The organism is Agrobacterium rubi TR3 = NBRC 13261, from assembly GCF_000739935.1.
In the GTDB taxonomy this organism is placed as follows: domain Bacteria; phylum Pseudomonadota; class Alphaproteobacteria; order Rhizobiales; family Rhizobiaceae; genus Agrobacterium; species Agrobacterium rubi.
Window position 1 is genome coordinate 57,672 of sequence record NZ_BBJU01000023.1, and the last position, 114,579, is coordinate 172,250.

Below are 114,579 nucleotides of genomic sequence, written 5' to 3' on the forward strand. Positions count from 1 at the left end.
GACGCATGAAAGTTCATGAAAGGCATTCGATGACTGAAAAGATCATTCGCGTTTCGACAGATGTCGGAGGGACGTTTACCGACCTGGTCTATTTCGAGACCGATCCCGTGACCAAAATCCAAACTGTTCGAACGGAAAAATCCGATACGACCCCACCTGATTTCGAGCGAGGTGTCTTGAATGTTCTCGAGAAGGCGCAGGTCGACATAAGGTCCGTCAACTTTTTTGCGCATGGGACAACGGTCGTCATCAATGCATTGACGGAGCGCAAAGGTGCCAAGGTGGGATTGATTACCACACAAGGCTTTCGCGATGCGCTTGAGATCGGTCGTGGCAATCGCCCGGACTTTTTCAATCTCATGTACCGCAAGCCAACACCGTTCGTACCGCGACATCTGCGGCTCGAAGTGCCGGGGCGAATGAGCTATCGTGGTCAGGAGACAGCCCCGCTCGATCTCACCGGCCTTGACGACATCATCGCTACTTTCAGGACAGAAGGTGTGGATGCTGTCGCGATCTGCCTGCTTCACGCATATGCAAACCCGCAGCATGAGACAGCCGTTTTGGAGGCGCTTCGCGCTCGGTGGCCTGAGATTTCAGCTGTCGCCTCCCATCAGATTACCCGTGAATGGCGCGAATACGAACGCACGAACACCACGGTCCTATCTGCCTACGTTCAGCCAAAGGCAGAGCGTTATCTGGACAAACTGGAAAGCGGCCTGAAAGAAAGTGGTTTTCAGGGCAATCTCTTCATCATGCAGTCGAACTGCGGCGTCGATTCTGTCGGAGCGGTGAAGGCAGTGCCGATCACCATGGTCGAAAGTGGTCCCGCCTCCGGTTTCTGGGGGGCTGCAGAACTTGGACGCATCATTGGTGAGCCGAATGTCCTCGCTCTTGATATTGGCGGCACCACCGCCAAATGTTCGCTGATCGAAAACGGACAGGTCAAGATCAAGACCGATTACTGGATTGAAAGAAGCCGGAAGTCGGCCGGCTATCCCATCATGGTTCCCGTCGTCGATCTCGTTGAAATCGGCAATGGTGGCGGGTCGATTTCCTGGGTCGATGATTTTGGCAAACTGCATGTCGGACCACAGTCGGCAGGCGCATCGCCGGGTCCAGCAGCCTACGGCCGGGGCGGCACTCACGCCACGACGACCGACGCCAATCTTGTCCTCGGGCGTATCAATAAAGATTATTTCTGCGGCGGGTCCATGGTTGCTGACATCCCTGCGCTGGACAATGCAATGGCTGCGTTGGCAGACAAATTGGGAACGGCAGCGGTAGAAGCTGCGCGTGGCATCGTGCGGATCGCCAATTCGAACATGGTCAATGCTTTGAAGCTCGTGTCGGTCAATCGCGGCTTTGATCCCCGAGATTTTACGCTGGTGGCTTTCGGCGGTGGTGGGGCCATGCACGCAGTCGCGCTCGGACAGGAACTCAACGTCAGAAAAGTCGTGATCCCGCGTGGTGCAGCGGTGTTTTCTGCCTGGGGCATGATGATGAGCGATCTGCGTCGCGACTATTTCGTCACGCATCTCATAGACGAAACGGAACACCAGTCCCTGAGCGACCTGCTGTCGAAGACGATGGAACTGGCGAGATCGGAATTTCTACGAGAAGGCGTCAGCGCCGATACGATCACAATGCTCCCGTTGGTGCGCTGCCGCTACCAGAACCAGGAGTTTGCCGTCGAGGTTCCTGTTCCCGCTGGCACGATCGGGCCTGACGAAATGGCTCGCATGACTGCGGATTTTCATGATGTCTACGAGCGAGAGTACACCTACCGGCTGGACGCAGGCGTAGAGATTATCGGCCTGCATCTTATTGCATCAAGCGAGGTTGGAAAGCTTGAACTCGTCAAGTTGCCCAAAAGCGGTGCGGATGTTTCCTCGGCGATAAAGGGCCGTCGATCGGTAGACTACGCAACCGAGGGCGCCCATGACGCCACGATTTACGACGCAACGAAGCTGGAGCCTGGGATGCGCTTCCACGGTCCCGCTATCATCGAGGACCCTGGTATGACTATCGTCGTGCATCCGGGCAATGCGGTTTTCGTGGATGACTTCGGCAATACCCATATCGATATTCGGAACGAACAATGACCCAGATGAAACCAAGCGAATTCGACCCCGTCACCTTCAACATTATCCAGAATGCGATAGAAGCCGTCGCGGATGAAATGTTCGTGGCGCAACGCAAGACATCGATGAGCGCCATCATTTATGAAGTGCTGGATCTTTCCTCGGGCGTCCTCGACAAGCACGGCCAGGTGGCAGCCTCCGGTGCAGGTATTCCTGCCTTTATCGGCGTCCTCGACAAGGCCATCGCGGGTATTTTAAAAAAGTTCAAGTTGGAGGAAATCAAGCCCGGTGATGTCTTCGCTTCAAATGACCCTTATTATGGCGGTGTCACGCATCTGAACGATATGGTGCTTGCCCTGCCAGTCTTTCACGCCGGGCAGTTGGTGGCATGGGTAGCCAATATTGCCCACTGGAACGATGTTGGTGGCAATGTGCCGGGCTCCATGTCATCGGAAGCCACCGAAATCTTTCAGGAAGGCATTCGTATTCCGGCGGTCAAACTGTTTGACGAAGGCCGCGCCAATCAGGCCGTCTTCGACATACTATACGTGAACACACGGTTGCCTGATTTCCTGCGCGGTGATCTGTGGGCGGGGATTGCAGGCCTTCGGATCGGCGAACGACGCATTCTTGAGCTGGTGGCCAAATACGGTCAGGACACATTCGAGGCAGCGGTGGCGGATTTCATGGATTTCGGCGAGCGCCGCGCACGCACAGCCCTCAAGGCCATAAGCAAAGGCATATACAGCTTCAAGGAAGAGCAAGATACTGGCGCAATCCACAAGGTCATACTGACGATAACCGACGATGAATTCATCGTTGATCTCCGGGACAACCCGCTACAAAAAGGATCGTCGAACTCAAGCCGGGAAGGCACCGAGATTGCGATCCAGCTTGCTTTCAAGTCGTTTACCGACCCAGAGGCGCCCGGCAATGGTGGCTTTTTCCGTCCCCTCAAAGTGCTGACAACGCCCGGCACCGTCTTTCATGTCGAGGAACCCGGCGCGCTCGGCTACTACTCCGAGGTTGAAATTCGACTTTTCGACATGGTCTTAAGAGCGCTGGCAGAGCACTTCCCGGGTAGCGTTCCAGCCGGAAATTTTGCCTCGATCTGCGGCACCGTTGTCGGAGGACCACATCCGCTCACCGGTCGCCACTACACGATCGTGGAACCTCAGGTCGGTGGCTGGGGCGCGTGGGAAGGCACGGACGGTCCCAGTGGACAATTTTCCGGTTTCCACGGAGAGACTTTCAATTGCCCCGCTGAAGTCGCGGAAGCGCGATACGGTTTGAGTGTCGATCAGGCAAGACTCAATGCAGAGCCGGGCGGCGAGGGTCAATGGCGCGGTGGAAAGGGCATCGACGTGCACTACCGCGTTCTAGCCGATAATAATTTCCTCTCAGTCGGCTACACGCGGTCACGAATTCCGCCGTGGGGTGTGGCTGGCGGTCATGACGGATCAACGAACTATGTCGAGGTTTTGCGCAAGGATGGGTCGAAAGAGCGTTACGCTTTTGCCACCAATGTTTCCGTCAACAAAAACGATGTCATCCGGGTCGTTACCGCAAACGGTGGCGGATACGGCGACCCCAAAAAACGCGATAGGCAGGCAATCGCCGATGATATCAAAGGGGGATATTTGACCAGTGAGCGAGCTGAGCAAGTCTACGGCTTTTAAGGATATGGCTGGACAGTGCGTCGCACTTATGAAGGTTTTGCAACAAAACTGAAAAACGGCTGACAAAAACTGTAGCTACACTGACATCATCAAGGACTAAAGACTGCGGCAACCACAGCCGGTCGTGCTTTGAGGCATTCTCCGGAAAATTACGTTACCGGAGTTTCGTCTTGAAAATCGTCCAGATCACCGACACCCATCTCAGCCCTAACAAACAGCATTTCAACGACAACTGGGAACCGCTCGTCCGCTGGATCGAGAGGGAAAAACCCGATCTGGTGGTGCACACGGGTGATCTCAGCATCGATGGCGCAGATTATGAGGAAGACCTCGCCTTTTCCATGGACATGATGCGACAACTGTCGATGCCGGTGCTGATCGTTCCAGGAAATCACGATGTCGGGCATTTTCATGGTTCCGCCCAGCCGGTCAATGCCGAACGCCTAGAGCGCTGGCACCGCCTCGTCGGCCCGGATTACTGGGTGGAAGACACGGACACCTGGCGGATCATCGGTCTCAACAGCCTGTTGATCGGACTGGGTGGTCCGGAAGAGGAAGCGCAGGAACGCTGGTTGGAAGAAATGCTTGAGGGCCGCGATGGTCGCCGGGTCGCGATCTTCACCCACAAACCTCTTTTCGTCGATGATGCCAACGAGCCGGAAGCCGGGTACTGGAGCGCACCGTTCGAGCCGCGCATGCGCCTTCTTGAGATGATCGCCAGACATGACGTGGCCCTGTTCGGGTCGGGTCATCTGCACTGGAGCTGGATAGGCCGCCATGAAAACACCAGCCTGGTCTGGGCGCCGCCCTCCTCTTTCATTCTGGGCGAGATGGAACGCGAAATGCCGGGTGCCCGTATCATCGGTGCTGCCATTCACCATCTTGGTGAGACGGTTGAGAGCCAGTTGGTGTCCGTCGAAGGGCTGAAGCCCTATTATCTCGATGATGTCTTGGCCGAAGTCTATCCCTCCGCCGTGAAGAAGGAAGCCGCGGAATGAGCGTACTTTCTCTCTCCAATATTACGAAGTCGTTCGGCGCCAACCATATTCTCAAAGGTGTCAGCCTCGAGGCTGAGCCCGGCGAGTTCATTGCGCTCGTCGGCCCTTCCGGCTGTGGCAAGAGCACGCTTTTGCGCATCGTCGCAGGACTGGAACATGCCGATAGCGGCGAGATCAGTCTTGCCGGAAAGACCCTGTCGAACCTGACGGCTGCGGATCGCAACATAGCCATGGTGTTTCAGTCCTACGCGCTCTATCCGCATCTGACGGCTGGCCAGAATGTCGCCGTGCCGCTTGCCATGCGTCGCCTCACCGCAACGCAGCGTCTGCCGATCATCGGCAATCTCATGCCCGGTCAGAAAGCCATCCGCCAAGGCATTCTCACAGAAGTCAAGGCGATGGCTGCGTCTCTAAAGATCGGGCATCTGCTGGATCGCAAGCCCGGCCAAATGTCGGGCGGCCAACGACAGCGTGTGGCGCTTGCCCGTGCCATGGTCCGCCAGCCGGCATTGTTTCTGATGGATGAGCCACTCTCCAACCTCGATGCCAACCTGCGTGTGCATGCACGCGGAGAAATCGTAGAGTTGCACCGCAAGTCCGGTGTTCCCGCCCTCTACGTAACGCACGACCAGTCCGAAGCCCTGTCTATGGCAAGCCGCGTGGCGGTGATGATCGGCGGCAGGCTTTTGCAGCTTGCCACCCCGCAGGTGATCTACGAGGACCCGTCGCATATCGAGGTTGCACGGTTCATCGGCCAGCCACGCATCAATCTTCTGCCCACCAAGGCAACGGCAAATGGCATGGTGCAGTTTGGTGGCATCACCATCGCCGCATCCAGCCTGTCGCATGGCGATGATGTGACCGTCGGTATTCGCCCGGAATTTGTGACACTGGCATCGCAGTCCAGAGACACGATGGCAGCGACCGTTGAACGCCTCGAATTCCTCGGCTCGGAAGTCATTCTCTTTGCGCGGCTCAACGGCATGGGCGAGACGGTGGTCGTGAAGCTCACGCCATCTGACGCAGCCGATCTTGGCACCGGCAAGCCGGTCCATCTGGCAATCCAGCCGGAAAAGGCCATGCTGTTCGGCGCGGATGGCGAGCGCATCATGACGCAAGTCTCCATCGTCGGCGCGCCGGAGTTACTTCATGGCTGAGCTCACCGCATCCATCTTCACCGCCTCTGCACCCACGCAGCAACAGATTGCTGCCCGGCGCGAAAGTCGCACGGCATGGCTGCTGGCCGCCCCGGCCATCACATTGATGATGCTGTTCATCATCATCCCTACGCTGGCCGTGATCGTGCTGGGCTTTACAGATTTCGAACTCGGTTATTCCGGTTTCCGCTTTGTCGGCTTCGAGAACTACGCCGAACTCTTCAGCGACCGCACTTTCCGCAAGTCGCTGTGGAACACGGTTGTCTACACCGCCATCGTCACGCCCTTCTCCATCTTCATAGGCCTTGGCATTGCCATGCTGATTGAGGCCGAACCGCGGGCGAAGGCGTTTTTCCGCACCGTCTACTTCCTGCCCGTCGCCTCCCTTTTGGTGGCCATGGCAACGGTCTGGCAATATATGCTGCACCCGAGCATCGGCCCGGTGAACATGATGCTGGCCTTCTTCGGAATCGCGGGTCCCAATTGGCTCGGTTCCTCCAGCACGGTTTTGCCAAGCCTTGCCATCATCGGCATCTGGCAATCGGTCGGGTTCAACATGGTGCTGTTTCTGGCTGGCCTCACCGCCATCCCGCGCGATCTCTATGCGGCAGCAGAAATGGACGGCGTGCGCTCCGGTTTTGAACGTTTTCTTCTCGTCACATGGCCGATGCTGGGGCCGACCACCCTGTTCGTCGTCACGATCAGCATCATCAACTCGGTCAAGGTGTTCGAAACCGTCAAGGCCCTGACCGAGGGTGGACCGAACAAGGCATCCGAAGTGCTGCTGTTCACCATCTATCAGGAAGGGTTCGTCTATCTGCGCGTCGGTTATGCCTCCGCCATGACGGTAATCTTCCTCGCCATTCTGGTGGTCTTGATGTTCCTCCAGTACCGCGTTCTTGACCGCAAGGTGCATTACTCATGACGCAGTCCGCCATTCTCCCTTCCTCCATGACACTGGGCCGCGTGATTCGCCTGTCCATTCTAACAATTGGCGCACTTGTCTTTCTGTCGCCCTACATCTTCATGATTTCGACGGCAGGCAAAGCGCAGAGCGAAATCTTTTCCTCGTCCCTGTCCCTCATTCCGCAGACGTGGAGCTATATGGCCAACTTCACCAAGGCCATGACACGGGTGTCCATGCCGAGCTTGTTGTTGAACGGCGCCATCGTTTGTGCACTGATCCTGTTCATTCAGGTCGTCGTCGCGGTTCCCTGCGCCTATGCCATGGCTAAGCTGAAATTCAAGGCGGCCCGCGTCTTGATGATCATGGTCATGCTGGGACTTCTGGTACCGATCCACGCTACGGCATTGCCGCTCTACGTCGCCTTTGATCGCATGTCGGTGCTCAACAGTTATATGGCGCTGGTCGCTCCATTCTCGATCTCGGTCTTTGCGATCTTCCTTTTCCTGCAGTTCTTTCGCGCCATGCCCGATGATCTCATCCATGCAGCCCGTCTGGATGGCATGAGTGAGGCGGGCATCGTCGCCCGTGTCATCCTGCCCAATGCTTGGCCCGCGGTTACGGCCTTTGCGATTTTCTCGGTCGTGGCCCATTGGAACGATCTTTTCTGGCCACTGATCGTCGTGACCAACCAAACCTATGCGACACCGCCGCTCGGCCTTCTCTACTTCAGAGCTGCGGAAGCCGGAGACGACTACGGCGCGCTGATGGCGGCAACTCTCATCATCACCCTTCCTCTCGTCATCGCCTTTCTGGCTGCCCAGAAACGCTTCGTCGAAGGCATCACCATGACCGGTCTCAAAGGCTGAGCCGGACAGCATAAACACAACCTATATTCACCAATGGAGAACGTGCCATGAACCTCATCAGACACGCATTGACGGCGCTTGCCGTATCAGCTGCCTTCGCCGCCATTCCTGCCCAGGCAGAAACGGTGCTCACCGTGCATTACCCCATGCCTGGCTTCTTCAAGGATGTGATGGACAACATCTCCAAGAAGTTCATGGAAGAGAACCCGGAGATCAAAATCCAGTTCGCCAATCCTTCCGCGACTTACGAAGAAGGCATCCAGACCATCATGCGCCAGGCCGGAACGGCCGAAATGCCGGACCTGACCTTCATCGGTCTCAACCGCCTGCGCATGGTCAGTGAGCGTGACATTCCCGTCGATCTCGGACCACTCGTCAAAGCCGATGGCAACATGGCCGAACAGGGCTTTTCGGACAACATTCTGGAGCTCGCCCAGGTGGACGGCAAGCAGGTTGGCCTCGCCTTCGCAACCTCCAATCCGATCATGTATTACAATGCCGATCTGGTTCGCAAAGCCGGTGGCAACCCCGATGTTCCGCCAAAGACATGGGACGAAGTGATCGCGCTCGGCGGCAAGATCAAGGCGCTCGGCGATGGCAATGAAGGCATCGACTTCCGCTGGCAGGGTGACGACTGGATGTTCTCCGCACTGCTGTTCGGCGCTGGCGGCACCATGCTGAATGCGGACGAAACGAAGGTTACCTTCAACGGCGAAGCAGGCCAGAAGGCAGTTGCTGTTCTGGACAAGATGGTGAAGGAAGGCGGCTTGCCCGTCTTGACCAAGCAGGCTGGTGAGCAGGCCTTTGCCGCTGGCAAAATCGGATTTGCGTTCCAGACAACCGGTGCACTGCGCAACACCATCAAGAATGTCGGCGACAAGTTTGATCTGCGCACTGCGCAAATTCCGCTGATCGACCCTGAAAATGGCAAGCTGCCAACCGGCGGAAACGCCGTCGTTATCCTCACGAAGGATGCCGAAAAACAGAAGGCCGCTTGGACATTCGCCAAGTTTGCTGCCGGTCCGTACGGCGCATCCGTTGTCGTTCCCGGCACCGGCTACGTTCCAAACAATGAGCTGGCCGCGAAGTCCCCGGAATATCTCGGCAACTTCTACAAGGAAAATCAGCTGTTCCAGGCCGGACTTTCGCAGATGTCACGCATGGTGCCTTGGTACGCTTTCCCAGGAACCAACGGCGTGAAGGTGACCCAGACCATCGTTGAAAACCTGTCGCGCATCGTTGAACAGAACGCCAAGCCCGACGAAGCTTTGAACGACGCTGCCGATGAAGTGAAAAAGCTTCTGCCGCGCAGATCTTGAAAGCACCAAACAGAAACGCAGGGAGGCGGCTTTGGCCGCCTCTTTTTATATTTCCTGAAATCAGTCATAGCATGTCAATTTGCGGCCAGAGATGGGAAGATTAAGCGACCGTTGCTCCCGCAAACAACTGATGTCCCACGCGCAGATGCCTTGGTGCTGCGGCATTCTCGGCAATGTCCAGCAACAGCGCAGCCGCTGCCGTTCCCATATCTGCGTCCGGCATTCTGATGGTGGTCAGAGGCCGGTCGAGCAACCGTCCGATCGAAATGCCATCGAAACCGCAAACCGAGATATGATCCGGCACCGAAAGTCCGTGTCGTCTCAACGCACCGATGACGCCCAGCGCCAGAAGATCGTTGGAAGCGATAATGGCACTCGGCCTGATATTCTCCACCACATCCAGCAGATCGAGGTTTTCGTATCCGTCGAGAAAGTCGATCTGCAACGCTTCGAGCGGTCTCAGACCCTTATCGGCCAGCGCCTGGCAATGCCCCTCGTAGCGCAGTCGAGCGCGATCCGATGAGATAAAATGGCCGGAGACGAATAGGATATGGTGGTGCCCCTTCCCCAACAAGAATTGGGTCAACTCGTAACTGGCCTGAAAATTATCGACAGTCACCGCCGCCTGAAACCGCGGCATTGGCAGATTGTTGAGAAGAACGGTGGGAGGCAATGCCGCTGACAGGACGTCGCTGCAACGCGGATCGCAGAGCGTCAGGATCAAGCCAGTCGGATGCTCCTCAAGCAGCGAGGCTACAGCCGAAGCCTCGCTGGACGGCTCATAATTGGACTGCGCAATCAGCACATTTTGCCCTGCGGCCTGCAATCGACGCTGTATTCCCGCAAGCGATGCGGCAAACACCGGATTGGATATGCTCGGCACAAGGACACCCACGACCGGCCTTGACCGACGACCATCTCCAGCTCTGTTTTTGACGTGCCTGTAACCCATTTCCGCCGCGGCACGACGCACCTTACGCACCATTTCGGCACTCACCGGTCCGGTTCTGTTCAGCACACGGCTCGCAGTGCTGACCGAGCATCCCGCACGAAAAGCGACCTGCTCAAGCGTGATCATCGAGCTTATCTTCGGTAGTCAAAATGATGCCCTGTCGTTGCAACAACTGCAGGAGACGTTGCCACAATATTCAATCTTTTGCTAAAGAAAACAGGTAAGCGGGTTCTGAATATTTAAGAGTCGATGCCGGCAACGAGGCTCACTGGGCGGTGAAGCCACCATCAATCGGCAAGCTGACACCGGTGATCATCGCCGCACCGTCGCCAAGCAGAAAGACGATGGGCGAAGCGATATCTTCTTCGCTGGCCCATCGGCGCAAGGGCATCTGCGCGAGGAAGGGCTCACCTATTTCCGGGCGTCCCCAATAGAATGCCGACATCTCCGTCATGACGACGGTGGGGTTCACGCTGTTGACGCGGATATTGTATTTGCCGAGCTCCAGTGCCGAAACGCGCGTGATGCTGTCTAATGCAGCCTTTGATGCTGCGTAGGAAATATGGCCGCTCAATGCGACGAGAGCTGCTTGGCTGGAGACGTTAACGATTGAGCCTCCCTTACCAGACTTTACCATCGTCTGCGAAGCATATTTGGTGACCAACAGGGCGCCGCGGGTGTTCACAGATATGACCTTGTCGAACACCGAGATGTCGGTGTCCATTGGCGTCGCAATCTCTCCACCGAAGCCACCGCAATTCACGACACCCCACAGATCAAGCCCATCAAGCGCATCACGAATGCTGGCTTCATCGCTCAAATCAAAAGCGAGAACCGCGCATCCGGTCTCGGAACCGAGCTTCGACAGCTTCTCCTGATCGCGACCGCCCGCAATGACGATGGCGCCCGCCTCTATAAGTTTGCGAACCGTTGCGGCGCCAATGCCGCCGCTGGCACCGGTGACGAGGACTGTTTTACCTTCCAGATTGTGCATGACAATTCCCTTTGTCGTTGTTCAACGCCCGATGGAAACCCGGACGTCACCCCCCAATCATCAGCTTCACCACCTCATCGTGGTTCGTGTCGGCAATGTTTCGCACACCCGCAACGATACCGCGCCTGAGAACAACGATTCGGTCGGATACGGCAAAAATGTCCTGGAGGTTATGGGAGATGAAAATGACGCCCTTGCCCTGTGCTTTTACGGATTTGATCAGTGAGATGACTTTTCTCTGCTCCGGTACACCGAGCGCGGCTGTTGGTTCGTCCATAATCAAAATCTTTGCGTTCCAGAAGACTGCACGCCCGATGGCCACGGCTTGGCGCTGTCCTCCGGAAAAATTGCTGACGGGTGCCTCCAGGCGTTTCACATGGAAGTCCAGAAGCGCCATCGTGTCTTCGGCAGCCTTGGCCATCTTCTTGCGATCAAGAACGGGAACGAAGCCGAAGGCACGCCTCATGGGCTCGCGGCCAAGATAGATATTGGCACCGATCGACAGATTGTCTGCGAGTGCCAGATCCTGATAGATCGTTTCTATCCCCTTTTCGCGCGCGTCTTCCGGTGACGAGAACAGAGCTGGTTTTCCCTCGATCAAAATCTCTCCCGAAGACGGTGGATAGACGCCGGAAACAGTTTTGATCATCGTCGTTTTGCCGGCACCATTGTCACCGACAAGGGCCACGACCTCGCCCGGGTGAACGATCAACGAGCAGTTTTCCAACGCCTTGACCGCCCCGAAGTGCCGGGAAAGATTGCGAACTTCCAAAAGGGGGACTGAGCTATTCATCCTGCTTTGCTCCGCTGAACCGACGCTGGGCCTGGTCGATGAGAACCGAGATGATGATGACGACACCGACGGCGATAAATTGCCAGAAGGGTTCGACATTCATGAAGACGAGACCGTACTGGATGACTGCGATGACCAAAGCACCGGCGATGGTGCCGATGATCGTGCCGGAACCGCCGAAAAGACTGGCACCTCCGATGACGACCGCAGCGACACTATCGAGAAGAAGTGGTTCGCCAGCCTGTGCCGCACCTGCCGTAAATCGCGCAGCATAAAGGGCGCCTCCGAGGCCCGCACAAATTGCCGACAGGATATAGAGGCGAAGCAAGTGCCATTTGAGATCAATACCTGCACGTCGCGCCGCCTGTGCATTCGCACCGATGGCATAATTGTGCTGCCCGAAGCGAGTCTGGCTCAAAATGTAATGCATGATAAGCACGACGATCGCCGTGACCATGATGAGATAGGGAATGCCGAACAACTGGCCGTTGCCGAGAGCGGCGAGATAGCTGTTCTTCACCGGAACGGTCGTTCCGCCAGCAAGGAGGAAAGCCGCACCTCTGGCCACCCCGAACATGCCGAGTGTGCCGATAAAGGGCGGGACTTTCAGCTGGGAAATCAGCAATCCGTTGATCATGCCGGGAATGATAGCCGCCAAGACGGCGATGCAGATACCGAGGACCATGGCGAGTGGAAGAGGAACATAACCACCAAGCACATTGATAGCGTGAGCGGCAACGACCGCCGCAAGCCCCATGATGAACCCGGCCGACAGATCGATCCCGCCCGAAATAATCACGAAAGTCTGGCCCATCGCCAGCAGTAACGGTGCCACAGCAAACACGGCGACAGAGCGCCAGTTGAAGGACGACCCGATGAACGTGCCGCCGAAATCGGTGCGTGCCCAAATCTCGAAGACGACGAGAAGGACGGCCAGAAACAGCCATGCACGAAGCTGAGCGATCTTCTGGACAACGCTTTTACGAACGTCGGCATGATCGGCCTGCGGCTTGCTGTGCGTGTGAGTAGCGTGGTCTACCATTCATTGCTCCGAGTAACGGGCAGTTGTTGGTGAAACTGCGATAACGATCCGACACCCGGTCATTTGCGACCGGGCGCTAACGAGGCTCGGGAGGCGCTCAGTCCGCATAGATGAACTGTGAAATCTTCGGATCGGTGACGTTCTTTTTGTCAATGACCGTGAAGCCGGTACCGATCTTCGTCGGGATGGAATGTCCCGTCAGATGGGCATAGGCGGCCATGACGCCGAAGTAACCGATTTCGGCTGGGTGCTGGGCGATGGCCAAATCGACAATACCGGAGTTCAGGTTGTCGATGATCGACGTTGGCGCATCGAAGGCGACAACCTTGATGGTGCCGCTCTGGCCCGCCTGTTGCACGCCGTTTGCGGCACCAATGGCCGAGAACAGGTTTGCTCCGAAGACACCTGCCAAATCCGAATTGCGGGCGTAGACCGCCTGCAATTGCGATGCGGCCCGGTTGGCATCGTTTTCGTTGAACTGTGTTTCGAGCACCGTGATGTTCGGATGCTTCGCCATTTCGGCCTTGAAGCCCTGTTCACGCTGGTCGGTGGTCGAAATGCCCGGCTTGTTGTTGGAGATGTAGACTTTGCCCTTGTCTCCGATCGCCGCCGCAAGCGACCGCGCAGCCATCATACCACCTGCGACGTTATCGGAAGCGATATAGGACAGTGGGAAATCTGCGTCTCCTGCGCCAGTCTGATAGTCACCCGTTCCGATATAGGTATCGACGGTAATCACCGGAATGCCCGCGTCAGCGGCGCGCTTCAGCGGCTGGATAAGCTGGTTGGTGTCCGTTGGCGCGATCAGCAAGGCGCTGGGGCTTTTTGCGATGACCGCGTCTAGCACGGGGACCTGGGTGACAGGGTTGAAATCGGGTGCACCCTGGAAGACCAGTGTTGCACCGACCGCCTTGGCCGCCGCTTCAGCACCCTTGCGCATGGTGATGTAGAAGGCGTCCGTCGTGAGCCCAGGGACAAGGGCAATCGTGAACTTCTTATCCTGCGCGCTGGCGCTTTTGGTGGTCATAATTGCTGGTGCAGCAAGAGTGGCGACTGCGGCCGCCTTGAAAAATGAGCGACGTTCCAAGATACCCTCCCAGGTTGAAATATCGTGAGAAGCTCCTCCATCTCACAATCATCGAGCAGGGCGATATTCACGCTAACGCAAACAAAACGTCAAGTAATTTTTTCCTGAAAGTTATTTCACGACCTTTAGCGACACTAGATTCATTGCGCTATCTATCTGTATTGTCGTTACAAATGTCGAGAATGGCGAGTGCCGTAGCCGTGTCTGTCACGAGCGCGTTGATCATGCCGGACCGAACGGCCCCAACAATGCCAGCGGCTTTTTCGACGGTAGCTGCAACGCCGATACATAAACCAGCCTTTCGCAATTGATCGACGGAGGCTGCCAGCATCCGCTCCTCTCCGTCCCAATGAAGCAACTCTCCGTTAGGACCGACATAGTGCCGGATAACGTCGCCGACAGCTCCACCGATGGCCTGTTCGCTGATCGTTGCAGCACTCGCCTCAGGCGGATTGATGGCATGGGGCAGCCCGATGCCGACGATTGCGCAGTCGAGCTCATCCCAAAGCCCAACTGTTTCCTTCACGACCTGATCGCTGAGAAACGCGTCCCTGAGTTCCACGGACGAAACATAGGGCGCGTGAAGAAAGTGCGCGGTACCGCTGAATTGTTCCGCAGCTTGGCGGACGAACTCGTTGATCTGAAAATGCGGTGCGGATTGTTGCATGCCGCCGTTCAGCGCCACCGCACGCGCGTCGGGAAGACGTGGCAGGCCCGCCTGAATGACCTCGCGCACTGCCCGGCCCCACCCGATCCCGATCGTGGCGCCTCTTCCAAGATCTTCGTCTTTCAACAAATTCCCGAGCGGCGTTGCGAGCGCACCCAAAACACCGGTCGACGGGGTATCGATGACAGCGGCGCGCTTGAGACCGAGAGCTTCGATCAGGCGATCTCGGACCTCGTCCGGGACAGCTAAGTCCATCACTTCGATTTTGACGATTCCAAGGGCACGGGCACGCGTCAGCAAACGCGACACGGTCGCGGTTGAAACACCCAATTTCCGGGCGATTTCCACCTGCGGCATATCGCTCTGGTAGTGAAGCTTGGCAACCATATGAAGGGTTGCACGGGACGCAGTGTCCTGTGAAGTTTGCGGAAGCAGCTTGCAATTCCTTTCTGCAACGTGTTACACGTTACTCAAAGTTACACTGAACAGGTTTACAATTCAATCCACGGATCGAGCCCGCAAATGAGCAGGTGCCGAAATGCAGACCTGTGGCCTCTTGTGACCTGAAGCTCGCCATAAAGCCAGAAAAACTAAGGAAATGGAGGAAGAGTATGAAAGCGATGACGACCGCGGAGCGCCGTGCTTACCATCAGATTTGTGACGCCAGCGGCTCGATGATGGTGATTGCCTGTGACCAGAGAGGCGGCATGCGATCCGTGCTCGCCGCCACGCCCGAGGAACAAGCGAAGATCAGCAACGCTGTCCTCGGCGACACGAAAGGAGACATCACCCGCTATCTCGCCTCCAAGGCAGGCTGCGTGCTGGTCGATCCGATTTGCGCCGTTCCAGGGTTGATCGACAACGACATCTTGCCACGCGATACAGCACTTCTGATCGGCATTGACGCATCGGGCTGGGACACGTCGCCTGAAGGCTACCGCATTTCGAAGATGGTCGATGGCATCGATGCCCGCAAAGTCAGGGAACTCGGCGCCACCGGCGGCAAGATCATGGTGTATCTGCGTATGGATACGCCCGCGGCAAATGTTCAGAATCTTGAGACGCTCAAAGCCAGTATCGAAGATTTCGCGCGCGAAGATGCTCTTCTCGTCGTCGAGTTCCTGACCTACCAATTGGAAGGCGAGAGCAAGGAAGACTATCAGTCCAAGATTCCATCCCTGATCGTTGAGGGGTCGCGCGCCTGCCTAGACCTCGGCGCCAAGGTTTTGAAGATCCCGTATCCAGGCTCTGAACAGGCATGCGCCGACGTCACCGCAATTGCAGGCGACGTACCATGGGCCGTGCTTTCGGCGGGTGTCGACCACCAGACGTTTCTTCCCCAGGTCGAGGCTGCAATGAAGAATGGCGCTTCTGGTGTCATTGCCGGACGGTCGCTTTGGAAAGACTGTATTTCGCTTGATCGCGCTGTTTCGAAGGAAAAACTTTCAACGATTGCTGTCTCCCGCCTCAAGGATATTCAGACTATCATTCGACGTTATCGCGGCTCACAGGCCGCAGCCTGAGGGTTGCAAAGATGTCACCTGAAGATTTTGCGATCGGCATCGACGTCGGCGGCACGAACATGCGGGCGGCACAGATTTCCCCAACCGGGGAAATCCTCAGGAAACAGTCTATCGCCGGCAGTCGCGATCCGGCGGTCGCTCTTGCCCTTATCGATGACCTCGTGAGAGAGATGGGCGTCGACAATGCCAAGGCAATCGGTATCGGCATTCCTGGACGTGTTGACGGGCGAACCGGTGAAGTCTTTTCCGGTGGCTTCCTCGATCTGTCAGGCATCGATTTAAAAGGCAGGTTTGAGAAGACGTTCGCGCGTCCCACTGTGGTCGCCAATGACTGCAGCATGGCTCTCATCGGTGAATCACGGCGCGGCGCGGCAAAAGGCCTTCGCAACGCGGTGATGATGACGATTGGAACCGGCATCGGTGGCGCCATTATCGAAAGCGGCGCGATCGTCAATGGCAAAGGAAGTGCGGGCCAGCTCGGCCATCTCGTCGTGAACATTGATGGGCGTCCCTGTCTCTGCGGGCAGCGCGGTTGCATTGAAACAGAATCCTCCGGCACTTCACTTAGGCGGCATCTCGATGAGGCCGGGTACGGGCCGGATATTCGTTTCGAGCACGTTGCGATACAAGCTGAAGCTGGCGACACCACAGCTTTAGGTGTGATGCGGGCCTGGTGCGGCCCCCTCCGCGCTGCAATCAACACGCTTTCCGCAGCGTTCGATCCGGATGTTGTCATTCTTGGCGGGGGAATGGGTCAGGCAGCGATGCACGCCTTGAGCTTTCTGCCTCCCCTCAAGACCTGGTACGGCGTCGAGGTACGCCTTGCGCAACTGGGCGACGATGCGGGCGTCATCGGCTCTGGCCTCGCTGCACTCGATCTGGTGCCGCGTGCCAACCGTGAGGCCGGAAGACGTCTCGTCATGGTCAACGGCGTTCCTGCGTCTGGAAAAAGCGCCATCGCGCATGCGCTGTGCGAAACGACAGGCTGGCCAGTTCTGACGCTCGATACCGTGAAAAACCCGTTTCTTGAACTAATTGAAGATGTCGATCGAACGTTCAACCGAATTCTGGGTCGCGCCAGTTACAAGTCGATTTTTTCGATCATCAAAGAATCAGCGCCAGGCTCGACATTCGTCGTTGATGCATGGTTCGGCTTCCAACCCATTGAGGTCCTACGCTCTCACATCGCCATGGCGGGCATCACTGAAATCGCGGAAATCTGGTGCCACGCTCCACCTGATGTTATCGGCGAGCGCTATGGCCAACGAAGCGTTGGACGGCTGCCCGGACATCCGGGGCTGGCCTATGTGCCAGAACTCATCGAACTTGCGCGCAATGCGCAGCCATGTCGTATTGGACCCGTTCTGGAAGTTAAAACGACCGAGCCCGTAGATGTCGCAGAGATTGGAGCTTGGACCATAAACAGTTTCAACCAACAACTGGGCGCGTGAGACACAATTTCAATTTACAGTATATTCAAGCCCACGGGCCTCTTCTGCAACAGACCAAGATATTCAAGGAGAATTTATCGACGAGGGAACAAAGCAGTCTGGAGATTGTTGTATATCCGCTACCAGAAATTGCTTATATCCGGTGTCAAATGGGTTCAAACTCTTCCACCTGCCTGCCAACAATGCTGTCATCCGATGATCTCGAAGAGATCAATCGGTTCCATGTTGCGTGGTGCGAAGAAAATAATGTAGAGAAAACCGATCCCAGGGCCATCGAAGTGGCGTCGGCGTTGATTAGTTGGTACTCTACAAGTCCCGCTTACCGACAACGCGCAAAACTGGACCACCCTCCTGAATTGCCGAACTCTCAACATATTGAGACACTTCTCGAGCGCCTCAGAGAAACGCGCTGAACGTTTTCCAACTTACGTATCATCTTGGCGCGTTTTTACTTGACGGCGCTATCCGCCAGGCGACGTGCAAATGGATTTTATATTGAGTTCAGTGAAGTGCGAATTTACTCCTCAGCTGCACTCTCCCCAACTCAAAGCCGACCAATGCAAAACGCTCAGTGAGCGAAGACCGCGCTTGCATCGCTGACGATCTCCACGTGGTGATAGGCCGCTTCGCCTGCTTTCACGCTATCGGCCTGAAGGATTGCAGCGACGATTGTCTCATGTTCCTCAAAGGACTTGGCAAGGCGACTTGGCAGGCGAAACTGCGCCCGACGGAACGGCGCAAGGCGAGCACGGGTTTGCATGACCATCTCTGCAATGTGATCATTATGGGCACCGCGATAGAGGCGGTTGTGGAATTCGGTGTTGTAAGCCGCATAGTCCTCATCGGCTTCAGCCGAGACGAGCCCCTTCGACTGGCGATGCTCGGCTTCCAATGCGTGCCGCTCTTCAGGCGTCATCCGCTCAGCACAAAGCCGGGCACAGATGGCCTCCAGTTCGGCCATCGCCTCGAACATGGAATGAAGATAGACGCCGGTGACCGTGGTGACCACCGCGCTGCGGTTCGGCTCGCGTTCCACCAGACCCATGGCGCCCAGTTCTCTCAAGGCTTCCCGCACCGGTGTTCTTGAGACTTCAAAACGTGCTGCCAGCGAGCCCTCATCCAGTTTTGTTCCGGGCTGCATCTTGCCGGTGACGATCATATCGGCAATCGAGCGCGTCATCTGCTCGACGGTTGTTCCGGTCCGAATGACCTCTTTACGTCTAACCTGTTTCACGACACTCGCCTGCTTTCCCTCATTACATACAGATGACGCCCGCTAAATGCGATGTCAAATTCACAGCTGATGTCACCCAGGTTAAGCACAAAATCGAGCCACTTGGGTGACATGTTCGTTCGAAGGTCATGGAGCGTGCATGGCCTCTGAAACGCTCATTTATTCATCTCTGACAGTGATTAATCTGTATGCACTTTTCAAATTAGCGGCAATCCGCAGAATTTTATCCATGAAATTCAGCAGTTTGGATTCTGGCACGCACATTGCATGCACTTTTATGCGTGTCCAATTGCCGTTAGCCCCAGGGAGTATCTCGATGACCAAATTCCTGCATCTCAATCGCCGCCATTTTCTCCAGACCTCGGTTGCTGGCGCTGTCGCCGGGTTGGCTCCGGGCTTTCTCGGCGCCACCGCCTCTGCGCAAACCGAATTGACGGTGGGCTTTATTTATGTCGGCCCCAAGGACGACTATGGTTATAACCAGGCGCATGCAGAAGGCGCTGCCGTCATCAAGGCGATGACCGGCATTACGCTTGTGGAGGAGGAAAATGTTCCCGAGACCGTCGATGTCCAGAAGACCATGGAATCGATGATCAACCTCGACGGCGCCACGCTTCTCTTCCCGACATCGTTTGGTTATTTCGACCCACACATGCTGGCCATGGCCGCCAAATATCCAGACGTGCAGTTCCGCCACTGCGGTGGTCTGTGGCAGGAGGGCAAGCACCCGAAGAACACAGGCTCCTATTTTGGCTATATCAGCCAAGGCCAGTATCTGAACGGTATTGCGGCTGGCCATGCCACCAAGAGCAAGAAGATCGGTTTCGTCGCCGCCAAGCCAATTCCGCAGGTGGTGCAGAACATAAACTCCTTCCTTCTGGGCGCCCGTTCCGTCGATCCAGCCATCACGTGCCAGGTAATTTTCACCGGCGAATGGTCGCTTGCCGTCAAGGAAGCGGAAGCCACCAACGCTCTGGTCGATCAGGGCGCCGATGTCGTGACCTGCCATGTCGATAGCCCGAAGGTCGTCGTGGAGACGGCGGCTGGACGCGGTGCCTTCGTCTGCGGCTATCACGCCAACCAGAGCCCCCTCGCCCCGGAAAAATACCTGACGGGCGCAGAATGGGACTGGGGCAATGTCTACAGCAAGTTCATCAAACAGGCGCAGGCCGGTGAACCCCTCGGCAATTTCGTACGTGGCGGCCTGAAGGACGGCTTCGTGAAGATGAGCCCACTTGGCCCCGGCGTGTCGGAAAAAGCACGGACTCAATTTGAAGCGACGCTCGCCGAGATCAAGACTGGCAAGTTCTCCGTCTTCAAGGGTCCGCTGAAGGACAACAAGGGCAACGAAGTCGTCGGCGCCGGAAAGGCCTTTGCGGAAGATGCAATCGAACTGGAAAGCATGGCCTATCTGGTGGAAGGCGTTATCGGCTCCACCTCCTGATTGGCAAGCGGGGAAAGCACCATGACCTTAGAGGCGAACCATCGCGCCTTGTCCATTACGCCCGAACATCCCTCCGCGCCGCGGCCGCTTCTCGCCTGGTTGGCGCGACGGGCCGAGCCCGTAGCGATTACCGTGGGCGCGGTTGTCGCCGGGTTGGCGCTTTTCTCGCTTTTCATTCTTGCGGTCGGCAAATCGCCGCTGATGCTCTTTCAGCTGATGTACACCGGCGGTTTCGGCAGCTGGTTTTCGGTGCAGAACAGCCTCAGTCGCGCCGCTCCGCTGCTTTTGACGGCGCTCTGCGTGGCGTTGCCCGCGCGGCTGGGGCTGACGATCATCGGTGGTGAAGGTGCCGTCGTTCTCGGCGGCGTCGCTGCCGCTGCTGCGGCCCTGCCTCTGGTGGGTGCGGCACCGCCGGTCGTGGTGCTCGTCGTCATGGCGACTGCGGCCATGATCATGGGTGGCGTGTGGATCGGCTTCGCTGGCTTTCTCCGTCACTACCGGGGCGTCAACGAGACGATTTCGTCGCTGCTTTTGGCCTATATCGCCATTGCTTTGATGAACCAGCTTGTCGAAGGGCCATTGCGCGATCCGGCAAGCCTCAACAAGCCGTCGACCGCGCCTCTACCTGCCGATTATATGATGGGACACATGCCCGGCATGGATGTTCACTGGGGGCTCGTCATCGGCGTCGTCGCCTGCTTCGTCTCGTGGGTTCTGATCGAAGTCACAAGCATCGGCTTTGCGGCCCGTATCGCCGGGGGCAATGTGCGGGCTGCGCAAATTCAGGGGCTTCCGGTTGGCAAACTGATCGTCGGCTTCACGGCTGTTGCAGGCTCTTTCGCAGGCCTTGCAGGCATGATCGAGGTGGCTGCTGTTCAAGGCAGTGCCAATGCCACGATCGCAGCTGGTTATGGCTACACGGGCATTCTCGTTGCCTTCCTTGCTCGCCATAATCCATTGGCCATCATACCCGTCGCGATCCTGCTGGGCGGCATCGATGCCTCCGGCGGCTTGATCCAGCGACGCATGGGGCTGCCGGACGCGACGGTCCTCGTGCTGCAGGGGACGCTCTTCGTCGTCATCCTGTTTTGCGAGATGTTTTACGGCCGTTTCAAGGTCTTCAATCCCGATCTGTGGAAAAGGAGCTGACGATGGACGAAACAGGTATCGGCATATGGGGTGTGCCCCTGGCGATCCTCGCGGGCGCGATCCGCGTCTCGACGCCCTTCATCTTCGTCAGCCTTGGCGAAACGATCACCGAACGTTCTGGCCGCATCAATCTGGGGCTGGAAGGCACGCTCGTCTTCAGCGCGATGACCGCCTATGGCGTTGCTGTCATGACAGGCTCTGCATGGCTCGGCGTTCTCGCCGCCATGGCCGCCGGTGCGCTGTTCGGGCTGCTGCACGGCTGGATCTGCAAATTTCCGAAGGTCAACGATATCGCCATCGGCATCGCGATGATGCAGTTCGGGCTGGGGCTGGCGTTCTTTCTGGGCAAATCCTTCATCCAACCGGTCGCGCCAAAGCTGCCATCAATCCCGCTGGGCGGCTGGTCATCGCTGGGTCAAGTGCAGGCAGCGCTCAACATCAATGTCCTGTTCTTCATCGGCGCGGCTCTTGCCCTGTTTCTCCACTGGGCCTTCAAGAACACGAAGACCGGCCTGATCCTGCGCGTTGTCGGCGATAGTACCGATGCCGCCCGCGCCATGGGCATCAACCCGGATCGTGTTCGACTGCTAGCGACTGCATCCGGTGGCGCCCTGGCGGCCATCGGCGGTGCTTATCTCTCGCTGTTTTATCCAGGCTCATGGAACGAAGGCATTTCGTCTGGTCAGGGCCTCATGGCCGTCGCGCTGGTGATCTTCGCGCGCTGGAATCCCATCGGCTGCTTCCTTGCCTCCCTGCTCTTTGGCGGTGCGGGTGCATTAGGCCCGGCGCTGCAATCGGTGGGTGTCACCCAAGGTTACTATCTGTTTTACGCCGCACCTTACGTGCTGACGCTCGTCATTCTGATCGTCACATCCTCGCCTCTGCGGTCCATGGCCGGTGCGCCGGGCGCGTTATCGCTGACAAAATGAAAGGAACACGATCATGAACGGTCTTGGTGGTCTCAACAAATCCGAACACGGTGTCGGCATCGGTCTCGTCCAACTGCAACTGCCCGTCACGGTGACGAAGGCGGATCTTGCCGCACAAACGCAGGTCATCGTTGATCTCGTCGCCAAGGCCCGGCGCAACCAGCCCGGCATGGACCTCGTCGTGTTCCCGGAGTACGCCCTGCATGGCCTGTCGATGGATATCAACCCTGACATTATGTGCACGCTGGATGGTCCCGAGGTCGCAGCCTTCAAACAGGCGTGTCGCGATAGTGCAATTTGGGGCTGCTTCTCCATCATGGAGCTGAACCCCGGCGGCATGCCCTACAATTCCGGCATCGTCATCGATGATACCGGCGAGCTGAAGCTCTATTACCGCAAGATGCACCCGTGGGTGCCGGTCGAGCCCTGGGAGCCGGGCGATCTCGGCATTCCGGTTATCGACGGGCCGAAGGGTGCCAAGCTGGCGCTCATCATCTGCCACGACGGCATGTTCCCAGAAATGGCCCGGGAATGCGCCTATAAAGGTGCGGAAATCATGATCCGCACGGCGGGCTACACCGCCCCGATCCGTGAGAGCTGGCGCTTTACCAACCAGTCCAATGCCTTTTGCAATCTGATGGTAACCGCCAATGTCTGCATGTGCGGCTCCGATGGCACGTTCGATTCCATGGGTGAAGGCATGATCTGCAACTTCGATGGTTCGATCATCGCCCATGGCACGTCTGGCCGCGTCAATGAGATCATCACCGCTGAAGTGCGACCAGACCTCGTGCGCGAGGCTCGCCTCGGCTGGGGCGTGGAAAACAACATCTATCAGTTCGGGCATCGCGGTTACGTGGCCGTGGCGGGCGGCGCGCAGGATGCGCCCTATACCTACATGCACGACCTTATCGCCGGACAGTACCGCCTTCCCTACGAGGATGCCGTGAAGGTGACGGATGGCACGTCCTGCGGCTTCGACAAGCCCACGAGGCGTTACGGTGAAACCTCAAAACCGGCTGGCAAATAGGAGAGACATCATGGATGCGATGGTTGAAACCGCAGGACACTATATCGGCGCCGATCCCTATCCTTGGCCCTATAACGGCGCATTGAGACCGGACAATACAGCACTTGTCATCATCGACATGCAGACCGACTTTTGCGGCAAGGGCGGTTATGTCGATCATATGGGCTACGACCTGGCCATGGTGCAGGCACCGATCCAGCCGATCAAAACAGTGCTCGCCGCCATGCGGGCCAAGGGCTATCACATCATCCACACCCGCGAGGGACACAGACCTGACCTTGCCGATCTTCCGGCCAACAAGCGCTGGCGCTCGCAGCGCATCGGTGCGGGCATCGGTGACGCCGGACCCTGCGGCCGTATCCTCACGCGTGGCGAACCGGGCTGGGATATCATTCCGGAACTTTACCCGATTGATGGTGAAACAATCATCGACAAGCCCGGCAAGGGTTCTTTCTGCGCAACGGATCTCGAATTGATCTTGCACCAGAAGCGGATCGAAAACCTCATTCTCACCGGCATCACCACCGATGTCTGCGTATCCACAACCATGCGCGAGGCGAATGATCGCGGCTTTGAATGCCTGTTGCTGGAGGATTGCTGTGGCGCAACCGACTACGGCAACCACCTGGCAGCCATCAAGATGGTGAAGATGCAAGGCGGCGTCTTTGGCGCGGTCTCCAATTCCAAAACCTTGGTGGAGGCCCTGCCCTGATGCCTTCCATGCGCGCCCAAGTCTATCGCGTCGCAGCCGACGGACCGGACGACATGTCCGGTGTCGAGGCTCTGTTTGCGCAAGGTCTCGATCCGGAAACCATCGTTGCCGTCCTCGGCAAGACCGAAGGCAATGGCTGCGTCAATGATTTCACGCGTGGTTATGCCAGCCAGAGTTTCGAGGCTCTGTTTCGCCGCTACGGGATCGAAGGCGTAACAACTGTGATGTCGGGCGGCACCGAAGGCGCATTGTCTCCGCACTGGACGATTTTCACCCGCGAGCCGGTCGAGGCCTCAGGCGAAAGAGCGCTCGCCATCGGAACATCCCGCACACCCTCCCTACCCTTTCACCATCTTGGCCGTCGCGAGCAGGTGATGATGGTGGCAGAGGGCGTGCGTGCGGCCATGCGCGACGCTGGGATCGATGATGTTGCAGATGTTCATTTCGTCCAGATCAAGTGCCCGTTGCTCACCCTTCGCCGCATTGAAGAGGCGCAGGCAGCCGGAGAGACCGTAGTAACGCGTGACACACTGAAATCCATGGGACTGTCGCGAGGGGCATCGGCGCTGGGTGTCGCGGTCGCATTGGGCGAGATCGAAGCCAGCGACATAGCCGACGCAGATATCGGCACGCGGCAAGACCTGTTTTCCGGCTGCGCATCCACCTCGGCTGGCGTCGAACTGACGGATCACGAGATCATCGTGCTGGGCATGGCGGACGGCTGGTCCGGTCCTTTCGTCATGGATCACGCGGTCATGCAAAGTGCAATCGACACAGCTTCGGTGCATGCGGCCCGCGCGCGTTTGCCAGAGAGTGGGAGGCTTGCGGCGGTCCTTGCCAAAGCCGAGCCCGACCCGTCCGGCAAGGTCGGCGGCAAGCGGCATACGATGCTGGACGATTCCGACATTTCCGGCACCCGCCATGCGCGTGCCTTCGTCGGTGGCGTTTTGGCAGGCGTCTTCGGCATGACCGACCTCTACGTATCCGGCGGTGCCGAACATCAGGGGCCACCCGGCGGCGGCCCCGTCGCCATCATCGCTGAAAAGGAGAGTTGAGTTGAGCGTCATTCGCGATACGCCCCTTCCGCAGGCTGGCCGCGCCATCGGCATCCAGACCCTGGCTATGACGATGCGCTTCGGCGGTTTCACCGCGCTCGACAATGTCTCGACCGACATTCCCGCTGGAAGTTTCCATGCGCTGCTCGGAGAAAACGGTGCTGGCAAATCGACCTTGGTCAAATGCATCATGGGCTTTTATCACGCCACCTCCGGCTCGCTTTCGGTCAACGGTCGCGAGGTGTCGGTCGGCTCTCCCAAGGATGCGGCACTCTACGGTCTCGGCATGGTCTACCAGCACTTTACGCTGGTGCCGTCCCTGACGGGCGCCGAAAATCTCGTTATAAGCCGGGCGGACGTGCCTACAGTCATCAACTGGGCCAAAGAGCGTCGCGATCTTTCAGATTTCATGGAGCGTATGCCGTTTCGCATTCCGCTGGACCGCCCGGTCAGCGAACTTGCCGCTGGCGAAAAGCAGAAGCTTGAGATCGTCAAGCAGCTCTATCTTGGCCGCTCCTTTCTGGTGCTGGACGAGCCGACTTCTGTTCTGACACCGGCAGAAGCCGACGAGATGCTGGGCCTCGTGCGCGGCATGACAGAGCGTGGCGAACTGACCGTCCTGATGATCAGCCACAAGTTTCACGAGGTAACGAAATTTGCCGATTCCGTCTCCATCCTGCGGCGGGGCAAGCTTGTTGGAACCGGCAAGATCGGCGATCTGTCCAAGGCCGATATGGCCAAGATGATGATCGGCGACGTGAAGCTTGCCGAACTCGATAGCCGTCTGCCCGTGCTTGAAGCAGCCGAGCCGGTGCTGAAAGTCGATGGCGTCACAGCGCCGGATAGTTCCGGATTGAAGACCATCGACATCGATGATCTGACCGTTCGTTCCGGCGAAATCGTCGGCATCGCCGGCATCTCGGGTAACGGGCAAAAGGAGCTTGGTGAAATTCTGGCCGGGCAGCGGCCAACCACGACCGGTCGCGTCATCGTCAACGGCGAGACATATGGTGCGACACGCGCTGAAACCCGCAGGAACAATGTTCGCTTCATTCCCGAAGAACCCTTGCAGAACGCCTGCGCCCCAAAAATGACGGTGAGCGAAAACCTGGCGTTTCGAAGCTTCGATCTCAAAGCCAGCGGCAAGGACGCCATGTGGCTGAACAGGCGCAATATGCGCAAGCAAGCCACGGCCCTGATTTCCGATTTCAAGATAAAGACCGCGTCCTCGTCTTCTCCAATTGCGGCACTCTCTGGCGGCAACGTCCAGCGGGCGGTTCTGGCACGTGAGCTGACCGGGGACGTGGATTTGCTCATCGTTTCCAATCCCTGCTTTGGTCTCGACTTCTCGGCAGTCGCAGAGATACGCGCGCGCATCATGAAGGCCCGCAATTCCGGCACCGCCGTTTTGCTGTTGTCGGAAGACCTCGATGAACTCATGGAAATGTCGGATCGCATCCTAGTCATCTCGGAGGGAAGGCTGGTCTATGAAACGCCGGCGCTCGGTGCCGATATCGGCGTCATCGGCGCTCACATGGCAGGACATCACTGATGGTCGAAATCAAAGCCCTACCCTTTGCCTTTCCAGCCCGCCCCCAAGAATTGGCGCTCATCGTCATCGATATGCAGCGCGATTTCGCAGAGCCGGGCGGCTTTGGGGCAAGCCTCGGCAACGATGTGAGCGGCATCGCCAGGATCGTCCCCGACGTCAAGCGTCTGATCGAAGGCTTCCGCGCAGCTGGCCTGCCGGTCATCCACACGATGGAGTGCCATCGGCCTGACCTCTCCGATCTCCCGGCAGCCAAGCGCGACCGGGGCAATCCTTCAATGAGGATTGGCGATGTCGGCCCGCTGGGGCGCGTGCTGATTGCCGGCGAACCGGGAACCGCGATCCTGCCGGAACTAGCACCCATCGAAGGCGAAGTGGTGATTCAAAAGCCCGGCAAAGGCGCGTTCTATGCGACAGATCTGAGCGGCGTGCTGAAAGACAAGGGCATAACGCAGCTCGTTTTCGCCGGCGTGACGACCGAGGTCTGCGTGCAGACGACGATGCGGGAAGCGAATGACCGCGGTTTCGAATGTCTCCTCGTGGAAGACGCGACGGAAAGCTATTTCCCCGAATTCAAAGCTACCACGATCGCGATGATCCGCGCCCAGGGTGCCATCGTCGGCTGGACGGCAATGATAGACGACATTCTGGAAGGGATAGCCCATGGCTGAGACAACACGCCCATCACTGACATCGGGCGGATGGAAACAGTTGCCCTTCGACGCCTTTCGCGATGGCGTGACGATCCACTGGATTCGTCGCTTTGAGGGCGATCAGCCTGGCGTGGCGCTTCTCAAATACGAGCCCGGTGCAACAGTGCCGCGTCATCGCCACGAAGGCCTCGAAACCATTCTGGTGATCGATGGCATCCAGTCCGACGAGACCGGTGACTATGATTGCGGCAGTTACATCGTCAATGCGCCAGGCACTGAACACTCCGTCTGGAGCGCAACCGGATGCGTGGTGCTGATCCAGTGGGATCGGCCCGTGACAATATTGAAAGAGGACATGGTTTAATGCGAACGACACCTGCGCTCGATATCACCTCGCTGCACAGCTTCTACCAACAGGGTGGCCGCATTTCCGAGATCATAGAAGCGGTTTTCGCCCATATTTCGGAAGTGAACGATCCCGGCATCTTCATTCATCTGGCGGACAAAAAAGCTCTGCTTGTGGAAGCCGAAAAACTCGGAGCGTATGATAAAAGCAAGCCGCTCTTCGGCGTTCCCTTCGCCGTCAAGGACAATATCGATGTTGCGGGCATGCCGACCACTGCGGGATGCCCCGATTACACCTTTCTTCCGGAAAAAGACGCGACCGTCGTTCGACTGCTGAAGGATGCAGGCGCCATCGTCATCGGCAAGACCAATCTCGATCAGTTCGCGACCGGTCTCGTCGGCGTTCGCTCGCCCTATCCCATTCCCAAAAATGCCATCGACCCGACGCTCATTCCGGGCGGTTCGTCATCCGGTTCGGCGGTTGCGACGGCCCATGGCATCGTCAGCTTTGCGCTCGGCACCGATACGGCGGGCTCTGGTCGTGTTCCGGCGGGTCTCAACAACATTGTCGGGCTAAAACCCAGCGTCGGCGCCTTGTCTTCGACAGGTGTTGTGCCCGCTTGCCGGACGCTGGACTGCGTCTCCATCTTTTCGCTTACGGTCGATGACGCATGGAGGGTCTTTTCCGTTGCGGCACAGCACGATGAAAGCGACGCCTATTCGAAATCCGTCGCAGCCAACGGCTACGGGTCTGCTCCGCCCGTGTTGAAGATCGGCGTTCCGACACGACAAGATTTGCAGTTCTTCGGCGACGAGGCCATGGCCTCGTCCTATTCCGACGCACTGAAGACGCTTGAAGGGCTTGGTCATCAGCTCATCGAACTACCATTCGCCGATTTCTATGACGTCGCCAACCTGCTTTACGAAGGCGCCTGGGTCGCGGAACGCTACGCCGCGGTGCAAGAGTTTCTCGATACGAAAGAAGACAGCTTTCACCCGGTTACCCGACACATCTACAAGGGCGCGAAATCTTTGACGGCAGCAGAGACCTTTAACGGCCTTTATGCCCTGCAAGCGCTGAAGAAGAAGCTCGCGCCCGTCATCGCCTCGATCGATCTTTTCTGCGTGCCGACCGCGCCGCGTCACTATACGCTGGCAGAGCTTGAGGCAGAACCGATCCGCGAGAATTCTCGCCTGGGCACCTATACCAACTTCGTCAACCTGCTCGATATGTGCGGCATTGCGGTTCCCACTGGCACGCGCGAGGATGGCCTACCCGCCAGCGTCACACTGCTTGCACCCTCCGGCAAAGACGGCCTGACCGCGACGCTCGCACGCGTGCTTCACCAAGCCAGCGGCCTTTCACTTGGCGCCACCGGATGGCCGCAACCCACGGCCGCACCCGAACCGGTGATCGAAGCAATCAGCGATCTCATCGACCTCGTTGTCGTGGGCGCACACCTGTCCGGCATGCCTCTCAACCCACAACTCAAAGACTTAAACGCTATTTTCAGCCGAAAAGCGAAAACGCAAGACTGCTATCGGCTCTACGCCCTCTCAGGCACCACGCCACCAAAGCCGGGGATGCTGCGTGTCGATGGCGGAAGTGGAGGTGAGATAGACATTGAAGTTTGGAAACTCTCTCCATCAGCCTTCGGCCTCTTCGTATCAGCAATACCCGCGCCGCTCGGCATTGGAACCATCACGCTGTCGGATGGAACATCCGCAAAGGGTTTCCTTGTCGAACCGGTTGCATTGAAAGGCGCGCTGGACATAACGGATTATGGAGGCTGGCGGGCTTATTGCTCCGGCGCAGACATGAAAACGGCTACGGCTTGAACGGATCATTGGAGGTGTCGTAGACCTGCAAACAGTGCCTCACTCGCGCAACCGGTTCGGTAAAATACAGGTGGTGAGCCGATCGGCGCGGCAATATTCACCTCTGCACCGCCCGTAAAACATTCGCCCGTCCACACATGAACCCATTGCCCACCCTGTGGAAGATAGACGATGCGATTTTCCTGTGCGGCTTGCCACACCGGTGCGATGAGCATGTCGGCGCCGTAGAGATAGCTATCCTGAATGGCGTAGGTTTGGGGATCGTCCTGGTAATGCAGGAAAAGCGGGCGTTGAACGGGCAAGCCGCGGTCCACGGCCTCTGCAGAGAGCGACTTGAGGTAGGGCGCGAGATATCGGTAAATCCGCGTCATGCGGGCAAAATGCGCAAGGACTTCCGGGTCTTGATCAATCTGGACATTTTCACGCGGGCGATTTCCCTCATGGCTACGCATGACGGGCGTAAACGCCGCCATTTCGGCCCAGCGCATCAAAAGCTCTGGCGTGCGGACATTGCCGAAAAGGCTGGTGTAACCGCCGATATCGGAATGATGGTAGGCATTGCCCAGCAAACCTGATGACAGTGCCCCGCATATGACGGTGACGAGCCCGTCATGGCGTGAGAAATCGACCGATTGGTCACCGCCCCAGAGGAGCGGGCAATGTTTCTGAACGCCCGTGAAGCCTGCCCGCATGAAAAACAGGGCGTCACCCGTCTTGTCACGCGAGGCCACGGCCTTGGCGTTGACTTCGGCCCACAGGGTCGGCCAGGCATTGTGCATCAGTTTGGCATCGATACCATTCGACAGGTGTACGTCGATCGGCAGATACTCCCCGAAATCCGCCATCCAGCCGGACAGACCGAAATCCAGCATATTCTTACCGACAATCTCTTCTGCAAACCACTCGGCGGCGGCCTCATTCGTGAAATCCACGACACCGCAATCGAATTCGCCGAAATCCACCAGCGCCGTTTTTCCCGCACCGTCTGTGGCGAAATAACCAGCCTTGTCTGCGATCTCAAATAGCGGACCATCGACGCAGAGATAGGGGTTTACGTAGCCCAGAAAGCGAATGCCGCTGTCGCGCAGTTCGCTGATTTTCTGGCGCAATCCAGGATAGCGAGTCTCGTTTGCCTGCCAGTCCCAGAACAATCTGGAACCGAAGGATGTTTGTCTCAGCCCAACCCAGTCCTCACACCAAAGGGCGGAAACTTCCACACCGGCATTTCGCATCGTCTCAAGGCGAGTGAAGGAATTTGCGCCGTCTTTGAGGCCGATGATAGCACCATTATAGACCCAATCAGGCAGGGGCGGTTGGCGACCGAAGCGCGAGGACAGCGTCTCGACCAAGCCCACGAAGGTGTTTGCGGCAAAGAGTTCGATACGGTCGGGGATCGCCCATATCTCGATTTCATGAAAGGCTTTCTGCCGGAAGTCGAAGACGGAATAGGCGCTCGTTTCGACGTGCAGCGCATAGAGCGCCGAAGAAACATAGGTCGGTTGCGGGTAATTGGTGTTGAAGTAATCGCCACCGGCCTTGTCTTTGACGTTGGCCTTGAAGGTGATTTCGCTTGTCGGGTCGCGACCGACACCGGGCTCGGATGTCCAGAGCGGGAAACGGCGTCCACGCATGTCGAAATAGGACATCTGCTCGCCACCGCCCCAGACATGCTCGTCCTCATCGGCTTTGATGCGGACCCAGAGGCGGTTAAGTTTGGGGTCTGTCGCCTCAAACGTGATGGCATTATCAACGACGGTCAGGATGAGACGAGGCGGTTGTCCTGTTGCGTCGGAGAGCAGTATGCGGTTGCCTTCGACCTGGGCGTGGGCGAGCGCGCGGCGTTCGATGACATAGTCTTCGATCTCGAAGTTGCCACGATACATATCCATGCGTTCCTGGCCGGAGCCGATAAAGATCGCAGGCGATGCGTCGCTGTGGTTAAGGACAGCACGGTTGTTCAGGAACAGCGTGAAGCCGGTTTCAGTCTGCTCGAGTTTCATAACACTGTCTTTCAAAGTCTTCGATTTCAGTTGGTCGCAGCACAAAACCGCTCAACCCTTGATGCCGCCTGCCGTCAGGCCGGAGACGACACGCTCCTGGAAGATGACGATGAGAATGGCGACCGGTACGATACCAACGACCAGGGCCGCGGAAATGACGGGCCAAGGAAACGCGAACTCGCCCTGATAAAGCTGGATGCCCACCGGCAGCGTGCGCAAGGACGGGTTGGAGTTGAAGGACAGCGCCAACAGGAACTCGTCCCACGCATTGACGAAGGCAAGAATGCCGGCGGTAAAGACACCGGGCGCGCAAAGCGGCACCACCACCTTGAACAGAGCCCCCATTCGCGTGCAGCCGTCGATCATGGCGGCGTTTTCCAGATCCCGCGGAATGCCCTCAAAGAACGAGACCAGCATCAACGTGCAGACCGGTAGGCTCAGCACCGTGTAGGGAAGCACGAGCGCAATCCAGCTGTTGAGAAGATTGAGTGCGCGCATGATTTCAAACAGCGGTACCAGCAGCGTAACCAGCGGAAAGGTGGAGACGGCGATGATCAGCGACAGGATCAGCCCGCGATAGGCAAGATTGAGCCGCGCCAGCGCATAGGCCGCAAGGACCGAAACGAGCAATGTCAGCGCCGTTGAGAGCAGTGCCACCATGAAGCTGTTGAACAGGAAGATATGCAGCGGCTGATCCGAAAACGCCTGCATGTAGTTTTGCAGCGTCGGCGCATGCGGTATCCAGGTAATCGGCTTTGCGGTGAGTTCCGCTTCTGTTTTCAGCGAAGTGAAAAGGATCCACAGTGCTGGGAACAGGCCATTGATCAGCAGAATCCCGGCGGCGATGAAACGCAGCGGTTTGCCGGAGAGAAAGGACATGGAGCCAGAGGCGGTTTGTGTGCTCATCGCGTTATTCCTTCGTCCTGATCATGCGCAGATAAACGGCTGTCACGCACATGGACATCACGAACATCACGACGGCGAGCGCCGAGCCGTAGCCGAGATCGAGGAACGACACCGTGTTTTGGTGGATATACATGGCAAGCGTTGCGGTCGATGTGCCCGGCCCGCCGCCTGTCATCATGTAGGGAATATCGAAGGTCTGAAGCGCGGTGATGGTGCGGAAAATTAGGGCTACGACAATCGAAGGCTTTAGCAACGGCAGGGTGATCTCGAAGAACTGCCGAAGTCGCCCCGCGCCGTCCACATCCGCAGCTTCGTATAGCGAACGGGGAATGGTTTGCAGACCGGCCAGAATGATCAGCGCCATGAAAGAGGAAGTCTTCCAGATGATGGTGAGGCAAATGGCGGCAAAGGCCCAATTGGGCGAATTGAACCAGATGATGCCTTCAAAGCCGAAACGGTTGAGGACATCGTTGACGACGCCATATTCGGAATGGAAGAACCAGGCGAAGATCAAGCCTGCAAAGGATAAGGGCAGGGCCCACGGAATCAGCAGCGACAGCCGAACGGGCCATTGCATGCCAAAAGGCAGGTTCGCCATCAGGGCAAGACCAAGACCGACAAAAAGCGCACCGGGCACCGTGATCAACGTGATCAGAACGGTGTTCCACGTCGTTTCCCAGAACACCGGGTCTTCGATCATCAGCTGGTAGTTCTCAAAGCCAACGAAGGCGGCAGGCAGGCCCGATGTTAGCGACAGGCTGAAAAAGCTCGTATAGATAAGTCGGCACACCGGATAGACGATGATCAATGCCAGAAGCAGCGCCGCCGGTGCCAGAAGCAGGACCGCCAGCGAACGGTCGCTGAGGTCGAGCCACCGCGTCCAGCTTGGCGATGGTGCTGACTGATCATTTCCAGCTTTGAATGGGGTCGTCATTGCCATGGCTTCGTTCCGAGACATTGAAAGTTCTAGCGGCGATGCAAAGCGTCGCCTCCAGAGGTCAGGCCATTTTAAGAAAAGGTCTCTCCTCCCCGAAAGCAGGAAGGAGAGACATGTAGCAGCTTAGCGCAGAATACGCTTCAAGCGGGCTTCGATCTGGTCGGCACCCTGCTCCGGCTTGGACACACCTGCCAGAACCGAGTTGACCGTGGTGCGGATGACTTCGCTGACTTCGTTATAACGCGGGGTCACAGGACGAGGCTTGGCAGTTTCGACGACCTGAAGGGCATCGGCAAACCATGGCGCGCTTTTGAGAACGTCTGCGTCCTTGTAAAGACCGGCATAGGTCGGCAGAAGCGAACCGTTGATGGCCATGAACTTTGAAACGTCCTGAGAGGACAGATATTCCACGAGCTTCTTGGCTTCATCCTGATGCTGGGAATAGGCAGAAACACCCCACTCCCAACCGCCAAGGCAGGTCGCCTGCTCGCCACCAGTCACAGCGGGAAGGCGCGCAACGCCGACCTTATCGGCAACGGCGGATTCCTTGCCTTGAGCCTGCGCCCAGGCATAGGACCAGTTCACCGCAAAGATGGCGTTGCCAGCCTGGAATTCCTTACGGGTATCATCCGTGCCGACTTCGGCGATGTTCTTCTTGGACACGCCGTCATCAACAAAGCTTTTCCAGAGGCTCAGCGATTTGATCGCGGCATCGCGGTCGAAGGTCAGCTTACCGTTTTCGGTCAGATTTTTGCCCTGGCTCCAGTAAGGCAGCAGGAAGGTGCAGACCGCGCCTTCGATCGCCTTGCCCTGAAAGGAGAGGCCCTGAAGGTTGGCATTGCCCTCCCCTTCGGAAATCTTCTTGGCAGCGGCCTTCAACTCATCCCAAGTCTTCGGCGGCTGGATGCCGTATTTTTCAAGCAGGTCCTTGCGGTAATAGAGGAATTGCGAGTCCGCGAAGGCTGGCAGAGCGATGACTTTGCCATCGACGGTATTGGCACCGGCATAGGCTGGAAGGTAAGCCGACATATCCTTATCTGCGAAATCGCTGGTCCAGCCAGCGGCTGCAAATTGTGCAGGGCGGATGACGTCGAGGATGAGCACGTCGAGAGAAGTGTCCTTCGCGGACATGACCGTATTGAGATACTGCGCCTGCGCTTCGGATGTGTTGCCACCGGTTTCGATCTTGACCTTCACGTCAGGATTGGCGGCTTCATATTTGTCGAGCGCCTGACGCCAGACCTGCGGCTGGTGCTGGCTGGAAATGTAGATGCTGAGTGTCGTCTCGGCAGCGGCTGGCATGGCGAAGGCCAGCATCGTGCCGCAGAAGAGTGCGCCGGTGAATTTCGTAAACGTCATTATTTCCTCCCGTTTGATGTTTGTTTCGCGCGGTCCTGTTCCCCCGCACGCATTGCCGCTTAAATTGCGCGTTCTGTTTCTGCGTCGAAGAGATGGATTTTTGCCGGGTCTACGCCGATTTTCAACGTCTCGCCCGCCTTGATCCGCGTTTCCGGTGGCATACGCGCCGTCAACGTCTCACCACCGATGGCGAAATGAACGAGGGTATCGGAGCCAAGCGGTTCGACAACCTGAACCTGGCAGGTCAGTGACACCTGAGACGCATCTGCACTAAAATGTTCCGGGCGAATGCCGACAATGACATTTCGTCCGTCAATGGCACCGGCCTGACCAGACGAGCGGATTGCCGAAACCGGCAGGCTATCGCCATTGGAAAAAACCAGATTGCCGCCCTCTACCTTGGCTTTCGCAAAGTTCATGGCTGGCGAACCAACGAAACCGCCAACGAAGACGCTGGCTGGCTGATTGTAGACCTCATCCGGCGTTCCAACCTGCTCGATCTCGCCGCCCTTCAGGATCACGATGCGATCGGCAAGCGTCATGGCCTCGACCTGGTCGTGGGTCACATAGATGATCGTCGTCCCCAAAGCTTGATGCAGCTTCTTGATTTCGGTGCGAACCTGTCCGCGCAATTTGGCATCGAGGTTGGACAGCGGCTCATCGAACAGAAACACTTGCGGGCGGCGCACGATGGCGCGACCCATGGCTACGCGCTGGCGCTGGCCACCCGACAATTGTCCGGGCCGTCGATCCAGCAGATGGGAAATGCCGAGCATGTTGGCAGCGTCATCGACACGGGCCGCTGCTTCGCCTGCCGCGATACCGCGCACTTTGAGGCTGAAACCCATATTTTCCCGCACGGTCTTGTGCGGATAAAGCGCGTAGTCCTGAAACACCATGGCGATATCACGCTCGCGCGGGGCCAGCCGGTTGACGACGCGATCCCCGATCCTCACCTCACCGCCGGTGATGGTTTCCAGACCGGCGACCATGCGCAAGGTCGTGGATTTTCCGCAGCCGGAAGGACCGACGAAAACCACGAACTCCCCGTCGTTGATCTCCAGATCGATACCCTTGACGATGCGCAATGCGCCATAGCTCTTTTCGAGCTTGGTGAGCGTAACTGATGCCATTCTTAAACCACCCAACCCTCGGCGACATTGCTCCGGGCTCCTCTTAAAATCAGCATACGCAATGATTTAAGGAAATCAATGGTGTATCAATTTAATTTATTCCGTTTGAATTTAAATTCGATGCGTTGATTTGCAAGCATAAATTCTATTATTTTTAAATTATGGAGTGAGGCAACTCGATTTTTCTGTCGAATGAGCAAATGAGAGAACTCTATCTCAGCCTGTTTACATAACGCGCAACGCGGGGGTCGTACCACGTGTGCGAAACCTCGGCTGCCAAGCCTTCGTGAGAATAGCTGACGCGCAATATGTGAGGAACGGGCTCACCGGCCTTTGGGCCGAACGCCTCCGGTGCCCAATCCGGCACATGGCCGAGGCCAATATGGTCTTCCGCTTTTGCGATCCATAGCCCCAAACGTGTACGATAATAGAGATAGAGCGATTCCGACAGATCCTCGGCTGCGACCTTTTCGATGTAGGAACCGTCGAGCCATATTTCTTCAATCGCCGCAAATTGTCCGGCAATGCGCCTGATCCGACGAATGCGGTGGCCTTCCTGTGACGCGCCGAAGGCTGGCAATGCCGCAGGCTTGACCTCACGGCTGACGCTCAGAATTTCCGCCGTCGGAAAGCCGCCGCCCGCCACCAGTTCAAGGCGGAACATGGCGTAGACGCTTTTAGGATCGGTAACGGCGCGGATGTAATTGCCTGATCCCTGAATGCGCTCCAGCAGTCCGCGCGTGTGGAGTTCGGCCAGCGTCTTTCGAAGCGTTCCGACCGCAATTCCCAGCGTTGTCGCCATCTCGCGCTCCGGCGGAAGCTTCTCTCCATCGATCAACCGACCGGCCGTAATGTCCCGCACCAGTGTCTCCGCAATCTGGAGATACACCGGCAAACTTCCTTTGGAACTCCGCATTTTCAACGCCTTCCTGTGCGCGGGAGAAATAATTGATACATTATTGATTTACTCAATACCTGATGTTAGTTAATTGAGCAACGTCCTGTGAGGAGGATTTCATGACGATTGTTCCCGTAACATCTGCTGATCTGGATGCCGCCGAGGTGTCTTGGTTTTCGGCGCTGTGCTCCGATGACTACGCCTATCTTGGCGTTCCCGATGGCTCTTTGCGCTCCAGTTGGGATCATTGCTCCGCAATCGTCAAAAAAGCCGAAGAGCTTGGATTTCGCAATATCCTGTGCCCATCCTCCTATCAGGTGGGACAGGATACGCTGAGCTTCGTTGCAGGTTGCGCGCCGATCACCGACAAGATCAATATGCTGGCTGCAATCCGCTGCGGCGAAATGCAGCCCATCATGCTTGCCCGCACTGTGGCCACGCTCGACCACATGCTGAAGGGTCGCCTAACGCTGAACGTCATCAGCTCCGATTTTCCGGGCGAAGTTGCAGACAGTGCATATCGTTATAAGCGCAGCCACGAAGTGGTTGAAATCCTGCGTCAGGCATGGACGCGCGAAACCGTCGACCACGACGGCGAAATCTACCAGTTCAAGGGCGTTTCGACCGAACCCGCCCGCCCCTATCAGCAGAACGGCGGACCACTGCTCTATTTCGGCGGCTATTCTCCTGATGCTTTGGAGCTGTGTGGTGCACAGTGCGATGTCTATCTGATGTGGCCGGAAACGAAGGATCAGCTTGCCGAGCGCATGCGTGCCGTCCACGCCCGCGCCGAAGCGCATGGCAGAACGCTCGATTACGGCCTGCGCGTTCACATGATCGTTCGCGATACTGAAAAAGAGGCGCAGGAATATGCCGAGCATCTCGTTTCCAAGCTGGATGATGAATATGGCCAACTGATCCGCAACCGTGCCCATGACAGTATCTCGCTGGGCGTTGCGCATCAGGCCAAGGCACGGGAACTTGCTGACAAGTTCGGCTATATCGAGCCGAACCTGTGGACCGGCATCGGACGCGCCCGTTCAGGCTGCGGCGCAGCACTGGTTGGCTCGACAGACCAGGTTTTGAGCAAGTTGGAAGAGTATCAGAAGATGGGCATTCGCGCCTTCATCCTATCCGGCTACCCACATATTGATGAGGCCGAGCACTTCGGCAGCAAAGTCCTGCCGCAATTGAAGACTTGTTCCCTGCCGCATGTCCACGGGCGTGTGCCCGCAGCGACACCCGCAACACCTCTTGGAAACGGAGACCGTCACTGATGGACCGCATCGAACTTACACCCGAACTGTCACTGAGCCGCATCGTCTACGGAATGTGGCGCGTTGGCGATGACGCCGATACATCTGCGAAGCATGTTCAAGCCAAGATCGAAGCCTGCCTTGCGCAGGGTATAACCACGCTCGATCAGGCCGATATCTACGGCGGCTACACGGCAGAAGCTATTCTTGGTGAAGCGTTCAAAGCTACACCATCGCTGCGCGACAAGGTCGAAATCGTCACGAAATGCGGCATCGTCGCTCCAGCTGGTCGGCATTCCGCAGCCCGCGTCAAGCATTACGATACGTCGGCAGAGCATATCAATGCTGCCGTCGAGGCATCGCTGCGCGATATGGCGACCGATCACATCGACCTGTTGCTGATCCATCGCCCCGATCCGATGATGGACCCTGATGAAACGGGTGCTGCGCTCGACGAGCTGGTCGCGTCTGGCAAAGTTCGCAGCGTCGGTGTTTCCAACTTCCGCCCCTGGGACTTTTCCCTGTTGCAGACGCACATGGAAAACGAACTGGTGACCAACCAGATCGAGCTCAGCCTTGCCGAAACCTCGGCCTTCACGAATGGCGATCTCGCCTATCTTCAGGAGCGCAACCTTGCCGTCATGGCATGGTCGCCGCTAGGGGGTGGCGCGCTGATGAGCGCAGGCGGTGCGGTGGCCGATGCCATGGCGAAAATCGCGGGAGATCAGGGTGTCGACACTGCCGCAGTCGCCATCGCGTGGTTGCTGCGCCATCCGGCAAAAATCCTGCCCGTGCTCGGCACCAACAATCTTCAGCGCATCGCCGCAATTTCGCAGGCAAACCAGGTCACTATGGACAGGCAGATGTGGTTCGAACTCTACACGCTCGCAAAAGGCCACGAGGTGCCCTGATGACATCGCTTAGCAGCATGCAGTCCCATAACGAACACATGTTCGTTCCAGACGCGACAAACACCCGCAGTTTCCGCACGGCGCTTGGCAACTTTCCGACCGGTATCACAGTCGTAACAGCGCAGACGCCTGACGGGCCGATCGGCATGACCGTCAACAGCTTCTCGTCTGTGTCGCTCGATCCGCCGTTGATCCTGTGGTCCCCGGCCAAGACATCGTCGCGGCATGATCTCTTCGCTGGCGCCACGCATTTCGCAATCCACGTGCTGGGTGCCGATCAGGGCGAGCTGAGCAGCCGGTTTACGCGCGGTGGCCTTGGCTTCGAAGAGTTCGCCTGGGACATGAACCCGGAAGGCGTTCCGATCATAGCGGGCACATTGAGCCGTTTCGAATGCGAACGCGCGTCTGTCTATGACGGCGGCGATCACTCGATCCTTCTGGGTCGTGTCCTGCGTGCGGCCCACCGCGACGGAGAACCGCTGTGCTTTGCACGTGGGGCAATGGGCAGATTTGCCGTTGCCTCTTAAGACGCGAAATTCGGCTATGGGTGCAGCGCGGCTATCACGACGAAATAGCTCACCGCGATGAGCAGAAGCAGCGAAATCGTTGAAGCAAGAATGACGCGACCGCCTGCATTGGCCACGGTGCGGATATCGACAGAGAGCCCCAGCCCAGCCATGGCAACGACGGTCAATCCACTGGAGACGGTCAGCAATGTACTCACAACGTTGAGCGGGATGAGGCCAAGAGACCGGATGACCACGACAACCATGAAGCCGATGATGAACCAAGGGACGAGATGACGACAGGAGCTCGTGCGGCCTGCACGCCGGGCAGCCCTGCCCTGAAGAATACCCAGCGTGAAAATGACCGGGCCAAGCATGAGAACGCGCAAAAGCTTGATGACCGTTCCAGTCTGCACTGCAACCAGACCGGCAGGTGTGGCCGCGGCCAGAACTTGCGGAACGGCGTAGACCGTCAGGCCGGCAAGGGCGCCATATTGCGCGGGCCCCATGCCTGCATGAGTGTAGAGGAGCGGCAGAAGAAGAACAGAAGCAACGCCGAGTACTGCCGTGAAGGACAGCGCGGAGGCGACTTCGTCGGAATTGGCCTCGATAACAGGCGCAACCGCGACAATGGCCGAATTGCCACAGATGGAGTTTCCGCAAGCAATCAGCATGGCAAGCCTAGGCGGCAGCCTCAGCAACCGGGCAACCGCGAAGCTCACATAGATCGACAGGGTGACGATAGCCACCACCGAAACAATCAACGTCAGTCCGGCATTTTTGATGGTCGCAAAACTGATCGACGCACCGAGAAGAACGATGGCGATCTCCAGCAAAGTCTTGGAGCTGAAATGGATGCCGGGCCGCCAAGAACATTTGTCGGAAAACATCGTACGGCAGATGATTCCGATGATGATTGCAAACACCAAAGGTTCCAGAAATCCTGCGCCAAACAGGGAGTGCTCGATATGTGCTAGGACATAGGCGGCACCTGCCACACTGACACAGACCGCAAGGCCGGGGATGATCTGACGTGGTCGGGAAAAATTCATAATAGACTGTCTCAACTGATGCTTCAGACAGTTTTTTCACCTAACTTAACTTACTTCCATCGAATAAAATTCTACGTTTCATTCGGAAAAACAGAACGATTTCCTATGACCTTTGAACAACTTGCAATATTCGTCGCTGTGGCAGAACGCGAGCATCTGACAAAGGCGGCGGCTGCGATCCATCTGACGCCCTCTGCCGTGAGCGCATCAATCCGCAACCTCGAACAACATTACGGCGTCGAACTGTTTCACCGGATCGGTCGACGCATTGAACTGACAGCGACAGGGCGCATTTTCCTGGATGAGGCGCGTACGCTCCTTGCGCGGTCGCGATCTGTCGAGCTTATGCTCAGCGAGCTTGGCGGCATGCAACGGGGTTCACTCAGCGTCTTTGCAAGCCAGACGATCGCCAGCTACTGGTTACCGCCGCGCCTGATGGCGTTTCATAACAATTTTCCGGGCATCGAATTGCAGTTGACGATCGGCAATACGCGCACGGTTGCGGATGCCGTCATCACCGGCGAGGCCGACATTGGCTTTGTGGAAGGCGAACTCGACGAACCCGCGCTCGCAGCCTCTATCGTGGCGCATGACGAACTGGTCGTTGTCGTCGGTCCTACCCATCCCTGGGCAGGCAGACAAGCCCTGACTGCCGATGACATAAAAGACGGTCAATGGGTCATGCGCGAAGTCGGCTCCGGCACCCGGTCCGCCTTCGAGGAAACCTTGAGTGACATGGGCATAAAGGCAGACGCGCTCAATATCGTGCTGGTCCTGCCATCAAATGAATCCATTCTCTGCGCCTTGCTGGCAGGCAACGGTGTCGCGACCGTATCCAGACTTGCGGCGCAACAATATATCGAGAGCGGCAAATTATGCGAGGTCAACTTCCCCGCACCCGCCCGCGAATTTCGTCTTCTCAAACACAAGGAACGGCATGCCAGCAAAGCTGCGCTAACGCTTCTCGACATATGTCATAAAGATACGTGACGAAATCGCTCTAAGTCGCGGCGGTCGGAGTGCCGTATCCTACTCCTGAACTTCACCCACAGTGTCTGCAACATGCGCGCCGCGGCTGCCCATTGGCAGTGGATGGCCTGTGGTTGAATCGATCGTTGTCTGATGTTCCAGCTCGGCGTTGATCTCAGCGCCCAGGATCAGGATAATCACGGATATCCAGGTCCACACCATCAAACCGATGACCGCTCCCAGAGTCCCGTAGGTCGCATTATAGTCCGCGAATTTTTCCAAATAAAAGGAGAAGAGAATAGATGCGGTAACCCAGAGCGTGGTCGAGAAGATGGCTCCCCAGGTCAGCCACTGAAACTTTGCTTGTTCGCGGCTGGGACCATACCGGTACAGCATCGTGATGCCGCAACCGACCAGAAGAAGCAGAAGCGGCCAGCGGGCGAACTTGGCCAGAAACTCGGTCCACTGATCCAGCCAAAGATAGGCGAGAACGGCGGGAATAACGCCAACCGCCGTGATCAAGGCAATGGCAATCACCAGAGCACCGATGGTAAAGACCAGCGAATTCAAGTTAAGCCAGATGATGCCGCGTTTTTCTTTTTCACCGTAGGCAATATTCATGGCCTCAAAAAGCGCTTTAATGCCGTTGTTGGCACTCCAAAGCGCCACCAGAAAGCCGGTTATGACACCAATGCTCAGCGTGGAATTCTTCTGTTGGGACAGCCCGTCGAGCTGGCTAACGATGAGATCGAATGCACCTGGAGGCAGTACGGTCGATAGAAACGCGATGTGTTTTGCGATCGTGACTGGATCAGAGAAAACACCGTAGAGCGACACGAGTGCTGCCAGCGCCGGAAACAGTGCCAAAAGCAAATAATATGTCGCGCCAGCGGCAATCAGCGTGACCCGATCGTCGAAAAACTGCGAGAAGACCCGCCAGAAGACGTCGCGATAGCCACGCAACGGTATTTCGCCAGGCGTTTTTGCCAAGCGACCGCGCTCCTCATTCGATCCTTTCGGATCACCGTTGTCACCGCTCACGCATATCACCCATCGCACCCGAAAAGCCAAGTACATCAAACCCACGTCAAGACTCAAGGTGTAATGGTTACAACCTTAAGTCATGTGAGGATGATTAAACCAGCAATCCCTGCCCGCCGTCTATCCAGACCGGGCTGCCGGTGATGTGGCGCGACTTAGTGCCCGCCAGAAACACGATGAGATCTGCCACATCCTCACTGGTGCCGGGGCGACCCTTTGAAATGGGAATCTCGCCCTGCGGCCATTCGACGGGAATGGCCGTCTCGTGCCGGTCACGGATATCAGTGTTGTCATCGATATCGGTTTCAATGGCGCCGGGGCAGACGGCATTCACCCGGATGTCATAGCGGGCAAGCTCGAGTGCCAGCTGCTGGGCCATCGCCAGTTGGCCCGCCTTGGTGACGCTATAGGCTGTCGCTCCCGGCGAGGTAAAGGTTCTCGTACCATTGATGGAAGAGATAATGATGATCGATCCGCCACGGATTTTGAGATGCGGTACGGTTTTGTGGATGGTGAGATAGGTGCCGCGCAGGTTGACGCTCATGGTCTTGTCCCACTCATCCGGCGTCAAATCCTCGATGGGTGCCCACACGCCGTTGATGCCTGCATTGGCAACGACGACATCGATCCTGCCGAAATGGCCTGCCAGTTTCGCGGTGGCCGCGTCCATCTGGGCTTCGTCGGAGACATCTGCGAGCAGTGCGACAGCCTTGAACCCTTGCGCGACGAGCTCATCAACGACTGCATCGAGCTCTTCTTGCGTGCGGCCGAGGACGCCGATGTGATAGCCTTCTCTCGCCAGGGCGAATGCGGTGGCCCTGCCAATTCCAGAGCCCGCGCCGGTGACCAGTGCAACTTTCGCGTCCGTCATTCTGTTCTCCTTGCGATCCGAGTGTTCGGTATTATCCCAAGACCATAACAACACGTTCTCCGTGTTGTTCCCTCAAGACCGAGTACAGATGAATCTCGTTTCGCAAAGCTTTTATCTGAGAGATTCAGTAGCCGTTGCCAAAGACCTAATCGGCTGCGAATTTCGCGTGCACAATACGGCAGGCATCATCGTTGAGACCGAGGCCTACCGCACCGACGATCCGGCATCGCACAGTTTCAGCGGCCCGACCCCGCGCAACCGGGCCATGTTCGGTGACCACGGACACCTCTATGTCTACCGTTCCTATGGTCTGCACTGGTGCGCTAACATCGTCTGCACACCGGGATCTGCCGTGCTAATCCGCGCCATCGAGCCAACCGATGGAATCGACCTGATGAAACTGCGGCGTAACACGGCTGACATTGTCAATTTATGTTCAGGGCCGGGGAAACTGACACAAGCGTTTGGGATCACACGGGATATGGATGGTCTGCCGGTGACGCGCGAGCCGATCACTGTCACACACCATACGGGAACCATCACGGCGATTGAAGGTCCACGCATCGGCATATCGAAGGGCATCGAGCAGCCCTGGCGTTTCGGGCTGGCGGACTCTCGATTTCTCAGCCGCAAATTCTGATCGGCGGTGCGATGACGCTTTTAGACCCGGCGCCCATCACTCCCGAAGACATGGGCATTGGCGAGATCGAAGGAGAGCGGGACTTTTTCTCCCATGCGGAACTGCTTTTGTCCCTCCAGCAGCACCGTCACGGGCTGACCATCGGCGGTGTTGGTATAGATGACGGTCGAGCCGCCGAGATGCTCGACCAGCTGGATATCGCCCTCACCCAGCGTGGCCGATTGCGTTTGCGGCTGGATGTGTTCGGGACGAATGCCGAATGTCAGCGCTTCATCCTGCTTGGCATCCAGCGGCTGGTTCAAGACGATGTGCTGCCCGGCAATCTCGATGGTGCGGCGTGAAGTATCGGACGCGACAAGCTTTGCCGACAGGAAGTTCATTTTCGGCGACCCGATGAAGCCCGCCACGAATTGATTGTCTGGGCTGTTGTAGAGATCGAGCGGACGACCCACCTGCATGATCTTGCCTTCGCGCAACACCACGATCTTGTCGGCCATGGTCATCGCCTCGACCTGATCGTGCGTCACGTAAATCATCGTGCTGCCGAGCTTCTGGTGAAGCTTGGCGATTTCCACGCGCATCTGTACGCGCAGTTCGGCATCCAGGTTAGACAGCGGTTCATCGAAGAGGAAGATTTTCGGCTCGCGGACGATGGCGCGGCCAATGGCCACGCGCTGCCGCTGCCCGCCCGACAGCGCCTTGGGCTTGCGCTGCAGCAGAGGTCCGATCTGCAACACGTCTGCCGCCTTCTGAACGCGCGCCTCGATTTCCGGCTTCTTGTAGCCGGCTGTTTCCAGACCGAAGGCGAGGTTCTTGTAGACGCTCATATGCGGGTAAAGCGCGTAGGACTGGAAGACCATGGCGATACCACGCTTGGAGGCGGCGGTGTCGTTGACGCGCTGGCCATCAATGCGAAGCTCGCCGTCGGAAATTTCCTCCAGCCCGGCAATCATGCGCAACAGGGTCGATTTTCCGCAGCCCGACGGGCCGACGAAAACGGTGAACTCGCCCGGCTCTATCTGAAGGTCGATACCATGCACGACGGGGAAAGCGCCGAAACGCTTGACGATTTTCTCAAGGGTAATGCTGCTAGCCATCTCGTTCCTCGCATCCGGCACTTAAGGCCGCCAGCTCATATATTTCGGATGATCGCGGGTGATCGGCAGGGCGACATCCGTTTTCGTTTCGTTGGAGTGATAGATCGCGGCAATCAGCGACAAAGATCGGCGCGCGTCTTCCGATGTCACCGGTGGCTTTTCGCCGCTTTCCAGCGTGTGGTAAAAGGCTTCCATCTGGCCGGTGAAGCGACGACCGACCGGCACGATGTCTGCCAACAACGCCTCGATCTTGGCGGCGATCTCGTCATTGGCCGGGACGATCTTCCAAGGGCCGTCGCCCGGCGAATAGGGTTCGGTGTTGCTTTCGAACATGACGTTTTCAAACGCCAGTCGCAGGCGGCTGATCTGCTCCTGCGAACCAAGCGTGGAGGTCGATGACACAAGCGCCCCGCTTTCCATCAGGAAGCTGGCCGATACGCAGTCTTCGACCTCGATGGCGTTCACGCGGGTTGCCGTGCGGGCGAAGACGCGCTCGACCGGACCCATCAGATAGGTCAACATGTCATGGATATGGATGGCGTGCGTCATTAGCACGCCGCCCAGTTCGGTCGCCCAACGCCCACGCCATGGGTTGTCGTAATAGGCGGCGTCACGGTTCCAGAATATTTCGGCGGTTCCGGCATAGGGTTTGCCGGCAAGGCCGCTATCTATAATGCGGCGGGCCTGTTGCACGCCCGTTCCATAGCGATACTGGTAGATCGGCATCAGCACGCCCTTGGCGCTGACTTCGGCAGCCGCCACATCGTCCAGTTCCTTCAGCGAACCGGTCAGAGGCTTTTCGCACACAACGTGTTTGCCAGCGGCAAGCGCCTGAAGAACGAGCTTGGTGTGAATGGCGGGCGGGGTGCAGATATCGATGATGTCGATATCATCCATGGCCATTAGCTCATCGGAAGACCGGGTGCGGCCCTCGACGCCGAATTCGTCGGCAACGGCAGTCATACGCGCTTCATCCAGATCGCACAGATAGGCGACTTCGTATTTGTCGGGATGGGCGGCGTAGCCTTCGACGATATGCGTCCTGCCGATGCCGCAGCCGATGATGCCGACCCTGTAACGCTTAGCCATTGTGGTTACCCTCTGCAAATTGTTGAGCTTTGAGAGCGATTTCCATCGCTGCAAAACAGCGCGTCTGCGGCATTGCCGTTTCTGTGCGATTGCGAATATCGGACAGAAGCTGTGGGCCGTAGGGCAGCGGCACGTCTGAGCAATCGACATAATGCATGCCGGTCTTGTCGGTCAGGAACAGATGGTTGGCACCATCGCGTCCGGCCACATCGACATTCTTGCGGATTTCGATCGCGCCTTGCGTGCCGGTGATGAACAGACGTCCATCCCCCCAACTCGACAGGCCATCCGGGGTAAACCAATCGACGCGTATGAAGCCGTCGACGCCTTTGGTGGACAGGTGCATATCACCGCTGTCCTGCAAGCCGGGTGTCTGCGGATTGGCCTTATTGGCGACCTTTGCAAAGAGAATATCGGCCTCCTGCGCATCGGTGAAGAACAGGAACTGTTCGCACTGGTGGGACGCGATATCGACCAGAATGCCGCCGTAACGTTGCCGCTCGAAAAACCAGGCCGGGCGGGTGGAAGCCCGCAGCCGATGTGGCCCGAAGCCCGCCATGGAGACGATCTCGCCGATGGCGCCAGCTGCGACCAGTTCGCCTGCCTTGACGGTGGCACGGTTTTCGAAATGCTCGGAATAGAGCACCGAAAAGATGCGCCCGGTTTCCGCCTGAACCTTTTTGACCTCGTCCAATTGGGCCAGCGTTATCATGCCGGGCTTGTCGACCATGACATCCTTGCCTGCACGCATGACCTCAGTGGCAACCGCCGCCCGCTCGTCAGGAATGCCTGCGCTGATGATGAGATCGATTGTGGGATCGTCCAGCAGACGGCGCTTGTCATCGACGCGGGGAACGTTGGGAAACTCCTGCGCGTACTCTTGCGCCAGATCATCTTCGATGGCGTGAAAACCTACATGCTCGGCACCGGCTGCAAGCATGCAGTTCGTCTGCCCGAAGATGTGATTGTGGTTGATACCGATTGTCGCGAACCGAACGGGCTTCATGGTGCATGCCTTGATGTCAGCGCTTCATGCCGGTGGTGGCAATGCCTTCTATGAGGAGGCGCTGGAAGAAGAGGAAGAAAAGGAAAACCGGAATGAGCGAAAGGTTGGACATGGCAAAAAGCGCCGTCCAGTCCGAACTGCCGGTGCTATCAACGAAGGACCGCAGGCCGAGCTGGACCGTGTAGGTGTTGATGTCGTTGAGGTAGATCAGCGGCCCGAAGAAATCATCCCATGTCCAGATGAAGGAGAAGATGGCAGCCGTGGCCAGAACCGGCGACGACAGCGGCAGCATGATTTTCCAGTAGATGCGGAACGGGCTGCATCCATCCATGACCGCCGCCTCATCCAGCTCCCGCGGAATGCCCCGGAAGAATTGCACCATCAGGAAGATGAAGAAGGCATCGGTCGCCAGATATTTCGGCACGATCAGCGGAAGCGATGTATTGACCCAGCCCATCTCCAGAAACAGGATATATTGCGGAATGAGTACCACGTGGTAGGGCAGCATCAACGTACCCAGCATGAGTGCGAACCAGAAGTTCCGTCCGCCGAAGCGAAGCCGCGCAAAGGCGAAAGCCGCCAGCGAGCATCCGACTACGTTGCCGATAGTCGCCAGGACCGCGATGAAAAACGAGTTCCAGAAGAACTGTCCGAAGGACACCTGGAGACCGGTCCAGCCCCTAATATATCCGCCCCAATCTACCGACGAGGGGATGAGCGAGGATGAACCGAAGAGTTCGTCCTGCGGGCGAAACGAACCCGAGATCATCCACAGGATGGGGTACATCATGGCGATGGAAGCGGCAATCAGGGCAGCATGGAGCAGAACCGATTTCCACAAAGGACGCTGCGCGGCCTGGCCGGGGCGAAACGAAGAGACGGCATCAGTCATCGTAATGCACCCAATAACGTGCGCTCAGGAAGGAAAATGCCGTGAAGAGCGAGATGATAACGACGAGAATCCAGGCCAGAGCCGAGGCATATCCCATGCGGAAGAAGCCGAACGCTTCCTGATAGAGATAGAGCGTGTAGAAGAGCGTCGAATTGATTGGCCCGCCGGAGCCTTCCGAGATGATGAAGGCAGGGGTGAAGGCTTTGAAGGCATCGATCGTCTGAATAACCGCGTTAAAGAAGATGACGGGTGTCAGCAGCGGCAGGGTGATGCGGAAGAATTGCCGCATCTTGCCAGCGCCGTCCATCTCGGCGGCCTCATACATATCCTGTGGAATCTGGCGCAAACCGGCAAGGAAGATGATCATCGGCGAGCCGAACTGCCAGACCGACAGAATGACAAGCGTGTAGATCGAATAATCCGGGTTGGAAATCCAGCTTGGTCCTTCGTAACCAAAGACCTGCCACAAAACCATGTTGACCAGACCGTCGGAAGCAAAAAGCTGACGCCACAGAACCGCAATCGCAACGCTGGAGCCCAGCAGCGAGGGCAGATAGAAGACGGCGCGATACATCGTCAGCCCCTTGATGCCGCGGTTGAACGCCATGGCGACCATGAGAGCGAACATCAGTTTCAGCGGCACAGAAAGAAGGACGTAGGTAAACGTCACCTTCATGGCGGCTGCAAACTTCGGATCTGCCGTGGCGATGCGCACGTAGTTTGACGCACCCACCCAATCGGGCGATTGCAGCAGATCGTAATTGGTGAACGACAAATACAGCGATGCCAGCGCTGGACCGAGCGTCAGGCCGAAAAAGCCGATGAGCCACGGCAGCAGAAAGACATAGGCGTGGACATTGCGATCAAATGCTTTTCGCAAACGGCCCTGCTGTGGAAGAGCCGCAGAGCGGCCCTCCCCTGTTATCGGTTCGGATCGAAACGTCATGGATCGTTACTTCCGTTTGATCACGGTTTCCGCTTCGGTCACCAGCTGCTTGCCACCCTGTTCAGGCGTCATTCTGCCGAAACCGACCTCTTCCGAGGTGCGCTTGAGCACGAAGGCAAATTCGCCCGCACCCGGAGGCGGTGCTGGTGGCAAGGCACCGACCTTGGGCGTGATCTCGGCGATATAATCGACCATCGCCTTGCTGACCTCATTGAGTTTGGGGCTAAGCTGATCACGCATCGATTCCGACGCTGGAACGCCACGCTCGACGCCGAGGATATCCACACCTTCCGGCACTGCCACGAGGAAGTTGATGAAATCAACCGCCGCCTCGATCCCCGCACTGCCGTTGGCCACACTCATCAGCATGGAGGGCTTCAGATAATGACCAGACGGACTGTCAGCCGACACCTTCGGATAGGAAGTAATCGACAGCTTTGCCTTGTTGATGGCCTGATAACCGACAAACTGGTTGGAGTGAGCAAAGGCGGTTGCAGCCTTGCCGGTGGTCAGCGCATTGCTTTCGATGTTCAGCTGGTCGAGCGCCTGAATGTCGGCAGGCACGCAGGCACCGGCTTCGCGCATGGCTGCCCACATGGCAAACCATTCACCCGCATCCTTGGCATCATAACCCAGGCCACCGCCTTCAATGAAGAGGGATTTGTTTTTCTGCCGCAGCCAATTCTCGAAGCTCGGCTCGACACCGCTGGCATCGGCTGTCGCGTAATAGCCAGGCTTAGGCTTGTTCTTCGCAAATTCCGCCGCGTTCTTGGCGAACTCTTCCCAGGTCTGACCAGCCGATGGCGGCTTGGCGCCGGTCTTTTCCCAGCCCTTGGCGTCATAAAACACGGCGGAAGAATTCACACCGAGATTGATGCCGTAGAGCTTACCGTCGACCCGTCCGGAATCGATGTTCGGCGTGCCGAAATCCTCGATTTTCAGCGACTTCCCGAGATAGTCATCCAAGGGCGCCAGAGCGCCACGGCGGGCATATTCGAAAATATAGCGGTAATCCATCTGGATGAGGTCAGGTGCATTGCGCCCGGCGACCTGTGTTGCCAGACGAGGCCAATAGTCGGACCAACCGGCGAATTCACCGGCGATATTGAGGTCGGGCTTCACCTGTTTGAAGGCCGCGATGGCCTTGTTGGTGCGGTCGGCGCGCTCCTGAGAGCCCCACCACAACAAACGAATGCGCGCAGCCTGTGCAAAAGCGGGTCCTCCACCCACCGTCGCCAGCGAAAGCGCGGCCAGACCTGCCGAAAGTACGGCACGTCTCTGTAGCATCATGGACATTGGCAACTCCTCCCTAATTGAATGCCAAATTGAATGATGACGGCAAACAAGACTTGCCGTTTTATAACTATCTGGTTACATGGGAACACCGATCAACATCATTGTCAAGCGACCTTTGAAGATGGATGAAACCAGCAAACCGGCGACCGAAGACACAAACGGAGAAACCGGGGCCAAGCCAACTTCAACACGAAAGAAGGCGGCAACGCAATCTCGCAATCCGGAGAGAACGCGTGCAGCCATTCTCGAGGCAGCGCGTCGCGAAGTCGCCGCCAAGGGGTTGGCCGGTGCGCGTATCGATGTGGTGGCTAGGCGCGCCGGTACCAACAAACGGATGATCTATCACTACTTCGGCGACAAGGATGCGCTCTATCTGGCAGTGCTGGAAGATGCCTACCAACACATCCGCAATGCCGAGCACAGGCTGGATCTGGCCCGCAAGCCACCGGTGGAGGGACTGCGGGAACTGGCCCTGTTCACCTGGCACTATTTCCTCGACCATCCCGAGTTTCTCAGTATTTTGGCGACGGAAAACCTCAATCAAGCCAGATACTTGCGACAATCAGCAACGATCACGGAAATGCATTCGAACTTTATCTCCGAACTGAAGGACGTGCTGTTGCGCGGCGAAAAGACCGGCGACTTTCGCACGGGCCTTGATCCCGTCGATGTCTATCTGACGATCGCGTCGCTTGGATTTTTCTATCTTTCGAACCGATATACGCTGTCGACGATCTTCCAGCGCGATCTGGTTGCGCCAGCCGAACTGGAGCGCTGGGGCCAGCACATCGTCAGCACGGTCATTGCTGCACTGCGGCCGTTCTGACGCCTCGTTTCAATTTATCCAACAAGAACAATCGCCGCAACCTTCGCATGTGCGAAGGCGCGATGGATTTGTGACATCTCGTTATCCCGCACACAGATTTCCGGTTCGGTTTACTCGGACGTTTTCATATCAAAAACCGCTTGACAGAAACCGTGTTTGACAATCACAAATAACCAAACGGTTACAAATTTTTGGAAACGATGAAATTGCGTCCTGACGGGAGTGGGATGCTTTGGGAGGAATGTTCATGCAACGTATCGGCGTCATCATGCACGGCATCACCGGCCGCATGGGATATAATCAGCACCTGGTGCGCTCTGTTCTCGCCATCCGCGATCAAGGCGGCGTCACGCTGAAAAGCGGCGAGAAGGTCATGCTCGACCCGATCCTCGTGGGTCGCAACGGCGAGAAGATAGAGGCCATCGCCAAAAAGCACAATGTCGAGCGCTGGACGACCGACATCGACGCGGCCCTCGCCAACCCAGAGGACACGCTGTTTTTCGATGCGGGCACAACGCAGATGCGTGGCAGCCTGCTGACCAAGGCTATTCAGGCTGGCAAGAACGTTTATTGCGAAAAGCCGATTTCCGACAATATGGAGGAAGCCATTGCCGTGGCACGGCTGGCTGAAAGCGCTGGCATCAAGCATGGCGTGGTGCAGGACAAGCTGTTCCTGCCCGGTCTTCGCAAGCTGGCGATGCTGCGCGACAGCGGCTTTTTCGGCAAAATTCTCTCCGTGCGCGGCGAGTTCGGTTACTGGGTGTTCGAAGGTGATTGGCAGCCGGCGCAGCGCCCCTCCTGGAACTACCGCGCAAAAGACGGCGGCGGCATCATTCTCGATATGCTGTGCCATTGGCGCTATGTGCTGGACAATCTGTTCGGCGAAGTCAAAGCCGTCAGCTGCCTTGGCGCAACCCATATTCCGCAGCGCTTCGATGAACAGGGTAATGCTTATGTGGCGGATGCCGACGACGCGGCCTATGCCACCTTCGAACTGGAGGGCGGCGTCATCGCGCACATCAACTCGTCCTGGGCAGTGCGCGTTCGTCGCGACGATCTGGTGACGTTCCAGGTGGATGGCACGCACGGTTCGGCGGTGGCGGGGCTGACGAAATGCTGGACGCAGCACCGCACCAACACACCAAAGCCGGTATGGAACCCGGATCAACCGCAGACGATCGATTTCTACAAGACCTGGCAGGAAGTGCCCGACAATGTCGTCTACGACAATGGCTTCAAGGCGCAGTGGGAAATGTTCGTGCGCCATCTGGCCGATAACGAGCCGTGGTCGTACGGGCTGATGGAAGGCGTCAAGGGCGTACAACTGGCCGAACTCGGCCTGAAATCCTGGAAGGAACGCCGCTGGCTCGACGTTCCCGCCATCGTCTGAGGTGCAGGGATGACAGAGCTTCGATTACCGAGAGATGACCGTTCCATCGAGACCTACCGCTTAAGCGGCACGCCCATTGCGCTGGAAAAGCGCAGTGCTGCCGATTTCAACCGCGTGGCCTTTGCCGCTGCGCATGTGGTGGCCGACCCGTTTGCCGACAACGACCCGTGGCTTACACCGGCCATCGACTGGGACGCCACGCTTCGCTTCCGGCACCGGCTATGGGATCTGGGCTTGGGCGTAGCCGAAGCCATGGACACTGCCCAGCGCGGTATGGGCCTTGCGTGGCCGCAGGCGCAGGAGATGATCACGCGGGCCTTGAAGGAAGCGGCGAGCCGCAAGGATGCCTTGATTGCCTGCGGTGTCGGCACCGACCATCTGACCGGCAGCGGCTACAGTCTCGACCAGATCGTCGATGCCTATCTCGAACAATTGGAGTTTGTGCAGGGGCAAGGCGGACGCGTCATTCTGATGGCCAGCCGCGCACTGGCCGCGAGTGCAGCCTCACCTGACGACTATCTGGAAACCTATGCACGCGTGCTTGCCCAAGCCAACGAGAAGGTCGTCATTCACTGGCTGGGTGAAATGTTCGATCCAGCCCTTGAGGGATATTGGGGCTCAGCCGACCACATGGCGGCGATGGACACCTGCATCGACATGATCGCCGCCAATGCCGACAAGATCGACGGCATCAAGATTTCGCTTCTGTCGATGCAAAAGGAAATCGCGATGCGCCGGCGCCTGCCGTCTGGTGCGCGCATGTATACGGGCGATGATTTCAACTATGCCGAATTGATTGCAGGCGATGAGCAGGGACACTCCGATGCGTTGCTCGGCATTTTCGATGCCATCGCACCGGCTGCCTCAAAGGCTCTGTCATGCCTAAACCGGGGCGCCGACACAGAATTCTTCGATATTCTCGAACCGACCGTTGCCCTGTCTCGCCACATCTTCAAAGCACCTACCCGGTTTTACAAAACCGGTGTCGTGTTTCTCGCCTATCTCAACGGTTTGCAGGACCATTTCACCATGATCGGCGGGCAGGAAAGCACGCGCTCGACCCTGCATTTTTCCGAGCTTTTCCGGCTGGCGGACAAGGCCAATGTGCTTGATGACCCCGACCTTGCGACCAGGCGCATGAAGACGTTTTTGAGCTTGCGGGGTGTGGACTGAGCCATGGAGCGCGCACCGACACTGTATGAGGAGGCCGTCCTATGAGCCTTGAAGGATTGTCCATCAACTTCGCCACGATCAAACAGGGCGGATCATTCGCAACATTGGTGGATGCCTGTCTCGATCACGGCATCACGACGATTTCGCCCTGGCGAGACCAGGTGCATGGCGTCGGTCTCGATGAAGCAGCCCGCATCGTCGCACAGAACGGCATCAAGCTTTCCGGCCACTGCCGTGGCGGCTTTTTCCCTGCCATCGATGCTCAGGGACGACGAGACGCAATCAAGGACAACAAACGCGCCGTCGATGAGGCAGCCGCGATGAAGGCCGATTGTCTTGTGCTCGTCGTGGGCGGCCTGCCCGCCGGGTCGAAGGACATCCGTGGGGCACGCCAAATGGTGGAAGACGGCATGGCGGAACTGCTGCCCTATGCCAGACAGGCTGGCGTGCCGCTGGCCATCGAGCCACTGCATCCGTTTTATGCGGCCGATCGTGCCTGTTTCAATACGCTCAGCCAATCGCTCGATCTGTGCGACAGGCTCGGTGAAGGTACTGGGGTCGCTATCGACGTCTACCACGTCTGGTGGGACCCGGACCTGGAGGCGCAAATTGCCCGTGCCGGTCGAAACGGACAGATTCTGGCACACCACATCTGCGACTGGCTCGTTCCCACCACCGATCCGCTTAATGATCGCGGCATGATGGGGGATGGCGTGATCGATCTCAAAGGTTTCCGGCAGATGATCGAGAAGGCCGGATTTTATGGCCCGCAGGAAGTGGAGATCTTCTCGAACACCTGGAATTCCAAGCCGATAGATCATGTTCTGACGACTGTGGTGGAGCGCTATCGGGCCCTCAATCCAGATTGAAAAACTTTCATATGCCGTGGTGGGTGTTGAATCAGATGATAATCGTCTAATACGAGGGACGGCATCCTGTCCCCATCTGCCTACCATTCGAGTTTTTCAATGCCCTCCCAGTCCGTCGGTTACCTCTACGCGCTTGCCGCCTTTACGATTTTTGCAGCGCAGGATGGCATATCGAAACATCTAGGCTCAATTTACCCGCCCGTCTTCGTCACCATGTTGCGTTACTGGGCGTTCGCCATTTTCGTCATCATTCTTGCCATGAGATCGAACGGTGGCATCCGCCAAGCCATATCGACAGACCGGCCGTGGCTTCAGGCAAGCCGTGGTGTGGTTCTGGCGGTTCAGATCGTCTTATCCATCTTCTCGTTTTCGCTCGTGGGCCTTGCCCATACGCATTCGATCTTCGCGTCGGTGCCGCTGATCGTGGCGGCACTTTCTGTGCCGATCCTCAACGAAAAGGTGGGTTGGCGGCGGTGGTCGGCCATTCTGGTGGGCTGTTTGGGCGTGCTCGTGATTCTCAAGCCGGACGATAACGGCTTTGACGCGACGCTGTTGATTACATTCGCCGCCGCCGTGCTACTTGCGCTTTACGGCGTGATGACGCGGCTCGCCAGCCGCAAAGATCCGGCGATGACCAGCTTTTTCTACACCGGCGTCCCCGGGGCGATTGCGCTAACGTTCATCGGTCCGTTTTACTGGGTTAACATGGCACCGGGCGATTGGGGCTGGATGGCGGCGCTGTGTGTAACCGGCATGTCCGGCCACTATATGCTGATCCGCGCCTTCGAACTGGCCGATGCGGCATCGGTCCAACCGTTTTCCTATTATCAGCTCGTTCTGGTCTCCATCGTCGGCATCACGCTCTTTGGCGAAATCCTGACGACGAATATGATCATCGGCGCGGCCATCGTGGTGGCTGCGGGCCTGTTTACCATCTGGCGCGAGCAAATGGTGGCCCGCAAGAACCGTCAAATGGGGCTATAATGCCAAGCCGGGTTGCGCCTGTAACGACGCCTCGCACCGCAGCAACATGCCGTAGAGATCGCGCGGCTCGTCGGGATCGGCCAGCAGATCGAGGTCTTCGTAAAGGCCGGTGGCTTCCAGCTTCGATCTGACGTAGCGCAACGCGGAAAAGTCTTCGATGGCGAAGCCGACACTGTCGAACAGCGTAATCTGGCCATCCGATGTTCGACCGCTGGCAGAGCCTACCATAACCTGCCAAAGTTCGGTGACCGGGTGGGCGGCATCCAATTGCTGAATCTCGCCTTCGATCCGGGTTTGCGGCGGGTATTCCACGAAAACATCCGAGCGCAGCAGAATATCACGGTGCAGTTCGGTCTTGCCGGGGCAATCTCCGCCGATAGCGTTGATATGCACACCGGGACCGACCATGTTGTCCGTGAGGATCGTGGCACATTGCTTGTCGGCAGTGACGGTGGTGATGATGTCTGCACCTTCGACGGCATGCTCGGCGCTGTCGCAAATCTCAATGGCAAAGCCAAGACCTTCAAGATTGCGCTGGCATCTCAAACTGGCGGCGGGATCGATATCGAAAAGCCGCAGGGTGTCTACACCAAGAATGGCCTTGAAGGCGCGCGCTTGAAATTCGCTCTGCGCACCATTGCCGATCATCGCCATAGAGCGCGCATCTTTTCGGGCAAGATATTTGGCAGCGACAGCCGAGGTTGCTGCAGTTCTCAAGGCGGTCAGGATGGTCATCTCCGACAGCAGCATGGGGTAACCATTGCCGACATCCGACAACACGCCGAAAGCCGTGACCGTCTGGCGGCCGTCCCGCGTATTCTTCGGATGACCATTGACATATTTGAAGCCGTAAAGCGTGCCGTCGCTCGTCGGCATCAGCTCAATGACGCCATCATGGGAGTGGGAGGCAATGCGCGGCGTCTTGTCGAATGTGTCCCAGCGCCGGAAATCTTCTTGGATGACGTCGGCCAGTTCTCGCAGAAAGGTATCGATGCCCACGGTCAGAACCAGCTTCATCATGTGATCGACGCTGACGAAAGGGACCGTATTGAGGTGATGATGAGATGTCATGTCGGCGCCCTCACCCTGCTCTCGTTGGTCGGTCCAGCACGCGCTTGCCCATCAGGCTTGCGGTCAGATCCACCATCAGACGGGCCGTCCTGCCACGTTCATCGAGGAATGGATTGAGTTCGACCAGATCGAGACTGGAGACCAGCCCGCTGTCGCACAGCATCTCCATCACCAGATGCGCCTCGCGGAACGTTGCGCCACCGGGGACGGTGGTACCGACCGCCGGTGCGATGGAGGGATCGAGAAAATCCACATCGAGACTGACATGCAGAAGGCCACCCGCCGCTGCCACGCGCTCCAGAAAGGCACGCAGCAAAACGCCCACGCCGTGTTCGTCGATCATCCGCATATCGTGGATCGTAACGCCGGTTTGCCCAAGCGCTGCACTCTCGGCAGGATCGACGCTGCGAATGCCGATCATGCAGATATTGGCGGGATCGACCGGATGAGGGACGGGTGGAAAGTAGCCGTCGAATCCTTCGCGGCCGCTGTAATAGGCGACGGGCGTGCCATGCAGGTTGCCGCTGCGGGTGGTCTCCAGGGTGTGATAATCCGTGTGTGCATCCAGCCATAAGACGAAGAGGGGCCGGTTGTTTTCAGCCGCACGCTTCGCGACTCCAACAACGCTACCTGCGGAAAGCGCATGATCGCCGCCTAAAAATATCGGCATGGCATTTTCGCTTTCGCGGTATGCGACCTCGCTCAGCGCCTCTGTCCACGCGACGGTTTCATCGAGATGATGCACGACCGGATTGGGGTGATTGAGGTCCAGAAACCGGGCTGGTGCGACGTTGCCGACATCGACGACCTTGTGCCCTAGTTCCTCCAAGGCGGTTTTCAGCCCGGCGATCCGCAACGCACTTGGCCCCATCTCACAACCCAGTTGCCCGGCACCAATTTGCAGGGGCACTCCGATCAGCGTGCAGTCCATCCATCCATCTCCCAATTGATCTATGTGATACAATCATAGTGATGCGGCCAATTGAACAACCAATATTGGCAATTTTGATAGCTCCATCTATCATTTTGATAGCTTCAATAACCAAAGCGATAGATGATGGACGATCTGGACACGAAATTGATCACGCTGTTGCGTCACAATGGCCGCCGCAGCATCTCTGACTTGGCGATTGAAACAGGTTCTTCTCGGGCGACGGTGCGCGCGCGGATCGAGCGATTGGAGCAGAGCAACGCCATTTTAGGTTTCACCGTCATCTTGCGAGCGGACGCTGTCGAGGAGGCTGTGCGCGGCATCATGATGATCGAGATTCAGGGCCATGTGACCGAAAAGGTCATCCGTGCGCTGGGCGGATTTCCAGAGGTGTCGGAGGTACACACCACCAACGGCCGATGGGATCTCATTGCAGAACTCAGCGCCTCGACCTTGTCCGAGTTCGATTCCGTTTTGCGCCGTATCCGTCTCGTTCCCGGCATCACCGGAAGCGAGACAAGCTTGCTGCTCTCGACGCCGCGCTCGACCCGCGCACGTCTGTGACGACAAAATCCTTACGGTGGCGCAGAACTTTCCACCGCGTTGCTAGTTTAGACGACGGAGGAAACATCATGCCGCTCGCACTTGAAGGACGCCAATATCTCGTTGTCGAAGACGAGTACCTCGTCGCATCCGATCTGATGATGACGCTGGAAGACGCAGGTGCCCGGGTTTTAGGGCCGATATCGGACGTGACCCGTGCAATGGAAGTGCTTTCCGATCCCGGTTTTCCCGTGGATGCCGCAATCCTCGACATCAATTTGGGTGGAGAGTTGATTTTTCCGGCTGCGGAACTCCTGGCCAAACACGGCAAACCATTCGTTTTTGTAACGGGCAGCAACAATATTTCGATGCCCGAGGAGTTCGCAAGCACGCCACGGCTCCTGAAGCCCTATGATGCACAAGAACTGATTACGACGCTGCAAGCCGTTGGGCGCTGATCCAACAACTGTGGAAAGGAAACCGGCTGACGCCGGTCCCTTTTTTCATTTGCCGGTAACGCGGATGGCACCCGCTTCGCCAAGACTGCGCTGGACGGCAGCGAACTGGCTACCAGACACATCGGCAGAAACTTCGATTTCACCCTCCAGCGGTGCGTCGTCACGCACGCCCTCGGTCTGTGACACATCACCGCCGGATGGCTTTGAGCCGACTGTGTTTTTCGCTGTCGTGGACTGGATGAAAATATCCGGTCGCGACACACCGTGTTGCTGGACGAGATGCTCGACCGCAAGGTCCGCAGCGGCCCGCGTGCCAAAGGTGGCACGGATGGTGTTGGTGCTGTTGTCTGCCATGACGTTCTCTCCTGTTATCATAAGCTACTTTAGCAAACGACGCGGGGCCGCACAGGTTTCAACGCGGGAGCATCAAATCGACATGCGTCGTCTGACAGGCAGAACTTGGGGAGCGTTTTGTATTGCTCACCGTCAGGTCTACTCAACATAGCTCGGAAAAGTGGCACTTATGACATCTGCGATCGACAAGGTACCGGACAGGTGTCGCCGGAGTGCGTCTTGTGCTGCTGCCGGATTACCGGACGAGATTGCCGCTACGATAACCTCATGATCGGAAATGACAGTCTGCAACTTGCCAGGCATAGGCAGGTTCAACCGCCGCAATCGGTCAAGATGGACGCTTTGGCGCCGGACATTCGTCCAGAGCTGTAAAATGCCCGTTTTCTCATACAGCTTTCGATGAAACTCCCGGTCGATATTGTCGAAGATGTCGTAGGTTTCAGGAGAGACGACGGCCTTTTGCCGCGTCAATATCTCGCCAAGCTCCGAAGCTGTCTGCGCAGGGGCCTCTTCCGTCAGTCGCTTGATCGCTTCGAGCTCGATGGAAAGCCGGAGAAACTGAGCTTGCCGTGCATGGTCGATGTCGATCTTCGCAACCACAGTCGCATATTGCGGATAGACATCTACAATCCCTTCTTCCTGCAACCGCATGAGCGCGTCCCGCACGGGCGTCTGGCTCACACCGAATTCCATTTGCAGCGACGCCCGCGACAGAACCGTTCCCGGCACCAGTTCAACTTTGAGGATGCGTTCGCGCAGAATTTCGTGGATTTGAAGCGCCACCTGTCGTGATCGATCCAACTGCCCGCCTCTGATCATTCCAACCATGCATTTCCCCACCGTCGTTCTTGTGTTCTCATTAAATCACAGATTGAGGGTTGATGCACTGATGTTTTAGTGCTTCAATGAATTATTCGCTTTGGGAGTGAAGCGGGCGGAGCTGCAAAAGCTCTTTATCCTTGGGAGGAAAACATGCGCTTATTTATCGGTGGCATCACAGCCCTGGCTGTCGTGCTCGGGCTTGCCGCGACAGGCCAGGCACAGGAAAAGACCACGCTTTCGATCACCAGACAGCCCGGCATTCTTTATCTTGCCAGCCATGTGATGGAGACGCAGAAACTCATTGAAAAGCAGGCAGCGGCCGAGGGTCTTTCGGATACGAAGGTCGAATGGCGCACCTTTAGCGGTGGCGGCGCTCAGACCGACGCGCTGCTGGCCGGTAATGTCGATGTCGTCAATACCGGCACCGGCAATCTGCTTCTCCTATGGGATCGTACCCGAGGCCGGGTGAAGGGGATCATTACCAGCTCGGCCCAACCAGTGATCATGGTGTCGAACGATCCGCGAATCAAAACGCTTGCGGACATCCAGCCGACCGATAAGATCGCGGTTCCGACGGTTGGAGTGTCCACACAGGCCATCCTGCTTCAGATCGCGGCAGCCAAGATGTTCGGTGATGACCAGGTCAAGAAATTCGATCCCAACACTGTTCAGCTTGGTCATCCCGATGCTGTCGCTGCTATCGCCAATCCAAGCCATGAAGTGAAAAGCCACTTCTCCGCGCCGCCCTTCCAGTATCTGGAGTTGAAGCAGCAGGGCGTTCACAAGGTCACGGATTCGCGCGAAATTCTTGGTGGCGGACTGACGCAGGCGACGTTTTTCACGACCACACAGTTTGCCGAAGCCAATCCGAAACTTGTGAAAGCACTGCGCACCGCAACGGAAGAAGCGGTTGCTTTTATCAAGAAAGACCCGAAAACTGCCCTTGAAGCCTACAAGAGCGTGTCGGGTGACAAGACGAGCCTCGACGACCTCATGGCCATGCTCAAGGAGCCCGGCATGGACGAATGGCGCACGGATCCGCAAGGCACGATGAAATTTGCCGAGCACCTGCACAAGGTAGGCGTGTTGAAAACCATGCCTGCCGCCTGGACCGATTATTACCTGCCCGACAGCGCTTACCTCAACGGTAACTGACTGGCGAAAAATGAAACCGCAGCGGCGCCACCGCCGCTGCTCCTTTTACGGAGAAATTTCATGCTGCAGGCAAAAGTCGCCACCACCGAACCGGTCGCACAGGCACAACAAAAGGCGCCTCTTCTATCCGTCGATCAGGTCACGCTGCGCTACAAGACACCCAATCTTCTGATCACCGCCACCGAAGATGTGAGCTTCACAGTTCGCGAATCCGACCGCTTCGTGCTGTTGGGGCCATCCGGTTGCGGCAAGTCTACGCTGCTGAAAGCCGTCGGTGGGTATATGACGCCCGCGGCGGGCACCATTCACATCAATGGCCGGCAGGTGAAATGTCCGGGGCCTGACCGGATGATGGTCTTTCAGGAATTCGACCAGTTGATGCCGTGGAAGACCGTTCTGGAAAACGTGATGTTCCCACTCTTGGTCGCGCGCAAACTACCGAAAGACGAAGCCGAGGCACTGGCGCGTCAATATATCGACAAGGTCAAGCTGACGCGTGCGGTCGACAGTTATCCACACACTCTGTCGGGCGGTATGAAACAGCGCGTGGCCATCGCCCGTGGCATGGCCATGCAACCGGATATTTTGCTGATGGACGAACCGTTTGCTGCGCTGGATGCCCTCACCCGCCGTCAGATGCAGGACGAGTTGCTTCAACTGTGGGAAGATACCAAGTTCACCGTCATCTTCGTGACCCACTCGATTGCCGAAGCGATCAAGATTTCCAACCGTATTCTGCTTTTGTCTCCGCATCCCGGCCGGGTGAAGGCAGAAGTCGTGGATGTCGACAAGGTCAGTCACGAAGATGGAAGTGCTGCAGCGCTTGAGCGCGACATTCACAATCTTCTGTTTTCCCATGAGCCCGATCACAAGGAATAGCACAATGTTGTCCACAAACATCATTCTTGCCTCCGATGTGGAGGCCACCAAGCCCTATGACAATGTCAAAGCCGTCGAGCAAAAGCTGAGCGCCTTCGAAACACTGTGGGGAATAGGCGCGCTGCGCAAGACGCTTCTGATCCTGACGCTTGCCATCATCTGGCAGGTCTATGCCTCTTATCTCGACAACCCCTTGCTTTTTCCAACCCTGAGCGACACGATCCTCACACTGATCGACCGCTTTGCCGACGGTACGCTGCCAGCTCGTATCTGGACGACGCTCAAGATCCTCTTCATGGGTTATGCCGCCGGTACCGTGCTCGCCGCATTGTTGACCGTGCTAGCGATCAACACCCGCATCGGTACCGATTTTCTTGAGACGATGACGGCGATGTTCAACCCCCTGCCCGCCATATCCCTGTTACCGCTGGCGCTGATCTGGTTTGGTCTGGGCGCTTCCAGCCTTGTCTTCGTGCTGATCCATTCGGTTCTATGGGCCGTTGCGCTCAACACCCATTCCGGTTTTCTCGGTGTGTCCCGAACGCTTCGCATGGTCGGCGCCAACTATGGATTGACCGGCATATCCTATGTGCTGCGCATTCTCGTTCCCGCCGCCTTCCCGTCCATCCTTACAGGCTTGAAGATTGGCTGGGCATTTGCTTGGCGCACACTGATTGCCGCCGAACTGGTTTTCGGTGTCTCGTCAGGCCAAGGTGGGCTTGGATGGTTCATTTTTGAAAACCGCAACCTGCTGGATATTCCCGCCGTCTTTGCTGGCCTTCTTACCGTCATCATCATCGGCTTGATCGTTGAAAACCTCGTTTTCCAAACGCTTGAACGCCACACCATCCAGAAATGGGGCATGAAGGAATAGCCTGTCGCTGCCTTCACGCCTCGCAATTAGGTCACATGCCATGACAGACAGAAAAACACCTGAAACCCTGAGGAGCGCGCGCTGGTTTGCGCCAGATGATCTGCGCTCCTTTGGACACCGTTCACGCATGATGCAGCTTGGGTATTCCGAAGAGGATTTTGCCGGAAAGCCGATCATCGGCGTGCTCGACACATGGTCGGAGCTCAACACCTGCCACGCTCATTTCAAGGAACGGGTGCAGGACGTCAAACGCGGCGTCATGCAAGCGGGCGGTTTTCCGGTGCAGATGCCATCGCTGTCCGTTGACGAAAGCTTCACCAAGCCGACCTCCATGCTTTACCGCAACATGCTGGCGATGGAGACGGAAGAGATGATCCGCTCCCACCCGCTGGATGGCGTGGTGCTGATGGGTGGTTGCGACAAAACCACGCCGGGGCTGGTGATGGGAGCCATTTCCGCAGGCGTACCGATGATCTACCTGCCGGCTGGGCCGATGTTGCGTGGCAATTATGCGGGCAAGATTTTGGGCTCCGGTTCGGACGCCTGGAAATATTGGGACGAACGCCGCGCTGGAAACATTTCCGACGAGGAATGGCTGGGCGTGCAAGGCGGCATTGCGCGGTCCGCTGGCACCTGCATGACGATGGGCACCGCCTCCACCATGACGGCGATTGCCGATGCCATGGGCCTGACACTTCCCGGTGCATCCTCCATTCCGGCCGTGGACGCCAACCACCAGCGCATGGGTGCCGATTGCGGCCGGCGCATTGTGGAGATGGTCTGGGAAGACCTGACGCCGGACCGCATCGTGACAGAGGCTGCCTGTCGCAACGCCGCCATCGTGGCTATGGCGACAGGGTGTTCCACCAATGCCGTCGTGCATCTGATTGCCATGGCGCGGCGCGCTGGGGTCGATCTGACGCTGGATGATCTCGATGCGCTGGGTCGCGTCACGCCACTGATCGCCAATGTTCGCCCATCTGGCAAAGACTACCTGATGGAGGATTTCTTCTATGCCGGTGGGTTGCGGGCATTGATGAAACAGATCGAGGATCGTCTGGAGCTCTCGGCACTGACGGTAACCGGCAAGACCATGGGCGAAAACCTGGAGGGCGCGATAGTCTACAATGACGATGTCATCCGCCCGTTGTCCAACCCGGTCTATCATGAGGGATCACTTGCCGTTCTGCGCGGCAATCTTTGCCCCAATGGGGGAGTCATCAAGCCTGCGGCCTGCGACCCGAAATACCATGTGCACGAAGGACCGGCGATGGTGTTCGACAGCTATCCCGAGATGAAAAAGGCCATCGACGACGAGAACCTCGATGTGACGCCGGAACACGTTCTCGTCTTGCGCAATGCTGGGCCGCAAGGCGGGCCTGGCTTTCCCGAATGGGGCATGCTGCCCATTCCCAAAGCCCTGATCAAGAAAGGGCACCGCGACATGTTGCGCATTTCCGATGCACGCATGTCCGGCACCTCCTACGGTGCCTGCGTGCTGCATGTGTCGCCCGAAAGCTTTGTCGGCGGCCCGCTGGCACTTCTCAAAAACGGCGACACCATTCGCCTCGACCTGCCCAATCGCACCCTCGACATGCTGGTCAGCGAAGACGAGCTTGCGAAGCGTAAAGCCGCGTGGATCGCGCCTGAGCCACGATTTCAGCGCGGTTATGGCTGGATGTTCTCCCGCCATGTCACTCAGGCCGATCAGGGCTGCGACTTCGATTTTCTGGAAACCAGCTTCGGAAAGACCGCTGGCGAACCGGATATTTATTGAACCAGGAAAGAGACTGCTATGACCGATTATGTATTGAGCGAAGCCACACGCCAGAAGTTCAAGAAAATTTCCACCGCCTCGATCGCCACCGCCCTGTTCAAACGCGGTTTGCGCAACCAGTTCATTCAAGGCGTTGTGCCGGTTGCGCCGAAAACCGAGGTTATGGTTGGCCAGGCTTTCACGTTGCGTTACATCGTAGCACGCGAAGACCGCAACCCGATTACCGTGTTCCGCAATGCAGACCACCCGCAACGCGTTGCCATCGAAACATGCCCGGCGGGCCACGTGTTGGTCATGGATAGCCGCAAAGATGCGCGCGCTGCCACCGCAGGCTCGATCCTGATCACGCGACTGGCGCTTCGCGGTGCCGCCGGTGTCGTGACCGATGGCGGCTTTCGCGATGCCGAAGGGATCGGTGCGCTGGCCATGCCTTCCTATTACGCCAAGCCATCAGCCCCCACTAACCTTACACTGCACGAAGCGATGGACATCAACGTGCCGATCTCGTGCGGTGATGTCGCCGTCTTTCCTGGCGATGTTCTCGTCGGTGACAATGATGGAGTCATGGTCGTTCCAGCTCATCTGGCAGAGGAAATCGCCGAAGAATGCACAAGCATGGAAAGCTACGAGGCATTCGTTCTAGAACAGGTGAATGCCGGTGAGGCCATCATCGGTCTATACCCCTGCACCAAGGACGAGTACCAGAAGCGCTACGAAGCATGGCGCGAAAAGACCGGGAAATAGGCGAGACGCTGTCTGTTCAGATGTGTGGGCGACGATGATTATCTTGCGAGAGCGGCGGATTGATCGCCGCTCTCGCCCACCACATCACTGCGAGCCGTCTTGACCTATGCAATGTTAAATGGTCTTGCTGCAGGCATTAAGTGCGGCCTAGTTGCGATCTTCGCATTGATGGCCGCCGTCACAGGCAAGAATTTTCATGAATATATTTGATCTTCTCAACGACAGCGCAAGGCCGAAAGCCCCAGCTATTCCTGGTGCCACGCCAGCAGATCGCATCGCCGGCAAAAGACTTGCGCTCATACACAAGATGCACCTCGAAGCCATCGACGAAACGAAAGCGGTGATGGAAAAGGTCGAGGCTGGACAGGCGGGCAGCGACCAGCTTGCGGACAAAATCGCCTCACTTGAGATGATGAGCAATTACGCAAAGTTCGGAAATCTGTGCGGGCGAGAATGTGAATATCTGAACTATCACCACACGGCAGAAGACCGGCAGATATTTCCCATCCTTCACCAGAACGGAAGCGATGGCTTGAAGCGCGTGATCGAGCGGCTTGGCGAAGAACACGTCGTCATCCACGAATTGCTTGTCGAGCTGGCCGAAGATGCCGCTGCGATCCGCACACAGCCAGAACCGGAGACCTTTTCACAAGCGAGGGAAACCTTCGTTCTGCTTGATCAGGTCGTCCGCTCACATTTTGGATATGAGCAGACCGAACTGGAAGAAGCCTTGGGTTATTACAACGCGCTATAGCCAATATCTCAACGAAGTTCGATTGCGTCGATCAGACGCTTGATATAATTGGAAAAAACCGTGACCATATCGAACTCTTCGGGTGATCTCAGCCAGAGCATCTGAAGACCGTCCATCATGCTGATCAACTCGGCGGCGATGGAATGGGGATCGGTCTCGGGCCTGATCTCGCCGTCTGCAATTCCCTTTTGCAGACAGCCGACGAGGTTTTTCTTCAACGTGCCGACGCGTGACGCGAACCAGGCGCTCGCCGGATGATCGGCGGTGAGGCTTTCTGCGTTCAGGACGGCAAAGGCCTGAACGACATTCGGTATCGTCTGGTTGGTCTCAGCGACGCCGACAAGGCCATGCAGCACTTTGTGCCAGTCGAGATAATCTTCTCCGACATGCGGTGCATTATCGATATCCCGCTTCTCTAAAACAGCAAGCAGCAGATCGACCTTTGTCGGGAAATAATGGAGAAGGCCCGGCAAGGACAAACCGACATCGAGGGCAATGGATGCAAAGGATGCGCTTTGATAGCCGTCTTTTGCGAAATGTTGCATGGCAGCTGCCAAAATGGCCTCGCGCCGCGCCGCGCCCTTGGGCGATTTTCTGCGCCGAGGCGTTGCAGCGTCTAAAGAAACGCTTGCGTTCATGTCGTCGTTCATAGGCGCTCCCTACCCCATATTTCCATGTCTTTTAGCGCAAATTTCCATTTCGACCATCTGCGATATGCGCCTCCTCTCCACACATTCAGAGCACAAAAACATTGACTAATCTGAATTACCGAGTAGTCGGTAGGTTTAACACGAAGTTCGGCGGGGGACGACGTTGTTGTGAAATTATTGCGGTGGAGGTTTTAAATATGAGTATTACAGCACCAGCTATTGCCACCGGTTCGTCCGGTAAAACGGTCCAGACATCGGTTGGCCTACCTTTCATTCTCACCTACGGACTTGCCAGTGTCGGCTTTTTCACGGCCGTCATGACGCCGGTCGCCATGACATTGGCCATTCGCGTCAACACACTCGATCCGGTTGGCAAAGGGGCAAGCCTTGGCACCATTTTGGGCCTTGGTGCGCTGTTTGCGCTTTTGGCAAACCCCATTTTCGGTCAGCTTTCCGACCGCACACGCTCGCGCTTCGGGCGGCGTAAACCCTGGTTGGTCGGTGGCGTGATCGTCGGCAGTCTGGCGCAAATTTTCATGGCCTATACGTCCAGCCTCATCGTTATCGGCATCGCCTGGTGCGTGATCCAGACGGCGTATAACGCCATGCTGGCAGCACTCGTCGCCACTGTGCCGGACCAGGTGCCGGAACATCAACGCGGCCTCGTTTCAGCCCTTGCGGGCATGTCGATCTATATTGCTCTTCTGATCGGCAGTGCCATTCTCGCCTTGACGGGCACGACCAGCAACGCAATGTTTCTCGTGCCCACAGCCATTGGCCTTGTGTCGGTTCTCGTCTTTGTTCTGGTAATCGAGGATCGCCCCCTGACCGATGCGCCTGAGGCCATTCTTCCGGGTTTCTCCGAGCTGATGGGCAGTTTCTGGGTCAACCCGATCAAGCATCCGGATTTCGGTTATGCCTGGCTCAGCCGCTTTCTGGTTTTCTTTGGGTTTGCGGTTCTAACATCCTATCAGGTCTATTACCTGATGGACCATCTGAAGATTGCTGAAGCCGATATCGGCGACATCATGTTCATCTCTACGCTGATCACCGCCATCTGCGTTGTCGGTTCGTCCTTCGTATCCGGTTACGTTTCCGATCGCATCGGCCGCCGCAAGGCCTTCGTTCTGATTGCGGCCATGACCTATGCACTTGGTATCGTTGTGATCGTTTTCGCAAGCGATCTGACCATGTTCTATAGCGGCATCGCGGTCACCTCTGTCGGCTTTGGCGTCTATATGGCCGTCGATCAGGCGCTGGTCGTGGATATCCTGCCGGACCGGGAAACCCATGCGGCGAGAAACCTTGGGGTTCTCAACATCGCCAATGCCGTTCCGCAATCCATCGCACCCGCCGTCGCGCCCTTCCTGCTGGCCATCGGCAACACAGGTGGCCAGAACTATGGCGTTCTCTATGCCGTGGCAGCCGTCTGCGCCTTCCTCGGTGCGCTGGCCATCGCACCCGTGCGCGGGGTTCGCTGATACGACATCGAACGCGCCATCGCTGAGAGATGGCGCGTCTTTTCTTCACAAAACACATAATATCGGAGGCTCGTATGATCGAGAATATCCTGAACCAGATGACGCTTGAAGAGCAGGTTTCGCTGCTGGCCGGTGCCGATTTCTGGACAACCGTACCGGTCGAGCGCCTTGGCGTTCCCAAAATCAAAGTTACGGACGGACCGAACGGCGCGCGGGGCGCCGGATCGCTGGTCGCCGGCGTCAAGGCCACCTGTTTTCCAGTGGCCATCGCGCTGGGTGCCACCTGGAACCCTGAGCTGGTCGAGCGCATGGGCGTGGCACTCGCAGGCCAGGCGAAAAGCAAGGGCGCATCGGTTCTGCTGGCACCCACCGTCAACATTCATCGTTCGGGCCTCAACGGTCGCAATTTCGAGTGCTATTCGGAAGACCCGCTGCTGACGGCAGCACTTGCAGTTGCCTATATTCAGGGTGTGCAGAGCAAGGGTATCGCGGCGACAATCAAGCATTTCGCCGGCAACGAGTCCGAAATCGAGCGCCAGACGATGTCTTCGGATATTGACGAGCGCAGCCTGCGCGAAATCTATCTGCTGCCGTTTGAACACGCGGTGAAAAAGGCGGGTGTGATGGCGGTGATGTCATCGTACAATCGTCTCAACGGCACCTATACCAGCGAACACGAGTGGCTGCTATCAGATGTTTTGCGCAAGGAATGGGGCTTCGACGGCATTGTGATGTCCGACTGGTTCGGCTCTCATTCAACCGCTGCCACCGTCAATGCCGGGCTTGACCTGGAAATGCCGGGCCCAAGCCGTGACCGTGGTGAAAAGCTGGTCAATGCTGTTGAGAATGGCGAGGTAAAAGCCGAAACCGTGCGTGAAGCGGCACGCCGCATTCTAACCCTACTGGAACGCGTCGGCGCATTCGAGACGGCTCCTGATCTGACCGAAAGCTCGCTCGATCTGCCCGAAGACCGCGCCCTTATCCGCCAGATCGGTGCCGAAGGGGCTGTATTGTTGAAAAACAATGGCGTACTGCCACTGGCCAAGACAACGCTGGACAGCATCGCGGTTCTAGGCCCCAATGCTGCCGAAGCGCGCGTCATGGGCGGTGGCAGTGCCCAAATTGCAGCGCATTACACCGTCAGCCCGCTTCAGGGTATCAAGGCAGCGCTTTCCAACGCCAACAGCGTGCATCACGCTGCCGGATGCAACAACAACCGCCTCATCAATGTGTTTGCGGGTGATATGCATGTCGACTATTTCAAGGGCCGACAGCTGGAAGGTGGGCCGGTTCATAGCGAGCCTGCCACCAAAGGCGAGTTCTTCTGGTTCGACCTGCCCTCACCGGAGCTCGATCCGGCAAACTTCTCCGCACGGATCATCGCAAGCTTCGTGCCCTCCGATAGCGGCGAGCATGTCTTCGGGATGACCAATGCCGGCCTTGCGAAGCTCTATGTCGATGGCGAGCTGGTGGTCAATGGTTACGACGACTGGACACCGGGCGACAATTATTTCGGCACCGCCAACACCGAACAGCGCCACGCGCTGCAGCTGGAGGCCGGGCGCAGCTACACCATCATCATCGAATATTGCTCGCCAGCTGATACGACCGATGGCATTCACCTGACGGCGATTCGCTTCGGTGTCGAAAAGCCACTGGGCGATGCAGCCATAGAGGAAGCCGTTGCCAAGGCGGCGGCTTGTGATGTTGCTCTTGTCTTCGTTGGTCGTGATGGCCAGTGGGACACCGAGGGCCTCGATTTGCCCGATATGCGTCTTCCCGGTCGACAGGAAGAGCTGATCGAAAAGATCGCAGCCGTCAACACAAACACGGTCGTCGTGCTGCAAACCGGTGGCCCTGTGGAAATGTCTTGGCTGGACAAGGTTCAAGCGGTTCTGCAAATGTGGTATCCGGGCCAGGAACTCGGAAACGCAGTCGCCGATGTGCTGTTCGGCGATGTCGAGCCCGGTGGACGCCTGCCACAGACTTTCCCGAAGTCGCTTTCAGACAATTCCGCCATCACCGACAATCCGCTTGTTTACCCCGGACAGGACGGCCATGTGCGCTATGACGAAGGCGTATTCGTTGGCTATCGCCACCATGACAGCCACGGCGTGGAGCCACTCTTCCCGTTCGGTTTCGGTCTGGGATATACGCAATTTGCGTGGGGTGAAGCCAAGGCATCGTCAACGCAGATGGGCGAAGACGGCATCACTGTCACGCTCGATGTGACGAATACCGGCGCACGCAAGGGCTCCGACGTCGTGCAGCTTTACGTGCGAACACTGGGTTCCACCGTGTCACGACCGGAAAAGGAATTGCGGGCGTTTACCAAGCTTGAACTTGAGCCCGGCGAGACGAAAACCGCTGTCATGAAGGTGTCAGTGCGCGACCTGAGCTTCTTCGATGTCGAGGCAAAGGCGTTCCGCTCGGACGCTGGTGACTATGAGCTGGTGCTTGCCGCCAATGCTGGCGATATCCGCAGCCGCATCGCAATCACCAACCCTGCACTATGGTTGGGCAAAGTGGGCAACGTCTCCATTTAAGGAGATAGCGCGAGCATAATCTAAACAGATCAGTCGGCACAGCGTTCCATCGCTATGCCGGCTGAGACGGTCCCAAAACAATCAACTGTTGGAAACCCGGCGCACAATGCTCGGGAACGCGCGATAGGCCAGTTCGATCAACTTGCCACGGCCGGGGTAATTCACCTCACGACCCGCTTCCAGAGCACGCTCCACTGAGTCAACGACAACCTCCGGCGTGACCATCTGCGATATCGCTGTTCGGCCATTTTGCAAGATACCGGGGCCATCGGACGCCGCCTGCGAGATGAGTGGCGTGTCGACCGCGGGCGGGCAAACAAGTTGAAATCGGATGCCTTTGTTGCGGTTTTCGCTGATCAGCACTTTGGCATAATGATTGACGGCGGCCTTCGTCGCGCCATAGGCACCGAACCGATCGATAGGAACGATACCCGCCGTCGATCCGTAGATGATGATGTCGCCGCGAGCGCGCGGCAGCATTTTCGCCAGCACAATGCTGGTTGCATTGACCATGCCGCCATAATTGATCTGCATGACTTTGACGATCTTTGCAGGGTCTGTTTTTGCAAGCTCGCCGCCCGGCATGATGGCCGCACAGACGATGAGACTTTCGATCTCACCCAAAGTCTGCTCAATGTCCGCAACCGTTTGTGCCAGCGCATCGTGATCGGTTACGTCACAGGAAAAAGCCTTGATGCTGGAATGCTGTCCACTGACCTCCGAAAGCCCGTCTTCATTCAGGTCGACAATGGCGACGGTCTTTCCTTTTTCGGCCAGGCGCAATACGTGCAGACGCCCGATGCCACTGGCACCGCCGGTGATGAGTGTAACGCCAGTCATGTCATTGGAGTATTGTCGCGTTCTAGGCAAAACGCGTAGGGGCCTGGCATTCCTTTGAGATCCATGATGCCGAGAACCCGCTGGTCGTCGATGCGCGCGAAATGATCGAAGATCGGCTTGCTGTCATAGGCCATGGTCGCCGTGGACCGGCCTCGATACTCGATCATGCGCAACCGGGCCTTGGGCAATCTCGTTTGCAGCACGGGCCGCAGGATTTTCATGGCATAGCCGAGGGCCGAAGACCGCGGCAGAGGTGCAGACAGTGGCACGAGCATGGGATCAACAGCATAAAGGCTGTTCTTGCCGGATCCATAAAACATCAGGGGATGAACGGCTTCGGCACTTTCAAACACTTTCCCGTACCAGCCGCTGGGCTCCAGAAGTCCGTCAAGGCCGTGACCGGTGCGAATTTCAAACCCACGCCAACGACCGATCATGAAATCGATATTCGTCGCCTGAAGTGCGTCGAAAGCCTGCAATATCTGGTCAGGCGTTGCTGTTCGTTTCAAAATTATATCTGCAATCATGTGTATATATCGGTCCTGTCATATCTAAAAATAACATATATGCCGCCACCTTCAAATTTCCAGTGACGGGAAAATATTTCAATAAAAACAGTCTGTAGCGCGCTGCAAGCACACGATCAAGTCCGCGGAATGCCTAAAGACATGCGCGGATAGCCTCCATCTGTGATTGTGTCTTATCTATGCCCGGCTCCGCGCCCGAACCCATCAAACGGGGTTGGCATGCTTGCGTGTGAGAGATGAGCGATCGCGGCGCAGATAACCACCCTGCCCCATCTGCTGAGCGAAATGTCCATCTTCCACGATGGTATTGCCGCGCAAGAGCAGGCGTACTGGCCAGCCACGGATATCAAGCCCCTCGTAAGGCGTGTAATCCGCGCCATGGTGCAGCATGTCGTTGGTAAGGGTGACGCGCTTGTTCGGGTCCCACAAGGCTATATCCGCATCCGCCCCAACGGCGATCGTGCCTTTGCGCGGATAGAGGCCATAGAGTTTGGCGTGGTTGGTGGAGGTCACGGCAACGAACTGGTTGATGTCGATACGGCCCTTCATCACACCTTCGGAAAACAGGATCGGCAGACGTGTCGCAACGCCGGGTATGCCGTTTGGAATCCAGCGGAAATGCCGCTTGCCTTTCTCGTTCAGTTTTCCCTCGGGATCATCGAAACGGAACGGGCAATGATCGGAGGAGAACAGGCCGAACACGCCCTGTTCCAGCCCCTCCCAGCAGGCGTCCTGGCTGGCCTTGTCTCGTGGTGGCGGGGAGCAGACATATTTGGCACCTTCCATCTCGCTCTGGTCGAGATCATCGGCGGTCAGCATCAGATATTGCGGGCAGGTTTCGCCGGCAATCTTCTGACCACGCTGTCGTGCCCGGCGTATTTCCTCCATCGCCTCGCGGTTTGATACGTGAACGATGACGATGGGGACATCGACGATTTCGGCCAATGACAGCGCCCGGTGCGTCGCCTCGCGCTCGGCGGCGATGGGCCGCGTCGTCGCGTGGTATTTGGGTTCGAATTTACCGTCTTCCTCATGGCGACCGATAAGATAGCGGATGGCATCTTCGTTTTCGCAATGGACCATAACGAGCGCACCAGTGCGGCGCGCCGTATCCAGCGTTGCTAGGATTTCGTCGTCGCGCAGCCGCAAGCCTTCATAGGTCATGAAGACCTTCAGCGAGGTATAGCCATCCTCGACCAGCGCAGGTAGTTCCTGTCCCAGCACCTCTGCCGTGGGATCGGTGATGACGAGGTGAAAGGAAACGTCGACATGGCACTTGCCTTCGGCCTTTGCGTGATAGACTTTCAGAGCCTCTCGCAGTGACTGTCCCTTTTCCTGCATGCAGAACGCCAGAACCGTGCTGTTGCCGCCGATGGCGGCCGAACGCGTGCCGCTATCGAAATCATCGGCCATGACGATGCCATCACCGGAGGGCTGGTCGAGATGGACATGACTGTCGATACCGCCGGGCAGAACGAAGAGGCCGGTGGCGTCGATCACCTCGCCGGCATCGGTCAGCTCAGCGGCCAGCGCTACGATGCGACCATCCTTGATGCCGACATCGCTGACGAAGGTATCGCTTGCCGTCACCACGGTTCCGTGCTTGATCACCGTATCGAAACGCATCATTCCATGTCCTTCTGTTCGTTCACAGCTCAGCTTGCTTTCGCAAATCCCGCATCGCCGGATAGGATACGGTCAAGCACTGCCGTGAAGCGATCGACCTCTTCCAGCGTGTTGTAATGCACCATGGAGACACGCAACATGCCGCCATGGTCGGTCAGGTCGAGATATTCGGCAAGCCGTCTCGAATGGAAATCCCCAAAGCGCATTGCGATGTTTTCGCCGTCCATTGCCTTGCAAAGCTCACCGGCCTCGCGATCATCGAAGCGGAAGGCAATCGTCGGAACGCGTGTCTCATCTTGGTTGGAGACCTGCCCAACGATCCGGCAATCGTTGCGGGAGCGCAGGTAACTCAGCAGCCGTTCCGTCAGAAGGTTTTCCTGCGCCGTGATGGCTGTAAAGGCCGCCTCGATTTTCTGGCGCACCGAGCCGGTCTCGCCAGCCTGCTCACCCAGTGTCGTTAGGTAATCGACAATGCCGCAGGTGGAATAGGCCAGCTCGTAGTTCGGGTTGCCCGGTTCCAGCTTGCCCGGCACTTTGTCCTTGCCGTAAAAATAATGGTAAAGCGTGTCGAGCTCGATCAGCAGATCGTATTTGCCGTACATCAGCGCATAATGCGGACCATAGGTCTTGTAGAGGCTGAAGACGTAATAATCGACATCGAACGCCTGCACATCGACAGCGCGGTGCGGAGCATAGGCCACGGCGTCGACGCAAATCTTTGCGCCACGCGCATGGACGAAATCGGCGATCTCACGGATCGGATTGATCGAGCCGAGAATGTTGGAGACATGGGTGATGCAGACCATCTTGGTGCGTTCGCTCATCAATGGTGCGAGGTCGGCCAGATCGAGCGTCAGTGTTTCCTTGTTCAGCGGCCAGAATTTGAGCGTGATGCCTGCATCCTGCAACCGGTCCCAGGGGCCTATGTTGGATTCGTGGTCGCTGACGGTGACGATGATTTCATCGCCTGCAGACAATTGGCTCTGCATGGCACGCGCAAGATTTTGCAGTAGTGCCGTGGTGGAGTTGCCGAACACGATTTCTTCCGGTCTCGACGCGTTGACCAGATGCATGGCCGCAGTTCTTGCCTCATAGAGCGCATTGGCCGCACTTTGTGAAACCTCGTAGGAGCCGCCAATCTGCACGTTTTTTTCGATCAGAAACGTATTGATGCGCTCCAGCGCGCCTTTGAGGATCTGCGATCCGCCGGCATTGTCGAAATATGTCCAGCCGAGTGAAAGCCCCGGAAACTGGCTGCGCACATAATCGAGGTTGAGCGGTGAAGTGGTGGTCATCCCTGATGTCTCCCGAATGGTATTTTTGTTTAATGGTTGAGGACGGCGCGAAGAAATCCGCGCGTTCTGGCCTCTTGTGGGCTATCGAAAATTTCCGCTGGCGTACCGGATTCGACCAGCTTTCCGCCATCCATGAAAATGACGCGGTCAGCCACCTGGCGGGCAAAGCCCATCTCGTGCGTAACGATCACCATGGTCACACCGGTGCCGGCCAGCTTGCGCATGACATCCAGCACCTCTCCGACCATCTCAGGATCGAGCGCGGATGTCGGCTCATCGAACAGCAGCACGCGTGGCTCCATAGCCAGCGCCCGGGCAATGGCCACACGCTGCTGCTGGCCGCCTGAGAGCTGGCCGGGAAATTTCTCCGCCTGCTCGGAAATGCCGACGCGGGCCAGAAGCTCGCGCGCCTTGCGTTCAGCCTCCGCTTCGGGCGTCTTGCGCACCCGCATGGGCGCTATCATGACGTTTCTCAGAACCGTCATATGCGGAAAAAGATTGAACGACTGGAACACCATGCCGACTTCAGCCCGCACTTTTGCAAGCGCCGGGCCGGGTGCCACACGGATGCCGTCCACCGTAATGGTGCTGTCCGGCGAAAAGGCTTCCAGATGGTTGATGCAGCGGATAAGCGTCGATTTGCCGGAGCCAGAGGGGCCGATAACGCAGACGACTTCGCCTTCGGCGACATCGAGATCGATGCCGTGGAGCACGGTGAAGGTGCCATAGGCCTTGGTCAGCCCACGTATGGAGATGAGGGGGGGCGCGGTCTTTTCCATCAACGCCTCCCCCGGCTGAAGTGTTTTTCAAGACGCGCCACGACGGCAACCATCGGCCAGAGCAACGCGATATAGATAAGGGCGGCTCCAATCAGCGGCGTCGGGTTCGCATTCAGCGCCTGTGCTTGCGTTGCCTGTTTCAACAGGTCCGGCATCGCAACGACCGAAGCGAGGGCCGTATCCTTCATGACATTGATGCAATTGTTGGTCAGCGGTGGAATGACGATGCGGATCGCCTGCGGCAGAATGATATCGACCATCGTGTTGCGGTTGGAGAGGCCAAGTGCCGCGGATGCCTCGAACTGCCCGTTGGGCACAGCCTCGATGCCTGCGCGAAAGATTTCGGCTGTATAGGCGGCGGAGACCAACGACAGTGCCGTAACAGCAGAAAGAAATGGCGACAGCCGGATGCCGACGAAGGGCAGCGCGTAGTAGACGACGATCAGCAGCACCAGCAGCGGGATCGACCGGAAGATATCGATATAGCCACGGATCAGCAGTTTGAAGAATGCGGGTGCATAAAGGCGTGCCACTGCCAGAAACAAACCACCTACAAGGCCGCAAAGAATGCTGGTGACGCCGATCTGGATCGTGACGACCAGACCCCAAAGCAGCTGCGGCAGGCTGTTGAGAAACACGGGAACATTGAAGAAAGTGTTGATGAGGTTCATGCCGGAGAGGCTCCCTTGGCAATCTGGCGGGACGCGATTGGTCCCGCCGGATGCGGTTCAAGCCTTACTTGGCCTTCGGCATGTCGAGAACGGCAACCGTCGAGGTCGTGTCCTCGGCCTTTGCGCCGAACCATGTCTCATGCAGCTTGGCGATGAAGCCCTCGCCCTTGAGTGTGGTGATGACCTTATTGACTTCGGTGGCCAGAGGGTCGCCCTTGTTGAACATGATTGAGTATTTTTCACCCGTCGGAATGCGCTCGACAACCTTTAACTCCGGCTTGTCCTTGGCGTAATACAGCAGGGCCGGAATGTCGGAGATATAGCCATCGACTCGGCCAGCCACGAGATCGAGCATGGCAGGCTGCAAGCCTTCGAACTTGCGGATTTCGCCAAGCTTGTATTCGGCCTTATGGGCTTCGGCCCACATATCGCCGGTCGATCCGGTATCGACGCCGACGACCTTGCCGCCCATGCCCTTGAGACTGGTGATGCCGGAGGCGGCTGTCACCGTCAAAGACTGGTCACTGTCATAATAAGGCTGGGCAAAGGTAACGGATGCCAAGCGCTTTTCGGTGATGGTGATCGACGAGATGGCCATGTTGATGCGGCCGGACTGGACGGCAGGAAACAGACCGTTGAACGGCGTGTTAACAAATTCGACCGTCTTGCCGAGGCGCTTGGCGATTTCGTTGACGAGATCGACTTCAAAGCCAGTCACCTTGCCGCTGGCGTCTTCGAATTCCCATGGAACGTTGCCGATATTGGCACCAACTGTCAGATCGGCAGCCTGAACGTTGAACACACCAAGCGCTGAGACGAGCCCTGCGAGAAGTGTGCTTTTGATGCGCGAAACGTGGTGCATGCGAGAACCCCTTGTTTTATGTTTTAAGCCAATCTACGTTGGTCTAACTGGTCAGACCAGTCCGGCCAAACAAGCACGCGCTTTTATGCTTTGCAAGATGTTACTTAAAAAATATATCGGAAGGGCCGGGGCGGCTTTCAGGAACAGGGATCGAATGCTCAACAAAACGCTTGTGCCACAATCGGTTGCCCGCGAAATCCAGGCCATGATTCAGGCCGGGCAATTGAAGGCAGGCGAGAAAATCCCATCGCAACGCGAGTTCTCTCAGAAATTCGGCATCAGCCGGGCGTCGTTACGCGAAGCACTGCTGACCCTGGAAACGCTAGGCCTTTTGAAAACAGAAGCTGGACGCGGGACATTCGTGGCTGCTGGTGATGGAGCGGCTGGCCAATCGGGCATGGCACCTTGGCGTTATTCGGAAAGCTATTCTGTCTTCGATGTCTTCCAGACCCGCATTCTGCTGGAGGGCGAAATCGCGCGTCTCTCCGCTGGGCGACTCTCCCAGACACAGCTGGAGAAAATGGAAAAGGCGACCAAGACCATGGAAGATTGCTGGGCCAATCAGGATTTGCTCGCTAATGTCGATGCCGATCTGGAGTTTCACGGCACCATCGTGTCTGCCTGCTCCAACACCATGCTGAAAGCACTCTATCAGACCGTGAGGGATCAAGTCACAGAAACGCAGCGCCAGCCAATCCCGATCACCGACCCGGAAAGAATGCGGCAATCCATTGCAGAACACCGTCGCATTATCGCGGCTCTCAAAGCCAATGACGCCGCTTTGGCGCGCAGCGAAATGGAAACGCATATCCGCAATACCGCACGGTGTGCAGGCTTACAGCCCTGATCGCCATCGTTCTAAAGGTGGTGATAGGCGCGCTTGTAGTAGATCAATGCCTTATCGGCACCACTGTCACGAATGGACTTCACCGCGCAGAACAGAACGCGATGCGTGCCGATATCTTGCGTATCCGAAATCACGCAATCGAACGATGCCATAGCATCATCCAACACCGGAGCGCCGGTAACGCCTAGGTGCCATTTGGCCGCAGCAAACCGTTCATCGACCGGCGTCTTGCCGCCGAATAACGATGACAGTTTTTCATGCTGGGCGGTCAACACATTGACGCAAAGCACCTTGTTTTCCATCACGGCGTTGAAGACGGAGGCTGTTCGGTTAAGGCATATCAGCAGCGTTGCAGGGCTATCGGTCACGCTGCAAACGGCCGTTGCGGCAAAGCCTGCCCTGCCTGCCGGGCCATCTGTGGTGATGATGTTGACGGCAGCGCCCATTTTCGACATGGCATCTCTAAAGTCTTGCTGATTGACATCGGCAATGGCCTCGAGCGGTGCTGAGAGATGTGGCACGGTGTTCATCTGAACGTCCTTTGTCCTTTATTTCGAATTTCGTATCGCAGCTCACGCCGCCGATGCGATGCGCGCCATTGCGGGAAGAGCCAGCGCCTGCTCCAGCCTCAAGGCAACACTTGCGGCAAGGTCTTCCCGCCAAGGCCGCGCCACGATTTGCAGAGCGACCGGCAAGCCGCCAGCGGAAATCGACACCGGAACAGTCACCACTGGCAAGCCAAGGTAGCTGAAGGGACGCGTGAACGATGTCATGGCACTGACCACTGCATTCATTGTGGGGCTCGTGCCGACATCCACGTCCGACGACAGCGGTGGGACAAAGGGCATTGTGGGTGCGATCAGCACGTCTGCTTCAGCGAATGCCGTATCGAGAAATTGCTTGAGCATGACGGAGCGTATCTGCAAGGCGCGCAGATAGATCGGCGCTGGTATCGCCAGGGACTGCGACAATCGCATGCGGATTTGCGGGCCGTAATCGTCTGGTCGCTCGCGCATCCAGTCGAAGTGGACAGCCCCCGCCTCCGCCATGGCAACGGCATTTGCAAGTTCTGCGACAGTCGAGAGATCGGGTATGGAAGCCTTGATGATACCGGCAACATCCGATGTCAGAGCAGAGATGGCTGTTTCGATGCCCTTGGAAACATCGCTGTCCAATCCGTCTGCAAAGAGACCGCAAGAGACGCCAATGCGGATAGACGAGAGGTCGGTGTGTAATGCGCCGGGCTTTTCCACATTCATGCAGGTCGTATCGCGACCATCAGGACCGGAAATCAGTTGCAAAATCAGATAGGCGTCTTCGACAGTACGAGCCAAAGGGCCAATACAATCTTGCGAGAAGGACAATGGCATTGCGCCGTGACGGCTGACACGGCCCTGCGTCGGCTTGATGCCGACCACGCCACAGCAGGCGGCAGGCAGGCGGATCGACCCGCCGGTATCGGAACCGAGCGCGGCCAAAACAACGCCGCCACCTACGGCAGACCCGGAGCCAGAAGACGAGCCGCCGGTGATACGCGCCGCTTCTATCGGGTTGAAGGCTCGGCCATGGTGGAAATTGTGGCCCGTCGGCCCCATGGCAAATTCGCTCATGTTCAGACGGCCGATGGACAGCGCGCCAGCGCCCTGCAAGCGCTCCATAACTGTCGAGGTGGCTGTAGCGACGTGTCCCGCCCGGATTTTCGAGCCGCAACTGGTGACGAAACCGGCCCGGTCATACATATCCTTGTGGGCCAGCGGAACGCCGTGCAACGGCCCCAGCTTCTGGCCGGATACCAGCGCGGCGTCGGCGGCTTTTGCGGCATCGAGTGCCGGGCCACGCTCTATTTCGATGAAAGCATTCAACCGCGTCTTGCAGGCGGTTGCGCGGTCCAATGCAGCTTGCGTCATCTCCAGCGAACTAATCTTGCCGCTGCGGATCGCGTCTGCCGCCTGTTTCAATGAGCTGGGATTGTCGAGGCTCATCGCTCTGCCTCCGCGAGCAAGAGGGCATCGAAATGCGCGGGTTCGATATTGAACAGTGCCCCGCCTTTGCCGAGCGCCGACGGGGCGATGGCCGCGCTGTCGCGGGCTACCTCGCCAGCCATGGCGACCAGTTCCGCCTCTACGGCCGGGCGCGCCCAATAGGCTTGCGCCAACGCCGCGACGATCTCCTTGTTATCCATCAGCTGAAATCCTGCGGTTGGCGGTTGCGCACAAGCTGGCTGAGCGACACGGCAACGACGAGCGCACCCCCGTAAAACAGGTTCTGCACGTATGCATCCGCGCCCAGCATCGTCAGCCCGGTGATGCCGGTAACGAGGAAATAAACGGCGATGACGGCGCCGAAGGCATTGAACCGGCCAGGCGTGATCGTCGTCGCGCCCAGGAAGGCGGCTGCGAATGCTGGGAGGAGCAGGTTGAGACCCGAAAGCGGATCGGCAGAGCCGGTCATTCCCGCATAAAGCATGCCTGCGAAGGCCGAGATCAGGCCTGACAGGATAAAGGACGTGGCGCGTACACGGTCCACATTGATGCCGTTCAACCGTGACACTTCACGACCACGCCCGACGAACAGAAGCTTGCGACCGGCGATGGTAAATTCCAGTGCATACCAAAGGATGGCGGCAAGGATCATGGCGTAGAAAAAAGCCAAGGGAATACCGAGGAAGCGGTTGATGATGACCCATTTGACCAAGTCCATGGAAACGCCCGAGATCGTTTGGGAATTGCTGACCCAGAGGATCAATCCGTTGACGAAGGTACCGACACCGAGCGTCACGATCAGCGAATGGATGCGGAAATAAAGGACGAAGAAGGCGTTGGCGGCACCGATGACGATACCGCTGAGGAGCGCAATCAGGATCACAGGAACGATTGGCCAGCCCAGCTTCACATTTAACACGGCGATCAGCATGCAGCTCATCGTCAGTGTCGAAGCACCCGACAGGTCGAAATCGCCTGAGGTGAGCGGGATGATGATGGCGAGTGTCAAGACCACCAGAATGGCCTGCGACCCAAACAAAGTGGAAAAGCTGCGCCAGCTCAAAAAGGAATCCGGCATCAGCACGCCGAAGATGATGATGAGCAGCAGCCACGCGCCCACAAGCGCAAAGCGTTCGCCTTCCGTTTTCAGCGTGAACCGGCTTTTTGGCGGCGATGCCATTTTCGTTGTCAGCACGTCGAGCGTCGTCATTCTGCGGCCTCCGCTTCATGGCTGTGAAAACAGGCTTCAGTGATCACGCGGCGGCTGATGTCCGAGCCTTTGAGTTCGATCACCGGGCGACCGCGCGAAAAGACGATGATGCGGTCGCATATCTGTTCGAGTTGTTCATTGTCGGTGGAGGCGCACAGGATGGCGGTGCCATCTGCCGCTGCCTGGTCCAGCGCCTTGAAGATTTGCTGACGCGCACCGAAATCGACGCCTTGTGTTGGTTCGTCCAGCATCAGGAGCTTTGGCTTGATCTGCAGCCATTTGGCCAGCAAGATCTTCTGCTGGTTGCCGCCGGACAGGGATCCCAGCGTCAAATGCGGGTTCTGCGGCCTGACATCGTAGATTTGTGCGAGCCGTGCTGCCTCGCGGGTCATGGCGGGACGGTCGAGCCCATAAGGTTTGAGCAGATCGTCCAGAACAGGAAGTGTGATATTGTCGGTGACGGAGAGGCTTCCGACACCGGCGGCGCCTAAGCGGTCACCCGGCAGAAACGCAATCCCCATCCGCTGTGCTGCAAACGGCGTCATTGCGCCGATGCTGGAGACTTTTCCGCCCAGCACGATCTCGCCCTTGCCCTGTTTTGCGCCATAAAGCAGGTAGGGAACGCTGGCAAAGCCAGAGCCGATCAAGCCGGTGACGCCAAGTGTTTCGCCCTCGCGGATCTCGAAATCGAATGGCAGGGTCGTCCCATCCGTCAACCCACGTATGCTGACGGCTGCCGCTACGCCGCTGTGTGGCATTCGCCTTTTCTCGAAGGCATCAATGCGTGATCCGACGATGGTATCGAGGATGGATTGGCGCTCGGAGCTGCGCGTGTCCATGATGCCGACGAGTTCGCCGTCGCGCAGCACCGCCACTCGGTCGGTGATGTCGCGCACCTCATCAATGTCATGAGTAACGATGACGACAGAGGCACCAGTTTTGACGATGGAGCGGATGAGGGCAAACAGCCGTTGGACATCCTCGGCAGGCAAAAACGGCGTCGGCTCATCCAGCACCAGAATGCCCTCACCGCCATAACCTGCGTCCGATGCCTTCAAATCCTCGAACGCCCTCAGGAGTGCAACGAAAGCGCGCTCCACCGGCGACAGCGTCGCGACCATCTGAAACGGATCGATCGACAGGTCGAACTGAGCAAACAGTCTCGATATTGCCGCCGCCTCACGTCTCCAGTTGACGAACCAGGGCGATTTCTGACCGAGTGCCGTGACCCGCATGTTTTCCAGCACCGTCAGCGATGGCACCAGGCCGAGATGCTGGTGGACGAAGGCCACGCCGCGCTTCTTGATCTCCATGGGATCGAGCGGCAGCGGCATTTTCTGACCCCAAAGAATAACTTCGCTGCCGGGTTCCGGCTGGTGGAAACCCGCCAGGACCTTGATCATGGTGGATTTGCCCGATCCGTTCTGACCCAGAAGCCCGAACACTTCGCCGCGTTTGATAGACAGCGACACGCCCTTCAGCGCATCGTAACTGCCGAACCGCATGCGGATGTTGTTCATGGTGAGCACGGCATTATCGGTCATGATGCGGCTCCTGCTTCAACGTTGGCTTACTTGAGTTTCCAAAGCTTGCGGAACCCGTCGAGATGGGCATCGCCATAGCCATCATTGAAGTTAGCGGGCGTCCCAGCGGTGGCTATATTGCTTTCGTCAAACACCAGCAGCGGCACGTTGAGCTTGGCCACCTCCGGCTTGCCGCACAGCATGCGCATGATGTTGTCGATGGCGGCGTAACCCGCCCAGCCAAGGCTCTCGCCGACATCCATCTGCACCTGACCCGCGCGCACCATATCGAGGACAAAGGGTGTTCCATTGAAGCTGGCGAGTTTGACGCTGCCTTCCGCGCCGGTGATGCGCATGGCGGGAATGACGAATTGCGACATGGAATCGTAGATCGGCAGGATATAGTTGATCGATGGATCAGCCAGCAAAGCGGACTGCGTTCCCGATTGTATTTTCGTCGCCCATTCGGAGACGGGAACGTCGAGATGCTTGACCTTGCAATCGGCGCAAAGCGCCTTCAGCTCATCCTTGATCGCCTGGACAAACGGGATGGACGGCAAGACATCGGAAGAGCCGATCACCAGCACATTGGGTTTGCCTTCCGTCTGCACATAGGCCCAGGCTGCCAGCAGTTTTCCCGCACCTGAGAAATCCACCTTGCCGGAATAATCGACGCTTGGGACGGCCTTTTGCGTGACGTCGTAGAAATGCGTGGTGGAGATTTTCAACCCAGCAGCGCGCGCCTCACCCAGTTGTGGGCCCAGCACTTCGGGGTTCAAACCGCCTGCCAGATCAAGCGCGTCGTATTTCTGGCTAATCGCTTGCGAAACGCCTTGAACCCATTGGTCGATTTTCAGCTGGTTGTCCCAGGTTGTGTAGGTAAATCCCACCTCCTTGGCTGCGTCCGACATGGCCTTTTGCAGCTCGACATTGAAGGGAATCGTCATCGAGATCGGGATCGAAAGAACCTTCTTGCCCGCCATGCAGGACTTGGCATCGAAGGCTTCGCCCGGTGGGGTAAAAACCGGCATGGCGCGGTGCTGTTCGATGATGGCCTTGGCATCTGCCATGGAGTCTGCGGAGGCTGGGCTGGCAAGGGCCGCTAGGGCAGAGGCGGCCAAAAAAGAACTGACGGCAAGCAGGCGCATGTCAAACATTCCCCTCTTTGATCCCGGTGCATCCCGGTGTTTTCAAGGCCGCTTGTAAGCGACCAGCGAAGGTAATGTACGTACATATTCAAACCATCGTCAATCGCTTTTTGCCTATTTTTTTGCACTGCACACTAAAGCGGCGAATGCCGAAAAGCCTGACAACGCAGTGCGTCTATTATGATCATTTGGACGCCGAAATGCCTCTGCGATCGACGCACAAAGATGCCCGATCGTAGGAATGCCAGTTCTTATGTCTGCACATACGGCGATTGTTTAGTGGCGAGCGACGTTGGCGCGCCATGCGATAATCATCCCGGCAAATCCAAAGAGCGAGAAGATCAGGAAACTCGTGCCGTAATGTCCGCTCAGCGCATAAACGCTGGCAAAGGAGGACGGGCCAACGATAACGCCGATGAATGTATAGACGAGGACGCCGCCAGTAATGGCGCCTACCCTGCCCTCTGGCGCATTGTGCGCGACCTCGGCCAACAGCACGCCGTTCCACCCAATCGTGACAGCGCCCATGGCGATAAACAGCACCACCTGCGCCACCACTGGCAGGTCCGGCAGCCAATAAAGCAGAACATACCCCACGCCACCCAGCAGTCCGAGAAGGGACAGGGTGATATACCCACCGCCAATGCGGTCTGCGACGACGCCCCAGAAAATACGCCCGAAGGCACCGGCAAACTGCATGGCAGCAGCAACTGATCCCGCGGCCAAAAGCGACCAGCCGGCATCATGCACGAGCGTGACCACCGCAAAGGCGGACACGGAAAGCTGCATGGCCGAATAGGCAAAACCGAGACAACTCAGCGCCCGCAGCCGTGGATTTCGCCAGATCGTCGATTGCTCATCGATCAACCCTCGTAAAAGCGACGGCACTTTCTTTTGCGTTTTGGGCTCCGCCGCATGGGTCATCGCCAACAAACCCATCGTCAGAAGTGGAGCAGCAGCGCCGATCAGCAAAGCCACATGCCAATCGACATATCGCGACAGAAAAGGAAAGGCGAAGCTGGCGAGAATACCGCCCAGCGGCACGCCCGACTGCTTCAGGGAAAAGACGATGTTGCGCCTGTTGTGCGGCGTGACGCGGCTGAGCATCTCCGAGGAGGCCGGGTTGTTCAGGCCATAGCCAATGCCGATCAACAGTGAAGCCAGGATGATCAGCGGAATATTGGCTGTCGCTATGCCCGCAAAGCCTATGACGAAACAGGTGAGCGCAATCTGCTCGATCCTGATGGGACCGAAGCGCTGCACCAGCGTGCCCGCAACGGCGGATGAAAACATGCCGGAGGCGTAGATGAGGCTGATCTGGTAGCCGATCCAGTAGGCACCGATATCCAGATCCGCCGCCACGGTCGGCGCAATCGCCGTCAAGGCAAGCACGCTGGCTGTCGCGACGATCTGGATGAGCGTTGCTGCAATCAATGTCTGTGCGAGCGAGGATGCACGGTGTGTTGGCGGAACCTGTTCGGCGACTAAATCCGACATGCGTATCAATATCCTGGGAAGTTTACGTCCGGTATATGTACGTACTAATTGATTTCACGTTGCCTCGCAAGCGTCGCCCGACTGCGCAAACCGAGGACCGAATTTTGTTTGCCTTTGCAAGGGAAAGAGGATTGAACATTTGGCTATAAGAATGCGGCGACACGCACTGACATGGGATGAGACTGGCTTGGATCATAAAGGCACTGACTGGAAGCCGGAACTTGACACGGCGCCTCTCTATTTGCAGGTCGCACACCATCTGGAAAGCCGCATCAACAAGGGCGACTATCCTGTTGGCTCCCTGCTCCCCACCGAAAACGAGATCGCGATCAGCCTCGGCGTCAGCCGCCAGACGGTGCGCCAAGCGATTGGCACGTTGCGCAACAAAGGCCGCCTGTCTGCGCGCAAAGGCGTCGGAACACGCGTGGAAGCGGGGTTCGATCCTGAGAACAAGCGCTTCATCGCCCATTCGCGCTCCGAGTTGTTCGAGATCGCTGCCGAGACGGAATTCGTCATCGACACGAAGGAGGAAATCTCCGCGCAAGGCAAATTGGCCGTGGAACTTGGCTGCCGTCCGGGTCGTAAATTCTATCATATGGCCGGAATCCGCTACTCCGGCGGTGGCAACAGAGCCTTTTCCTGGAACGAAGTTTACGTCGATGCCAAGCTGACGGCTGCCGTCAAAGATATCTCCATCGCCCGCAGCGCTATTTTCCATTACATCGAACAGTTCACTGGTGAAAAAATCCAGGAGATACAGCAGGATATCAAGCCACTGATGCTGGACGAGGTCACCGCTAGCAAGCTTGGCGTCAAGGCAGGCGACCTCGCACTCGTCGTAACACGCCGCTATTACGGGTCTGGTCGGCGGCTGCTGGAATACGCGTTTCAGGTGTTGCCTGCCGAACGCTTCACTTTCACAACGACGCTTCGCGCCGAAAGCTGATGACCGTACATTTGATGCACCACGGCGCAAATATCTGCTGATTTGATTGGCGATATGCCTTCTTGCCTGCCGTTTGACGATTTCAGCGGCAGTGCGTTTTTGCGCCCAAAAACACCAAATGAGCAATAAATAGGCAAGCCTAAACTTATATCATTTTTGACTTTACAGCCCCAAATATTTTTGCATTAGTTCGTACATACTGCTCCAAATGCTCACCAGATAAAAAGGGGAACCACATGGATATCGGTGTTTTCATTCCCATCGGAAACAATGGCTGGCTTATCTCCACGACCTCGCCGCAATACATGCCCAGTTTTGAACTCAACAAGCAGATCGTCCAAAAAGCGGAAAAATACGGGTTGGAATTTGCCCTATCGATGATCAAGCTGCGCGGCTTTGGTGGCAAGGCGGAGTTCTGGGACTATAATCTGGAAAGCTTCACGCTGATGGCGAGCCTGGCGGCGGTGACAGAGCGCATCAAGCTGTTCGCATCGACCGCCGTTCTGACCCTGCCGCCTGCCATCGTCGCCCGCATGGCGGCCACCATCGACAGCGTTGCGCCGGGCCGCTTCGGCGTGAACATCGTGTCCGGCTGGCAGATGGCCGAGTATGATCAGATGGGCATATGGCCGGGCAATGATTATTTCGGTTACCGCTACGACTACTCGACCGAATACGTTCACATCATGAAAGAGCTTTGGGCCAACGGCGAATGCAGTTTCGAAGGTACGCACTTCACCATGAAGGACTGCATGATGAAGCCCACGCCGCAAAACAAGATCGAGATCGTTGCGGCCGGGCAAAGCCCACGCGGGATGGAATTTGCCGCGCAATACGCCGATTACAACTTTGTCATGGGTGCCGGCATCAACACGCCCACGGCCTATGCGCCCAACAACACCAAACTGCTTGAGGCTGCGGCCAAGACCGGCCGCGATGTCGGCGCTTACGTCCTGTTCATGCTGATTGCCGAAGAGACTGACGAACTAGCCAAGGCAAAGTGGGAAAGCTACCGCGAGGGTGCCGATGTCGACGCCTTGGCGTGGATGGCCGATCAGGGCAGCAAAGATGCGACCGCCGACAGCAACTCCACCGCCAAGCACATCAACCTGCCGGAGGGTGCCGTCAATTTCAACATGGGAACATTGGTCGGCTCTTACGCCACTGTCGCGCGCATGCTGGACGAAGCGGGCAGCGTGCCCGGCACAAAGGGCATCATGCTGACATTCGACGACTTCCTGGTCGGTTTGGATAAATTTGGTGAGCGCATTCAGCCGCTGATGGCGTCGCGAAACGCAATGCAAATCGCAGCCGAATAAAATGAACCGGATGCGTCCCGCCCTCGCGATCACCGACCCCCAGGTCGGGATCGCCGAAGGGTTCGATCCTCTTACACTCATAGACCCTAGTCTGACGGATCGTGCCTTTGACGTGGCACGGGTGTCGGATAATCCAATAACAGCAGCACCAATAACACTGTCATCTGCGGACTTGCCGTGGCGGACAGCGGGCGTCGAAGAGCTGCTGTCGGCCTATGCCGGTAAACGCGTATGGCCTTCGGATGTTTTGGCAGAACTGAAAGAAGCGATAGGGTCGAGCACGACGGGTGCTGAGGCTGTTCTTCGTTTTGTACCGGACGCAGAAGCCGCTGCTCTGGAAAGTGATGCCAGATGGCGTAGCGGCGCGGCCCGACCGCTGGAAGGCATACCGTTTGGGGTAAAAGACATTATCGATGTCGCAGGCGCCGTCGTCACGTCAGGCTCGCATTTCACGGGGGAGCGGATTGCGCCAGCCGATGCCAGCGTTGTGGCACGCCTGCGCGCGACGGGTGCGATCCCATTCGCGATGACGGCGACAACTGAATTTGCGACGGGCTCACCGAACAATCCACGCTTCGGCACCGTGACCAACCCTTGGGACAAAACCCGCTGGACGGGCGGCTCGTCCACCGGGTCGGGTGCCGGGCTTGCCGCGCGGTTGATGCCGCTTGCGCTGGGCACCGACACCGGCGGTTCCATCCGAGTCCCCTCCTGCTGGTGCGGCACGACGGGGCTGAAACCCAGCCGCGAACGCGTCTCGCGTGCAGGCGTCGCATCCCTATCCTGGACGCTCGATCACGTCGGGCCGATGGCGCGCTCGGCCAAAGACATCGCCCGCGTTCTGCCGTTCATGACGGCGCAGGCCGAACCGGACCTTGCGGAGAAGTGTGCGTCTGTGCTCGCAGATGCCACCACCGATGGTTTACGGATCGGCGTACCGGTGAACTGGTTTACAGAACTGGTCGATGATGCGGTGCTGACCAATTGGGAATTGGCGCTGAAAACGTTTGTATCACTTGGCTGCACGCTCGTGCCCTTACCCAAGATCGATATAGCGCCCTGGCATGAGGCCGGTTGGATCATCCTTCAAAGCGAGCTGGCCACCCTGCATTCACCAAGGCTTGACCGTTCCGATTTGTTTGATCCGGGACTGCTTCACCGGCTGACAAACGGGCTTGCGTTTTCGGCGGTCGATTGTGCGCGGGCGCTGCAGATAAGGGCACAGGCACAGGCGGGTTTCCTCAGCGCTATGGATCATGTCGATCTCGTCATCACGCCGGGATTAGGTGGGGAGGCGGGATGGCTCGATGGGCTGACGGTCGACGTGAACGATGAAAGACATGCGTTTCAATCGATCATCTCCCGCAACACCATGATCTTTGATGTGACGGGCCTCCCCGCCTTGATGCTGCCATCGGGTCGTGGCCGCTCCGGCTTGCCGACCGGCATCCAGATCGTCGGGCGACCCAATGCCGATGCGCTGTGCCTGCTTGCAGGTGCTGCTTTTCAGAGCTCCACCTTTCACCATCAGCTGACCCCGCCGGGGTTGGGTTTGTGATCACTGTTGAAGGACAACTATGACGCGCCGGAATGAAACGCCATGAGCGATGCGGAACTGACGGCAAACTACGCCAGCGCCTATAGTAATCGCATTGGCTTCGGTAAAAAGCCTGCGCTGGTTCTAGTCGATTTCGTTCAAGCCTATTTCGAACCGGATAGCCCGCTTTTTGCTGGCGTTGACTCAGCCCTCGAAAGCGCACTGCGGATACGGGCCTGTGCGCGGGAAAAGCAAATCCCCGTCATCTTGACCGGCGTTGTGCTTCATCCGAGCGGGCTCGATGGCGGGCGGTTTTTCCAGAAAGCCAAACCGCTATCGTGCTTTACCGCAGGCAATCCTCTCGGTGCATGGCCGAAGGGGCTGGAGCCGTTTTCGGATGAATTCGTGGTGACGAAACAATATCCCAGCGCGTTTTTCGGCACCTCGCTCGCGCCGATGTTGGCCGTGATGGGCGTCGATAACGTCATCCTCACCGGCCTCACCACCAGCGGCTGTGTCCGCGCATCCTGCGTTGACGCCATGTCGCACGGGTTCATCACCACTGTCGTGCGCGATGCCTGCGGGGATCGTCATCCCGCGCCGCACGAGGCCAACCTGTTCGACATGAACGCCAAATATGCCGACGTCATCTCCGAGGCCGAAATCATGGCGTTCATCGCAAGCCTTTGATGGCGGTGAGCCTGCTCAGGTCAAGGCCACATCAAACGACGCATCGGTTTTCGATCGTATCTCGTCCACCGACACGCCATCGGCCAGTTCGATCAACCTCGCCTTTGGATGTCCTTGACGTTCGAGCGTGAAGACGCCGAGGTCGGTGATGAGGAGATCCGTCACCCGCCTACCCGTCAGCGGCAAATTGCATTCCCCGAGGAATTTCGGCTCGCCCTTCGCCTCGTGTTCCATGACGACAACCACACGCTTGACGCCTGCGACGAGGTCCATCGCGCCGCCCATGCCCTTGACCATCTTGCCGGGGATCATCCAGTTGGCTAGATCACCACTTTCGGAAACCTGCATGGCGCCGAGGATCGACAGATCGATATGGCCGCCGCGCACCATTGCAAAACTATCGGCCGAGGAGAAATAGCTGGTTTTGGCAAGTTCGGTAATCGTCTGCTTACCGGCATTGATGAGGTCGGCATCTTCCTCGCCCTCGAACGGGAAGGGCCCCATGCCCAGCATTCCGTTTTCGCTTTGCAACGTCACCTCTATTCCCGGCGGAATATAGTTCGCGACCAGCGTGGGAATGCCAATACCGAGATTGACGTAAAACCCATCCTGCAATTCCTGTGCGGCGCGTGCCGCCATGTGTTCACGGGTCCAGGCCATCTTAGACGTTCTCCTGTTGCATCTTGCGAACAGTGCGTTGCTCGATCCGTTTTTCAGGGTTGGGAACATGGACCACGCGCTGGACGAAAATTCCCGGCGTATGGATATGGTCGGGATCAATGTCGCCAGTGGCCACGCAGTGTTCGATTTCGGCCACTGTCAGCTTTGCCGCCGTTGCCATAACGGGATTGAAGTTGCGTGCGGTTTTTCGATAAACGAGATTGCCTTCGGTGTCGCCGATATAGGCATGGACGATTGCCAGATCCGCAACCAGCCCGGTTTCCATGACGTAATCGCTATCGCCGAAGCGGCGAACCTCTTTTCCCTCGGCAATCAGGGTGCCGACGCCCGTCTTGGTGTAGAAGGCAGGTATGCCAGCACCACCGGCACGAATGCGTTCGGCCAGGGTGCCTTGCGGATTGAACTCGAGCTCCAGAGCACCGGACAGAAATTGCTCGGCAAAAAGCTTGTTTTCGCCCACATAGGACGAAATCATCTTTCGGATTTGTTTCGTTGCCAGCAAAACGCCAAGGCCGTAACCATCGACACCGGCATTGTTGGAAATCACCGTCAGGTCTTTGACGCCAGACAGGCGAATGGCTTCGATCAGGCTGTTTGGAATGCCGCAGAGCCCGAAACCGCCGGACATGATCGTCATGCCGTCGTGCAAAGCACCTGCAAGAGCCTCCACCGCTGTTGCTTTTACTTTCCTCATATCTCCTCCTTTTCCGCCGCAAAGTCGCGCAGCAGAGACCTCAACGCTATGCTTGATTATGAGGTGAAGTTAGCCGTATTTATACGGCAGCGGAGGGGAGCAAAAGTTGAAGGAAGACCATCACGAAACGCGCGTTCTGTTGAGCGAGATACCGGTGCCGATGGTCTATGCCACGCATCGGATCATCAGAGATTGCAACGAGGAATTTGCCGGGCTTTTCGGATATGCGCGCACGGAGCTGATCGACCAGAGCTTTGCCCGCCTCTACCCCAAACATGCCGACTTCGTACAGACCGGGCGCATGTGGAAGGCCCACCTTCCGGGCGGCGATGTCTATTATGACGAGCGCATCATGACGGCGAGTGATGGCAGGCGGTTCTGGTGCCAGGTGCACGGACGAACACGCCACACGACGGACCCGTTTGCGCAGGCGCTCTATTGTTTCCAGCCCATTGCGCGCCCCGTGGCCCAGCAACGCCTGAACCTGACGGACCGGCAACGACAGATCGTAACATTGGTCTCGCAAGGCAAAACCAATGCGGCGATTGCCGCCGAACTGGGCCTTTCGCAGCGTACCATCGAGTCCCATCGTGCACGGCTGATGAGGGCTGCCGGGCTGAAAAACACCGCAGCCCTCATCGCTCATTTCGCCAGCGAATGATTCTTAGCGGAAGCGCGCCAGCGGGTTTTCAAGCTCACCAATATATTGGAGGCTGTCTTCCGGGTTGAGCAAATCCAGCATTTGCTGGTTGTTGTTGAGTTGCAGTCGGTTTAGGCAATTGCGCACGAAGCGGTCCGCGAAGAAATCGTAGCGCTGGTATTTGTCCGTGTATTGAGGATGTTCGGCCTGATAGGTGCGGAAGCATTCGGCAACCAGGCTCCAGAAGCGGTCTTCATGCAACGTGTCGGTTTCATGAAGTATTGCGGAGAGATAGCGGAAGAAGCAATCGAATACATCGGTGAAGATGCAGTTCGGCTTCATCTTTTCGTCCAGCGTATAGGATATGCGGGATATCTCTTCCGGCACCTCGATCGACCCATTCAGAATGCCGATCTCCTCGCCGATGTCCTTCATGATGGCGCGGACCGGGAGATTGTCTTCCAGCACGAGGATGAGATTTTCACCGTGCGGCATGAAGGCGAGATCGTAGCGATAGAAGCAATGAATGAGGGGCGCCAGATAGGCTTTGAGGTAAGCCGCTATCCAGTCCTGTGCATCGAGACCCGAGGCCGCGATCAGTTCCGCAACAAGCGAGACGCCATCCTTGTCCTTATGCAGCAACGCAGCCATCGTCATGATGCGCTCATTGGCGCGCAGTCGCGGCAGGGGGCTTTCCCGCCACAGTGCCGAAAGCATCTTCTTGTAGGGCGAATCGAGCTTCAGCCCTTGATCGTAATAAGGATAGCGGTAACCGATGGCGGCGACTTCACGCAGAATGCTGAAACCGTTCTGGCGCAGATAGTCATCGGCAGAAACCAGATCATCCAGCCACTCGTTGATAGCCGGTGTTGCCAGCATGTATTTGGGTGACAGGCCGCGCATGAAGCCCATATTCAGAACGGAAATTCCGGTTTTGACATAGTGCTTGCGATTGTCGGTGGCGTTGAAGAACGTTCTGATCGACTGCTGGGCATTGTAGCTGTCGTTGCCGTAACCGAGGCACACGATGTAGCGACGTGCGACATCGGCAGCAAAGGTGATCGCCAGCTTGTTGAACCATTGCCACGGGTGAGCTGGCATCAGCCAGTAATCATCCGGGTTGAGACCAAGCCGCGTCAGACGCGTTTCGAAGCCTTGTAGCGTCGCTTCATCCAGTTCTGCTGCAATCAGGCTGTGATAATCGAGCGCGGTAATCGAGGTGAAGGTCGCCCGCTCCTTGCTGACGGCCAGCCATATGATCTGAACGGGGTGAGCCGCTTCAGGTGCGTAAAGGCGGTAATCGATGGCATCGAAACCGATGCGTCCATTGTTGGCAATGAAGGTCGGATGCCCCTCCGTCATGCCCGCCTCAATCGTCTGATAATCAGCCACGGAAAGCTGTCTGGAGGATATATGGCGCTCCTCGCGTTTGTAGGATGCGCCGTACAATGTCGTGGACACCTCCTCCAGATAGGTGGGCAGCATGGCTTCCTTAATGCCCAACGTCTGCGCAAATTCGAGGATCAAAGACAGTGCATCCAGCGCTGCCACCTCACCCGCAATCGTTTTCTCGATGGTCTCAGAGTCAATGGACCAATGATCCAATGCCAGGCGTCTCGCTTTGAAGCGATAGACGGCCGCACTGTCCTGTTCGGGCCGCACCTCGTAGAGCCCCCAGTCGCCCTCGCTTGAAATAAGCTGGGGAGACAGAAGCAGCTCGTGGGAAAACTCTGCCAGCGCCTTATGCACAAGGTGCCGATTGACATCCTCCCACACCAGTGGACCGAGATGTGCAGATGCTTTTTCAGGCGAAAAGGAAGGTGTTGGGAACGCGGAGATATTCATTCGTTTATGTCCTGTTCGAGAGTTTTGTAAAACGCATCGCGGGTGACGAAAGACAAAAGCGCTGTCTTTTCTTCAAGCTCTATGTTGCGTGCGCTGACGAAGCCAACTTTGCGGTTGAGTTCGTGAACCTTCTCGTTTCGAACATCGGGCTCGACCACGAGGCGTTTGATGAGCGGATTGTCGAAATGGAAGCTCAAGACCGTGCGGATGATGGCAAGTGTGAAGCCGGGGATTTTTTGACGCGGGGGCGCGACGAGAAAATGCATGCCCCAGTCGCCCTCTTCCACCTCATAATGCTTGCCGACCTGATCATGCCGGGGATCGTAGGATTCGACGATGAAGGCGGGTTCGCCTTCGAAAAAACCCATGTAGCTTGAGGCATGACCACTGGCATTGAGCTTCGCGTAGAAGGCAGCGATTTCATGTTGCGAATAATGACCCATATTCCAGAAACGGGCGTAATCCCGCGTGAACCAGTCATGCAGATTTGCGCTATCGGCCGCCGGTTCAAGCGGGCATAGCGAGAGTTCGCCCACCTGCGCATGATGTTGCGCGAAGACGACCGGGCGTTCTGTATTGATCGAACGTTTTGTGTTGAGCACTGTTATCCCCTTTTCAGGCGAGTTGTGGGCTGGGGCTTGATGACCCTAGGCTTGGTCTCAAGGTCACGCGGTAGAGAAACAGCGTGGCGAGCACGAATATGGCAGCGACGACGAATGAAAGGCCTTCCCCGAAGCGCTGCGTCAGCATTCCGCTGACCAGTGCCGCCAGCATCACACCGCTGTTGCGGGCAATGTTGAGAAGGCTGAAGCCGGACGCATAGTGGGCCTTTTGGGCGCGTTCGAAAAACAGTGCATCAAGACCGATGGTGACGCGATAAAGTCCGATGCCGTAGATGATGCGACCGATGATAATGCAGGCCTGATTGGGAACGGCCTGTATCGCCAGACCGAGGCTGGTGAGCACGAGGCCAATTTCGTTGCGGCGCCAGACCTGGCTGGCACCACCGCGCCAAAACCCGTGCGCCAAGATGACGATGGCCACAAAGCCGGGTATGGCGTAGACGAACCCTGTCAGATCAAGCGAGGCATTTCCGGCAACGGACTGCCACCATACCGTCATGAACGGCATCGACAGGTAAAACCCGAAGTAGAAGAAGAACATCACGACCAGTAACGACGTGAAATTTTTCCTCTCTTCGCGCGTCACAGCGATGATGCCTTTGGTATCCTCGACACTGGATTGCCGGGCACTGGCCACGGAGGCTGTTTTGAGGAGAACCGCGCAAATGGCCGCCTGGATGATATCGCCGAGACCCATGATGACATAGGGCAGTGCATATCCGTAGGACGCAACGACATGTCCACCGGACACCGCGCCGACGATACCGCCGAAATGGACGATGACAGCTAGGCCACCGATTGTCGCTGCGTGCTTTTCGACAGGCTGCATGGCGATGACGTAAGGATACATCAGCAGGTAGCTTGCCTTGAAGCACACCATCACAATCGATGAGACCCAGAAGCTGGCAATGTCTGTCGCCATGTAGCAGGCGAGGCTGAAGCCGGCGGCGGCCACTTGTGTCCAGATGAGCACCGCAATCGTATCGCGCCGCTTGGCGATAGTGACCCATGCCGGAAAGGCCAGCATGACGGCAAGTGATATCGACGCCAGATATGCCCCGACCGTAAATGACGATGAAATGCCGAAGCGGGCCGCAAAGAGTTGCGGATAATACGGCAGAAGCATCGTGTCACTGACAACGGCGATGGCCGTCATCACCAGCAGAGCTATTCTCAGCATCAGGCCACCACGCGTGCGGACGGAACTTCGCTGAGACCCCGCACGTCGAACGTCTGGAAGGCTGTCTCCTGCTCTATGGCGTAGACCTCGTATCCTGCGATTTCACGCAAGATCGTGGCGTTTCTCAAGCAAGCCATGCCAAGATCAGGCGCGACGAAGCCGTGGGTGTGTATATCCAGGTTCTGAACGAAGACCTCGTTTCCGGCACAGTCCACCGCATAATTGGCGCCGACATCCAGCCTGCCTTTGCTGTCGCGCTTGAGGCGCTCGGCAATGCCGCCCAGAAACTCCGGTTCCTTGTAGTCGTAGCCGGTGGCCAGGATGACCGCACCTGCCTGGCGCGTGAACGTAATGTCCTGTTCCCGCTGACGAAATTCCAGAGAAAAATTTTGCCGTCCGGGCGAATGGCGCACATCCACCAACTCACTGTTGGGAATGAGATTGGTCTCGACACTTCCCTTCAGGCTCTTGCGGTAGAGAAGGTCATAGATATCCTTTAGCAGGCTGGCATTGATGCCCTTGAAGAGTGCCGACTGCTCCTGCAAAACCCGATCTCGCGTGTCATCCGGTAGATTATGAAAGTACCGTGCGTATTCCGGCGATGTCATCTCCAGATTGAGTTTCGTCAAATCCAGAGGGAAGAAACGTGGCGACCGCGTGACCCAGTCGAGGCTATAATCGTGATTATCGATATCCGACAGGAGATCGTAATAGATTTCGGCAGCGCTCTGTCCACTTCCGACGATGACGATGGATTGCCGAGCCTGAAGCTGCTTTTTATTCGTCAGATATTGTGACGAATGGGTCATGTGCTGGGCCAGCCTTTTGCAGCATGCTGGCACCGATGGCGACGTTCCCGTTCCCACGACAAGCTTGCGGGTTTCTATATTTTTTATGCCGCCCAGACGGTCGGCGACTGTCAGCTTGTAGGTGCTGGCTGCCTTGTCGTACCTGACGTCTTTGACAGTGTGGCCGAACCTCAGATTGTCCAGTTTCGCAGCCGCCCATTGGCAATACAGATTATACTCGTTGCGCAGAAGGAAGAAGTCCTCGCGCGTATAGAACGAGTAAATCTTGCCCTGTTCCTTCACATAATTGAGGAAGGTGAAGGGGCTGGTCGGATCTGCCAAAGTGACGAGATCGCCCATGAAAGGCGTCTGTAGTGTCGCATTTTCCAAGAGCATTCCGGGATGCCAGTTGAAGCCCTGGTTACGGTCCAGGAATATAGACCGTAGTTCAGGGACAGGCCTGGCAAGGCAAGCCAGACCTAAATTGAACGGGCCAAGCCCGACACCGGTAAAATCATAAATTGCATTTTCCATTGGCGCCTCCGACGTTGGCGCTAGTTTTCATAAATATGATAAAATAAATCAAGTATTAAATTTGATGAGTTTTTAGGGGTAAAAATATATATATTGAAGTAGCGAAAGACGTACGACAGGCATAATTTCGCCTTAAATATCACCGTTAAATCTGTAGTTTACAGTATCGCAACAACGCGTGCACATGTGCAAGCGACGCTTCGAACGTCGGCCATATGAGATTAAGTTTCGTCGCGGAATCAACTGCTAAGCGCGCCAAAAGAGCGCCACTGAATACATCCTATAAGAGCATCACGACGTCGCCATCAGAGCCGCATTCCGCCTCGAAAGTAGCGCAATGATGGGAACGGCGGCGGCAGATATGGCTGCGGCAATAAAGAACGCTGTGTGGTAGCCGAAGCGCTCGGCAATGGCGCCTGCGCCTATTCCACCCGCCATGCTGACGATGCCATCCATGCACTGGAACAAGGTAAAGTCCACGCCCGCCTGTCGCGGGTCGGACCAGCCCATGAAGCAGGCATAGAGCGCGACAAAACCAATCGACATGACACCGGAGGAACTGGTGATCGCAACTGCCATAACCACCCAGTCTGCGATGTCGCGATGAAGACTGAAGGCGGCGAAGGCGCATAGCAAAACCGTCTGCGCGACAATCGAGAAAACAAGCACACGCGACGAACCGTAGAGACGCACCAACAGCCCGCCCAAAAGGGCTCCGCCGAAGCCGACGATCATGCTGCCAACGCCGTTGAACGTTCCCAATGTTGCAAGGTCAAAACCATAATCGATGAGGAACGGGCCGAGCATCGCCAGCCCCCATTTTTGTGCCGCGACATAGACCGCAGCGATGACGAGGCCGGTTCTGATATGTGGTCGGTTGAGCGCGCGACGCATGGAAGGCATCTGATCGCGGGTCTCGATCTTCGCTTTCGCGGCTGGCCCGAAAATGAAAGGCAACGCCAACAGAACCACGAGGCCCGCCATGACCAAGGTCGCGCTTTGCCATCCATACCAATCGACAAGGACGAGGAACAGACCGGCACCGATGGCGGAACCTAGATAAGAGCCACCCACCTGAGCGGCATTTGCCCAGCCATGGTGCTCCGCCGAGAGCGTTTCGACAGCGTAGCCATCGCAGGCAATATCGACCGTCGCGGTCACGACGGCGACGACGAAGAGAATGGCAATGGCCATACTCACAGGCGACGGCCCTGTGAAGGCAAGGAAGACCAAGCCGCACGCGCAAATCCCGACACCTGCGCCGACGATGATCCGCGACCTGTTTTTCCCTACGCGCGGCAGCCGGTAACGTTCGATGAACGGCGACCAAAGAAATTTCAGCGCCCATGGCAGCACGATCAGGTACAAAAGCCCGATCTGATCCAGCGGAAGCCCGGCCGTTCTCAAAACAGCTGGAAGCCCGAGGAACGTCAATCCACCGATCACGCTCTGCCCGACATAAAGACCGCCTACCGCAGCGAAGACGGAGACGGGCGACGGCTTTGTGTCAGCGTGGGTGGCTTGCAACATCAGAAGCTGTACTTCATGCTGGCGACAACTTTGCGGCCTTCATCGTAGTAGCAGAAGCCCGTGGTGCACACTTGATTGACTTCGTTAAGGAGATTGGTCGCGTTGACCTGCAACTTCACACCTTCCATTGCGTCATTCAGTTTACCAAGATCGTAGCGAACTGCTGCATCCACAAAGGTTCGCGCTCCATTGTTGAACACCGGGGTATGAAGATCATCGCCGAAGCTTGAACCGACGTAACGTACACCGGCACCCACACCTAGGCCTTCCAAAGCGCCGGATTGCACTTCGTAGTCCGCCCAGAGGGAGAACATATGGTAAGGTGTGGAGTTCAGCTGGTGACCGACGGTTTGCGGTGTCAGCTTTGTGATTTCCACGTCATTATACGAGTAACCACCCGTCAAGCTCAAGCCATTGTCCAGCGAGGCCGTGACTTCAAATTCAATGCCCTGCGAGCGCATATCGAGCTGCCGCAAAACATTCTGGCTCGTAGCCGAATCATAGGCGTAAACGGATGCGTTTTCCTGGTCGATATTGAAATAGGCGGCAGAAATGAGAACGTTCTGATCGGGTATTTCGTACTTCAATCCGATTTCATATTGCTTGCCGAGTGTCGGCTCTGCCTGGGACGATCCGCTCGCGGATGTCAATATCACTCCGGGGTTGGCCACGTATGAGGTGCCATAACTCACATAGGGCATGATATTCCAAGGCGTGACATAACCGATCGACGCCCGTCCGGTGGTCTCGCTATCGCTTCGCGAGTAGTTCAAGCCGCCTGCTGAATATTCGCTGTCGTGCCAATCGTGACGCAGGCCAAGACCGATACGCCATGCGTCGATCTCGATTTGATCCTGCACGTAAACCCCGATGGAATTCTGCTTCTGATTCTGGAAGACCGTAATGTCGGGCACATATGTAAAGGTGTCCGTGAACGGGGCTGAGCTCGAACCGTACCCCTGACGAGAGTCGTACTCCATGAAACTGTAGTCGATACCGCCAATGAGCTTGTGCTGCGCTGCGCCTGTCTCAAACTCTCCTTCCAAATAGGTGTCGGTCGCCAAACCCTTGTTGTCTTCATAGACAAGGCCTGGCACGCCCGCAAAAGCGTATTCCTGTTTGGTGGAGAGATCGGAGTAACGAAGCTTGTGGTGCAATGTCACTGAATCTGTGAGCTCGTGTTCCAGCTCGTAACCGATGCGCCATTGCTTCTGGGTAAAATCATTGAAACGGGCGTCTCCACCATAGACCGGCGTCGCACCATTGGCATCGTTGATGTATCCCCATGTCCCACCCGTGGTGGAATCCATGTATTCCCCGAGAACCGTGAACTTCGTTCCTTCATCCGGCTTCCATGTCATCGCAGGTGCGATCATGACGCGGTCATCTTTGATCGCTTTTATTTCGTTGCGTGCATCACGCCCGACACCCGTCAGACGGTAAAGCACCGAGCCGTCTTCCGTGACAGGGCCTGAGAGATCGAATGCGCCTTGAACGCGTCCGTAGGAGCCGTATTGCAGTTCGATTTCACGCAGAGGTTCTTCGGTTGGTCGTTTGGAGATAATATCGACAAGGCCGCCAGAGCTGCTGGCGCCATAGATGGAGGCTGCGGGGCCACGCAGCACGGCCAACGCTTCCACACCGTAGGGTTCTATACGGAACAGGCCATTTGGGCTGCTGATCTGGCGCAATCCATCGCGAAACACACCTGTATATGTAAGCTCAATGCCACGCAGCTTAAAAGCATCGAAGCGCGGCTCCGCTCCATACTGACCACCGCGCGCACTCGGCGTATAGCTGATCGCCTCTGTTACATTCTGCGGTTGCCGGTCATCCAGCTGTTTCCGGCTAACCACCGATACCGATTGTGCGGTTTCCGCCACCGGCGTGTCCGTCTTTGTTGCCGATCGACCAGATTTGGCAACATAGCCGTTCGTCTCGATGACGCCGGTCGCCCCGCCGGTGCCTGAACCTTGGACAACGATTGTTTCCAGAACCGTCGAACCGTCATTGACAGCGCCAGCCTGCTGCGCGCCTGTGGATGGATCGAAAATGCGGACGGTGTTGGAGCCCGTGATGGTGAAATTCAGGCCAGAGCCTGCCAGAAGCTGAGTCACCGCTGCCGAAACGCTGAGCGGGCCGCGAACGCCGTCCGTCGTCTTTCCCCTGGTGATCGCAGAGGGGTAGAGCATGCGCAGGTTGGCTTGGCGGCCAAGGGTGAGGATGGCGCTTTCCAGGGAGCCAGCGGGAACGGACAAGGTGGCGGCGGGTGCAGTAGATGTGGTCTGCGCCTGCGCAGTTGTGGTCCCCAACACGGTTGCCATCGACAGGCCAATCATCGCCGTTGTCGCCAGCCAAAGCCGCTTTTTTACCCGCTTTGCTAAAATCATTTTAGTGCCCCTTCACGCCTGATCAGCAATGCACCGCGCAAGCGCGCAATGCTCTCTGTTGACCTAGAGTGAAAAGAGACCTGACATCCTGACGTGCTTTGCGAAAAAATTATCGCGAGCGGACGAGTACCATCATGTCGGAGAGCTTCGTCACCGTAACGGGGAGATTGCTTTCCAGAATCCGAAGCGCTTGATCGGTGTCGTGAAGATCGAAAATGCCCGATACGCTCAAGCGTGCGGCGGTGTCATCAAGAACGACAATCCGTCCATGGCGATATTGTGCCAAGATCTGAAGCACCTGTCGCAGCGACTGGCCGGAGAAAACCAGTTTTCCCTCACGCCAAGCCGTATTGTTGGCGACATCCTGCCGGGATCGGACGATGGCTCCATCGCTATCCAGCGTCGCCACATCTCCTGCCCCCAGCCGTTCAATGCCGGACGTCGTCTCGACCTCGACTTCACCTTCTTCAACCTGCACCTCCTGCGGCAGAGATCCATTTCCGGCGCGCACCCCATAGTGGGTTCCAAGCGCCTGCGCCTTCAAGCCATTGTTATCGACAATGAAAGGACGCTGCGGATTTTTCGCGACATCGAAGAACGCTTCCCCGCGCAAAAGGACGATGCGCCTCTCGCGGTCGGAATAGCGCGTTTCGATAGCGGTATCGGAGTTGAGGCTGACTTGAGTCCCGTCCTCCAACATCAGCACACGGGTTTCGCCCACCGAGGTATAATGGTCGGACTGCAACCGGTCGATCAGACCGGTTTGTCGGGACAGGAGCACTGCTGCCCCCAAAAGACAGAGGAGACAGAGCGTCTTCAGCACCGTTCGGCTCGGCTTTGCCCCCGGATCTGAAGGTGAGGTCAGCCGGACATCACGCATGTCGCCCCAAAGGGCAGCCATATCCTCATAGGCCTCTTTGTGTGAAGGATCTGACGCCAGCCAATCTTTGAAGTCCTGGTGATCGGATGGCGATGCATCGGTCGACTGCATGCGCGCGACCCAAAGTGCTGCTTGTTCAGCAAGACCGTCTTCGGCTCGGTCGCTTTCTGTGTCACGCATGGGCGATCGCCATTCTCAATCAGGTTTCGGTCAGCATCCTTATATATTGAGTGAAAAACATGCGAGCGCCTGACGTCCTACCGGCTGTTTATTTTCGCCCGCGCCTGACGGCAGTGAAGCAGAGCTTTTATGATGTGCTTTTCCACCATATTGCGGGAGATGCCGAGCCGCGCCGCGATCTCGCCATTGGGCAAGCCTTGGATGCGGCTGAGGACGAAAACCTCTTGGCAACGCTTCGGCAACGCGCCGATTTCGCGGGCCATCACCGCCAGATGCTGGCGGCCCGTGACGATCTGCTCCTGATCCGGCCTGTCGCAGGCAAAACCGAGCCCGTCTTCCAACGACACCAGTAACGTGCGTTCGCGCGACTGTTTGATAATTGTCAGCCGCGCAACCGATTTGGCGATCTGGAAGAGATAGGCCTGCGGGTTTTCGATCGATGTTGTCTGAGAAACCTGCAAAACGCGCAACGCCGTTTCCTGCATCGCGTCCGCTGCATCTTCACGATCTCGAAGGCGGTGGCGAAAGAACCGTAAAAGGCGGTTGCTCTCCTCCGTTTTCAAAAGGTGTAACAACGCTGTACTCATGAACCGACGACATCCAACAGCTTCTTTGTCGATCACCACAACCCTTGGCCACAATGTCAGACATAAATTTAACATGACTTAATAGGTCATGTTTATAGAGCTTGGCGCGTCAGGGCCAGACCAAAAAAAATTTGGTTGTGGATAAGGGGAAAAATATCCAAAGTGCTGTGGCCAAATTGCACGGGTCTACATCTTACCACCATCCGTGACCGCCTTAGAAGACAGCTCTAGACGGGCACACCATCGTCCAGTTTTTTCAGGAACGCACGAGCACTTTGTCTGTAGTCATCGCGTTTCGCGACGCTCATCCGTCGCCAATTGGCATAGGGCTTCGCCAGCCTGCGATTGGCTGACAACTTGTCCAAGTTTCGATCCAGAAAATCCCAGTAGAGAGCGTTGAAGGGACAAGCACCCTCTCCGGTTTTGCGGTTCACATCATAATGACAGCCTTCGCAATAATCCGACATTCGGGAAATATAGGCGCCGCTGGCGGCATAGGGTTTTGAGCCGAGCAGCCCGCCATCGGCAAATTGGCTCATGCCGATGACATTGGGCAATTCCACCCACTCATAGGCATCCGCATAGACCTCCAGGTACCATTCGTGCAAGGCATAGGGATCGAGCCCGGCCAGCATGGCGAAATTGCCGGTGATCATGAGCCGTTGAATGTGGTGGGCATAGGCATTGTCTATGGTCTCGCCGATGACGGTCGACAGACAGGCCATATCCGTTTTTCCGCTCCAGAAGAAATCCGGCAGCGGACGCGTGGCATCGAAGAAATTGCGGTGCGCATAGTCCGGCATAAACATCCAGTAGACGCCGCGAATATATTCACGCCAGCCGATGATCTGGCGGATAAAGCCTTCCACAGCGTTGATGGGCGCGTGACCTTGCAGATAAGCGCGTTCTGCCGCCTGACACACGGCCAAAGGGTCAAGAAGGCCGATATTAATATAGAAGGAAAGCAGCGAGTGGTTGAGATAGGGATCGTCTTTCACCATTGCATCCTGCGTTTCCCCGAATTTCGGCAGAAAATCCGCAATGAAGGCATCCGCAGTTTTCTCAGCATCCGCCCGCGTCACCGCGAATGAGAAGCCGCCGGCTGAGCCCATGTGGTCGGCAAACCTGGTATCCACCAGTTCCATGACTTCGCGTGTGGTTTCATCCGGCGAGAACGTGAGGTGACGGGGACGAAAGAGATCCGGCTTTGCGGGTGCACGGTTTTCGCTATCGAAATTCCAGCGACCCGACACCGGCATATCGCCCTCCATCAGAAGGCCCGTTTTACGGCGCATCTCGCGATAGAAAAATTCCATCGTCAGTTGACGGCGGCCGTTGGCCCAAAGGCGGAAGTCTTCATGGGAGCAGAGAAACCGGTTGTCTGACCGGATGTCCACCGGAACGCCTGTCTCCTTTTCCCAACTTTCCATAGCTTGGCTAACCCGCCATTCCCCGGGCCCTGTCACAATGATGTGTTGCGGGCCAAGCACCTCCACCGCACGTTTTAGTTCCCCCGTGAAAGAGCCGGTATTTCCGTCATCATCAAGCCTGACGTAGCGAACATAAAAGCCTCGTGCGGACAGCTCATCTGCAAAATGGCGCATTGCGGAGAGGATGAACACTATCTTCTTGCGGTGGTGGCGGACATAGGTGGTTTCCTCGGCCACCTCACACATGAGGATGATATCGCGGTCTGGCTCCGCGCCGTGAAGCGATGAGATCGCCGTGGAAAGCTGGTCGCCAAGGATGAAAATGAGGTTCCGACATTCGGACATGGTGGAGATATCCAGAGGTTTCTATACAATACGCGCGACGGCGCATAGCGGATTATAGGAATAAGGACCGATGGCCAAAAAGGTGCCCCAGCGGTCGTCTTTTTGGCCGATAAACACCTTCTGTTGAGCGATACAAAACTGCGTTGACACGCGCTTGACACAAATGAACTAACTGGTACAAACATTATATTGCGATCATCGAAACGCGGGAGGCGTTTAGCTTGCACGAGTGCAGGCGGGTCGAAAAAATCAGTTTTGTCGCCCAATTTGGACGGCAGCGGCTGGAGGAGAACGGTAAAACGTTCTGGCCGAACAGGGGAGGATAGATGTCTTACGCGCTTGATTTTTCTGCAGTCTATGACCGCCTGCCCGAGCTATTTCTGGCGTGCCTTGCCACAATTGGCTTGGCGATTGCGGGAATGTTCTTTGCAACGATCATCGGCGTCTTAGGCGTGATCGCCCGCGGCTCCCGTTTCAAGCCGCTGCGCGTGCTGGTCATCAGCTTTGTCGAGCTTATCCGGAACACGCCGTTTCTCGTGCAAATCTTCTTCATCTTTTTCGCACTTCCGCAACTTGGGCTGCGCTTGAACCCGACGACGACGGCGATTGTCGCGCTGGCGCTGAATGGTGGCGCTTACGCTATCGAGATCATCCGTGGTGGCGTAGATGCCGTTCCCAAGGGGCAAGTGGAAGCAGGGCTTGCGCTCGGGCTGCGTCGCGGACAAATCTTCCGCCACATTATTCTGAGGCCCGCCTTACGCGCGGTTTACCCATCGCTGACCAGCCAGTTCATCATGTTGACCCTGACGACATCGGTCTGCACGTCGATTGCGGCCTATGAATTGACGTCGGTCGCGCAAAGGATCGAGGCCGAGACCTTCCGCTCATTTGAGGTCTACTTCTCCATTACCCTGCTTTACCTCGTCATTTCCTCTCTGATGATGGGCGTGTTCGCACTGATTTCGCGCCTTTCCTTCAGCTATCCGGTCAAGTGAGGCGAAAACAATGTTCACCATCGGTCCCAACGAATTGTTTTTCCTGATGCAAGGTCTGAAATGGACCCTTGCCTTGACGGTCATCGGCTTCATCGGCGGCGGCGTCTTCGGCCTTTGTGTTGCGCTGGCCAGAACGGCCGAGAACAAGGTCAGCCAGCGCGTGACCGCTGGCTACATAACGGTCTTTCAAGGTACGCCGCTCTTGATGCAGCTTTTCGTAGTTTATTACGGCGTGGCACTTGTGGGTCTGGACATCGATGCCTGGATTGCGGTGGCCATTGCGTTTACGCTGCATGCCAGCGCATTCCTCGGTGAAATTTGGCGCGGCGGCATTCAAGCCGTCTCCAAGGGACAGACGGAAGCCGCCAAGGCGCTTGGCCTTCACTATGTCTCGCGCATGAAGGATGTGGTTCTGCCGCAGGCATTGAGAATTTCCCTGCCTGCGACAATCGGTTTTCTCGTCCAGCTCATCAAGGGCACATCGCTCGCCGCCATCGTCGGTTTCGTTGAGCTGTCGCGCGCAGGCCAAATCGTATCCAACCAGACATACAAGCCGCTGACGGTCTTTGCGATCGTCGGACTCATCTACTTTCTCATCTGCTGGCCGCTTTCGCTGTGGGGCGCCGGTGTCGAGAAGCGGCTTCAAACCGCATCTCGTTAATTTATCATCAGCTTTGTAAGGAGGAGCAAAAGATGAAATCCAAGAGCATGAAACTGAACCGCCGTATGCTGCTAGCACTTGCCGCAGCAACAGTTGCCCTGCCATTCGTCACACCGGTCGATGCATTCGCCGGTACCGTCGAAGAGGCAAAGGCCAAGGGCAAGGTCGTCATCGGCATTCAGGGTGACAACTCCCCATGGGGCTTCGTCAACTCCAGCGGCGTGCAGGATGGTCTCGACGCCGATATCGGCAAGGCCTTTGCCGACTATCTCGGCGTCAAGGCAGAGTTCGTTCCGCTGGCCGTTGCCAACCGCATTCCCGCATTGATGACCGGCAAGGTCGACGTCTTGTTCGCCACGATGGGCATGACTGCAGAGCGTGCCAAGACAATCCAGTATTCCCAGCCTTATGCCGGTAACGTCCTTTCTGTTTACGGCCCGAAGGACAAGAAAATTGCTGGCTACGACGATCTCTCCGGCGTTCCTGTTGGCGTGCCGAAGTCCAGCGCGATGGACACGGCGATCACAGCTGGCGCAAAGGGCGCCAACATCCTGCGCTTCGATGACGATGCAGCCAACATTCAGGCCTTGATTTCCGGTCAGGTCGATGTGGTCGGTGGCAACCAGTTCTACGGCGACCGTCTGAATGCGGCTGCGCCTGACAAGTATGAGACGAAGTTCGATCTGACGACACTTTACAACGGTGCCGCCACCCGTCCTGGTGAAAAGGACTGGAATGAAACCATCAACGCCTTCCTGGTGAAGATCAAGGGCGATGGTGAACTGGCGAAGATTTACACCAAGTGGATGAAGCGCGAGGTTCCGGCCTTCCCGGAATCCCTGCCAGACGTTCCCTTCACCGTAAAGTAAGCAGGAGGTCACCATGCCGCAAACCAACGCCGCTCAGGTTCCGCTGATCGCCCTTGAGGGCGTGGAAAAGTGGTATGGAGCCTTTCATGCGCTGAAAAATATCAATCTGACAGTTCGCAAAGGCGAGAAAATCGTTCTTTGCGGACCGTCCGGTTCCGGAAAATCGACGCTCATCCGCTGCATCAACCATCTGGAAGAAATCCAGACGGGCACGATCACCGTCGAAGGAACAAAGCTCACGAGTTCGGCCAGTGCCATCGACACCGTGCGCCGGGAAGTCGGCATGGTGTTCCAGAACTTCAACCTGTTTCCGCACAAGACCATTCTGGAAAACTGCACGCTCGCGCCCATGCGGGCAAAGGGTTTGTCCAAGGCGGATGCCGAGAAGACCGCACGCAAATACCTGGAGCGTGTGCGCATTCTTGATCAGGCAGACAAATATCCCGCACAGCTTTCCGGTGGCCAGCAGCAACGTGCAGCGATTGCGCGCGCGCTGTGCATGGAGCCCAAGGCCATGCTGTTCGATGAACCGACATCGGCGCTCGATCCTGAAATGGTCAAGGAAGTGCTCGACACCATGATCGGCCTTGCCCGCGACGGCATGACGATGATCTGCGTGACCCACGAAATGGGCTTTGCGCGACAAGTGGCCGACCGGGTTGTCTTCATGGCCTCTGGAGAGATCATCGAAGAAGCTCCGCCGGAAGAGTTCTTCCGCGATCCCAAACACCAGCGCACACGCACATTCCTGGGTGAAATTCTCGCCCATCACTGATGGGCGCCTTTCACGTCCCGCGCCCTGCCCCATCACCTCATTCAATGAGTAATGCTCAGCCATGACAGACAGACCATCATTGAAAGTCGGACTGATCGGTGCCGATATCCAGCTTTCCAAGACACCGCCGATGCATATGCGCGAGGGTGCGGCGCACGGTATCGACTATTCCTACGAACTGATCGATATCCATGCCCGCAACGTGGCGGAAAGCGCTCTGCCCGCCTTGCTGGATGAAGCTGAAGCGCGCGGCTTTGCGGGTGTGAACATCACCCACCCCTTCAAACAGGTCGTCATTCCGCACCTTCACACACTGTCCGACGATGCGCGCATGCTGGGTGCCGTCAACACGGTGGTTTTTCGGGATGGAAAACGCACCGGACACAATACGGATTGGTACGGGTTTTACGAAAGCTTCAAGCGCGGACTTCCTGATGCGAAACGCGATCGCGCACTTCTGATCGGTGCCGGTGGCGCAGGTGTGGCGGTTGCCCATGCAGCATTGAAGCTGGATATCGCCCACCTCGATATTTTCGATCAGGACATCAACCGCGCCAAAAACCTCGCGGACAAGCTGAACGAGCGATTTGGCGACATCAGGGCTTTTGCGGTCGAGGACCCGGCCCAGTCGCTTCCCCATGCCGATGGCCTGATCCACGCGACACCCGTCGGCATGCCGGCGCATCCCGGAATACCAGTGCCGGAGAGTTTGCTCGAAGCCCGCCATTGGGTTGCCGATATCGTCTACATGCCGCTGATCACCGCCTTGTTGGCGGCTGCGGCGAGGAAAGGTTGTCAGACGCTGCCCGGCGGCGGCATGGCCGTGTTTCAGGCGGTTGGGGCCTTCAGGCTGTTTTCAGGACAAGAACCTGACCCGACACGCATGACCGCGCACTTCAAAGAACTCTGCGAGGCCGAGGTTATCGCATGAACCGTTTCATCAACCGCCATTTTCGGTAGCATCGATATGATCGACCCGAAGTACATAGCGCAACACCATATCAGCGACATGCTTCGACAAGGCTTCCTGACCGTCTTCGGTAAACAGACTGTTGCCGAAGATGAACGAGAAGGTCGCGACATTCGAGACGTTGAAGAAGGACAGCGCGCTGATCTGCCAGTGCAATTCCAGCGCGTCGATGCCGGTGCGAAAGACGCCCTGTTTCTGGCCCCGCGCCAGCACACTTTCCAGCGCTTCAATGGCCGGACGGTTGAGCTGACGGATGGTCTCAGAACCCTGCATGTGGCGCCCATGATGAACATTCTCGATCATGACCATGCGGATAAACGACGGGTGGCGACGATGGTGTTCGAAGGTAAAACGACACAGCTTGTCGAGTGCCGCGCGCGGTTCCATGACGTCAAGGTCAAGATCGCTCTCGCCGCCGCGCACCTTGGCGTAGGCTTCCTCAAGAACCTGCTGATACAGGCCCTCCTTGTCGCCGTAATAATAGTAGATCATGCGCTTCGACGTGCGGGTGCGCGCTGCAATCTCATCGATGCGGGCACCGGACAGACCATTTTGCGAAAACTCTTCCATCGCGACCGACAGAATGTCGCGGCGCACGCCTTCAGGGTCGCGTTTTGCCTGCCGCGTAACGCTGGCATTGATAGAGGTCGCGGCTTTGGTCATTGTCCACCCATCCACGGTTGGCCCATCCCCAGCCATTACCACCGTTATTAACCAAATAGTACATAACACTGGAAAGGAAGGCAATATGGTCATCCCCGGCACCCCGCAGCAAAAGCTGCCCATGCGGACCTCCATCGCAACAGTTTCCATCAGCGGAGAGTTTCCAGAGAAGCTTTCTGCCATTGCAAAGGCTGGTTTCTCAGGCGTCGAAATCTTCGAGAACGATTTCCTGACCTACGACGCTTCGCCACGCGAAGTGCGCAAGATGGTCCTTGATCACGGACTCGAGATCACCCTGTTCCAGCCGTTTCGCGATTTCGAGGGTATGCCTGATCAACACCGGCAGCGGGCATTCGAACGTGCCGAGCGCAAATTCGACATCATGGGCGAACTCGGCACTGATCTGATGCTGATCTGCTCCAATGTCTCGCCGATTTCCTTGGGTGGTGTCGATCGCGCAGCCAACGACTTCAACGAGTTGGGAGAACGCGCCGCCAAACACGGGCTTCGCGTGGGTTATGAGGCTTTAGCCTGGGGACGCCATATCAGCGATCATCGCGATGCATGGGAGGTGGTGCGCCGCGCCGATCAAGCCAATGTCGGCATCATCCTCGATAGCTTCCATACGTTGTCGCGCAAGATAGACCCCAATTCGATACGCTCCATACCTGGCGACAAGATCTTCATCGTGCAATTGGCGGATGCGCCCTTGTTCGACATGGACCTGCTCTACTGGAGCCGCCATTTCCGCAATATGCCGGGCGAAGGCGATCTGCCGGTGGTGGATTTCATGCGCGCCGTCGCCGCCACGGGGTATTCCGGCCCGCTGTCTCTAGAGATTTTCAACGACCAGTTCCGCGGCGGTTCAGCACGTTTACTGGCCGAAGACGGACACCGGTCGCTGATTTACCTGATGGACCAGGTGCGACGTTTGGAGCCGGATATTCGCATATCCATGCCCGACATGCCAAGCCCGGTGGAGACTTCGGGTGTCGAGTTCGTGGAGTTCACGACAGGACCCAATGAGAAGGCCGAACTGGAGGCTTTGCTCGACACGCTCGGGTTTGCGAAGTCGGCGCGTCATCTCAACCGAGAGGTCGAGCTTTATACGCAAGCCGATATTCGCATCGTCATCAACACCGACAGCACCGGCGAAAGCTTTGCTGGCTCATCCTATTCCGTACACGGCACCAACGCCTATGCCTTTGGCATGAAGGTGACGGATGCCAAGGCGGCATTGGAGCGCGCGGCGGCCATGGGTGCGCAGACTTTCATCGAGCCCCGACAGAGCGGAGAAATTGCCATTCCCGCCATTCAGGGTGTCGGCAACGGGGTCATCTACTTCCTTGACGACTCCCCTGCCCTCTCTTCCATCTGGGAGCAGGAATTCAAGCCGCTTGAACCAGACGTACCAGGCGATGCAGGCCTCACACGGATCGACCATCTGGCGCAGACCACACGTTATGACGAGATGCTCACGTGGCTGTTGTTTTACACGTCTATCTTCTCGATGCGCCGCACACCGATGGTGGACGTGGTGGAGCCCGGCGGTCTTGTTCGCAGCCAAGCCATCGAAAGCCTGCCAAAGGCAGACTTTCGTTTGACCATGAACGGTGCTGACAATCGCAAAACATTTGCGGGCAAGTTTCTGGCGGAAGGTTTTGGCACCAGCATCCAGCATATCGCATTTTCGTCCAACGATATTTTCGCCACCGCCAAGGCTCTACAGCAGCGCGGCTTCCGCGCCCTGCCGATTTCGCGCAACTATTACGACGATCTCGAGGCACGCTTCGGCCTAGAGCCGGAACTGTCGGACGCGCTGCGCGCCTCCAGCATTCTTTATGACCGCGACGACAATGGCGAATATTTTCAGATCTATAGCCAGACCTTCGGCGAAGGCTTCTTCTTTGAAATCGTCGAACGACGTGGTCAGTATGCTGGTTATGGTGCTATGAACGCGCCCTTCCGTATCGGTGCGCAGCGACGCCTGCTGCGCCCGGCGGGTCTTCCTCGCGATTGATGAGCCGCATTACCGAACGGCGGATCAGCCTCGGCCGACAAAGGGCATTTTTGTCGCCATGACCGTCATCGTCAACACGTTGGCATCAAGTGGCAGGCTGGCCATGTAGACGACGGCATTGGCGACATGGGTGGCGTCGATAGTGGGTTCGACGGCGACCTCGCCGTTTGCCTGACGCACACCGTTCGACATTCTCTTGGTCATATCGGTCGAGGCATTGCCGATATCGATCTGGCCGCAGGCAATGTCGAAGTCGCGCCCATCGAGCGCCAGAGATTTGGTCAATCCGGTAATGGCATGTTTGGTGGCCGTGTAGGGCGCCGTGTTCGGGCGTGGCGTCGTGGCAGAAATCGAGCCGTTGTTGATGATGCGGCCACCATGCGGCGACTGGCTCTTCATCAGCCTGAACGCTTGCTGGCTGCACAGAAATGCGCCGGTGAGATTGGCGGCCACGATGGCGTTCCAGTCTTCAAAGGTCTGATCTTCGATGGCAACACTGGGGACATTGATGCCTGCATTGTTCACCAGGAGGTCAAGCCGACCATAGGTGTCCGAGATCGTGTCGAACAATGCGCGCACCGAGGACGGGTTGCCGACATCGGCAGAAACGGCAAGAAACTCCGCACCGGTCTCATTACCGAGTTCAGTCGCTGCACTATTGACGACCTCTTCGCGCCGGCCTGATATCACGACCTTGTATCCGGCAATACCGAGCGCCTTGGCGATGGCTCGGCCAACGCCGGTTCCCCCACCTGTGACCAGCGCAACCTTTGCCTGCCTGTTTCCAGCTGTCGTCGTCATGCAATAAACCCTCCCAGTTCGTCGCCAACTCTATCTGCCGCTCATCTTGAAGATGCGCTCACGGTGACGCAAGGGCATCTTTCAGCCCAAGGCCCTGTCGCGGTTTGAGATCGAGATCGGCCTCGATGTGATTGATGTGCCGGATCATCAGCGCACTGGCACCATCGCCATCGCCCTTTTCCAGCGCGTCCAACATGGCAGAATGCTCCGAATGGCCGCAGCTCGATATACCGGACCGGCCATACAAGGCGATGACGAGAGAGGAGCGCGCGACAAGCTCGTCCATGAACTTTTGCAGAATGACGTTGCCAGCCACCGACGCCAGCATCAGGTGAAAGTCACCGGACGCCTTTATCTCGCCGCGGCGTGCTGTCGGGCCGCGCTCGTTCATATAGCGGGCTTCCTCATCCAGCTGGCGGCGGAAGTTGGCGATATCTTCAGGCGTGATACGCTCCACGGCACCGGCGACGATGCCTGGTTCAATTAAGCGTCTGGACGCAAAAATCTGCCGTGCTTCGTCTGGTGAGGGGTTGGACACGAAAGCACCACGGTTTCTCTCCGTCTTGACCAGCCCCTCGAAGGTCAACATCTGCAACGCAGCACGCGCGACTGTGCGACTGACATCAAACAGCGCACCGACCTCGTTTTCCGAAAGCTTCGTGCCGGGCGTCAGCCGCCGGTCGATGATGGCATTGCGCAAAGACTCGCGGATGGCCTGAGAACGGTCCTCTTGGGAGGTATCTGAGATGAAGAGTTTTTCGCTGATGGTCATCGCTTGATCCAAACACTTCGTCTTTCTACAGCGACAGGCCACCCCATGCCAAGCGGATTGTTTTTGATCATGGTCTAAGATTGCATACGATTTACGCAATAGATCGAAAACGATCGCTTCATTTTTAATCGGACGTCACTAGAGTGTCTAAGGCTATCAAAACTAATCAAGCATTTTTAATGGTTTAGTGAAACTGGCACGATTGATGCTTTCTATTATTCGACGCAAGGAGCGCCGGATGAGCAAAGCTGCTGAAATCGATATTGTATCCGTCTCGAAGGTTTACGGCACCACCACGGCCGTTCATCCGATAAGCCTGAAGATTCCGGCTGGCACTTATTGTTGCCTGCTCGGCCCCTCCGGCTGCGGCAAGACATCGACCCTTCGCATGATCGCTGGCCACGAGAGCATCACGTCCGGTGACGTGCGCCTGGGAAACACCGTGGTGACGGACTTTCCGCCCGCCAAACGTGGCACCGCGATGATGTTTCAGTCCTACGCTCTCTTCCCGCATCTCGACCTCATCGACAACGTCGCCTTCAGCCTGAAGATGAAGGGTGTCGGCAAGGACGAACGTCGCGCAAAAGCGATGGAAATGTTGAAACTGATGCAGCTCGAAGCCTATGCAACGCGCCGTCCGGCCCAGCTTTCCGGTGGGCAGCAGCAGCGTGTCGCGCTGGCCCGCGCCCTGATTACTGATCCGGAAGCACTGCTGCTCGACGAGCCACTTTCAGCGCTCGATCCATTTCTGAAAATCCGCATGCGCGCAGAGTTGAAAAAGCTCCAGACGTCTCTCGGCATCACCTTCGTGCATGTCACTCACAGCCAGGAAGAGGCGATGGCGCTTGCCGATATCATGGTCATCATGAATGACGGCCGCATCGAGCAGGCCGCCCATCCGCGTGTTATCTTCGAAAAGCCCGCCACTGCCTTCGTGGCCCGCTTCATGGGCGACCACAATGTCATCTCGGGCCGCATAACCGAGGTTGTCGGCGATGCCTTGATGATTTCCGTGCCCGCGGGTGGAGAGTTTCTGGCCAGTGGCGACCGGGGAGAACTAACCGACACGGCCGATATCGCCGTGCGCACCGACCATGTTCGGATTGGTCCACCGTCGGAAAAAGGGCTCGGCTTCACCGGCTCCATCACCAATATCGAATATCGCGGCTCGTCGGTCAAACTATCCGTCACCGGCGCCGGGATCGATGATTTCACCGCCATCCTGACCGACACAGAATTCTTTGCCAACCCGGTCAAGGTTGGCGAAGCGATACCGCTTTCCTGGGCGCGCGAGGACGCAATCGTTCTCGGTCGCCTGCAGAACTGATGCCATCCATAAAAAATCAACCAGAGGAGAACAGGCAATGACCGAGACCAAGAAACCAACAAGCATTTCGAGACGCACGCTGTTGAAGACGGCATCCGCCGCGGCAGGCCTTGTCGCAGGTTCCGGCGCCATCACCGGCTTCCCGACCATCTGGGCGCAAAACCCCATCACGCTGCGCCAGTTCGGCACGGGCGTATCGAACCTCAATGCCATTGCCGAAAAATGCAAGGCAGACCTCGGCATCACGCTTGAGATGACGGCAACCGATTCCGACGCTGCCGCCCAGCGTGCTGTCACCCAGCCGAATTCCTATGACATTGCCGACATCGAATACTGGATCCTCAAGAAGGTCTATCCAGCAGGCGTCATCCAGCCGATGGAAGTGAAGAAACTCAAATATTACGACAAGGTCGTTCCGCTGTTTAAAAACGGCAAGCTGAAACCCGACAGCGTGATTGCACAAGGCACGGCCCCGCACACCGTTGGCTTCGTCGAAAAGCCCGGCACCAAGACGTTTGCCAAGAGTGAAACAGAATGGTTCACGATGATGCCGACG

108 protein-coding genes (1 of these 108 cut by a window edge) are annotated in these 114,579 nt (G+C 57.2%); 53 read left to right on the forward strand and 55 right to left on the reverse strand.

Annotated elements, in window-relative coordinates; genetic code table 11:
- Positions 1-29 precede the first annotated feature (29 nt).
- The 7 genes from RRU01S_RS17110 to RRU01S_RS17140 all read left to right on the forward strand — a co-directional run bounded on the left by RRU01S_RS17110 (position 30) and on the right by RRU01S_RS17140 (position 9,010).
- A complete protein-coding gene (locus RRU01S_RS17110; RefSeq protein ID WP_045231649.1) occupies positions 30-2,105 on the forward strand; it encodes a hydantoinase/oxoprolinase family protein in 2,076 nt (691 codons plus the stop codon).
- Positions 2,102-3,763, forward strand: coding sequence for a hydantoinase B/oxoprolinase family protein (locus RRU01S_RS17115; RefSeq protein WP_234791286.1), 1,662 nt, complete (start codon positions 2,102-2,104; stop codon positions 3,761-3,763). The genes RRU01S_RS17110 and RRU01S_RS17115 overlap by 4 nt, the downstream gene beginning before the upstream one ends.
- Before the next feature lie 170 nt (positions 3,764-3,933).
- Entirely contained in the window at positions 3,934-4,761 is an 828-nt protein-coding gene (locus RRU01S_RS17120; protein WP_045231515.1) for a metallophosphoesterase family protein, read from the forward strand.
- Positions 4,758-5,918: an ABC transporter ATP-binding protein gene (locus tag RRU01S_RS17125; protein WP_045231516.1), complete on the forward strand. Its 1,161-nt coding sequence runs from the start codon at positions 4,758-4,760 to the stop codon at positions 5,916-5,918. Before RRU01S_RS17120 ends, RRU01S_RS17125 begins: the two co-directional genes overlap by 4 nt.
- Entirely contained in the window at positions 5,911-6,843 is a 933-nt protein-coding gene (locus RRU01S_RS17130) for a carbohydrate ABC transporter permease (RefSeq protein WP_045231517.1), read from the forward strand. The genes RRU01S_RS17125 and RRU01S_RS17130 overlap by 8 nt, the downstream gene beginning before the upstream one ends.
- Entirely contained in the window at positions 6,840-7,691 is an 852-nt protein-coding gene (locus RRU01S_RS17135; RefSeq protein WP_045231518.1) for a carbohydrate ABC transporter permease, read from the forward strand. The genes RRU01S_RS17130 and RRU01S_RS17135 overlap by 4 nt, the downstream gene beginning before the upstream one ends.
- Before the next feature lie 47 nt (positions 7,692-7,738).
- Entirely contained in the window at positions 7,739-9,010 is a 1,272-nt protein-coding gene (locus RRU01S_RS17140) for an ABC transporter substrate-binding protein (protein WP_045231519.1), read from the forward strand.
- A 100-nt stretch (positions 9,011-9,110) separates the two neighbouring features.
- Here the strand turns inward: RRU01S_RS17140 and RRU01S_RS17145 are convergent, their stop codons facing one another.
- The 6 genes from RRU01S_RS17145 to RRU01S_RS17170 form a co-directional block, all read right to left on the reverse strand.
- Positions 9,111-10,088, reverse strand: a complete 978-nt coding sequence (locus tag RRU01S_RS17145; protein ID WP_045231520.1) for a substrate-binding domain-containing protein — start codon at positions 10,086-10,088, stop codon at positions 9,111-9,113.
- A gap of 139 nt (positions 10,089-10,227) precedes the next feature.
- Entirely contained in the window at positions 10,228-10,956 is a 729-nt protein-coding gene (locus RRU01S_RS17150) for an SDR family oxidoreductase (RefSeq protein WP_045231521.1), read from the reverse strand.
- A gap of 46 nt (positions 10,957-11,002) precedes the next feature.
- Complete coding sequence (locus RRU01S_RS17155) at positions 11,003-11,749, reverse strand: ATP-binding cassette domain-containing protein (protein ID WP_045231522.1); 747 nt, start codon at positions 11,747-11,749, stop codon at positions 11,003-11,005.
- Positions 11,742-12,791: an ABC transporter permease subunit gene (locus RRU01S_RS17160; protein WP_045231523.1), complete on the reverse strand. Its 1,050-nt coding sequence runs from the start codon at positions 12,789-12,791 to the stop codon at positions 11,742-11,744. Before RRU01S_RS17160 ends, RRU01S_RS17155 begins: the two co-directional genes overlap by 8 nt.
- Before the next feature lie 97 nt (positions 12,792-12,888).
- The gene (locus tag RRU01S_RS17165; protein ID WP_369346779.1) at positions 12,889-13,878 is read right to left on the reverse strand and encodes an ABC transporter substrate-binding protein; all 990 of its coding nucleotides are present in this window, start codon (positions 13,876-13,878) and stop codon (positions 12,889-12,891) included.
- A 148-nt stretch (positions 13,879-14,026) separates the two neighbouring features.
- Complete coding sequence (locus RRU01S_RS17170; RefSeq protein WP_045231524.1) at positions 14,027-14,932, reverse strand: sugar-binding transcriptional regulator; 906 nt, start codon at positions 14,930-14,932, stop codon at positions 14,027-14,029.
- Between the two features lie 224 nt (positions 14,933-15,156).
- Here RRU01S_RS17170 and RRU01S_RS17175 point away from each other — a divergent pair, with 224 nt between their 5' ends.
- Both RRU01S_RS17175 and RRU01S_RS17180 read left to right on the forward strand, forming a co-directional pair.
- On the forward strand, positions 15,157-16,068 hold the full coding sequence (locus RRU01S_RS17175; RefSeq protein ID WP_045231525.1) for a tagatose-bisphosphate aldolase: 912 nt from the start codon (positions 15,157-15,159) through the stop codon (positions 16,066-16,068).
- 11 nt (positions 16,069-16,079) lie between these two features.
- Positions 16,080-17,519, forward strand: a complete 1,440-nt coding sequence (locus RRU01S_RS17180) for an ROK family protein (protein WP_045231526.1) — start codon at positions 16,080-16,082, stop codon at positions 17,517-17,519.
- A 568-nt stretch (positions 17,520-18,087) separates the two neighbouring features.
- Here RRU01S_RS17180 and RRU01S_RS17185 read toward each other — a convergent pair.
- Positions 18,088-18,753, reverse strand: a complete 666-nt coding sequence (locus RRU01S_RS17185; protein ID WP_045231527.1) for a GntR family transcriptional regulator — start codon at positions 18,751-18,753, stop codon at positions 18,088-18,090.
- A gap of 316 nt (positions 18,754-19,069) precedes the next feature.
- On the opposite strand from RRU01S_RS17185, the gene RRU01S_RS17190 reads away from it, so the two are divergent.
- From RRU01S_RS17190 to atzF, 10 genes are read left to right on the forward strand one after another with little or no spacing between them, the layout of a single operon-like run.
- The gene (locus RRU01S_RS17190) at positions 19,070-20,197 is read left to right on the forward strand and encodes a BMP family ABC transporter substrate-binding protein (RefSeq protein WP_045231528.1); all 1,128 of its coding nucleotides are present in this window, start codon (positions 19,070-19,072) and stop codon (positions 20,195-20,197) included.
- A 21-nt stretch (positions 20,198-20,218) separates the two neighbouring features.
- On the forward strand, positions 20,219-21,346 hold the full coding sequence (locus tag RRU01S_RS17195) for an ABC transporter permease (protein WP_045231652.1): 1,128 nt from the start codon (positions 20,219-20,221) through the stop codon (positions 21,344-21,346).
- Positions 21,347-21,348: 2 nt separating this feature from the next.
- A complete protein-coding gene (locus RRU01S_RS17200; protein WP_045231653.1) occupies positions 21,349-22,275 on the forward strand; it encodes an ABC transporter permease in 927 nt (308 codons plus the stop codon).
- A gap of 13 nt (positions 22,276-22,288) precedes the next feature.
- Positions 22,289-23,305 carry a formamidase gene (locus tag RRU01S_RS17205; protein ID WP_045231529.1) on the forward strand — a complete coding sequence of 339 codons (1,017 nt, stop codon included), beginning with the start codon at positions 22,289-22,291 and terminating at the stop codon, positions 23,303-23,305.
- A gap of 10 nt (positions 23,306-23,315) precedes the next feature.
- Positions 23,316-24,017, forward strand: coding sequence for a biuret amidohydrolase (biuH, locus tag RRU01S_RS17210; RefSeq protein ID WP_045231530.1), 702 nt, complete (start codon positions 23,316-23,318; stop codon positions 24,015-24,017).
- Entirely contained in the window at positions 24,017-25,072 is a 1,056-nt protein-coding gene (gene atzD / locus RRU01S_RS17215) for a cyanuric acid amidohydrolase (RefSeq protein WP_045231531.1), read from the forward strand. Before biuH ends, atzD begins: the two co-directional genes overlap by 1 nt.
- A 1-nt stretch (position 25,073) precedes the next feature.
- Positions 25,074-26,624 (forward strand): ABC transporter ATP-binding protein, encoded by a 1,551-nt coding sequence (locus tag RRU01S_RS17220; protein WP_045231532.1) that lies wholly within the window; start codon positions 25,074-25,076, stop codon positions 26,622-26,624.
- Positions 26,624-27,292 carry a cysteine hydrolase family protein gene (locus RRU01S_RS17225; protein ID WP_045231533.1) on the forward strand — a complete coding sequence of 223 codons (669 nt, stop codon included), beginning with the start codon at positions 26,624-26,626 and terminating at the stop codon, positions 27,290-27,292. Before RRU01S_RS17220 ends, RRU01S_RS17225 begins: the two co-directional genes overlap by 1 nt.
- Positions 27,285-27,638 carry a cupin domain-containing protein gene (locus RRU01S_RS17230; RefSeq protein WP_045231534.1) on the forward strand — a complete coding sequence of 118 codons (354 nt, stop codon included), beginning with the start codon at positions 27,285-27,287 and terminating at the stop codon, positions 27,636-27,638. Before RRU01S_RS17225 ends, RRU01S_RS17230 begins: the two co-directional genes overlap by 8 nt.
- Positions 27,638-29,458, forward strand: coding sequence for an allophanate hydrolase (gene atzF / locus RRU01S_RS17235; RefSeq protein ID WP_045231535.1), 1,821 nt, complete (start codon positions 27,638-27,640; stop codon positions 29,456-29,458). The genes RRU01S_RS17230 and atzF overlap by 1 nt, the downstream gene beginning before the upstream one ends.
- A 5-nt stretch (positions 29,459-29,463) precedes the next feature.
- On the opposite strand, the gene RRU01S_RS17240 is transcribed toward atzF, so the two are convergent.
- From RRU01S_RS17240 to RRU01S_RS17265, 6 genes are all read right to left on the reverse strand, one after another.
- Entirely contained in the window at positions 29,464-31,458 is a 1,995-nt protein-coding gene (locus RRU01S_RS17240) for an alpha-glucosidase (protein ID WP_045231536.1), read from the reverse strand.
- A gap of 51 nt (positions 31,459-31,509) precedes the next feature.
- A complete protein-coding gene (locus RRU01S_RS17245) occupies positions 31,510-32,364 on the reverse strand; it encodes a carbohydrate ABC transporter permease (protein WP_045231537.1) in 855 nt (284 codons plus the stop codon).
- Positions 32,365-32,368: 4 nt separating this feature from the next.
- Complete coding sequence (locus tag RRU01S_RS17250; RefSeq protein ID WP_045231654.1) at positions 32,369-33,304, reverse strand: carbohydrate ABC transporter permease; 936 nt, start codon at positions 33,302-33,304, stop codon at positions 32,369-32,371.
- A gap of 120 nt (positions 33,305-33,424) precedes the next feature.
- The gene (locus RRU01S_RS17255; RefSeq protein ID WP_045231538.1) at positions 33,425-34,660 is read right to left on the reverse strand and encodes an ABC transporter substrate-binding protein; all 1,236 of its coding nucleotides are present in this window, start codon (positions 34,658-34,660) and stop codon (positions 33,425-33,427) included.
- Positions 34,661-34,719: 59 nt separating this feature from the next.
- Complete coding sequence (locus RRU01S_RS17260) at positions 34,720-35,793, reverse strand: ABC transporter ATP-binding protein (RefSeq protein WP_045231539.1); 1,074 nt, start codon at positions 35,791-35,793, stop codon at positions 34,720-34,722.
- A gap of 211 nt (positions 35,794-36,004) precedes the next feature.
- A complete protein-coding gene (locus RRU01S_RS17265) occupies positions 36,005-36,709 on the reverse strand; it encodes a GntR family transcriptional regulator (protein WP_045231540.1) in 705 nt (234 codons plus the stop codon).
- 101 nt (positions 36,710-36,810) lie between these two features.
- On the opposite strand from RRU01S_RS17265, the gene RRU01S_RS17270 reads away from it, so the two are divergent.
- From RRU01S_RS17270 to RRU01S_RS17280, 3 genes are read left to right on the forward strand one after another with little or no spacing between them, the layout of a single operon-like run.
- Positions 36,811-37,968, forward strand: coding sequence for an LLM class flavin-dependent oxidoreductase (locus tag RRU01S_RS17270; RefSeq protein WP_045231541.1), 1,158 nt, complete (start codon positions 36,811-36,813; stop codon positions 37,966-37,968).
- Complete coding sequence (locus tag RRU01S_RS17275) at positions 37,968-38,858, forward strand: aldo/keto reductase (protein ID WP_045231542.1); 891 nt, start codon at positions 37,968-37,970, stop codon at positions 38,856-38,858. The genes RRU01S_RS17270 and RRU01S_RS17275 overlap by 1 nt, the downstream gene beginning before the upstream one ends.
- Complete coding sequence (locus RRU01S_RS17280; protein ID WP_045231543.1) at positions 38,858-39,385, forward strand: flavin reductase family protein; 528 nt, start codon at positions 38,858-38,860, stop codon at positions 39,383-39,385. Before RRU01S_RS17275 ends, RRU01S_RS17280 begins: the two co-directional genes overlap by 1 nt.
- Positions 39,386-39,399: 14 nt before the next feature.
- On the opposite strand, the gene RRU01S_RS17285 is transcribed toward RRU01S_RS17280, so the two are convergent.
- Entirely contained in the window at positions 39,400-40,416 is a 1,017-nt protein-coding gene (locus RRU01S_RS17285) for a YeiH family protein (RefSeq protein ID WP_045231544.1), read from the reverse strand.
- 105 nt (positions 40,417-40,521) lie between these two features.
- On the opposite strand from RRU01S_RS17285, the gene RRU01S_RS17290 reads away from it, so the two are divergent.
- Positions 40,522-41,406 carry a LysR substrate-binding domain-containing protein gene (locus tag RRU01S_RS17290; RefSeq protein ID WP_045231545.1) on the forward strand — a complete coding sequence of 295 codons (885 nt, stop codon included), beginning with the start codon at positions 40,522-40,524 and terminating at the stop codon, positions 41,404-41,406.
- Between the two features lie 39 nt (positions 41,407-41,445).
- Here the strand turns inward: RRU01S_RS17290 and RRU01S_RS17295 are convergent, their stop codons facing one another.
- Positions 41,446-42,435, reverse strand: coding sequence for a YihY/virulence factor BrkB family protein (locus RRU01S_RS17295; protein ID WP_045231546.1), 990 nt, complete (start codon positions 42,433-42,435; stop codon positions 41,446-41,448).
- An 85-nt stretch (positions 42,436-42,520) separates the two neighbouring features.
- Complete coding sequence (locus RRU01S_RS17300) at positions 42,521-43,297, reverse strand: SDR family oxidoreductase (RefSeq protein WP_045231547.1); 777 nt, start codon at positions 43,295-43,297, stop codon at positions 42,521-42,523.
- A gap of 88 nt (positions 43,298-43,385) precedes the next feature.
- Between RRU01S_RS17300 and RRU01S_RS17305 the strand changes: the two genes are divergently transcribed.
- A complete protein-coding gene (locus tag RRU01S_RS17305; protein WP_045231548.1) occupies positions 43,386-43,937 on the forward strand; it encodes a DNA-3-methyladenine glycosylase in 552 nt (183 codons plus the stop codon).
- 20 nt (positions 43,938-43,957) lie between these two features.
- On the opposite strand, the gene RRU01S_RS17310 is transcribed toward RRU01S_RS17305, so the two are convergent.
- From RRU01S_RS17310 to RRU01S_RS17335, 6 genes are read right to left on the reverse strand one after another with little or no spacing between them, the layout of a single operon-like run.
- A complete protein-coding gene (locus RRU01S_RS17310; RefSeq protein WP_045231655.1) occupies positions 43,958-45,034 on the reverse strand; it encodes an ABC transporter ATP-binding protein in 1,077 nt (358 codons plus the stop codon).
- Between the two features lie 21 nt (positions 45,035-45,055).
- The gene (locus RRU01S_RS17315; RefSeq protein WP_045231549.1) at positions 45,056-46,123 is read right to left on the reverse strand and encodes a Gfo/Idh/MocA family protein; all 1,068 of its coding nucleotides are present in this window, start codon (positions 46,121-46,123) and stop codon (positions 45,056-45,058) included.
- Positions 46,116-47,129 (reverse strand): Gfo/Idh/MocA family protein, encoded by a 1,014-nt coding sequence (locus tag RRU01S_RS17320; protein ID WP_045231550.1) that lies wholly within the window; start codon positions 47,127-47,129, stop codon positions 46,116-46,118. Before RRU01S_RS17320 ends, RRU01S_RS17315 begins: the two co-directional genes overlap by 8 nt.
- A gap of 16 nt (positions 47,130-47,145) precedes the next feature.
- Positions 47,146-48,021 carry a carbohydrate ABC transporter permease gene (locus RRU01S_RS17325; protein WP_045231551.1) on the reverse strand — a complete coding sequence of 292 codons (876 nt, stop codon included), beginning with the start codon at positions 48,019-48,021 and terminating at the stop codon, positions 47,146-47,148.
- Positions 48,014-48,967: a carbohydrate ABC transporter permease gene (locus tag RRU01S_RS17330; RefSeq protein WP_045231552.1), complete on the reverse strand. Its 954-nt coding sequence runs from the start codon at positions 48,965-48,967 to the stop codon at positions 48,014-48,016. Before RRU01S_RS17330 ends, RRU01S_RS17325 begins: the two co-directional genes overlap by 8 nt.
- A gap of 6 nt (positions 48,968-48,973) precedes the next feature.
- A complete protein-coding gene (locus RRU01S_RS17335; RefSeq protein WP_045231553.1) occupies positions 48,974-50,263 on the reverse strand; it encodes an ABC transporter substrate-binding protein in 1,290 nt (429 codons plus the stop codon).
- 121 nt (positions 50,264-50,384) lie between these two features.
- Between RRU01S_RS17335 and RRU01S_RS17340 the strand changes: the two genes are divergently transcribed.
- The 5 genes from RRU01S_RS17340 to RRU01S_RS17360 all read left to right on the forward strand — a co-directional run bounded on the left by RRU01S_RS17340 (position 50,385) and on the right by RRU01S_RS17360 (position 55,505).
- Positions 50,385-51,089 carry a TetR/AcrR family transcriptional regulator gene (locus RRU01S_RS17340; protein ID WP_045231656.1) on the forward strand — a complete coding sequence of 235 codons (705 nt, stop codon included), beginning with the start codon at positions 50,385-50,387 and terminating at the stop codon, positions 51,087-51,089.
- A gap of 247 nt (positions 51,090-51,336) precedes the next feature.
- The gene (locus RRU01S_RS17345) at positions 51,337-52,479 is read left to right on the forward strand and encodes a Gfo/Idh/MocA family protein (RefSeq protein WP_045231657.1); all 1,143 of its coding nucleotides are present in this window, start codon (positions 51,337-51,339) and stop codon (positions 52,477-52,479) included.
- Positions 52,480-52,488: 9 nt separating this feature from the next.
- Positions 52,489-53,652 (forward strand): dihydrodipicolinate synthase family protein, encoded by a 1,164-nt coding sequence (locus RRU01S_RS17350; protein WP_045231554.1) that lies wholly within the window; start codon positions 52,489-52,491, stop codon positions 53,650-53,652.
- 41 nt (positions 53,653-53,693) lie between these two features.
- On the forward strand, positions 53,694-54,521 hold the full coding sequence (locus tag RRU01S_RS17355) for a sugar phosphate isomerase/epimerase family protein (protein WP_045231555.1): 828 nt from the start codon (positions 53,694-53,696) through the stop codon (positions 54,519-54,521).
- A 99-nt stretch (positions 54,522-54,620) separates the two neighbouring features.
- Entirely contained in the window at positions 54,621-55,505 is an 885-nt protein-coding gene (locus RRU01S_RS17360; protein WP_045231556.1) for a DMT family transporter, read from the forward strand.
- Here the strand turns inward: RRU01S_RS17360 and ocd are convergent.
- Together ocd and rocF are read right to left on the reverse strand one after the other, a co-directional pair.
- On the reverse strand, positions 55,500-56,576 hold the full coding sequence (gene ocd / locus RRU01S_RS17365) for an ornithine cyclodeaminase (RefSeq protein ID WP_045231557.1): 1,077 nt from the start codon (positions 56,574-56,576) through the stop codon (positions 55,500-55,502). The genes RRU01S_RS17360 and ocd overlap by 6 nt on opposite strands.
- Before the next feature lie 10 nt (positions 56,577-56,586).
- Complete coding sequence (rocF, locus tag RRU01S_RS17370) at positions 56,587-57,507, reverse strand: arginase (protein ID WP_045231558.1); 921 nt, start codon at positions 57,505-57,507, stop codon at positions 56,587-56,589.
- A gap of 126 nt (positions 57,508-57,633) precedes the next feature.
- Here rocF and RRU01S_RS17375 point away from each other — a divergent pair, with 126 nt between their 5' ends.
- A complete protein-coding gene (locus RRU01S_RS17375) occupies positions 57,634-58,071 on the forward strand; it encodes an Lrp/AsnC family transcriptional regulator (RefSeq protein ID WP_045231658.1) in 438 nt (145 codons plus the stop codon).
- 68 nt (positions 58,072-58,139) lie between these two features.
- Positions 58,140-58,508 (forward strand): response regulator, encoded by a 369-nt coding sequence (locus RRU01S_RS17380; RefSeq protein WP_045231559.1) that lies wholly within the window; start codon positions 58,140-58,142, stop codon positions 58,506-58,508.
- A gap of 45 nt (positions 58,509-58,553) precedes the next feature.
- Here the strand turns inward: RRU01S_RS17380 and RRU01S_RS17385 are convergent, their stop codons facing one another.
- Entirely contained in the window at positions 58,554-58,862 is a 309-nt protein-coding gene (locus tag RRU01S_RS17385; RefSeq protein ID WP_045231560.1) for a hypothetical protein, read from the reverse strand.
- 138 nt (positions 58,863-59,000) lie between these two features.
- Positions 59,001-59,690 (reverse strand): GntR family transcriptional regulator, encoded by a 690-nt coding sequence (locus RRU01S_RS17390; protein WP_045231561.1) that lies wholly within the window; start codon positions 59,688-59,690, stop codon positions 59,001-59,003.
- A 144-nt stretch (positions 59,691-59,834) separates the two neighbouring features.
- On the opposite strand from RRU01S_RS17390, the gene RRU01S_RS17395 reads away from it, so the two are divergent.
- The 6 genes from RRU01S_RS17395 to RRU01S_RS17420 all read left to right on the forward strand — a co-directional run bounded on the left by RRU01S_RS17395 (position 59,835) and on the right by RRU01S_RS17420 (position 65,867).
- Positions 59,835-60,839: an ABC transporter substrate-binding protein gene (locus RRU01S_RS17395; RefSeq protein WP_045231562.1), complete on the forward strand. Its 1,005-nt coding sequence runs from the start codon at positions 59,835-59,837 to the stop codon at positions 60,837-60,839.
- Between the two features lie 60 nt (positions 60,840-60,899).
- On the forward strand, positions 60,900-61,718 hold the full coding sequence (locus RRU01S_RS17400) for an ABC transporter ATP-binding protein (RefSeq protein WP_045231563.1): 819 nt from the start codon (positions 60,900-60,902) through the stop codon (positions 61,716-61,718).
- Between the two features lie 4 nt (positions 61,719-61,722).
- Entirely contained in the window at positions 61,723-62,592 is an 870-nt protein-coding gene (locus RRU01S_RS17405) for an ABC transporter permease (protein ID WP_045231564.1), read from the forward strand.
- 40 nt (positions 62,593-62,632) lie between these two features.
- The gene (araD, locus tag RRU01S_RS17410) at positions 62,633-64,369 is read left to right on the forward strand and encodes an L-arabinonate dehydratase (RefSeq protein ID WP_045231565.1); all 1,737 of its coding nucleotides are present in this window, start codon (positions 62,633-62,635) and stop codon (positions 64,367-64,369) included.
- 18 nt (positions 64,370-64,387) lie between these two features.
- Complete coding sequence (locus RRU01S_RS17415) at positions 64,388-65,113, forward strand: ribonuclease activity regulator RraA (RefSeq protein WP_045231566.1); 726 nt, start codon at positions 64,388-64,390, stop codon at positions 65,111-65,113.
- 196 nt (positions 65,114-65,309) lie between these two features.
- The gene (locus tag RRU01S_RS17420) at positions 65,310-65,867 is read left to right on the forward strand and encodes a hemerythrin domain-containing protein (RefSeq protein WP_045231567.1); all 558 of its coding nucleotides are present in this window, start codon (positions 65,310-65,312) and stop codon (positions 65,865-65,867) included.
- Positions 65,868-65,875: 8 nt separating this feature from the next.
- Here RRU01S_RS17420 and RRU01S_RS17425 read toward each other — a convergent pair whose 3' ends face one another.
- Positions 65,876-66,517 carry a TetR/AcrR family transcriptional regulator gene (locus tag RRU01S_RS17425; protein ID WP_234936187.1) on the reverse strand — a complete coding sequence of 214 codons (642 nt, stop codon included), beginning with the start codon at positions 66,515-66,517 and terminating at the stop codon, positions 65,876-65,878.
- 197 nt (positions 66,518-66,714) lie between these two features.
- On the opposite strand from RRU01S_RS17425, the gene RRU01S_RS17430 reads away from it, so the two are divergent.
- The gene (locus tag RRU01S_RS17430; RefSeq protein ID WP_045231568.1) at positions 66,715-67,998 is read left to right on the forward strand and encodes an MFS transporter; all 1,284 of its coding nucleotides are present in this window, start codon (positions 66,715-66,717) and stop codon (positions 67,996-67,998) included.
- A gap of 74 nt (positions 67,999-68,072) precedes the next feature.
- A complete protein-coding gene (locus tag RRU01S_RS17435) occupies positions 68,073-70,544 on the forward strand; it encodes a glycoside hydrolase family 3 C-terminal domain-containing protein (RefSeq protein WP_045231569.1) in 2,472 nt (823 codons plus the stop codon).
- A gap of 81 nt (positions 70,545-70,625) precedes the next feature.
- On the opposite strand, the gene RRU01S_RS17440 is transcribed toward RRU01S_RS17435, so the two are convergent.
- The 7 genes from RRU01S_RS17440 to RRU01S_RS17470 all read right to left on the reverse strand — a co-directional run bounded on the left by RRU01S_RS17440 (position 70,626) and on the right by RRU01S_RS17470 (position 77,144).
- Entirely contained in the window at positions 70,626-71,384 is a 759-nt protein-coding gene (locus tag RRU01S_RS17440; protein WP_045231570.1) for an SDR family NAD(P)-dependent oxidoreductase, read from the reverse strand.
- Positions 71,381-71,893: a DUF4334 domain-containing protein gene (locus RRU01S_RS17445; RefSeq protein WP_209806569.1), complete on the reverse strand. Its 513-nt coding sequence runs from the start codon at positions 71,891-71,893 to the stop codon at positions 71,381-71,383. The genes RRU01S_RS17440 and RRU01S_RS17445 overlap by 4 nt, the downstream gene beginning before the upstream one ends.
- Before the next feature lie 222 nt (positions 71,894-72,115).
- A complete protein-coding gene (hydA, locus tag RRU01S_RS17450; RefSeq protein WP_045231660.1) occupies positions 72,116-73,537 on the reverse strand; it encodes a dihydropyrimidinase in 1,422 nt (473 codons plus the stop codon).
- A gap of 29 nt (positions 73,538-73,566) precedes the next feature.
- The gene (locus tag RRU01S_RS17455) at positions 73,567-74,832 is read right to left on the reverse strand and encodes a cysteine desulfurase-like protein (RefSeq protein WP_045231572.1); all 1,266 of its coding nucleotides are present in this window, start codon (positions 74,830-74,832) and stop codon (positions 73,567-73,569) included.
- Between the two features lie 29 nt (positions 74,833-74,861).
- Entirely contained in the window at positions 74,862-75,611 is a 750-nt protein-coding gene (locus RRU01S_RS17460) for an amino acid ABC transporter ATP-binding protein (RefSeq protein WP_045231573.1), read from the reverse strand.
- On the reverse strand, positions 75,611-76,282 hold the full coding sequence (locus tag RRU01S_RS17465) for an amino acid ABC transporter permease (protein WP_045231574.1): 672 nt from the start codon (positions 76,280-76,282) through the stop codon (positions 75,611-75,613). The genes RRU01S_RS17460 and RRU01S_RS17465 overlap by 1 nt, the downstream gene beginning before the upstream one ends.
- A gap of 64 nt (positions 76,283-76,346) precedes the next feature.
- Positions 76,347-77,144, reverse strand: coding sequence for an ABC transporter substrate-binding protein (locus RRU01S_RS17470; protein WP_045231575.1), 798 nt, complete (start codon positions 77,142-77,144; stop codon positions 76,347-76,349).
- A 154-nt stretch (positions 77,145-77,298) separates the two neighbouring features.
- Between RRU01S_RS17470 and RRU01S_RS17475 the strand changes: the two genes are divergently transcribed.
- Positions 77,299-77,991, forward strand: a complete 693-nt coding sequence (locus RRU01S_RS17475) for a FadR/GntR family transcriptional regulator (RefSeq protein ID WP_045231576.1) — start codon at positions 77,299-77,301, stop codon at positions 77,989-77,991.
- Between the two features lie 11 nt (positions 77,992-78,002).
- Here RRU01S_RS17475 and RRU01S_RS17480 read toward each other — a convergent pair whose 3' ends face one another.
- The 7 genes from RRU01S_RS17480 to RRU01S_RS17510 all read right to left on the reverse strand — a co-directional run bounded on the left by RRU01S_RS17480 (position 78,003) and on the right by RRU01S_RS17510 (position 85,351).
- Complete coding sequence (locus RRU01S_RS17480; protein WP_045231577.1) at positions 78,003-78,521, reverse strand: flavin reductase; 519 nt, start codon at positions 78,519-78,521, stop codon at positions 78,003-78,005.
- A 42-nt stretch (positions 78,522-78,563) separates the two neighbouring features.
- Positions 78,564-79,973, reverse strand: coding sequence for an amidase (locus RRU01S_RS17485; protein ID WP_052816117.1), 1,410 nt, complete (start codon positions 79,971-79,973; stop codon positions 78,564-78,566).
- A complete protein-coding gene (locus tag RRU01S_RS17490) occupies positions 79,970-80,173 on the reverse strand; it encodes a hypothetical protein (RefSeq protein ID WP_045231578.1) in 204 nt (67 codons plus the stop codon). Before RRU01S_RS17490 ends, RRU01S_RS17485 begins: the two co-directional genes overlap by 4 nt.
- Positions 80,173-81,183: an ABC transporter permease gene (locus RRU01S_RS17495; RefSeq protein ID WP_052816118.1), complete on the reverse strand. Its 1,011-nt coding sequence runs from the start codon at positions 81,181-81,183 to the stop codon at positions 80,173-80,175. Before RRU01S_RS17495 ends, RRU01S_RS17490 begins: the two co-directional genes overlap by 1 nt.
- The gene (locus RRU01S_RS17500) at positions 81,180-82,727 is read right to left on the reverse strand and encodes a sugar ABC transporter ATP-binding protein (RefSeq protein WP_052816119.1); all 1,548 of its coding nucleotides are present in this window, start codon (positions 82,725-82,727) and stop codon (positions 81,180-81,182) included. Before RRU01S_RS17500 ends, RRU01S_RS17495 begins: the two co-directional genes overlap by 4 nt.
- 26 nt (positions 82,728-82,753) lie before the next feature.
- Positions 82,754-83,863: a sugar ABC transporter substrate-binding protein gene (locus tag RRU01S_RS17505; protein WP_052816120.1), complete on the reverse strand. Its 1,110-nt coding sequence runs from the start codon at positions 83,861-83,863 to the stop codon at positions 82,754-82,756.
- A 267-nt stretch (positions 83,864-84,130) separates the two neighbouring features.
- Positions 84,131-85,351, reverse strand: coding sequence for an MFS transporter (locus RRU01S_RS17510; RefSeq protein ID WP_052816121.1), 1,221 nt, complete (start codon positions 85,349-85,351; stop codon positions 84,131-84,133).
- A gap of 187 nt (positions 85,352-85,538) precedes the next feature.
- Between RRU01S_RS17510 and RRU01S_RS17515 the strand changes: the two genes are divergently transcribed.
- From RRU01S_RS17515 to RRU01S_RS17530, 4 genes are all read left to right on the forward strand, one after another.
- On the forward strand, positions 85,539-86,297 hold the full coding sequence (locus RRU01S_RS17515) for a GntR family transcriptional regulator (protein ID WP_165572241.1): 759 nt from the start codon (positions 85,539-85,541) through the stop codon (positions 86,295-86,297).
- A 236-nt stretch (positions 86,298-86,533) separates the two neighbouring features.
- Positions 86,534-87,616: a pyrimidine utilization protein A gene (gene rutA / locus RRU01S_RS17520; RefSeq protein ID WP_045231581.1), complete on the forward strand. Its 1,083-nt coding sequence runs from the start codon at positions 86,534-86,536 to the stop codon at positions 87,614-87,616.
- Position 87,617: 1 nt separating this feature from the next.
- Positions 87,618-89,174 carry an amidase gene (locus RRU01S_RS17525; protein WP_052816122.1) on the forward strand — a complete coding sequence of 519 codons (1,557 nt, stop codon included), beginning with the start codon at positions 87,618-87,620 and terminating at the stop codon, positions 89,172-89,174.
- 42 nt (positions 89,175-89,216) lie between these two features.
- Positions 89,217-89,843: an isochorismatase family protein gene (locus tag RRU01S_RS17530; protein ID WP_045231582.1), complete on the forward strand. Its 627-nt coding sequence runs from the start codon at positions 89,217-89,219 to the stop codon at positions 89,841-89,843.
- A gap of 15 nt (positions 89,844-89,858) precedes the next feature.
- Here RRU01S_RS17530 and RRU01S_RS17535 read toward each other — a convergent pair whose 3' ends face one another.
- Together RRU01S_RS17535 and RRU01S_RS17540 are read right to left on the reverse strand one after the other, a co-directional pair.
- Positions 89,859-90,503: a 3-oxoacid CoA-transferase subunit B gene (locus tag RRU01S_RS17535; protein WP_045231583.1), complete on the reverse strand. Its 645-nt coding sequence runs from the start codon at positions 90,501-90,503 to the stop codon at positions 89,859-89,861.
- Between the two features lies 1 nt (position 90,504).
- Positions 90,505-91,218, reverse strand: coding sequence for a CoA transferase subunit A (locus RRU01S_RS17540; protein ID WP_045231584.1), 714 nt, complete (start codon positions 91,216-91,218; stop codon positions 90,505-90,507).
- A 106-nt stretch (positions 91,219-91,324) separates the two neighbouring features.
- On the opposite strand from RRU01S_RS17540, the gene RRU01S_RS17545 reads away from it, so the two are divergent.
- The gene (locus RRU01S_RS17545; protein ID WP_045231585.1) at positions 91,325-91,879 is read left to right on the forward strand and encodes a LuxR C-terminal-related transcriptional regulator; all 555 of its coding nucleotides are present in this window, start codon (positions 91,325-91,327) and stop codon (positions 91,877-91,879) included.
- 3 nt (positions 91,880-91,882) lie between these two features.
- On the opposite strand, the gene RRU01S_RS17550 is transcribed toward RRU01S_RS17545, so the two are convergent.
- From RRU01S_RS17550 to RRU01S_RS17590, 9 genes are all read right to left on the reverse strand, one after another.
- Positions 91,883-93,703 (reverse strand): IucA/IucC family protein, encoded by a 1,821-nt coding sequence (locus RRU01S_RS17550; protein WP_045231586.1) that lies wholly within the window; start codon positions 93,701-93,703, stop codon positions 91,883-91,885.
- Positions 93,700-94,305, reverse strand: a complete 606-nt coding sequence (locus RRU01S_RS26085) for a GNAT family N-acetyltransferase (protein WP_158006466.1) — start codon at positions 94,303-94,305, stop codon at positions 93,700-93,702. The genes RRU01S_RS17550 and RRU01S_RS26085 overlap by 4 nt, the downstream gene beginning before the upstream one ends.
- Positions 94,306-94,318: 13 nt before the next feature.
- Positions 94,319-95,506 carry an MFS transporter gene (locus RRU01S_RS17560; protein WP_052816123.1) on the reverse strand — a complete coding sequence of 396 codons (1,188 nt, stop codon included), beginning with the start codon at positions 95,504-95,506 and terminating at the stop codon, positions 94,319-94,321.
- Positions 95,506-96,828 carry a lysine N(6)-hydroxylase/L-ornithine N(5)-oxygenase family protein gene (locus RRU01S_RS17565; protein ID WP_045231589.1) on the reverse strand — a complete coding sequence of 441 codons (1,323 nt, stop codon included), beginning with the start codon at positions 96,826-96,828 and terminating at the stop codon, positions 95,506-95,508. The genes RRU01S_RS17560 and RRU01S_RS17565 overlap by 1 nt, the downstream gene beginning before the upstream one ends.
- Before the next feature lie 291 nt (positions 96,829-97,119).
- Positions 97,120-98,358 carry an MFS transporter gene (locus RRU01S_RS17570; RefSeq protein WP_045231590.1) on the reverse strand — a complete coding sequence of 413 codons (1,239 nt, stop codon included), beginning with the start codon at positions 98,356-98,358 and terminating at the stop codon, positions 97,120-97,122.
- A complete protein-coding gene (locus RRU01S_RS17575; RefSeq protein ID WP_045231591.1) occupies positions 98,358-100,748 on the reverse strand; it encodes a TonB-dependent siderophore receptor in 2,391 nt (796 codons plus the stop codon). The genes RRU01S_RS17570 and RRU01S_RS17575 overlap by 1 nt, the downstream gene beginning before the upstream one ends.
- A 109-nt stretch (positions 100,749-100,857) precedes the next feature.
- A complete protein-coding gene (locus RRU01S_RS17580) occupies positions 100,858-101,808 on the reverse strand; it encodes a FecR family protein (protein ID WP_045231592.1) in 951 nt (316 codons plus the stop codon).
- A 77-nt stretch (positions 101,809-101,885) separates the two neighbouring features.
- A complete protein-coding gene (locus RRU01S_RS17585; RefSeq protein WP_045231666.1) occupies positions 101,886-102,395 on the reverse strand; it encodes an RNA polymerase sigma factor in 510 nt (169 codons plus the stop codon).
- Between the two features lie 227 nt (positions 102,396-102,622).
- Complete coding sequence (locus RRU01S_RS17590) at positions 102,623-104,170, reverse strand: cryptochrome/photolyase family protein (RefSeq protein ID WP_045231593.1); 1,548 nt, start codon at positions 104,168-104,170, stop codon at positions 102,623-102,625.
- 326 nt (positions 104,171-104,496) lie between these two features.
- Here RRU01S_RS17590 and RRU01S_RS17595 point away from each other — a divergent pair, with 326 nt between their 5' ends.
- The 5 genes from RRU01S_RS17595 to RRU01S_RS17615 all read left to right on the forward strand — a co-directional run bounded on the left by RRU01S_RS17595 (position 104,497) and on the right by RRU01S_RS17615 (position 108,401).
- Complete coding sequence (locus tag RRU01S_RS17595; protein WP_045231594.1) at positions 104,497-105,165, forward strand: amino acid ABC transporter permease; 669 nt, start codon at positions 104,497-104,499, stop codon at positions 105,163-105,165.
- 10 nt (positions 105,166-105,175) lie between these two features.
- Positions 105,176-105,826 (forward strand): amino acid ABC transporter permease, encoded by a 651-nt coding sequence (locus RRU01S_RS17600; protein WP_045231595.1) that lies wholly within the window; start codon positions 105,176-105,178, stop codon positions 105,824-105,826.
- 32 nt (positions 105,827-105,858) lie between these two features.
- Positions 105,859-106,695, forward strand: a complete 837-nt coding sequence (locus RRU01S_RS17605) for a transporter substrate-binding domain-containing protein (protein WP_045231596.1) — start codon at positions 105,859-105,861, stop codon at positions 106,693-106,695.
- Positions 106,696-106,708: 13 nt separating this feature from the next.
- Positions 106,709-107,470, forward strand: coding sequence for an amino acid ABC transporter ATP-binding protein (locus RRU01S_RS17610; RefSeq protein WP_045231597.1), 762 nt, complete (start codon positions 106,709-106,711; stop codon positions 107,468-107,470).
- A gap of 61 nt (positions 107,471-107,531) precedes the next feature.
- A complete protein-coding gene (locus RRU01S_RS17615) occupies positions 107,532-108,401 on the forward strand; it encodes a shikimate dehydrogenase (protein WP_045231598.1) in 870 nt (289 codons plus the stop codon).
- Positions 108,402-108,410: 9 nt separating this feature from the next.
- Here the strand turns inward: RRU01S_RS17615 and RRU01S_RS17620 are convergent, their stop codons facing one another.
- Positions 108,411-109,103: a TetR/AcrR family transcriptional regulator gene (locus RRU01S_RS17620; RefSeq protein ID WP_045231599.1), complete on the reverse strand. Its 693-nt coding sequence runs from the start codon at positions 109,101-109,103 to the stop codon at positions 108,411-108,413.
- A gap of 121 nt (positions 109,104-109,224) precedes the next feature.
- Here RRU01S_RS17620 and RRU01S_RS17625 point away from each other — a divergent pair, with 121 nt between their 5' ends.
- A complete protein-coding gene (locus RRU01S_RS17625; protein WP_045231667.1) occupies positions 109,225-111,123 on the forward strand; it encodes a bifunctional sugar phosphate isomerase/epimerase/4-hydroxyphenylpyruvate dioxygenase family protein in 1,899 nt (632 codons plus the stop codon).
- Between the two features lie 24 nt (positions 111,124-111,147).
- Here the strand turns inward: RRU01S_RS17625 and RRU01S_RS17630 are convergent, their stop codons facing one another.
- Positions 111,148-111,924 carry an SDR family oxidoreductase gene (locus RRU01S_RS17630; protein WP_045231600.1) on the reverse strand — a complete coding sequence of 259 codons (777 nt, stop codon included), beginning with the start codon at positions 111,922-111,924 and terminating at the stop codon, positions 111,148-111,150.
- 58 nt (positions 111,925-111,982) lie between these two features.
- Entirely contained in the window at positions 111,983-112,696 is a 714-nt protein-coding gene (locus tag RRU01S_RS17635) for a GntR family transcriptional regulator (protein ID WP_045231601.1), read from the reverse strand.
- A 238-nt stretch (positions 112,697-112,934) separates the two neighbouring features.
- Between RRU01S_RS17635 and RRU01S_RS17640 the strand changes: the two genes are divergently transcribed.
- Positions 112,935-114,023 (forward strand): ABC transporter ATP-binding protein, encoded by a 1,089-nt coding sequence (locus RRU01S_RS17640; protein WP_045231602.1) that lies wholly within the window; start codon positions 112,935-112,937, stop codon positions 114,021-114,023.
- A gap of 37 nt (positions 114,024-114,060) precedes the next feature.
- A protein-coding gene (locus RRU01S_RS17645) for an ABC transporter substrate-binding protein (protein ID WP_045231603.1) crosses the window boundary here: on the forward strand, positions 114,061-114,579 show its start. The gene runs 768 nt beyond the window's last position; the window shows 519 of its 1,287 coding nt (coding positions 1-519); it begins with the start codon at positions 114,061-114,063; the stop codon falls past the right edge of the window.

Coding starts and splice junctions, on each gene's coding strand:
- RRU01S_RS17110 (WP_045231649.1), top strand. CDS start 30: ATGACTGAAAAGATCATTCGCGTTTCGACAGATGTCGGAGGGACGTTT.
- RRU01S_RS17115 (WP_234791286.1), top strand. CDS start 2,102: ATGACCCAGATGAAACCAAGCGAATTCGACCCCGTCACCTTCAACATT.
- RRU01S_RS17125 (WP_045231516.1), top strand. CDS start 4,758: ATGAGCGTACTTTCTCTCTCCAATATTACGAAGTCGTTCGGCGCCAAC.
- RRU01S_RS17130 (WP_045231517.1), top strand. CDS start 5,911: ATGGCTGAGCTCACCGCATCCATCTTCACCGCCTCTGCACCCACGCAG.
- RRU01S_RS17135 (WP_045231518.1), top strand. CDS start 6,840: ATGACGCAGTCCGCCATTCTCCCTTCCTCCATGACACTGGGCCGCGTG.
- RRU01S_RS17140 (WP_045231519.1), top strand. CDS start 7,739: ATGAACCTCATCAGACACGCATTGACGGCGCTTGCCGTATCAGCTGCC.
- RRU01S_RS17145 (WP_045231520.1), bottom strand. CDS start 10,088: ATGATCACGCTTGAGCAGGTCGCTTTTCGTGCGGGATGCTCGGTCAGC.
- RRU01S_RS17150 (WP_045231521.1), bottom strand. CDS start 10,956: ATGCACAATCTGGAAGGTAAAACAGTCCTCGTCACCGGTGCCAGCGGC.
- RRU01S_RS17155 (WP_045231522.1), bottom strand. CDS start 11,749: ATGAATAGCTCAGTCCCCCTTTTGGAAGTTCGCAATCTTTCCCGGCAC.
- RRU01S_RS17160 (WP_045231523.1), bottom strand. CDS start 12,791: ATGGTAGACCACGCTACTCACACGCACAGCAAGCCGCAGGCCGATCAT.
- RRU01S_RS17170 (WP_045231524.1), bottom strand. CDS start 14,932: ATGGTTGCCAAGCTTCACTACCAGAGCGATATGCCGCAGGTGGAAATC.
- RRU01S_RS17175 (WP_045231525.1), top strand. CDS start 15,157: ATGAAAGCGATGACGACCGCGGAGCGCCGTGCTTACCATCAGATTTGT.
- RRU01S_RS17180 (WP_045231526.1), top strand. CDS start 16,080: ATGTCACCTGAAGATTTTGCGATCGGCATCGACGTCGGCGGCACGAAC.
- RRU01S_RS17190 (WP_045231528.1), top strand. CDS start 19,070: ATGACCAAATTCCTGCATCTCAATCGCCGCCATTTTCTCCAGACCTCG.
- RRU01S_RS17195 (WP_045231652.1), top strand. CDS start 20,219: ATGACCTTAGAGGCGAACCATCGCGCCTTGTCCATTACGCCCGAACAT.
- RRU01S_RS17200 (WP_045231653.1), top strand. CDS start 21,349: ATGGACGAAACAGGTATCGGCATATGGGGTGTGCCCCTGGCGATCCTC.
- RRU01S_RS17205 (WP_045231529.1), top strand. CDS start 22,289: ATGAACGGTCTTGGTGGTCTCAACAAATCCGAACACGGTGTCGGCATC.
- biuH (WP_045231530.1), top strand. CDS start 23,316: ATGGATGCGATGGTTGAAACCGCAGGACACTATATCGGCGCCGATCCC.
- atzD (WP_045231531.1), top strand. CDS start 24,017: ATGCCTTCCATGCGCGCCCAAGTCTATCGCGTCGCAGCCGACGGACCG.
- RRU01S_RS17225 (WP_045231533.1), top strand. CDS start 26,624: ATGGTCGAAATCAAAGCCCTACCCTTTGCCTTTCCAGCCCGCCCCCAA.
- RRU01S_RS17230 (WP_045231534.1), top strand. CDS start 27,285: ATGGCTGAGACAACACGCCCATCACTGACATCGGGCGGATGGAAACAG.
- atzF (WP_045231535.1), top strand. CDS start 27,638: ATGCGAACGACACCTGCGCTCGATATCACCTCGCTGCACAGCTTCTAC.
- RRU01S_RS17240 (WP_045231536.1), bottom strand. CDS start 31,458: ATGAAACTCGAGCAGACTGAAACCGGCTTCACGCTGTTCCTGAACAAC.
- RRU01S_RS17245 (WP_045231537.1), bottom strand. CDS start 32,364: ATGAGCACACAAACCGCCTCTGGCTCCATGTCCTTTCTCTCCGGCAAA.
- RRU01S_RS17250 (WP_045231654.1), bottom strand. CDS start 33,304: ATGGCAATGACGACCCCATTCAAAGCTGGAAATGATCAGTCAGCACCA.
- RRU01S_RS17255 (WP_045231538.1), bottom strand. CDS start 34,660: ATGACGTTTACGAAATTCACCGGCGCACTCTTCTGCGGCACGATGCTG.
- RRU01S_RS17260 (WP_045231539.1), bottom strand. CDS start 35,793: ATGGCATCAGTTACGCTCACCAAGCTCGAAAAGAGCTATGGCGCATTG.
- RRU01S_RS17265 (WP_045231540.1), bottom strand. CDS start 36,709: ATGCGGAGTTCCAAAGGAAGTTTGCCGGTGTATCTCCAGATTGCGGAG.
- RRU01S_RS17270 (WP_045231541.1), top strand. CDS start 36,811: ATGACGATTGTTCCCGTAACATCTGCTGATCTGGATGCCGCCGAGGTG.
- RRU01S_RS17275 (WP_045231542.1), top strand. CDS start 37,968: ATGGACCGCATCGAACTTACACCCGAACTGTCACTGAGCCGCATCGTC.
- RRU01S_RS17280 (WP_045231543.1), top strand. CDS start 38,858: ATGACATCGCTTAGCAGCATGCAGTCCCATAACGAACACATGTTCGTT.
- RRU01S_RS17285 (WP_045231544.1), bottom strand. CDS start 40,416: ATGAATTTTTCCCGACCACGTCAGATCATCCCCGGCCTTGCGGTCTGT.
- RRU01S_RS17290 (WP_045231545.1), top strand. CDS start 40,522: ATGACCTTTGAACAACTTGCAATATTCGTCGCTGTGGCAGAACGCGAG.
- RRU01S_RS17300 (WP_045231547.1), bottom strand. CDS start 43,297: ATGACGGACGCGAAAGTTGCACTGGTCACCGGCGCGGGCTCTGGAATT.
- RRU01S_RS17305 (WP_045231548.1), top strand. CDS start 43,386: ATGAATCTCGTTTCGCAAAGCTTTTATCTGAGAGATTCAGTAGCCGTT.
- RRU01S_RS17310 (WP_045231655.1), bottom strand. CDS start 45,034: ATGGCTAGCAGCATTACCCTTGAGAAAATCGTCAAGCGTTTCGGCGCT.
- RRU01S_RS17315 (WP_045231549.1), bottom strand. CDS start 46,123: ATGGCTAAGCGTTACAGGGTCGGCATCATCGGCTGCGGCATCGGCAGG.
- RRU01S_RS17320 (WP_045231550.1), bottom strand. CDS start 47,129: ATGAAGCCCGTTCGGTTCGCGACAATCGGTATCAACCACAATCACATC.
- RRU01S_RS17325 (WP_045231551.1), bottom strand. CDS start 48,021: ATGACTGATGCCGTCTCTTCGTTTCGCCCCGGCCAGGCCGCGCAGCGT.
- RRU01S_RS17330 (WP_045231552.1), bottom strand. CDS start 48,967: ATGACGTTTCGATCCGAACCGATAACAGGGGAGGGCCGCTCTGCGGCT.
- RRU01S_RS17335 (WP_045231553.1), bottom strand. CDS start 50,263: ATGTCCATGATGCTACAGAGACGTGCCGTACTTTCGGCAGGTCTGGCC.
- RRU01S_RS17340 (WP_045231656.1), top strand. CDS start 50,385: ATGGATGAAACCAGCAAACCGGCGACCGAAGACACAAACGGAGAAACC.
- RRU01S_RS17345 (WP_045231657.1), top strand. CDS start 51,337: ATGCAACGTATCGGCGTCATCATGCACGGCATCACCGGCCGCATGGGA.
- RRU01S_RS17350 (WP_045231554.1), top strand. CDS start 52,489: ATGACAGAGCTTCGATTACCGAGAGATGACCGTTCCATCGAGACCTAC.
- RRU01S_RS17355 (WP_045231555.1), top strand. CDS start 53,694: ATGAGCCTTGAAGGATTGTCCATCAACTTCGCCACGATCAAACAGGGC.
- RRU01S_RS17360 (WP_045231556.1), top strand. CDS start 54,621: ATGCCCTCCCAGTCCGTCGGTTACCTCTACGCGCTTGCCGCCTTTACG.
- ocd (WP_045231557.1), bottom strand. CDS start 56,576: ATGACATCTCATCATCACCTCAATACGGTCCCTTTCGTCAGCGTCGAT.
- rocF (WP_045231558.1), bottom strand. CDS start 57,507: ATGGACTGCACGCTGATCGGAGTGCCCCTGCAAATTGGTGCCGGGCAA.
- RRU01S_RS17375 (WP_045231658.1), top strand. CDS start 57,634: ATGGACGATCTGGACACGAAATTGATCACGCTGTTGCGTCACAATGGC.
- RRU01S_RS17380 (WP_045231559.1), top strand. CDS start 58,140: ATGCCGCTCGCACTTGAAGGACGCCAATATCTCGTTGTCGAAGACGAG.
- RRU01S_RS17385 (WP_045231560.1), bottom strand. CDS start 58,862: ATGGCAGACAACAGCACCAACACCATCCGTGCCACCTTTGGCACGCGG.
- RRU01S_RS17390 (WP_045231561.1), bottom strand. CDS start 59,690: ATGGTTGGAATGATCAGAGGCGGGCAGTTGGATCGATCACGACAGGTG.
- RRU01S_RS17395 (WP_045231562.1), top strand. CDS start 59,835: ATGCGCTTATTTATCGGTGGCATCACAGCCCTGGCTGTCGTGCTCGGG.
- RRU01S_RS17400 (WP_045231563.1), top strand. CDS start 60,900: ATGCTGCAGGCAAAAGTCGCCACCACCGAACCGGTCGCACAGGCACAA.
- RRU01S_RS17405 (WP_045231564.1), top strand. CDS start 61,723: ATGTTGTCCACAAACATCATTCTTGCCTCCGATGTGGAGGCCACCAAG.
- araD (WP_045231565.1), top strand. CDS start 62,633: ATGACAGACAGAAAAACACCTGAAACCCTGAGGAGCGCGCGCTGGTTT.
- RRU01S_RS17415 (WP_045231566.1), top strand. CDS start 64,388: ATGACCGATTATGTATTGAGCGAAGCCACACGCCAGAAGTTCAAGAAA.
- RRU01S_RS17420 (WP_045231567.1), top strand. CDS start 65,310: ATGAATATATTTGATCTTCTCAACGACAGCGCAAGGCCGAAAGCCCCA.
- RRU01S_RS17425 (WP_234936187.1), bottom strand. CDS start 66,517: ATGAACGACGACATGAACGCAAGCGTTTCTTTAGACGCTGCAACGCCT.
- RRU01S_RS17430 (WP_045231568.1), top strand. CDS start 66,715: ATGAGTATTACAGCACCAGCTATTGCCACCGGTTCGTCCGGTAAAACG.
- RRU01S_RS17435 (WP_045231569.1), top strand. CDS start 68,073: ATGATCGAGAATATCCTGAACCAGATGACGCTTGAAGAGCAGGTTTCG.
- RRU01S_RS17440 (WP_045231570.1), bottom strand. CDS start 71,384: ATGACTGGCGTTACACTCATCACCGGCGGTGCCAGTGGCATCGGGCGT.
- hydA (WP_045231660.1), bottom strand. CDS start 73,537: ATGCGTTTCGATACGGTGATCAAGCACGGAACCGTGGTGACGGCAAGC.
- RRU01S_RS17455 (WP_045231572.1), bottom strand. CDS start 74,832: ATGACCACCACTTCACCGCTCAACCTCGATTATGTGCGCAGCCAGTTT.
- RRU01S_RS17460 (WP_045231573.1), bottom strand. CDS start 75,611: ATGGAAAAGACCGCGCCCCCCCTCATCTCCATACGTGGGCTGACCAAG.
- RRU01S_RS17465 (WP_045231574.1), bottom strand. CDS start 76,282: ATGAACCTCATCAACACTTTCTTCAATGTTCCCGTGTTTCTCAACAGC.
- RRU01S_RS17470 (WP_045231575.1), bottom strand. CDS start 77,144: ATGCACCACGTTTCGCGCATCAAAAGCACACTTCTCGCAGGGCTCGTC.
- RRU01S_RS17475 (WP_045231576.1), top strand. CDS start 77,299: ATGCTCAACAAAACGCTTGTGCCACAATCGGTTGCCCGCGAAATCCAG.
- RRU01S_RS17480 (WP_045231577.1), bottom strand. CDS start 78,521: ATGAACACCGTGCCACATCTCTCAGCACCGCTCGAGGCCATTGCCGAT.
- RRU01S_RS17485 (WP_052816117.1), bottom strand. CDS start 79,973: ATGAGCCTCGACAATCCCAGCTCATTGAAACAGGCGGCAGACGCGATC.
- RRU01S_RS17490 (WP_045231578.1), bottom strand. CDS start 80,173: ATGGATAACAAGGAGATCGTCGCGGCGTTGGCGCAAGCCTATTGGGCG.
- RRU01S_RS17495 (WP_052816118.1), bottom strand. CDS start 81,183: ATGACGACGCTCGACGTGCTGACAACGAAAATGGCATCGCCGCCAAAA.
- RRU01S_RS17500 (WP_052816119.1), bottom strand. CDS start 82,727: ATGACCGATAATGCCGTGCTCACCATGAACAACATCCGCATGCGGTTC.
- RRU01S_RS17505 (WP_052816120.1), bottom strand. CDS start 83,863: ATGTTTGACATGCGCCTGCTTGCCGTCAGTTCTTTTTTGGCCGCCTCT.
- RRU01S_RS17510 (WP_052816121.1), bottom strand. CDS start 85,351: ATGTCGGATTTAGTCGCCGAACAGGTTCCGCCAACACACCGTGCATCC.
- rutA (WP_045231581.1), top strand. CDS start 86,534: ATGGATATCGGTGTTTTCATTCCCATCGGAAACAATGGCTGGCTTATC.
- RRU01S_RS17525 (WP_052816122.1), top strand. CDS start 87,618: ATGAACCGGATGCGTCCCGCCCTCGCGATCACCGACCCCCAGGTCGGG.
- RRU01S_RS17530 (WP_045231582.1), top strand. CDS start 89,217: ATGAGCGATGCGGAACTGACGGCAAACTACGCCAGCGCCTATAGTAAT.
- RRU01S_RS17535 (WP_045231583.1), bottom strand. CDS start 90,503: ATGGCCTGGACCCGTGAACACATGGCGGCACGCGCCGCACAGGAATTG.
- RRU01S_RS17540 (WP_045231584.1), bottom strand. CDS start 91,218: ATGAGGAAAGTAAAAGCAACAGCGGTGGAGGCTCTTGCAGGTGCTTTG.
- RRU01S_RS17550 (WP_045231586.1), bottom strand. CDS start 93,703: ATGAATATCTCCGCGTTCCCAACACCTTCCTTTTCGCCTGAAAAAGCA.
- RRU01S_RS17560 (WP_052816123.1), bottom strand. CDS start 95,506: ATGCTGAGAATAGCTCTGCTGGTGATGACGGCCATCGCCGTTGTCAGT.
- RRU01S_RS17565 (WP_045231589.1), bottom strand. CDS start 96,828: ATGGAAAATGCAATTTATGATTTTACCGGTGTCGGGCTTGGCCCGTTC.
- RRU01S_RS17570 (WP_045231590.1), bottom strand. CDS start 98,358: ATGTTGCAAGCCACCCACGCTGACACAAAGCCGTCGCCCGTCTCCGTC.
- RRU01S_RS17575 (WP_045231591.1), bottom strand. CDS start 100,748: ATGATTTTAGCAAAGCGGGTAAAAAAGCGGCTTTGGCTGGCGACAACG.
- RRU01S_RS17580 (WP_045231592.1), bottom strand. CDS start 101,808: ATGCGTGACACAGAAAGCGACCGAGCCGAAGACGGTCTTGCTGAACAA.
- RRU01S_RS17585 (WP_045231666.1), bottom strand. CDS start 102,395: ATGAGTACAGCGTTGTTACACCTTTTGAAAACGGAGGAGAGCAACCGC.
- RRU01S_RS17590 (WP_045231593.1), bottom strand. CDS start 104,170: ATGTCCGAATGTCGGAACCTCATTTTCATCCTTGGCGACCAGCTTTCC.
- RRU01S_RS17595 (WP_045231594.1), top strand. CDS start 104,497: ATGTCTTACGCGCTTGATTTTTCTGCAGTCTATGACCGCCTGCCCGAG.
- RRU01S_RS17600 (WP_045231595.1), top strand. CDS start 105,176: ATGTTCACCATCGGTCCCAACGAATTGTTTTTCCTGATGCAAGGTCTG.
- RRU01S_RS17605 (WP_045231596.1), top strand. CDS start 105,859: ATGAAATCCAAGAGCATGAAACTGAACCGCCGTATGCTGCTAGCACTT.
- RRU01S_RS17610 (WP_045231597.1), top strand. CDS start 106,709: ATGCCGCAAACCAACGCCGCTCAGGTTCCGCTGATCGCCCTTGAGGGC.
- RRU01S_RS17615 (WP_045231598.1), top strand. CDS start 107,532: ATGACAGACAGACCATCATTGAAAGTCGGACTGATCGGTGCCGATATC.
- RRU01S_RS17620 (WP_045231599.1), bottom strand. CDS start 109,103: ATGACCAAAGCCGCGACCTCTATCAATGCCAGCGTTACGCGGCAGGCA.
- RRU01S_RS17625 (WP_045231667.1), top strand. CDS start 109,225: ATGCGGACCTCCATCGCAACAGTTTCCATCAGCGGAGAGTTTCCAGAG.
- RRU01S_RS17630 (WP_045231600.1), bottom strand. CDS start 111,924: ATGACGACGACAGCTGGAAACAGGCAGGCAAAGGTTGCGCTGGTCACA.
- RRU01S_RS17635 (WP_045231601.1), bottom strand. CDS start 112,696: ATGACCATCAGCGAAAAACTCTTCATCTCAGATACCTCCCAAGAGGAC.
- RRU01S_RS17640 (WP_045231602.1), top strand. CDS start 112,935: ATGAGCAAAGCTGCTGAAATCGATATTGTATCCGTCTCGAAGGTTTAC.